Annotated in this window: 71 protein-coding genes and 25 pseudogenes (2 of these 96 running past the window's edge); 37 read left to right on the forward strand and 59 right to left on the reverse strand. The window is 59.0% G+C overall.

Annotated features, from left to right (window positions below):
- The 3 genes and pseudogenes from WGT02_RS32945 to WGT02_RS32955 form a co-directional block, all read right to left on the reverse strand.
- Positions 1–286: pseudogene (locus WGT02_RS32945) on the reverse strand (IS66 family transposase) (its annotated part extends 541 nt beyond the left edge of the window); the annotation flags it as partial.
- On the reverse strand, positions 253–444 hold the full coding sequence (tnpB, locus tag WGT02_RS32950; RefSeq protein WP_208246234.1) for an IS66 family insertion sequence element accessory protein TnpB: 192 nt from the start codon (positions 442–444) through the stop codon (positions 253–255). The pseudogene WGT02_RS32945 and the gene tnpB (WGT02_RS32950), both read right to left, overlap by 34 nt.
- Positions 428–829 (reverse strand): transposase, encoded by a 402-nt coding sequence (locus tag WGT02_RS32955; RefSeq protein ID WP_318246585.1) that lies wholly within the window; start codon positions 827–829, stop codon positions 428–430. Before WGT02_RS32955 ends, tnpB (WGT02_RS32950) begins: the two co-directional genes overlap by 17 nt.
- A 555-nt stretch (positions 830–1384) precedes the next feature.
- On the opposite strand from WGT02_RS32955, the gene WGT02_RS32960 reads away from it, so the two are divergent.
- Positions 1385–1525 carry a hypothetical protein gene (locus WGT02_RS32960; protein WP_208246238.1) on the forward strand — a complete coding sequence of 47 codons (141 nt, stop codon included), beginning with the start codon at positions 1385–1387 and terminating at the stop codon, positions 1523–1525.
- Positions 1526–1540: 15 nt separating this feature from the next.
- On the opposite strand, the gene WGT02_RS32965 is transcribed toward WGT02_RS32960, so the two are convergent.
- From WGT02_RS32965 to WGT02_RS32980, 4 genes are read right to left on the reverse strand one after another with little or no spacing between them, the layout of a single operon-like run.
- Positions 1541–2776, reverse strand: coding sequence for an acetyl-CoA carboxylase biotin carboxylase subunit family protein (locus WGT02_RS32965; protein WP_208246240.1), 1236 nt, complete (start codon positions 2774–2776; stop codon positions 1541–1543).
- 22 nt (positions 2777–2798) lie between these two features.
- Positions 2799–3689: a KamA family radical SAM protein gene (locus WGT02_RS32970; protein ID WP_225040377.1), complete on the reverse strand. Its 891-nt coding sequence runs from the start codon at positions 3687–3689 to the stop codon at positions 2799–2801.
- Positions 3690–3704: 15 nt separating this feature from the next.
- Positions 3705–4145, reverse strand: a complete 441-nt coding sequence (locus WGT02_RS32975; RefSeq protein WP_375679701.1) for a hypothetical protein — start codon at positions 4143–4145, stop codon at positions 3705–3707.
- A gap of 59 nt (positions 4146–4204) precedes the next feature.
- Positions 4205–5437, reverse strand: coding sequence for an acetyl-CoA carboxylase biotin carboxylase subunit family protein (locus WGT02_RS32980; protein WP_208246242.1), 1233 nt, complete (start codon positions 5435–5437; stop codon positions 4205–4207).
- Positions 5438–5528: 91 nt separating this feature from the next.
- Here WGT02_RS32980 and WGT02_RS32985 point away from each other — a divergent pair, with 91 nt between their 5' ends.
- The 3 genes and pseudogenes from WGT02_RS32985 to WGT02_RS32995 all read left to right on the forward strand — a co-directional run.
- Positions 5529–6770 carry a sulfatase-like hydrolase/transferase gene (locus tag WGT02_RS32985; protein WP_225040373.1) on the forward strand — a complete coding sequence of 414 codons (1242 nt, stop codon included), beginning with the start codon at positions 5529–5531 and terminating at the stop codon, positions 6768–6770.
- A 26-nt stretch (positions 6771–6796) separates the two neighbouring features.
- A pseudogene (locus WGT02_RS32990) lies at positions 6797–7057 on the forward strand (ABC transporter substrate-binding protein); the annotation flags it as partial.
- Positions 7058–7318: 261 nt separating this feature from the next.
- Positions 7319–7444, forward strand: a pseudogene (locus WGT02_RS32995) (IS481 family transposase); the annotation flags it as partial.
- 126 nt (positions 7445–7570) lie between these two features.
- On the opposite strand, the pseudogene WGT02_RS33000 reads toward WGT02_RS32995, so the two are convergent.
- Positions 7571–7768 (reverse strand): annotated as a pseudogene (locus tag WGT02_RS33000) (IS481 family transposase); the annotation flags it as partial.
- Between the two features lie 10 nt (positions 7769–7778).
- Here WGT02_RS33000 and WGT02_RS33005 point away from each other — a divergent pair.
- The 4 genes and pseudogenes from WGT02_RS33005 to WGT02_RS33020 form a co-directional block, all read left to right on the forward strand.
- Positions 7779–8230: pseudogene (locus WGT02_RS33005) on the forward strand (IS481 family transposase); the annotation flags it as partial.
- Between the two features lie 73 nt (positions 8231–8303).
- Positions 8304–9364 (forward strand): IS630 family transposase gene (locus WGT02_RS33010; protein ID WP_208245220.1). Its coding sequence is split into 2 segments (ribosomal slippage): positions 8304–8796 and positions 8796–9364, totalling 1062 coding nucleotides; the frame shifts between segments, so codons are not numbered across the junction.
- Between the two features lie 105 nt (positions 9365–9469).
- A pseudogene (locus tag WGT02_RS33015) lies at positions 9470–9658 on the forward strand (transposase domain-containing protein); the annotation flags it as partial.
- Positions 9655–10257, forward strand: a complete 603-nt coding sequence (locus tag WGT02_RS33020; RefSeq protein WP_208246210.1) for a YecA family protein — start codon at positions 9655–9657, stop codon at positions 10255–10257. The pseudogene WGT02_RS33015 and the gene WGT02_RS33020, both read left to right, overlap by 4 nt.
- Before the next feature lie 527 nt (positions 10258–10784).
- Here the strand turns inward: WGT02_RS33020 and WGT02_RS33025 are convergent.
- The 4 genes from WGT02_RS33025 to WGT02_RS33040 form a co-directional block, all read right to left on the reverse strand.
- Positions 10785–13484, reverse strand: coding sequence for a condensation domain-containing protein (locus WGT02_RS33025; RefSeq protein WP_208246244.1), 2700 nt, complete (start codon positions 13482–13484; stop codon positions 10785–10787).
- Positions 13485–13734: 250 nt separating this feature from the next.
- Positions 13735–14586, reverse strand: coding sequence for a MurR/RpiR family transcriptional regulator (locus tag WGT02_RS33030; RefSeq protein WP_208246246.1), 852 nt, complete (start codon positions 14584–14586; stop codon positions 13735–13737).
- Between the two features lie 666 nt (positions 14587–15252).
- Positions 15253–15663, reverse strand: a complete 411-nt coding sequence (locus tag WGT02_RS33035; RefSeq protein WP_208246248.1) for a winged helix-turn-helix domain-containing protein — start codon at positions 15661–15663, stop codon at positions 15253–15255.
- A 729-nt stretch (positions 15664–16392) separates the two neighbouring features.
- Positions 16393–17076 (reverse strand): hypothetical protein, encoded by a 684-nt coding sequence (locus WGT02_RS33040; RefSeq protein ID WP_208246250.1) that lies wholly within the window; start codon positions 17074–17076, stop codon positions 16393–16395.
- 125 nt (positions 17077–17201) lie between these two features.
- On the opposite strand from WGT02_RS33040, the gene WGT02_RS33045 reads away from it, so the two are divergent.
- Both WGT02_RS33045 and WGT02_RS33050 read left to right on the forward strand, forming a co-directional pair.
- Positions 17202–18584, forward strand: a complete 1383-nt coding sequence (locus WGT02_RS33045; protein ID WP_208245889.1) for a transposase — start codon at positions 17202–17204, stop codon at positions 18582–18584.
- Between the two features lie 411 nt (positions 18585–18995).
- Positions 18996–20056 (forward strand): IS630 family transposase gene (locus WGT02_RS33050; RefSeq protein WP_112334090.1). Its coding sequence is split into 2 segments (ribosomal slippage): positions 18996–19488 and positions 19488–20056, totalling 1062 coding nucleotides; the frame shifts between segments, so codons are not numbered across the junction.
- Between the two features lie 33 nt (positions 20057–20089).
- On the opposite strand, the gene ectB is transcribed toward WGT02_RS33050, so the two are convergent.
- Positions 20090–21394 (reverse strand): diaminobutyrate--2-oxoglutarate transaminase, encoded by a 1305-nt coding sequence (gene ectB / locus WGT02_RS33055; RefSeq protein ID WP_208246253.1) that lies wholly within the window; start codon positions 21392–21394, stop codon positions 20090–20092.
- Between the two features lie 744 nt (positions 21395–22138).
- Between ectB and WGT02_RS33060 the strand changes: the two genes are divergently transcribed.
- The gene (locus WGT02_RS33060; protein WP_341353247.1) at positions 22139–22465 is read left to right on the forward strand and encodes a 6-carboxytetrahydropterin synthase; all 327 of its coding nucleotides are present in this window, start codon (positions 22139–22141) and stop codon (positions 22463–22465) included.
- A gap of 242 nt (positions 22466–22707) precedes the next feature.
- Here the strand turns inward: WGT02_RS33060 and WGT02_RS33065 are convergent, their stop codons facing one another.
- Positions 22708–23496 carry a LuxR family transcriptional regulator gene (locus WGT02_RS33065; protein WP_210363100.1) on the reverse strand — a complete coding sequence of 263 codons (789 nt, stop codon included), beginning with the start codon at positions 23494–23496 and terminating at the stop codon, positions 22708–22710.
- Between the two features lie 477 nt (positions 23497–23973).
- Between WGT02_RS33065 and WGT02_RS33070 the strand changes: the two genes are divergently transcribed.
- Positions 23974–25034 (forward strand): IS630 family transposase gene (locus WGT02_RS33070; RefSeq protein WP_208246256.1). Its coding sequence is split into 2 segments (ribosomal slippage): positions 23974–24466 and positions 24466–25034, totalling 1062 coding nucleotides; the frame shifts between segments, so codons are not numbered across the junction.
- A 385-nt stretch (positions 25035–25419) separates the two neighbouring features.
- Entirely contained in the window at positions 25420–26253 is an 834-nt protein-coding gene (locus WGT02_RS33075; RefSeq protein ID WP_208246385.1) for an IS5 family transposase, read from the forward strand.
- Positions 26254–26858: 605 nt separating this feature from the next.
- Here WGT02_RS33075 and WGT02_RS33080 read toward each other — a convergent pair.
- The 6 genes and pseudogenes from WGT02_RS33080 to WGT02_RS33105 all read right to left on the reverse strand — a co-directional run bounded on the left by WGT02_RS33080 (position 26859) and on the right by WGT02_RS33105 (position 30925).
- Positions 26859–28568, reverse strand: coding sequence for an IS66 family transposase (locus WGT02_RS33080; RefSeq protein WP_208246114.1), 1710 nt, complete (start codon positions 28566–28568; stop codon positions 26859–26861).
- 48 nt (positions 28569–28616) lie between these two features.
- A complete protein-coding gene (gene tnpB, locus WGT02_RS33085; protein ID WP_208246417.1) occupies positions 28617–28952 on the reverse strand; it encodes an IS66 family insertion sequence element accessory protein TnpB in 336 nt (111 codons plus the stop codon).
- Between the two features lie 11 nt (positions 28953–28963).
- Positions 28964–29335, reverse strand: a complete 372-nt coding sequence (locus tag WGT02_RS33090; RefSeq protein ID WP_208246116.1) for a transposase — start codon at positions 29333–29335, stop codon at positions 28964–28966.
- 65 nt (positions 29336–29400) lie between these two features.
- Positions 29401–30245: pseudogene (locus WGT02_RS33095) on the reverse strand (transposase); the annotation flags it as partial.
- A 46-nt stretch (positions 30246–30291) separates the two neighbouring features.
- The gene (locus tag WGT02_RS33100; RefSeq protein ID WP_375679706.1) at positions 30292–30516 is read right to left on the reverse strand and encodes an acyltransferase family protein; all 225 of its coding nucleotides are present in this window, start codon (positions 30514–30516) and stop codon (positions 30292–30294) included.
- A 262-nt stretch (positions 30517–30778) separates the two neighbouring features.
- The gene (locus WGT02_RS33105; RefSeq protein ID WP_208246260.1) at positions 30779–30925 is read right to left on the reverse strand and encodes a hypothetical protein; all 147 of its coding nucleotides are present in this window, start codon (positions 30923–30925) and stop codon (positions 30779–30781) included.
- A gap of 354 nt (positions 30926–31279) precedes the next feature.
- On the opposite strand from WGT02_RS33105, the gene WGT02_RS33110 reads away from it, so the two are divergent.
- Complete coding sequence (locus WGT02_RS33110) at positions 31280–32032, forward strand: carbonic anhydrase (RefSeq protein WP_208246262.1); 753 nt, start codon at positions 31280–31282, stop codon at positions 32030–32032.
- A 188-nt stretch (positions 32033–32220) separates the two neighbouring features.
- Here WGT02_RS33110 and WGT02_RS33115 read toward each other — a convergent pair whose 3' ends face one another.
- The 21 genes and pseudogenes from WGT02_RS33115 to nifH form a co-directional block, all read right to left on the reverse strand.
- Positions 32221–32925: a 4'-phosphopantetheinyl transferase superfamily protein gene (locus WGT02_RS33115; RefSeq protein WP_208246263.1), complete on the reverse strand. Its 705-nt coding sequence runs from the start codon at positions 32923–32925 to the stop codon at positions 32221–32223.
- Positions 32895–33425 carry a plasmid pRiA4b ORF-3 family protein gene (locus tag WGT02_RS33120; protein ID WP_375679854.1) on the reverse strand — a complete coding sequence of 177 codons (531 nt, stop codon included), beginning with the start codon at positions 33423–33425 and terminating at the stop codon, positions 32895–32897. Before WGT02_RS33120 ends, WGT02_RS33115 begins: the two co-directional genes overlap by 31 nt.
- On the reverse strand, positions 33422–34318 hold the full coding sequence (istB, locus tag WGT02_RS33125; protein WP_208245168.1) for an IS21-like element helper ATPase IstB: 897 nt from the start codon (positions 34316–34318) through the stop codon (positions 33422–33424). The genes WGT02_RS33120 and istB (WGT02_RS33125) overlap by 4 nt, the downstream gene beginning before the upstream one ends.
- Complete coding sequence (istA, locus tag WGT02_RS33130) at positions 34315–35787, reverse strand: IS21 family transposase (RefSeq protein ID WP_208245170.1); 1473 nt, start codon at positions 35785–35787, stop codon at positions 34315–34317. Before istA (WGT02_RS33130) ends, istB (WGT02_RS33125) begins: the two co-directional genes overlap by 4 nt.
- Before the next feature lie 223 nt (positions 35788–36010).
- Positions 36011–36130: pseudogene (locus WGT02_RS33135) on the reverse strand (plasmid pRiA4b ORF-3 family protein); the annotation flags it as partial.
- A 2-nt stretch (positions 36131–36132) separates the two neighbouring features.
- Positions 36133–37791, reverse strand: a complete 1659-nt coding sequence (locus WGT02_RS33140; RefSeq protein ID WP_208245348.1) for an IS66 family transposase — start codon at positions 37789–37791, stop codon at positions 36133–36135.
- Positions 37792–37836: 45 nt separating this feature from the next.
- Complete coding sequence (tnpB, locus tag WGT02_RS33145; protein WP_208245196.1) at positions 37837–38190, reverse strand: IS66 family insertion sequence element accessory protein TnpB; 354 nt, start codon at positions 38188–38190, stop codon at positions 37837–37839.
- The gene (locus WGT02_RS33150; protein ID WP_375678551.1) at positions 38187–38648 is read right to left on the reverse strand and encodes a transposase; all 462 of its coding nucleotides are present in this window, start codon (positions 38646–38648) and stop codon (positions 38187–38189) included. The genes tnpB (WGT02_RS33145) and WGT02_RS33150 overlap by 4 nt, the downstream gene beginning before the upstream one ends.
- A gap of 236 nt (positions 38649–38884) precedes the next feature.
- Entirely contained in the window at positions 38885–40240 is a 1356-nt protein-coding gene (locus tag WGT02_RS33155) for an MATE family efflux transporter (protein ID WP_208246265.1), read from the reverse strand.
- A 38-nt stretch (positions 40241–40278) separates the two neighbouring features.
- Positions 40279–45105 (reverse strand): condensation domain-containing protein, encoded by a 4827-nt coding sequence (locus WGT02_RS33160; protein WP_208246267.1) that lies wholly within the window; start codon positions 45103–45105, stop codon positions 40279–40281.
- Positions 45051–46829: an amino acid adenylation domain-containing protein gene (locus WGT02_RS33165; protein ID WP_208246269.1), complete on the reverse strand. Its 1779-nt coding sequence runs from the start codon at positions 46827–46829 to the stop codon at positions 45051–45053. The genes WGT02_RS33160 and WGT02_RS33165 overlap by 55 nt, the downstream gene beginning before the upstream one ends.
- An 825-nt stretch (positions 46830–47654) precedes the next feature.
- Complete coding sequence (locus tag WGT02_RS33170; RefSeq protein ID WP_029710422.1) at positions 47655–47864, reverse strand: exopolysaccharide production repressor protein; 210 nt, start codon at positions 47862–47864, stop codon at positions 47655–47657.
- A gap of 18 nt (positions 47865–47882) precedes the next feature.
- On the reverse strand, positions 47883–48200 hold the full coding sequence (gene fdxB / locus WGT02_RS33175) for a ferredoxin III, nif-specific (protein WP_024318253.1): 318 nt from the start codon (positions 48198–48200) through the stop codon (positions 47883–47885).
- The gene (locus WGT02_RS33180) at positions 48197–48400 is read right to left on the reverse strand and encodes a CCE_0567 family metalloprotein (RefSeq protein ID WP_024318252.1); all 204 of its coding nucleotides are present in this window, start codon (positions 48398–48400) and stop codon (positions 48197–48199) included. Before WGT02_RS33180 ends, fdxB begins: the two co-directional genes overlap by 4 nt.
- A 26-nt stretch (positions 48401–48426) precedes the next feature.
- The gene (locus WGT02_RS33185; RefSeq protein WP_208246271.1) at positions 48427–48912 is read right to left on the reverse strand and encodes a NifX-associated nitrogen fixation protein; all 486 of its coding nucleotides are present in this window, start codon (positions 48910–48912) and stop codon (positions 48427–48429) included.
- Between the two features lie 4 nt (positions 48913–48916).
- On the reverse strand, positions 48917–49414 hold the full coding sequence (nifX, locus tag WGT02_RS33190; protein ID WP_024318250.1) for a nitrogen fixation protein NifX: 498 nt from the start codon (positions 49412–49414) through the stop codon (positions 48917–48919).
- Complete coding sequence (gene nifN / locus WGT02_RS33195; RefSeq protein WP_208246443.1) at positions 49380–50762, reverse strand: nitrogenase iron-molybdenum cofactor biosynthesis protein NifN; 1383 nt, start codon at positions 50760–50762, stop codon at positions 49380–49382. The genes nifX and nifN overlap by 35 nt, the downstream gene beginning before the upstream one ends.
- 10 nt (positions 50763–50772) lie before the next feature.
- A complete protein-coding gene (nifE, locus tag WGT02_RS33200) occupies positions 50773–52239 on the reverse strand; it encodes a nitrogenase iron-molybdenum cofactor biosynthesis protein NifE (protein ID WP_208246273.1) in 1467 nt (488 codons plus the stop codon).
- Between the two features lie 54 nt (positions 52240–52293).
- A complete protein-coding gene (nifK, locus tag WGT02_RS33205) occupies positions 52294–53835 on the reverse strand; it encodes a nitrogenase molybdenum-iron protein subunit beta (protein ID WP_208246275.1) in 1542 nt (513 codons plus the stop codon).
- Between the two features lie 99 nt (positions 53836–53934).
- Positions 53935–55437, reverse strand: a complete 1503-nt coding sequence (nifD, locus tag WGT02_RS33210; RefSeq protein ID WP_208246276.1) for a nitrogenase molybdenum-iron protein alpha chain — start codon at positions 55435–55437, stop codon at positions 53935–53937.
- A 109-nt stretch (positions 55438–55546) separates the two neighbouring features.
- Positions 55547–56440: a nitrogenase iron protein gene (gene nifH / locus WGT02_RS33215; RefSeq protein WP_024318245.1), complete on the reverse strand. Its 894-nt coding sequence runs from the start codon at positions 56438–56440 to the stop codon at positions 55547–55549.
- A gap of 350 nt (positions 56441–56790) precedes the next feature.
- Here nifH and WGT02_RS33220 point away from each other — a divergent pair, with 350 nt between their 5' ends.
- On the forward strand, positions 56791–57870 hold the full coding sequence (locus WGT02_RS33220) for an IS630 family transposase (protein ID WP_037069542.1): 1080 nt from the start codon (positions 56791–56793) through the stop codon (positions 57868–57870).
- Positions 57871–58450: 580 nt separating this feature from the next.
- Here the strand turns inward: WGT02_RS33220 and WGT02_RS33225 are convergent.
- The 9 genes and pseudogenes from WGT02_RS33225 to WGT02_RS33265 all read right to left on the reverse strand — a co-directional run bounded on the left by WGT02_RS33225 (position 58451) and on the right by WGT02_RS33265 (position 66825).
- Positions 58451–59505 (reverse strand): annotated as a pseudogene (locus WGT02_RS33225) (LLM class flavin-dependent oxidoreductase).
- Positions 59506–59813: 308 nt separating this feature from the next.
- The gene (locus tag WGT02_RS33230; RefSeq protein ID WP_339151161.1) at positions 59814–60245 is read right to left on the reverse strand and encodes an SDR family NAD(P)-dependent oxidoreductase; all 432 of its coding nucleotides are present in this window, start codon (positions 60243–60245) and stop codon (positions 59814–59816) included.
- A gap of 76 nt (positions 60246–60321) precedes the next feature.
- Positions 60322–60638, reverse strand: a pseudogene (locus tag WGT02_RS33235) (transposase); the annotation flags it as partial.
- Positions 60639–61073: 435 nt separating this feature from the next.
- Positions 61074–61649, reverse strand: a complete 576-nt coding sequence (locus tag WGT02_RS33240) for a nuclear transport factor 2 family protein (protein WP_375679713.1) — start codon at positions 61647–61649, stop codon at positions 61074–61076.
- Positions 61650–62563: 914 nt separating this feature from the next.
- Positions 62564–62859: pseudogene (locus WGT02_RS33245) on the reverse strand (DNA adenine methylase); the annotation flags it as partial.
- Positions 62860–63110: 251 nt separating this feature from the next.
- Positions 63111–64169, reverse strand: a pseudogene (locus WGT02_RS33250) (IS630 family transposase).
- A 73-nt stretch (positions 64170–64242) separates the two neighbouring features.
- Positions 64243–65166, reverse strand: a complete 924-nt coding sequence (locus WGT02_RS33255; protein ID WP_225040361.1) for an ABC transporter permease — start codon at positions 65164–65166, stop codon at positions 64243–64245.
- 108 nt (positions 65167–65274) lie between these two features.
- Complete coding sequence (locus WGT02_RS33260) at positions 65275–65937, reverse strand: transcriptional regulator (protein ID WP_024318679.1); 663 nt, start codon at positions 65935–65937, stop codon at positions 65275–65277.
- 124 nt (positions 65938–66061) lie between these two features.
- Positions 66062–66825, reverse strand: a protein-coding gene (locus tag WGT02_RS33265) for an IS5 family transposase (protein ID WP_112334169.1) whose coding sequence is annotated in 2 segments (ribosomal slippage) — positions 66062–66510 and positions 66510–66825 — 765 coding nt in all. Because the reading frame shifts where the segments join, the coding sequence is not laid out codon by codon here.
- 120 nt (positions 66826–66945) lie between these two features.
- Here WGT02_RS33265 and WGT02_RS33270 point away from each other — a divergent pair.
- From WGT02_RS33270 to WGT02_RS33280, 3 genes and pseudogenes are all read left to right on the forward strand, one after another.
- Positions 66946–68160, forward strand: a complete 1215-nt coding sequence (locus tag WGT02_RS33270; protein ID WP_208244986.1) for an IS701 family transposase — start codon at positions 66946–66948, stop codon at positions 68158–68160.
- Between the two features lie 480 nt (positions 68161–68640).
- A complete protein-coding gene (locus WGT02_RS33275; protein ID WP_208246280.1) occupies positions 68641–68883 on the forward strand; it encodes a hypothetical protein in 243 nt (80 codons plus the stop codon).
- A gap of 146 nt (positions 68884–69029) precedes the next feature.
- Positions 69030–69236 (forward strand): annotated as a pseudogene (locus WGT02_RS33280) (IS110 family transposase); the annotation flags it as partial.
- Between the two features lie 286 nt (positions 69237–69522).
- Here WGT02_RS33280 and WGT02_RS33285 read toward each other — a convergent pair.
- Positions 69523–70686, reverse strand: coding sequence for an IS110 family transposase (locus WGT02_RS33285; RefSeq protein WP_208246284.1), 1164 nt, complete (start codon positions 70684–70686; stop codon positions 69523–69525).
- Between the two features lie 81 nt (positions 70687–70767).
- Here WGT02_RS33285 and WGT02_RS33290 point away from each other — a divergent pair.
- The 10 genes and pseudogenes from WGT02_RS33290 to WGT02_RS33335 form a co-directional block, all read left to right on the forward strand.
- Positions 70768–71699 (forward strand): annotated as a pseudogene (locus WGT02_RS33290) (IS110 family transposase); the annotation flags it as partial.
- Between the two features lie 346 nt (positions 71700–72045).
- A pseudogene (locus WGT02_RS33295) lies at positions 72046–72561 on the forward strand (transposase); the annotation flags it as partial.
- Between the two features lie 77 nt (positions 72562–72638).
- Positions 72639–73010: a transposase gene (locus tag WGT02_RS33300; protein ID WP_208246116.1), complete on the forward strand. Its 372-nt coding sequence runs from the start codon at positions 72639–72641 to the stop codon at positions 73008–73010.
- Positions 73011–73021: 11 nt separating this feature from the next.
- Positions 73022–73357 (forward strand): IS66 family insertion sequence element accessory protein TnpB, encoded by a 336-nt coding sequence (tnpB, locus tag WGT02_RS33305; protein ID WP_208246417.1) that lies wholly within the window; start codon positions 73022–73024, stop codon positions 73355–73357.
- Positions 73358–73405: 48 nt separating this feature from the next.
- Positions 73406–75115: an IS66 family transposase gene (locus WGT02_RS33310; RefSeq protein ID WP_208246114.1), complete on the forward strand. Its 1710-nt coding sequence runs from the start codon at positions 73406–73408 to the stop codon at positions 75113–75115.
- A 293-nt stretch (positions 75116–75408) separates the two neighbouring features.
- Positions 75409–76938 (forward strand): IS21 family transposase, encoded by a 1530-nt coding sequence (gene istA / locus WGT02_RS33315; RefSeq protein ID WP_208245675.1) that lies wholly within the window; start codon positions 75409–75411, stop codon positions 76936–76938.
- Positions 76939–76949: 11 nt separating this feature from the next.
- Positions 76950–77687, forward strand: a complete 738-nt coding sequence (gene istB, locus WGT02_RS33320; protein WP_024317380.1) for an IS21-like element ISRel16 family helper ATPase IstB — start codon at positions 76950–76952, stop codon at positions 77685–77687.
- A 124-nt stretch (positions 77688–77811) separates the two neighbouring features.
- A pseudogene (locus WGT02_RS33325) lies at positions 77812–78237 on the forward strand (transposase); the annotation flags it as partial.
- 65 nt (positions 78238–78302) lie between these two features.
- Positions 78303–78719, forward strand: a pseudogene (locus WGT02_RS33330) (DDE-type integrase/transposase/recombinase); the annotation flags it as partial.
- Entirely contained in the window at positions 78671–79045 is a 375-nt protein-coding gene (locus WGT02_RS33335) for an integrase core domain-containing protein (protein ID WP_375679858.1), read from the forward strand. The pseudogene WGT02_RS33330 and the gene WGT02_RS33335, both read left to right, overlap by 49 nt.
- A 65-nt stretch (positions 79046–79110) precedes the next feature.
- Here WGT02_RS33335 and WGT02_RS33340 read toward each other — a convergent pair whose 3' ends face one another.
- The 5 genes and pseudogenes from WGT02_RS33340 to WGT02_RS33360 all read right to left on the reverse strand — a co-directional run.
- On the reverse strand, positions 79111–101523 hold the full coding sequence (locus tag WGT02_RS33340; protein WP_375679860.1) for a non-ribosomal peptide synthase/polyketide synthase: 22413 nt from the start codon (positions 101521–101523) through the stop codon (positions 79111–79113).
- Between the two features lie 1176 nt (positions 101524–102699).
- A pseudogene (locus tag WGT02_RS33345) lies at positions 102700–103197 on the reverse strand (formyltransferase family protein); the annotation flags it as partial.
- 2 nt (positions 103198–103199) lie between these two features.
- Positions 103200–104486, reverse strand: coding sequence for a PLP-dependent aminotransferase family protein (locus tag WGT02_RS33350; RefSeq protein WP_037071646.1), 1287 nt, complete (start codon positions 104484–104486; stop codon positions 103200–103202).
- An 887-nt stretch (positions 104487–105373) separates the two neighbouring features.
- Positions 105374–105919 carry a VOC family protein gene (locus WGT02_RS33355; protein WP_024319131.1) on the reverse strand — a complete coding sequence of 182 codons (546 nt, stop codon included), beginning with the start codon at positions 105917–105919 and terminating at the stop codon, positions 105374–105376.
- Positions 105920–106332: 413 nt separating this feature from the next.
- Positions 106333–106818 (reverse strand): annotated as a pseudogene (locus WGT02_RS33360) (LLM class flavin-dependent oxidoreductase); the annotation flags it as partial.
- On the opposite strand from WGT02_RS33360, the gene WGT02_RS33365 reads away from it, so the two are divergent.
- From WGT02_RS33365 to WGT02_RS33390, 6 genes and pseudogenes are all read left to right on the forward strand, one after another.
- Positions 106775–106984 (forward strand): hypothetical protein, encoded by a 210-nt coding sequence (locus WGT02_RS33365; protein ID WP_318246588.1) that lies wholly within the window; start codon positions 106775–106777, stop codon positions 106982–106984. The pseudogene WGT02_RS33360 and the gene WGT02_RS33365 sit on opposite strands and share 44 nt — an antisense overlap.
- 62 nt (positions 106985–107046) lie before the next feature.
- Positions 107047–107981 (forward strand): annotated as a pseudogene (locus WGT02_RS33370) (IS630 family transposase); the annotation flags it as partial.
- 85 nt (positions 107982–108066) lie between these two features.
- Entirely contained in the window at positions 108067–108525 is a 459-nt protein-coding gene (locus WGT02_RS33375) for a transposase (RefSeq protein WP_208245161.1), read from the forward strand.
- The gene (tnpB, locus tag WGT02_RS33380) at positions 108506–108859 is read left to right on the forward strand and encodes an IS66 family insertion sequence element accessory protein TnpB (protein WP_208245162.1); all 354 of its coding nucleotides are present in this window, start codon (positions 108506–108508) and stop codon (positions 108857–108859) included. The genes WGT02_RS33375 and tnpB (WGT02_RS33380) overlap by 20 nt, the downstream gene beginning before the upstream one ends.
- Positions 108860–108913: 54 nt before the next feature.
- Positions 108914–110485: an IS66 family transposase gene (locus WGT02_RS33385; protein ID WP_208245164.1), complete on the forward strand. Its 1572-nt coding sequence runs from the start codon at positions 108914–108916 to the stop codon at positions 110483–110485.
- A 73-nt stretch (positions 110486–110558) separates the two neighbouring features.
- Positions 110559–110687 (forward strand): annotated as a pseudogene (locus WGT02_RS33390) (IS630 family transposase); the annotation flags it as partial.
- A gap of 43 nt (positions 110688–110730) precedes the next feature.
- Here WGT02_RS33390 and WGT02_RS33395 read toward each other — a convergent pair.
- Together WGT02_RS33395 and repC are read right to left on the reverse strand one after the other, a co-directional pair.
- A pseudogene (locus WGT02_RS33395) lies at positions 110731–111202 on the reverse strand (transposase); the annotation flags it as partial.
- Between the two features lie 373 nt (positions 111203–111575).
- Positions 111576–111761, reverse strand: a complete 186-nt coding sequence (gene repC, locus WGT02_RS33400) for a replication initiation protein RepC (RefSeq protein WP_208246447.1) — start codon at positions 111759–111761, stop codon at positions 111576–111578.
- A gap of 251 nt (positions 111762–112012) precedes the next feature.
- Between repC and WGT02_RS33405 the strand changes: the two are divergent.
- Together WGT02_RS33405 and WGT02_RS33410 are read left to right on the forward strand one after the other, a co-directional pair.
- Positions 112013–112433: pseudogene (locus WGT02_RS33405) on the forward strand (NAD-binding protein); the annotation flags it as partial.
- A gap of 42 nt (positions 112434–112475) precedes the next feature.
- Positions 112476–113207 carry a methyltransferase domain-containing protein gene (locus WGT02_RS33410; RefSeq protein WP_208246451.1) on the forward strand — a complete coding sequence of 244 codons (732 nt, stop codon included), beginning with the start codon at positions 112476–112478 and terminating at the stop codon, positions 113205–113207.
- Between the two features lie 120 nt (positions 113208–113327).
- Here the strand turns inward: WGT02_RS33410 and WGT02_RS33415 are convergent.
- Positions 113328–113802: pseudogene (locus WGT02_RS33415) on the reverse strand (LysE family translocator); the annotation flags it as partial.
- A 1029-nt stretch (positions 113803–114831) separates the two neighbouring features.
- Between WGT02_RS33415 and WGT02_RS33420 the strand changes: the two are divergent.
- Positions 114832–115343: pseudogene (locus WGT02_RS33420) on the forward strand (SOS response-associated peptidase family protein); it runs 90 nt beyond the window's last position.

Consider the following 115343-nt stretch of genomic DNA (forward strand, 5'->3'; position numbering starts at 1 on the left):
GCGCTTTGAGAGCATCGACAAACTTCCGCCTGGCATGGGCCATGCACCCGACATGCGTGGCGCCTTTCAACGTGCGCCAGGCCTGATAGCCATCGCTCATCAAGATACCGCGGTAGTCGCCAAGAAAGGCCTGCGGGTGTTCCTGCCCGCGGCCGGGCTGATAATCGAACAGCACGATCGGTTGCCGGCTGTCATCGCCGCTACGGTAGCCCCACATGTAAGAGATGCTGGTGGGATCCTTGCCCTCTTCCTTCAGCACCTGAACTGTCGTCTCGTCACCATGGACCGGGTACGGCGGCGATTGCAGAAGGCAAACACCGCCCGCTCGAACGGATTGAGGCCCATAGACTGCTCGACCAGGATCGCAAGGCTGTTGATCCCGGCCCGGAAGTCGATCGGCTCCCGGTGAAGATAGACGCGCAGATCGTCAGCCAGCCGGAACATCGCAACGCCCCAACGCTTCGATCATTGCCGACAGAACCTGAGCATCCGCATCTTCAAGCTCAAGCTGAACGCCGTTCGGTAGCGTCGCCTTCAAACGTACGCGTGGTGATGTCGGTCGAGCCGACGGGGCCGGTGATCGGACAACCGAGGCTGCCGCAACCACCGGAACAAAGGCCGGCGGCGCGCTGTTTGCCATACTTGTCAACTTTCTCGCCGCGGGCCGCTCCCGGCGAAGCTTGACCCAGTTGCGCAACTGATTGGCATTGATCCCGTGGGCGAGCGCCAGGCCTGCTATCGATATCCCCGGCTCAAGGGCCGCATCGATCAAACGCTCCTTCTCAACAGGATCAAACCGCCGCTTTCCGTTGCGAAGAATCTTCGTCACCCGAAGCGACCTCAATGGGCCCACGCCAGTCAATGTCATTATGTCCACAGTCTCCGTTGTGGACACAGAATCAATCAGGACGCTCCAATTGAACAGGTGCAGGGATTTGCGCGCTTACGATGAAGCTGTTCTATCTCGTTCTTAACAACGCGGCCGAGCAATGGAAGCGGCCGCCCCGGGAGTAGCTCGAGGCAAAGACACAGTTCGCCGTCACCTTCGGCGAGCGGTTCTTCAACTGATGAAATCGGCCCACCCCACAGAATTCCTGGCAGTCCAGGCGCCATGACCACAGCAGCCGCGCGAAAGCTCGAGATGAGGCGGAGTCCTCCAGATTGAAAACCAGTTCCTGATAGCTCAGTTGCTGGTTTTGCTTCAACAGAGCGCAGCGCAAGACCGTAAGCAACCCGATTGGTACCGCCTGTCCATAGCGCCTTGATGACCTAAGACACATCATTAACGACGTCGTTAGCGACGTGTCTTAGGCGAGGTATGGGATGCGTGTCTGGTCAGGAACGGCGGCGGCGTTGGGGTGACGCGAAGAAGCACGACGTTGTCATGTCGATTGGACTCCACGGTGCGGCGGTCACCGTCGGCACGAGCATTCTCGGCGGCATTGCCGCACCTCGCATGTCCATCGTCGGGCTACAGCCACGAAATGCCGCTTGTCGTCAGGCACTGCCTGCGCGGGCGCGGTAAGGCCGCAAATTGATCCTATTCATCAAGGGCCGGAAATGGTGTGATCGACCAGCTGATTAGGTCCACGGCGCGCTGAAGTATCGCCTTCGTCTGAGCGGGGCTCGTTGAAACGGCGATGACATGTCCGATCATGTCCTGGTAATCGCCTTTCCTGAGGATCGGCGTGTTGGGTGCGACATAAAATCTGACATTAACGACACCCGGTACAGCAGCCGTCCGACTGGTACCCTCGATCCGATCGAGGATGCCATCGCGATCGGGAACGAGGAACCGCGCGGCTGCAGTGCGGGAGTGCCTTGCGCGCAGATCGCATTCTTCGCCGATGACAAGCTTGATATGCTCATTGATGAGATCGATGCCGTAGGCGAGGTGAATGAGGCTAGGTGTGGTCCAACCCGGAAGACGCGGATTGACTTCAATGACGACTGGGCCATCCCTTGTCCATCGGAATTCAATGTTCGTTGGCCCCCAGCTAAGGCCGAGAGCTTGCAAGCAGCTCAGCGAAACATCCACGATACGCGCATGCTCATCATCAGTCAGCGGAGCGGGAAACATGCTCCCGCAAGGGACGAAATGCGGCAGGCCGTTGAAGTCGGCAAGGCCAGCCGCAATGACCGCTGTGCCCATGGTATCAGTGCTGTAGAGTGGGCCCTGTGCGAATTCTTCGACTAGAATCCGGGGCGCAGACGGCCATACGTGCGTCCCGCCCAACAGATAGGTCGCATGGTCAGCCACCTCATCGGCGGTGCGGCACAATCGGACACCGCTGCTGCCGCTGCCGACAGCTGGCTTAACAATCACCGGCAGGCCGATCTCTGCGGCAGCGCCTTCAACGTCTCTCGCATTAGCTGCCAAACGGTAAGCCGGCATCGGAACGCCGGCTTGCGCGAGGAACTGGCGTTGAACGAACTTGTCGCAGCATTGTCCTATGGACGCAGGGTCAGGCCCCGGCAGGCCGAAATGCCGGCAGAGCTTGCCAACTGTCACATAGAGCGACTCTTCGAGGCCCGGAAAGCCTGTAATGCCGGCAATGTCATAGGTCACACGCAGCCGAGAACATTCGCGGATCAGCGCCTCAAGATCGTTGGTATCGACGCGGATGGCCTCGCTGCCTTCTGCCGCAAGATAGTCGTACTGAGCTGGATCAGTCGCCAGGGTAATTGGATGAAGACCAAGCCGCTGGGCCGCTCGGACGTAGGGCGGACCATTGCCCTTTGAACCTTCGATCAGGATGAGTGCTCTTTTTGGCATTGGTTGCTGGCCTTTCCCGTGTTCAATGATGTAGTCGGAGCGTAAACCGGCATCGGTTTGTTATCTGGGCATCTGCATCGCTAATTAGCACTGCGCAGCTTTCGGTCTCATCCTTCGGGCAAATCGTCCACGCAGCAGGCGCCCTCAAGGTACGGCCGGGAAAAGATCTTCCCGATCTTTTCCGGAGCCTTGTTTGATGATATCGCATATACACGCGGCCATCGGCTCCAAGGTCGAGGATCTCGATCTTTCCTGTATAATGGGACATGATGTATTTGAATGTCTTCTGCATTCCGCTGACACGCCGATTGATGCCGTGCGCAATCTCCAGTCCGCGGCGCAGTGGCACCTGAAAATGTGACGCGCCTTTCACCGGCCTGCCTTGAAAGAGGTAATAAGGGCGGACACCCATTTGGTGACACTTAGCGAAGGTCTTAGCCAAGATTTCAGGATCATCGTTGACCTTTGCGAGAAGCACAGTCTGGTTGAGGAACTGCACACCTTGTGCGCTCAACGAGCGAATGTTGCGTTCTGCATCGACCGAGATTTCACCGATGTGGTCGAAATGGGTTACGATCACTGCGGCTTTACCTGCTTCATGGATCCGTTGGAACAAAGCCAGTAGAGTTGGATCCTCAAACCATTTGGGTTCGTAAGCGACCATTTTTGTGCCAATGCGAATGGAATCCAAATGCGGAATAGGCAGTAGATAATCGAGAATTTCATCGAGCTTGGCAGTGCTGAGCACGAATGGGTCGCCCCCCGACAGGAGCACATTTGTCATCTCAGGATGGCCGCCAATATATTGCGCAATCTGGGCAAAGTCAGTTGCGATTTCCTCCGAGTGTTCACCAACAATGCGTTTGCGAAAGCAGTAGCGGCAATAGGAAGCACAACGGTCAGTTACCAACATTAACCCCGTCTCAGCCTACTTGTGCTGAAATCCGGGCACGATCGTGTTGTCGCGCTCGCCACTCGTATCCAGATTGCCGGGGCGCGTGAACTCTTCTAATGAGGGCTCGACAATGTATTTGAGCTGGTCGTGATAGCCACTGTTGGTGATCTGTTCCCGATAGAATTCTGTGACCTTATAGCGAGTGATGCTGTTGGCTTGCAGCTCACTCGGGGCAACAGCGCGCGTCCCCTCAATGAACTTGATGACCTGGATATCGGTTCGGTTCGTTCGATCCGTTTTCATGTATACCTCTAAGTGTGAGAGCGGAACGGTCGCAGCGGTTTCTGCACTGAGTCTAAGCAAGGTGTGCAGGTCGGTTGCATCGTACCAAAAGTTCTTCAAGGAGAAGCCGGCAGTTAGCGTTCTCGGCGGCATTGCTGCACCGCGCATGTCTATCGTCGGGACTACAGCCATGAAATACCGTCTGTTGTCGCGCACTGCCTGCGCGGCCGCGGTAAGGCCGCGAATTGGTCCTATTCATCAAGGGCCGGAAATGGTGTGATTGGCCAGCTAATTAGGTCCACGGCGCGCTGAAGTATCGCCTTCGTCTGAGCTGGGCTCGTTGAACTGGCGATAACCTGTCCGATCATGTCGTTGCCAGCGCCTTTCCTGAGGATCGGGGTGTTGGGTTCGACATAGAATCTGACATCAACGACACCCGGTACAGCAGCCGCCAGGCTGGTGCCCTCGATCCGATCGAGGATACCATCGCGATCGGGAACCAGGAATTGCGCGGCTGCAGTGCGGGAATGCCTTGCGCGCAGATCGCATTCGTCGCCGATGACAAGCTTGATATGCTCATTGATGAGATCGATGCCGAAAGCCAGCTGAACCAGTTCAGATTCCCCGATCGCTAGACGTGGATTGACTTCAATGACGACTGGGCCACGCCTTGTCCATCGAAATTCAATGTTGGTTGGCCCCCAGCCAAGGCCGAGAGCTTGCAAGCAGCTCAGCGAAACATTTACGATACGCGCATGCTCGTCATTAGTCAGCTGAGCCGGAAAGAGGTATTCACAAAAGACGAAATGGGGTGGAGGGCCGAAAGCACCGGTACCAACCGCAATGACCTCAATTCCCATTATATTAGCGCCGTAGTATGAGCCTTCTGCGAATTCTTCGACCAGAATCCGGGGCGCGGACTGCCATACGTACGTCCCGCCCAACAGATGCTTTGCATGGTTAGCCACCTCATCGGCGGTGCGGCACAATCGGACACCGCTGCTGCCGTTGCCGACAGCTGGCTTAACAATCACCGGCAGGCCGATCTCTGCGGCAGCGCCTTCGACTTCTTTCGCATTTGCTGCCGAGCGGTAAGCCGGCATCGGAACGCCGGCTTGTGCAAGGAGCTGGCGTTGAACGAACTTGTCGCAGCATTGTGCTATGGACGCAGGGTCGGGCCCCGGCAGATCGAAATGCCGGCAGAGCTTACCAACTGTCACAAAGACTGACTCCCCGGGGTTTGGAAAGCCTGTAATGCCGACAATGTCATAGGTCACACGCAGCCGAGCACATTCGCGGATCAGCGCCTCAAGATCGTTGGTATCGACGCGGATGGCCTCGCTGCCTTTTGCCGCAAGATAGGCGTACTGAGCTGGATCAGTCGCCAGGGTAATTGGATGGAGACCAAGACGCTGGGCCGCTCGGACGTAAAGCGAACCAGCGACCCTTGAACCTTCGATCAGGATGAGTGCTCGTTTTGCCATTGGCGTTGGACCTTTTCCTCTGTCCATTGCTGTAGTCTGAACGTGCCTAGCATTGGCGGCGGCAGTATCGATACCTACTGCACCGGGTAGTTTGACGTATCCGTTTGCGGCGCACACCCTGCCAAAGGCGTCGGCGTCAGAGAGAAGAGGGAAAACTGGTGAGCTCGGCGGCAGCCCTGCAAAAACGGTCACCCGGGGAAACACGCCTTGGAAAGCATGGAAGCATCTCAGCAATATCAAGAACCGCGAGCGCTACAAGGAAGAGGAGGAATTTCCTTGCGTAAAGTGCTTCACCGCCGGTGAGTTCCTGGATGGAAACAAGGATGCCGACAGCTGGTTCTTGATGATCGAGACCTTCGATCCGCATGAGCCGTTCCACGCTCCGGAGCGGTTCAAAAAGCTTTTCGAGACTGGCTACACAGGGAAGATCCTGGATTGGCCGGTCTACGAGAAGGTGACGAATTCCGCCGACGAAATCGCGGAAATCAGGGCCAACTACGCGGCACTGGTCGCGATGTGTGACGACCAGTTCGGCAGGCTCCTCGATGCGTTTGACAAAGACGGTCTTTGGGAAAATACCGCGCTCGTCGTCACGACCGATCATGGTTTCCTGCTTTCGGAACATGACTGGTGGGGCAAGAACCGGACACCTTACCACGAGGAAATCTCCCACATTCCCTTGATGATCTATCACCCGGACTACGCCGCCAAAGGCGGTGAGCGTCGTAGCGCGCTCGCCCAGCAGACAGACCTCATGCCGACCTTCCTTGATTTCGCGAGCGCGGGCAGACCATCGGAGGTCACAGGATGCTCTCTTAGAAAGGTGCTGGAAGCGGACGAACCGGTGCGTGATGATCTTATTTTGGGCATGTTCGGCGGGCCGATCTGCGCCACGGACGGGCGTTACACATACTATCTATTCCCAGACTCCCTAACGGGCGAAGGCTTCAACGAATACACCGTGATGCCAACCCACCTGCGCTCCTACTTCGACGTTCGCGAGTTCGAGGGCGCGGAGATGCCAGGGCCTTTCGAATTTACCAAGAGCATGCCCATCATGAAGATCAAGGCACGTGATTTCGCGGAGCGGATACCCTGGTTGGAGCAACAGGGTGGCTTCGCTGATGTCGGCACGGTGCTCTACGATCTCGCCACCGACCCGCAACAGGAGCGGCCTGTTGACGCTCCTGAGGTCGTGGCGGCGCTCAGACAATCAATCACGCGGCACCTTTGGCGCCACGACGCGCCGCCGGAAACGTTCGTCCGCTACGGGCTTACGGAAGAAAAATTGGCGATGGAGCGCCCGCTCGAGCGCGTTGGCAAGCCCACTTGAACCCTGCATCAATCGGGAGTGAGAAAATGAAAACTCTTAAAAAGCTACTCGGAAGCCCGGTGCTCATTGCATCTACTCTGCTGGCTGGCCAAGCGTTATCGGCGGAGCCGATAACGATCCTGATCAATACCTCTCCTTGGTACGGAGGGTTTGAGGCACTTGTCGAAAAATACGAAGCCGACACCGGGAACAAGGTAAACATTGACGCCGTGCCGCTGGGCGGGCTCCTCGAGAAAGCGCGCAACGCGGTTCGCGGGCCTTCCGGCGAATATGACATCGTCAATCTTTCGAACGCGTGGGCCGTTGAATTCTACGCAGGAAACTATCTGACGGCGCTCACCGACATCGAGCCGACCTTCAGCTTCGGCCAACAACATCATCGATGCCGATGGCCTGCTCTACTGGAACAAGGACAGGCAATGGCCTATGAAGGATGGCGGTGTTCCAATGGCGTTCTCGCCAAACGCCAATACCCATCTCTGGTACTACCGATCAGATCGAGAAGCCGCCTGCAGCTTGCCCTGTTCGGTGCGCACCTCGGCAATGCGCGGTCGTCGCTGCACCGCTGCCTGCAGCGCCACGGCATCGGCCGCCTGCCGGATGTCGATAGCGACAGGCCGGCGAAGAAGAAGTTCAAGAGCTACCCGATCGGCTACTTCCACATCGACAGTGCGCACCGGGCGTAAGACGGGTCTTTTACCACCGCTGCAATAATCGACATTTTCCGACCGGGATTGCCACGACGACAGAGGCAGTCCGTCGAGCGATACAACATAGTCAAGAGAGCCTGAGGGCGCTTTCGAAGCCCTAAGATGCGGGATTGTCGGCTGCAGCGCATAGAGGCAGTCATCGAGCGGCAGCAGCGTATACCGGCGAAAGGCGACAATAACTGCTTCTTCCTCGACAGAGAGGACCATCGATCTCGGTTCCTTCGGGCCGGTCGGCAGGTCTGCGACGGAGGTCCGCTTCCGCCACTTGGCGACGGTCTTCTGATTGATCCCGTAGCGTCACATGTTCGTCGCCATCGACCGCACCTCGAAGTTCGCCTTCGTCGAACTGCATGAGAAGGCCACCACCGCCGTCTCGCGCGAGTTCCTCCTGCGCTTGATTGCGGCCGTCCCCTACAAGATCCACACCGTGCTCACCGACAACGGGATCCAGTTCACTACGCCCGGCGCTGGCGGCTCGGCTGTCCCGCTGATCAAAGAGGCGATCGCCAATGGCGAACGTTTCCGGGCCCATGCCTTCGAATACACCTGCGCCACCAGTGATATCGAGCACCGCACGACCAAGCCCAAGCATCCGTGGACCAACGGTCAGGTTGAACCATCAAGGACGCCACCGTCAGACGCTTCTACTATGAAAGCCACGATCAACTGCGCCAGCACCTCGCCGACTTCGTCGCCGCTTACAACTTCGGCCGCAGGCTCAAGACTCTCAACGGTCTCATACCAGCGTGAGCGATCTCTGACTCTTTTTGAGGTTTCCAAATCAGTTGAGTTCTGAATCAATACCGCAAACGGAGGTTTGCGGATGACATCAGGAATTCCACTGCGCGATGACTTCGACGGCTTCGCTCTTCGGGCGTTGGCCAAAGGCACGAAGGATGCGGCACAGGCTCGGCGGCTTCTTGCCCTTGCCGAAATCTATGATGGCCATTCCCGCAGCGATGCGGCCAGGATCGGAGGCGTGACCCTGCAAATTGTCCGCGACTGGGTTATTCGCTTCAATGCGCGTGGCCCGTCGGGGCTCATCAATGGCAAAGCACCCGGCAATCAAGGAAAGCTTTCCGACGTGCATCGCCAGGCTTTGGCAAAGATCGTCGAAAGTGGCCCGATACCGGCGGTGCATGGCGTTGTGCGCTGGCGGCGCAAGGATCTTGCTCAATGGCTGTTCCAAGAATATCGGATATCCGTCGATGAAACGACCATTGGCCGCGAATTGAAGGCGCTCGGCTTTGCAAAGCTGTCTGCCCGCCCGCGCCATTACGCCCAGAACGAAGGCGACCTGGAGAGTTTTAAAAAAAGTTCCCCGCCACACTGGCAGCCATCAAAGGCAGGCTCCCGAAGAACGTCGAGATTGAGCTCTGGTGGGCCGACGAAGCTCGGATAGGCCAAAAGAACAAGATCACCCGGCGATGGGCACGCAGGGGAACAAGGCCTTCGGCACCACACGATCAACGCACGATGTGGACCTATATCTTCGGCGCTATCTGCCCCAAGAAGGGCAAAGGTGCGGGTCTCGTTCTTCCCTACTGCGACACCAGCGCCATGAACCAGCATTTGATCGAAATCAGCCAGGCCGTCGATGACGGCGCTCATGCCGTGCTGATCGTTGATCAGGCGGGGTGGCATGTCACGCCGAAGCTCGATGTGCCCGACAACATCACACTGCTCTTCCTGCCGCCACGCTCGCCCGAATTAAATCCCGTCGAGAACGTGTGGCAATTTCTGCGTGACAACTGGTTGTCCAACCGGATCTTCAAAGATTACGAGGACATCGTCGCCCATTGCTGCGACGCATGGAACAAGCTGGTCGCTCAGCCGTGGAAGATCATGTCGATTGGAATGCGTGACTGGGCGCACCGGTTTTGATTAGCGCTCGTTGGTATCACACCCTGCGAGTTCATTTGCAAGGCATGGGCTTCACAGCCCGAACGCTTCACCCTCGATCCGCTCCACCAAATGCCGGGACTAAACAAAACCTGGGCCATTTTAGGCTCCTTGCTGACGACAGCCAAGCTGAACGGCGTCGATCCGTACACCTGGCTCCACGACGTGCTTGAACGCATCGTGTCGGGCGAAATAAAGTCGACCTCCCTTGAGCGTTGCCTGCCGTGGCAATGGAAGAAAGAACATGCCGATATGAATATGGCGGTAGCAGCGTGAAGCGGCCCAAGCGTGCGAAACCTTTAACCCTGGAGCAGCTGGAAGTCTGGTTTGAAAAGGCCGAGCCGGCACCCCATTGCCGCGACGTCTCAATGATGAATGGCTTCCTCACGGGTCTGGCGGCTGGACCGGTCTTCCTGTTGCCCAACGACTGGATGTTCCATGTCATCGGCGATCACGAAAAGAGAGCCTTCATCGGCAACAAGATCCAGGCGGTGATCGACACGATCGTCGATCATTATAACCTCATAGCCCATCAGCTGACGGCGCCCGGGCGCTATGCCCCGGTATTGATGCGCACCGACGAGGGCGAAGTGCTTGCGGGCGACTGGGCCGACGGGTTCTTCGGGGCCATTGGTTTAAATCTCGAGGAATGGGCACCGCTGTTCGCTCAAAAGCAGACCGGCGATCCGCTTATGGCTATTCTCACTCAATGCACAAAGCCTGAGCTGATCCAAATGATCTCGACGGCATTCCCCAAGCCTCCCGAGGCCATTCTCAAAGATGCCTGGCGTACGCTTCCGTTCGCGGTCGAGGGTATTTACGCGCACTGCCAGCCGATGCGCTTTAACCCAGGCGCACCCGCCAACGACGCTTAGTCCGGGTTGAGGATCGGCGTCACGCCATGGCTGTGGGGCGCTCGCAACGGATACGTCAAAGACGCATCTTAGGAAACTACGGCACTATCCGACAGGCGGTGGCAACCGGGCGGTCACCGTGGGCTCGACTCTTCTGCCGTCGGTACGTCAGTTGACCAAACTTGACCACGAGATCGAGCGGAATCATTAGGCATTCTGGCTTTCGCCAGAGCCGATGAGACAGCGCGCCGTCTGATGGGTGTTCCCGGCATCGGTTCACCGCCTCTGCCCTTGCAGCAAGCGTCTAGGAATCTCCGCGCTCTCATGTCTCCGGCCCTTTGCTGCGATAACACTGACCGCTGGCCCTGATGGCGCCACGTTGCTGCAACTGCTCAAATATCTCGTAAAATCGCTCGACGATGTCGCCGATCTCGCATCGCATCTACCTGAAGGAAGTCTGATCGCCTGCGCTCGCTACTTGCAAACGTATTCGGAAAACCCACACAGTCTAATCGAAAGACGCATTCGTCTAACCATCGAGCGCCCTTTCATTCTGATCCTTCAGGCAAATCATCTAGCCAGCAGGCACCCTCGAGGTACAACCGTGAAAAGACTTTCCCGATCTTTTCCGGAGCCTTGTTTTGATGATATCGCATATAGACGTGGCCATCGGTTCCAAGGTCGAGGATCTCGATCTTTCCGGTATAATGCGACATGATATACTTGAATGTCTTTTGGATGCCGCTTAGACGTTGGTTAATGCCGTGCGCAACCTCTAGTCCGCGGCGCAGTGAAACCTGAAAGTGCGATGCGCCTTTCACCGGCCTGCCTTGGAAGAGATAATAGGGGCGTACACCCATTTGGTGACATTTCGCGAACGTTGCGGCCAAGATTTTGGGATTATCATTGACCCTCCTTAGAAGTACCGTTTGGTTGAGGAACTGCAAGCCATGTGCACTCAAGGAACGAATAATGCGCTCTGCATCGACCGAGATTTCACCGATGTGATCGAAATGTGTGACAATCACTGCGGCCTTACCTGCTTCATTGATCCGCTGGAACAAAGGTAACAGAGCGGGATCCTCAAATCTCTTAGGCTCGTAAGCGACCATTTTTGTGCCGAACCGAATCGAATTCAAATGGGGGATCGGCAGCAGATGATCCAGGATGTTTTCGAGCTTGGCAGCACTGAGAACGAACGGGTCCCCTCCGGATAGCAGCACGTTCGTTATTTCGGGATGTCCACTAATATATTTTGAAATTTGCGCGAAATCAGTTGCAACTTCATCGGAATTTTTGCCCACAATACGTTTGCGGAAGCAATAACGGCAATATGAAGCGCAACGGTCCGTTACCAGCAACAACCCAGTCTGAGGGTATTTGTGCTGAAATCCGGGCACGACGGTGTTGTCGTACTCGCCGCTCGTATCCAAATTGCCGGGACTCTCGAACTCTTTGAATGAGGGCTCGACGATATGTTTAAGCTGCTCGTAATAAGCGTTGTCGGCGATTTGTTCTCGATAGGATTTTGTTACATGATAACGCGTGATGCTGTTAGTTTGTAGCTCCCCCGCGGTTACGCCGCGCGCTCCCTCAATGAAATTCATGGTAGCGGTACCGCGCGTCGCGTCGCAGTTGTCGACCGAAGCTTGAACTTCGCTAACTTGAGGCGCCGCGGATATCCGCGTGTTCAGTTCACGATAGCTTCGGTTTTCGTCCTCGCAATGAACCGCGTCCCGATTCCGCGCCGGCTGCGCCTCGAGCAGCTCGTCAATGCAGCGATCGTGGGGAAAGGTCACTTCCCTCGGCTTCAACTCTGCCGAGAGATGGCGGCCTTCTTTGTCCAACACAAGCGGCACCGACCAGACCCGCTGGCCAAAGTTGACCGCCATCTGGCTCAGCGCCTGCTGAAAATACCTCGCGAATTGCGCGACCGTGCTCCGGTCGAACAGCGACGCCGCATATACAAGCCTTCCGCAAATCGTCTCACCTACCTCATCAAGCTCAAGCGCCAGATCATGTTGCGCGACAAGTTCGTCAACGCCGATATACTCAAGTTTTAGTTCCGGCAATTCCACCGACGCCCCGGGCTTGTTTGACAACAACGCAGGTATCGCATGTAGGATTGCGGTGTGAGCCTGCTTACGGGGCGGATTGATGCGTTCGATCACCTCATCAAAAGGCAAGTCCTGGTATACCTGCGCCCAAAGCACGGCCGTATTGACCTGCTCCACCAATTCCTCCAGCGTCGGATCGCCCGACAGATCAATCCGCAGCGTCGGCGTGTTGATGAAGGGCCCAATGAGCCCAGTGATCTCGGTGCGAGTGCGGTTGGGAACCGGCATCCCGATGATTAACTCCTGCTGACCCGATATCCGCGCCAACCAAAGCGCCCATCCCGCCAGCAGAGTCCCGAACAGCGTTGTTCCAAGACGTCGGCTGTGCGCCATGAGCTGCGTGGTCAGCGGCTCGTGCCACGCGAACTCGACGAAACTGCCCCTGTAGTCCTGCCGCGTCGGACGCGGCCGGTCCGTAGGTACCTTCAGCACCGTTGGCGCGCCCGCCAGCACCCGGCCCCAGTACTCCGATTGCCGCTCTAACACCTCTTCCGTCAGCCAGCTGCGCTGCCAAAGCGTGTAGTCCGCATACTGCACCGGCAAAGGCGCCAGCTGATGCGGCCTGCCAGTCCGGGCGGCGCTATAGAGCTCGCTGAACTCGTGCGCCAGGATATTCAGTGAGTGGTCATCGGAGACCATGTTGTGCATTGTGATCAGCAGCACGTGGTCGTCCACCGTCAAACGCACAAGTCGCCCGCGGATCAGCGGCCCGGCTTCGAGGTCGAATGGTGCCTGCGCTTCATTGCTTATCAATATCGCGAGGGCCGCCTCCCCGTCGACTCTCAATGTGACATCGTCGTGTTTCAGCGGCAGACCGACATCAGCCGGCCCCACCCGCTGGAATGGTTTGCCGCCATCCACTCCGATGGTGGTGCGCAACACCTCATGACGCACCACCAACCCGTCCAGAGCGGTCTGCAGGGCCGCGTCGTCCAGCTGGCCGCGGAGCCGAAGCCTTATTTGCAAGTGACAGGCGTCCCCGCCGCCCGTGAGACGCGAATGGAACCAAAGCCGCTCTTGGGTGAATGACAGCGGCACCCGCGTCGGACGCGGCAAACCTCTGATTGGCGGGATCGCGCTCAACAGTGCGGCATCCGCTGGATTGATCTGGAGCGTTCGAGTGCATTTCATCTTAAACCTCCTCAGCTGAAGTCTGCGGTTTGCCACATCGCAACGGACAATCGACATGTCTCAGGAAGTCGGCGTGCCTAGCAGAAACCATTGTGGCCAGAGCCTTGCACTTCGAGCGTTTTGAAGCCGCAGCGACGGAAATACTTCGGATTCAGTACATAGACAGAACCACCGTAACCGGAGAGCGAAAAAACGAGACGGACGCAATCGCCAAAAGCTTGTCATAATAATCTGTAGAGCCCTATCACTGCTAATATAACGCTGCGAGATCTGCTTCGTTGGCTGCCAAAGCTTGCAGCGCGCAGCTGCCGCGTCTGGCGGCGATCAATTGCAAGAGACATTCCACCGCCGCGAACGCCGGAGTCATCGTGTGAAAAACCGAAGGCATTTCGGTCCGAACTCGAATAACAATTTCAGAGACTTTGGCGATAGGGGAGAGCTCGCTGTCCGTCAACGCAACGAGCTTCGCATCGCGCGTCGCTGCGAATTCAGCGATCTGCATTGTGTATCGACTATACGGGCGAACTGAAACTACCAATAAGACATCTCGTCGACTCGCAGACAGGAGTGCATCATTCCGGGTTCCCCCTACGCCGTCAATCAAGGCCATGGGCAAGTCAATCAACGACCCGAGACAATGCATAAGATTGGCCGCAGGAAAACTGGAGCGGAGGCCGATGCAAAAGATTTGCCTTGCTTCCACCATGAGGTCGGCAGCTGCTGCGAGCGCGGCAATGGTGGAGGGCTGCGCGAGGTCACTTAGATAGCTATGAAATGCTTCGACTGTGTCGCTAACCGTGGCGCCATCACCCTCGGCCTCGCCTCGTGCTATCGACTCCTCTTCACACCCCGTATAGTTTTGTGGCAGCTTCCTGACGCCATTCGCGAAGACAACTTTCAAGTTGTCGAAACCGTCGAAGCCAAGGCGCTTTGCAAGTCGTGTTAGCGTCGTGGGAGGGACTCGCGCTCTTCGCGCCTGCTCCCTCATCGACAGCAGTGCGACCTCAGTCGGATGATCCACCAACCAACGTGCGGCAACTTTCATTTGCCGAGGCAGCCGCTCGTAGCTGTCCTTGATGGCACTAACAACGGGGAGATCCATTCTGATCTATTTCCTTGCTCGAATAAAGTCCTGAAGCACTGTTTGTGAACTGGGTGATCCTGCTGGAATCCCGCGCGGGTCAGCCCCGAAACGCCTGACGATTTCTCGTGAAGGTGCTTGGTCCGAAAAAGCTAAGAACCGACCGGCGCAAAAGCGACGCTTTGAGTTTTGATTCCGACGTGGCGTGGGCATACTGGCTTTCCTTTTTGTTAGATGAATCGAATATACAAGGAGGAAGATGTGGGCATTTCCACCGATTACTGCGAGAAATTCAAAAACCGTGCCAACCGGGCAAAAAGTTAGTATGAAAAGTCTCTTTCGATTTCTCAACGAGTTAGGCAAGGGCGCAGGAGGAAGGCGCGCCAGATCACCATGTCGGCAATACGACAAAACATACAGGAGTGTCGGCTGCGAGACCTTTCTGTTATTGCCGGTAGGACGCCTTCCGCGATTGGGCGTTCGATGAAAACGACACGGTTGCGCTTTCGTCGTATCTGTCTGCTGCCATTCTGGCCTGGCGTCACCACAACATGACGGCGCGAGATATATTCGCGAGACAGGCACTCTTTTAGCGATGTTTGGTTCTCATGAGGTAGCTCGACTATCTGCTACGCAAGCGATGATAAAGGGGTGGCTAGGGATGATACCAACTGCCGAGGCGTTGCCCTATTCGAAAAGGGCATAGCCGAGGGACCTCACAGTTCGTATGAGAACTGGCTCGCCTACTCGGTTGAGGGCTGCGCGCAAATGACCGATATGAACATCGACGGTGCGGAGGCCTATATGCACATTGTCCGGCCACGCTGCATTCTTCAGTTCAGGTCGGGAGTACACCCTGAATGGGTCTTTCATCAGGTGATGTAAAAGACGAAACGCTGTTGGAGTAAGATGGATTGAATGGCCATTTCGCAGCACGCGATGGCTGGTTATATTCAGCTCAAGATCACGAAATGTCAGTGCCTCACGAGGACGAATGACAGAGCCTTGAGACAAGTAGTCAGAGTTCGGTCCAGAAGCATAGTTGTTGGTCATAGTCATTGATCCTGGTTGTGTGAGGCGTCTGCGACAAACGTGCATGCACTATGCCAAGTGAAAAAATCATTCTAGAACAAGAGAAAGGCACCAGAGGTGCTGTGTTCAATGTCCGTCATTGTCGGCTCAATGAGCAGAACCCTTCAAACTGGATGAAGGGTTTTTGGTGCACTTTCCTGGCTGGGAAATGAACAGAAGACCGTGAAGGCATTGCAGATTTCGGACGCCCAGACGGCATTCATTTTTAAAGCAAGGTGATGACGGCGTTTCGGTTGCCGAGATCTGCGGTAAGTCTCATGGTGCCTGGCTCGACACTGATAGCCGTCAGCACTGCGAGATTGGTACTAAGTTGGCCATCGACGCTCCGATTGCTGATGTCAGAGCCGTTCAACGGAGGTCATTGCCCGCAGGAGCGCCTCGAGCTTAGAGCAGGCATCTCGATTCAATCTGAACTATAGAATGGCAAGAAATGCAATTTGAATCTCGTCCTCACAATGACCCACATCAAGAAGCCAGCTAAGAGTGCTCGGCGGGCTCCGGATGTTGCGGCACTCGGTGCCTTAGATCGGCCAGAGGGCTTCGCAGGCATCGCTGATGTCAGCGTGACATGATGTTCCACTATGAACTATAGGTCATCTCTAGGCATACCGGCGAAACGGCTTTCCGAATATCTAAACCACGAACGTCGAGCGGCGCGCCATGTCCTTTGTTGTAGCCGCCGCGTCGAGCGATGGAGTAGGAGCTAGACGCAAGTGACGGCTCACGATTGAACCGTCAGCCTTCTCGGCGAGCGATGGTCCCGCCATGCATGACGTGCATTTCATACGCTTGACGCCCCAGCGCGGCTTCAAAAAACTCGAGGTCATCATTGCGTCGACGCCGTCGACTTCGCGCAATGCTGCGAAGTAGCTCAGAACTGAACTTATAAACGCCGATAGGGATCAAATCCGCAGTGACGTCTCTGCTACTGACAGAGCTGCGTGGGAGGATGGCTGTAACTCGGAGCGCGTTATTTGCTAGCAAGCGCAACGATCGCTGGCTATGTGATTTGCCTACTACGATGAGGTTTCGGCCAGAAGCCTGTATCAAGCGCTTGATAAGCGAGACGTCGATATTGAGGTTCTCGGTGAAAATCAAGACTTCACCACATACCTCGCTAATCTCGTCTACTGTTACTGCATCAATGAGGCGCCCCGCATTCGGCGTAGGCAGAGCGCGTAAGCAGAGGTCCATGCCATTCGGGACGCTACGCAAACGCAAGCCAAGATCTCCAACAGCATGAAGGGCTAAGATCACCGACTTCTGCACGCCTGCCTGCGCCAATTGGGCTAACAAGTGAATTAGCATTGAAGTGCCCGCAAGCAATCCTAGGGCCGATTGACAGCGATCTTGCTGGGCTGTTTTCGTCTCGCATGCGTCGGTGACAATGATCGCCAAGCTCTGAAGCATTTTAGCCATCCTCTGAGCTCGACTTTGTACAAAATCGGTGGTGATTTCGGGGGCATCTGAGCAGCCCTGGGTGAATCAATTCGCCGCAGGGTCCCGGCCTTGCGCCATTCGTTTGATCGGATTCGAACGAATGGATGAGCGAACAACATGATCGTAGCCGTGAGCCGGGAGATGCGGTCCCCCACATCCTTCGCAAATGGCTGTCGCCGTTTCGTTTCTGGTTTACCGCGCCAAGCTGGGAGCATCTGCTGGTCCTGGTGATGGGTGCGCTCCTTTCGCCTGGCAAGCGAACGGTGACGGCCTGCCTGCGCATCACCGGACGCGCGGAGGTAAGTAATTTTGCCGCCTATCATCAGCTCCTCAACCGAGCCCGCTGGAACCCTCGCACGTTGGCGGCCCGTCTGCTGTCCGTCATTGTTGCCCGGCTCGTGCCCGAGGGCCCTGTCGTGATTGGCATGGATGATACAATCGAACGGCGTTGGGGCCAACGCATCGCCGCGCGTGGAATTTATCGTGACCCGGTGCGCTCCAGCCATGGCCACTTTGTCAAGGCCAGCGGCTTGAGATGGTTGAGCTTCATTGTTCTTTCACCTGTCCCATGGGCAAAATGTATTAAAGCCCTGCCGGTGCTGACGATCCTGTGTCCCTCTGAGCGCCATGATCAGAAGAAGGGCCGAAAGCACAAGCTGCTGACTGATTGGGCAAGGCAAGGCGTCTTGCAGCTTTGCCGCTGGCTGCCGGGCCGCGAAATCATCTTTGTCGGCGATAGCAGCTTTGCCGTTCATACACTGGCTGCGGCTCTTCCCGACACGGCCACTCTCATCACGCGGTTGCGTCTGGATGCCAGTCTCTTTGCTCCACCAGATCAACGGCACGAACATACGCTCGGGCGACCGGCGCAAAAAGGCAGGCCATTGCCGAAACTGAAAACGCTCCTCAAAGACGCAAAGACCGAGTGGCAGCGCATCGTCGCATCGTCCTGGTACGGCAAGCAAACCGACAAAACCCTTGATGTCACATCAGGAACCGGCCTCTGGTATCGGCGTGGAACGCCCCCAAGACCAATTCGCTGGGTTCTCGTTCGCGATCCATCAGGCCGTCGTGAACCCCAGGCGTTCATGAGCACCAACGTCAACCTTGAGCCCGCTCAGATCATTGCCTATTTCGTTCGGCGCTGGCAGATCGAGGTCACCTTCGCCGAAACGCGAGCGCATCTTGGCGTGGAAACCCAACGGCAGTGGAACGACAAAGCCATCATGCGCACGACCCCGTCGCTGCTGGCGCTCTACAGCCTCGTCACACTCTGGGCATGCGATCTGCTCGGTCATGGCGTCATTCCCTATGCCGCCGCCTGGTACAAGAAAACAGAGTTCACCTTCTCCGATGCCATCGGTGCGGTTCGCATGATCCTGTGGGATCAGGATATTTATCGACAGTACCCGCCAGACCCGGACATTCCTGAAACTCAACCAAGCCGCCTCAAGCGGATGACACAAGCACTTTGCTTCGCTGCATAATGTACAAAGTCGAGCTGAGGGTGGACGCCTTTAAGCCTAATTCCGTATCCAGCACTGGGTCCACTATCAGATCAGATAGTGATAAGCCGAATCTCAAGTCCGTTGGTGGCCGAAGGTTGGCGCGGTGGCGTTCTTTTCACGCAAGCTAAACGACCTAACAAAATTCTATCCACTTGTCTGAGGTTGGCGGCTGGTTTCGATCTGCGGCTTGGTCAGCCGAGCACCCCGAAACTGCCCTGGGCAGACGATCCGGATGAATCTCGCTGATTAAAGCTCAAGCCAGGCCATGGCCCCTGGCGCGCCAGCTACACTTTCATCGACGACGTTATACCAGCGAGCGCAGAGTGCGACTCACTTGGGATTCCCGAATCGGTGAAAATCTGAATCCATGGGGCAAACGGGAGGTTTGCAATGGGTTCGGCGATTGCATTGCGCGATGATTTTGATGGTCCTGCTCTGCGGCAGTTCGCGAAAGGGACCAAGGATGCCGCTCAAGCGCGGCGGCTTCTGGCGTTGGCGGAAATTTATGACGGCGGCTCGCGTACAGATGCGGCCCGGATCGGGGGCGTGACCTTGCAGATTGTTCGCGACTGGGTCGTTCGTTTCAATGAGCACGGGTCGGCCGGGCTCCTCAACGGCAAGGCTCCCGGCAATCGGCCCAAGCTGAATGATGATCAGCGCCAGGCCTTGGCCAAGATTGTAGAGCGTGGTCCGATCCCGGCTATCCACGGTGTCGTTCGGTGGCGGCGCAAGGATCTGGTCCAATGGATCTTCCAGGAATTCCGGATCTCGATGGACGAGACCACGGTTGGTCGCGAATTGAAGGCTCTCGGCTTTGCCAAGCTGTCTGCCCGGCCGCGCCACTACGCCCAGAATGAACCCGAAGTGGACGCTTTTAAAAAGAGTTCCCTGCCGCATTGGCAGCCATCAGAAGCAGCCTCCCGAAGAATACCGAGATCGAACTCTGGTGGGCCGACGAGGCGCGCATAGGTCAGAAAAACAAGATCACCCGCCGATGGGCTCGCCGTGGCACCCGACCTTCAGCGCCGCTGGATCAACGGACGATGTGGGCGTACATCTTCGGTGCCATCTGCCCCAAGAAAGGTAAGGGCGCGGGCCTCGTATTGCCCTATTGCGATACCGACGCCATGAATCAACATCTGCTGGAAATCAGCCAGGCAGTCGATGACGGCGCTCACGCGGTCCTCATCCTCGATCAAGCCGGATGGCACGTCACGCCGAAGCTCAGCGTCCCTGACAACATCACATTGCTGTTCTTGCCGCCGCGTTCGCCTGAATTGAACCCTGTCGAAAACGTCTGGCAGTTTATGAGGGACAACTGGCTGTCGAACCGCATCTTCACAGACTACGAGGACATCGTCGCTCACTGCTGTGCCGCCTGGAACAAACTCGTCGCGCAACCCTGGAAGATAATGTCCATTGGACTGCGCGAGTGGGCGCATCGGTTTTGATCAATGCATGTTGGTATTAGATCAACGAGCGCGCTATTTCTCCAGAACCGTTGCAGGATCTGGCACCACATTGAGCGCAGCGTTGACCGACTCTTCCAGAATGTCCAAGCCGCGTTGAAGCGTCTGCTGGTCAATGGTCAACGGAGGGAGAAGCTTGATAACCTCATCCTCCGCGCCGCATCGCTCTACAACGAGCCCTTCTTCAAAGGCGTTGCGAACGATTTTCTCGGTCAGTTCTCCTGTACCGCAATCGAGCCCCAACATCATGCCCCTCCCACGTACGGCAAGGCGGCGATCTTGGTTCCTAATCTCCCGAAGACGTTCGCGCATAGTGTGCCCGGTCTTCTTCACAAGCGCAGACAGCTCTTCACTAGCCCAATATTTTCGCAATGCAGCCGTGGCCGCTATGAGGGCAAGGTTATTGCCTCTGAAGGTGCCGCTGTGCTCGCCCGGTTGCCAAATATCGAGGCCGGGTTTGAGCAGCAAAAGGGACAATGGCAGTCCACAGCCACTGAGGGACTTAGACAAGAGAACAACGTCTGGAGATAATTCAGCAAATTCAAAGCTGAAGAAATCACCCGTTCGTCCGCAACCTGCCTGAATGTCGTCGACAATAAGTAGGATGCCGTTGTCTCTGCAAAGCCGCTCGACTGACTGCAGCCACTCCTTGCTCGCCGGTCTGATTCCCCCCTCAGCTTGAACGGTCTCAAGAATGACGGCTGCTGGCAGATCAACGCCGCTGCTTCCATCATCAAGTACTTTCTGCAAGAATCGCGACGTATCGTTGCTGGGCCCCCAATACCCGTCATAAGGCATAAACACTGCACCGCCCGGAGGAATGCCTCCCGCGTCCCGATAATATCGATTGCCCGTTACCGCGAGCGCCCCTAAGGTCACTCCATGAAAGCCGTTGGTGAATGAAATAATACTGCTCCGGCCCGTAGCTTTCCGAGCAAGTTTTAAGGCGGCTTCGACGGCATTGGCGCCCGTAGGCCCGGTAAACTGAAACCTGTATTTCAGACCGCGCGGGCGCAATATTATTTCATCAAAATACTCGAGAAACTCCCTTTTTGCTGACGTAGCCATGTCCAGCCCTTGGACGATTCCATTTGCATTTAGGTATTGCATGGCATGGTTCAGAAAATCGCGGTCGTTGTGCCCGTAGTTAAGGACACCCGCGCCGGAGAGAAAATCGATATACTGACGACCCTCCTCGTCTTCGAGGATTGCTCCTTCGCTCTTCCTGAACACAACAGGAAATGACCGCGAATATGTTCGCACGTTCGATTCGAGGGTTTCGAAGGCAATTAGCGAGTTGGGGCTACTTTCGTTAGGCATGATCTTCCTCTCCACACGATGCCACGGACACCGTCGCAGCACACATCTTGGACAACGCGATCCAGTCTTGCTTGCTTTCACAAGACGACATCAGTTGATATAGCGCGGCAATTCAACGTTCTAAACGACAACGGCAGCCCACGCGCCTACCTACGTCGGTAGTCACAAGGCATCTTCATATCCGCCTGCACTAGTAAAATAACTGGCACGAAAAATTCGGGACGACTCCGAGGTAGGAGCCGAGTGCGGGAATTCCGCTCGCTCGGATCTGTGCGGGGGGCGCTCAGCAATGGGCGTCCCTACCGCGAACGTTTGGTTTGAAATCATGATTCACTCTCGGCGTTTGGCTGGAGGGAAATGCATGTCCGTCGCAAGCTGGTCTGGGTCGGTTTTGGCATGGAAACGCGAGCTCGATGCATTGAAGGAGCGACTGGGGCGGATCTTTCGTCGTCGTGAATTGCGATTGTCGAGTGGCGCCTTTCTTGATGGCGTGCTGTCGGGAGTAGAGCGCAAGACCGGCTGGCGCATAGCCGAGCAGGCAGGGCTGGAGCGGCCTTATCGGATGCAGTCGCTGTTGGGGCGTAGTTCTAGGATCTGCATATCAACTCACACCCTGCCACGGACTCGGTCATCGACATGACCGAGTTGTGGGAGGTGGAGAATGGCCGCACCCTTGCATTGTAGAATCTGTCTTATAATAACTACCGTGTGCATTTCAGCTGCGAAGCTGACGAGCTCGACAATGTGGGGCGCGTCATCGACTTCAGCGACATGAAGAGCAAGCTCTGTATGTGGCTGGAAGAGAATTGGGATCATAAGATGCTCATGTGGGAGCGTGACCCGGTTGCCAATGCGTTGATCGACGACATAATCAAAACCGGTGACGGGACGACGATCGGTGATGGCATCGTGCTGGTCCCGTTCAATCCGACTGCTGAAAACATCGCGCAGCATCTTGTGCTCGTGGTGGGTCCGCAGCAGCTCAAAGGCACAGGAATCAAGCTGGTACGTTGCGAAGTCGAAGAAACGCGCAAGTGCTCCGCCGTGTACGCCCTGCAGCCTCAAAAGTGAGATTTCGGGTAGATGGAGAGGTAATGATCAACAGCAAACTCTCGTTCAGCGAGTTCAACTCCCTGGCAGCGAAGTTGGCTGCAGAACTAAACCGGGTCTACGAATCACCAACGCCTCTATCGAGGCCCTTGCGACAGCAAGGTAGTGGGAATTGGCACGGTAAGCTGATACTTTAACCCGATCACAGTCGTCTGTAGCCGCGGAATCCATGAATAATTGACAAAGACCCAAATCTGATTGATCTACGGTTCGATAATTCCGAGCCGCGCAGCTTTCAGAGCGGCAACTGTTCTGCTGCCAGTTTCCAATTTCCGCATTACATTCTTAACATGAAAATCGACTGTATTTGGAGAAATGCCAATTATATTCCCGATACTCCAAGACGACTTTCCTTTTGCCACCCACAGAATACATTCTTTTTCTCTGACAGAGAGCCTAGGAAAGTGGTCCCCACTCAATTCTAGGCATCCGATTACCTTGATGTGATAATAAAACGCGGCTAGTTGCAAGTAAGAGATTGCGCTATTTCCTAGATCGCATCTTTCAGTTCGAGCAAAGCTCATGGTCGAGAAATTGCCCCAAGGCCCATGTAGTGGAATGGTAACTCCCGACCTCAGCCCGAACTGTGCCGCCTCGTCGAAGACGCGCAGTTCGCTGTCAGTTGTGCTTGGCTCTGCGTAGACTTCACTCCACCGAAAAGCGGCCGAGTGAAACCGGCTCGTCTTTACGCTGGGATCGATCATGTCATAGCCCTTTTTGACACAGTACTCTTGCCACTCGAGTGGGTAATTCGATGCTACCCGCCGTTTGCCTCCGTTCTGCCTGTGTGGATCCTGTAATTGCGCTGGAGGACCATACGCAATCCAACGGCAATCGAAGTTGCGGGCAAAAACGGATATTCTGTCAAACAGCTGTTCAATGCAAATAGCTCGATTGAGCTGGCTGAGAAACATGTCAAACGCGAGGGCAATCTCTTCATCAGTCGTCACCTCGCGATTGTTTGCTCCATCAAGCGAAAACTGATTGGACATTGTGCCATCGCCCCTAGGCGTTGAATTCACGACTGAGATAGTGCGATACTCCATGGAATCACCTCGATGGGTCGTTTGTATCGACGCGCAGATTTGCTTGCTGCAGAGTGGCCCGTCACTTCGAATATACGCTTTCGAGCTCACGAGCCTAAGCCGTGTGACCTTCGTTTTCCGCTATCACTTGGCGAACAATTCAGTGCTGTTTGGCAGCACCTGCGCTGTACACCGAGGACGTTTCAAAATTCATGCCAACTAGATTTAGGAGCGCCGAAAACGAAATTTCGAGTATAATTCAGTGGCGAGAGACGCCATCGCCAGGCGGCAGCTCGCGCACCGCTGTGTCGCGTTTCTGACACCCAGTTTGTGGGATGATGTCTGGCGGCGCATGAGTCATACCAGCGTGAGCGATCTCTGACTCTTTTTGAGGTTTCCAAATCAGTTGAGTTCTGAATCAATACCGCAAACGGAGGTTTGCGGATGACATCAGGAATTCCACTGCGCGATGACTTCGACGGCTTCGCTCTTCGGGCGTTGGCCAAAGGCACGAAGGATGCGGCACAGGCTCGGCGGCTTCTTGCCCTTGCCGAAATCTATGATGGCCATTCCCGCAGCGATGCGGCCAGGATCGGAGGCGTGACCCTGCAAATTGTCCGCGACTGGGTTATTCGCTTCAATGCGCGTGGCCCGTCGGGGCTCATCAATGGCAAAGCACCCGGCAATCAAGGAAAGCTTTCCGACGTGCATCGCCAGGCTTTGGCAAAGATCGTCGAAAGTGGCCCGATACCGGCGGTGCATGGCGTTGTGCGCTGGCGGCGCAAGGATCTTGCTCAATGGCTGTTCCAAGAATATCGGATATCCGTCGATGAAACGACCATTGGCCGCGAATTGAAGGCGCTCGGCTTTGCAAAGCTGTCTGCTCGTCCGCGCCATTACGCCCAGAACGAGGGTGACCTGGAGAGTTTTAAAAAAACTTCCCCGCCACACTGGCAACCATCAAAGGCAGGCTCCCCAAGAACATCGAGATCGAGCTCTGGTGGGCCGACGAAGCTCGGATAGGGCAGAAGAACAAGATCACCCGACGATGGGCACGCAAGGGCACAAGGCCTTCGGCACCACTCGATCAACGCACGATGTGGACTTATATCTTCGGCGCCATCTGCCCCAAGAAGGGCAAAGGTGCGGGCCTTGTTCTTCCCTACTGCGACACCAGCGCCATGAACCAGCATTTGATCGAAATCAGCCAGGCCGTCGATGACGGCGCTCATGCCGTGCTGATCGTTGATCAGGCGGGGTGGCATGTCACGCCGAAGCTCGATGTGCCCGACAACATCACACTGCTCTTCCTGCCGCCACGCTCGCCCGAATTAAATCCCGTCGAGTACGTGTGGCAATTTCTGCGTGACAACTGGTTGTCCAACCGGATCTTCAAAGATTACGAGGACATCGTCGCCCATTGCTGCGACGCATGGAACAAGCTGGTCGCTCAGCCGTGGAAGATCATGTCGATTGGAATGCGTGACTGGGCGCACCGGTTTTGATTAGCGCTCGTTGGTATCATGGCAAGGCCAATCGGAATAATGGACCCAAAAGGGTTGCATCGCCTTTCATGGACGCGGCCGTCGTCGGGCACGCCGCCAACGCCTTTCGCGGCGTGACATCAAGAGCGGCACAGGTCGATGCTAATCTTCGAAACAAACAAGGCGCAGAAGAAGCAGAAATACGATGATGTTAACTGCTGGTGCAGGGCCTTTCGGCTTGAGTTTGCCAATGCACCAACCTGAAGTTTCAATTGATATTCCTTGGAACGGCCCCTGCGGAATTTCGTTCGTTTGGCAAAGCTCTAAGAGGCTGCCTCAAAAAGAAGTGGGTGATTTCAACAGGTTGTGATTCCTTCGGATTTGCGAAGATTCGATGGAGTTCACGATGGCCTGGACCGAAACCACCCGTCGGCAATATGCCCGGCGAGCAGCACGCTATGCAAGCGATATGACGGATAGAGAATGGCGAATTGTCGAGCCGCTCCTACCTGCGCCCCGTCGACTTGGGCGACCGCGAACAACGGTGCTGCGTGAGGTCATGAATGCGCTTTTGTATATCGCCTCGACCGGCTGCCAATGGCGGATGCTGCCAAAGGACTTTCCGCCGTGCTCGACGGTTCAGCGATACTTCTATGCGTGGCGGGGTATTGGGCTTTGGGCCCGCATCAACCACCATCTAGTGAAGGCGGCGCGCGAACTGGAAGGCAAAGAGGCCAGTCCTACGGCAGGCGTGATCGACAGCCAAAGCGTCAAAACCACCGAAAGCGGCGGCATTCGAGGTTACGACGCCGGCAAAAAGATCAAGGGCCGCAAGCGCCATATCGTCGTCGACACACTCGGCCTGCTGGTTGGCCTCATGGTTCACAGCGCCGATATCCAGGACCGCGATGGCGCTCCCGATTTACTGAAATCCATTTGTCACAGATGGCCATGGTTGCTGCATGTTTTCGCCGACGGTGGCTATGCGGGCGACAAATTGAAACGGAAGCTGAAGAAGGTCGGTCGCTTCACGGTCGAAATCATCAAGCGCAGCGACAAGACCAAAGGCTTCGAAGTGCTACCACGCCGTTGGGTCGTCGAGCGAACATTTGCATGGCTTGGAAGGTGCCGGAGATTGGCGAAGGACGTCGAAAAATCCATCGCTTCAGCCGAGGCATGGATCATGATCGCCCATATCCGCCTCATCACTAGACGTCTCGCAAGGTATTGTTACCATTGAACTCTTTTCGAGTCCGACTCTAAGATGTGGGCCGCACAGCGATTCCATCTTCCCGCTAAGTTGGTGCCCAGGGGCGTCTTGCTCCGCTCCTGGAGTTCAACCCGGCCCCAACCTAAGATTTGCTCCATCATCTACCCCGACGCGCCTCGAAGTACTGGTTGCGCTTTGCCGGTTTGCGTTCGATGAGGTTTCAGACTGCCGTCCGGCACATGCGTGCGCTCCTCGCGAACTGACGGCCGTATAGTCGACATTCTTCGTGATTTAACACGCCCGGCGCCAACACAATTGTGAGTGCAGATGCTGAATCTGTTCGGCCGGCGCAATTGTGCTTTGTACGATGGGTTTCGCTCTGATGAGTTGAACCAATCCGCATTTCGGGTCTGCTGGACCGGCGCGCCCTCGCGCTCTCCTCGCCGCCGGCGTTTCAAGCGCCGGACGCGGCTCCCGCCGATAGCACGAAGCTCGGTTCTGTTACGCAAAGTTGCAAGAAGCAGCTTGAGCCGTAACGACGAGCGGCGACCATTGGTTCTGCGTATCCATACGCGGAAGGCCGCGGAATTGGCTCGCGCGCAGGCGCACTTGCTGATGTATGGTGAGGCTGTCGCTCAGGCGATGTACTGATCCTGGGCCTTTTCGGCCTCACGGAGCCTTTTCCACGTCCACGGGAGCAGTTCGTGCAGGCGGGAGACGGGAAGATCGGCGATGCGTGCGAACACATCGGCGAGCCATGCCTTTGGGTCGACGTCGTTGAGACGGCAGGTCGTGATGAAGGTGAGCATGATGGCGGCACGATCGGCCCCACGCTGGGAACCGGCGAAGGTCCAGTTGCGGCGCCCGAGGGCAATACCTCTCAGCGCGCGCTCGGCGGCATTGTTCGTGAGACAAATCCGGCCATCTTCCAGGAAACCGGCAAAACCATCCCATCGCTTCAGCATGTAGTCGATCGGCTCGATGACCTCGGAGGATCTGCTGAGCGTGGCGCGCTCCCGTTTCAGCCACTCGTGCATGTCATCGAACAGCGGCTTGCTCTTTTCCTGCCGCGCGGCCAGTCGTTCTTCGGCGCTCAATCCATTGATCTGGCGCTCGATCTCGAACAGCGCATCGTACCGTTGGACGGCTTCCAATGCGATCGGCGAGATCGGCTTGCCTCTGCGTTTGCGATCACGGGCACTTTTCTGGATGTCGGCCAGTTCAAAGAATTTACGCCGCGCATGCGCATGGCAAAAGGCAAAGGTGATCGGCACCGCTTTCTTCTCGGCGACACTGAGCGGCTCGAAGCCATTGTAGCAATCGCTCTGCAGAATGCCGCCATACCCGGCCAGGTGTTTCTGCGGGTGCTCACCACGCCGGTTACTCGACGCATAGTATATTGCCGCCGGCGGCGCCGCACCGCCGAAGGGCAGGTCATCGCATACGTAAGTCCATATGCGCCCGGTCGTGCATTTGTCTTTGGCCTGAATGGGAATGGTGGTGTCGTCGCCGTGAAGGCGCTCGGCCGCGAAGACATGCGCCTCGATCAGATCAAAGACCGGCATGAGCGCGGCTGTCCCAAACCCGACCTGGTCAGCCAGCGTCGAGGTCGAAAGCTCGATGCCCTCGCTTTTGAACCGGGTGCTCTGGCGGTTGAGAGGGCTATGCATTCCGAACTTGTCGAACAGGATCGTGGCCAGCAGATGAGGGCCGATGAAGCCGCGCGGCGTGGCATGGAACGGCGCCGGCGGCTGGCTGATCGACTCGCAGTCACGGCAGGTAAATTTCTCCCGCACCGTCTCGATCACTTTGAACCGGCGCGGAATCTCCTCCAGCGTCTCAGTGACGTCCTCGCCCAGTTTCGACAAACGCGATCCACCGCAACAGACACAAGCGGTGGGAGGATCGATGATCACACGTTGTCGCTCGATATCCTCCGGCCAGGGCTTTCGTACCGGCCGTTTGCGTGTAAACGAACGCACGCTCGATGTCCTGGCAGCCGCAGCCTGCGCCGCAATTTCATCCTCCGTCGCCGCCATCACCAGCTCTTCGAGCTGCAATTCCATCTGGTCGATCAGTCGCGCCGTGCGCTCAGATCTCTGGCCGCGCAGTTCGCGCTTCAGCTTTTCGATCGCCAGTTCCAGACGGGCAATCAGTGCCTCGCTGTCCGATAACATGGCCTGCGCATTGGCGGCTTGCGCCACCGCAATGTCCCGCTCGGCGACGACGGTGTCGCGCTCGGCAACAACGACATCGCGTTCAGCCTGTAACATCTCACGCTCGGAAAGCAGCGCCAGATAGGCGCTCGCAAGGTCCGCGGGAAGATCGGCAGGCTTCGAATTCATGAAGCCATTCGATCAGATTCTCCCTGTATTTTCAATGTAATAATGCTATCAGACCCGTGTCGGACGCCATGTTTCCTGCGGATTGCGCCAGTCGATCCCGGACAACAAATAAGACAGTTGTGCTGGAGAGATCGCAACCGCACCGCCCTCCAAATTCGGCCAGATGAACCGGCCTCGCTCCAGCCGCCGGGTAAAAAGGCAGGCACCCAAACCGTCATGCCAGATGATCTTCAAAATATCCGATCTGCGGCCCCTGAAGACGAAGAGATGCCCTGACAACGGATCATGCTTCAGAACCTCCTGCACCCGAAGCGCCAGAGAGGGGAAGCCACAGCGCATGTCCGTATACCCCGTCGAAAGCCAGACCTTGACGCCTGTTCCCATCGGAAACGGATTCACCGCAGCGTCTCCAGTCCGCGCATGATCTGAAGCAGCGCCTCAACGTCGACATCGCGGTCCACGATCACACGGCGACCATTCGAGCTGACAACCTCCATCCGGCCGGCGTTCGGCAATGACCCTGCTGCCGGCTCTATCTCTGGAACAAGCAGTGCTGGGATAAAGCCGCCGGCAGGCGACCCAACATCCAGTTGCCACGCTCGTGCGAGCCGCCGCCATTCATATAACTGCGAACGGGAAATCCCATGTCGCCGCGCCGTCGTCGCACACAAGCCAGGTTCCGAATAGCTCTCGGCGACAATCTGCAGCTTCATCTCTTTGCTGAAGCGTCGCCGCCGGCCGCTATCGACAATCTCAAGCCGTTCCATTCCGCACTGTCCTTTTTGACGTCAATAAGGACAGTCAGTGCCAAATCCGACAATTCCTACAAGGCGGCCCTGCTCGGATGCGTACGGTTCTGCGCCACATGGGGCGTCTCCTTCATCGACCACAAATCTTGGACGAAGTCCTTGGTGTCATAGGCCTTGTCGGCACCCAGCGTGACGGCTTGTGGCCGGTCGCAGAAGGGTTTGATCATATGAAGAGCTGCAATGCGTTCGGTATATGCGGTTGCCTCCGTCGGAAAAGCATTGACCAGAAGACCATGGCGGTTTTCCATCAACCCATGCCCCATGAAGCACAATTTGGCCTCCTTTTCCCTTCCTATAAAGTTTCGCATCCGGATCGGTCGTTGATGCATGCGTCTGGTTGGAACGCTTTTCACCATGGAAGTCTCCTTCCGCGTTGCGACCACCGCCGTCCGATGGCGGTTCGTCCGAGCCGCCCTTCGATTAGCGTGCCATTAACAGAGAAGTAGTCCGTTCACAGCCGCCGCTTTACCTTGGGCTGAGAAAGGATTGCACCCAGGGACTTCGCAGCGATGTCACCTTTCAGCAAGCAGTCGCGGTTCTTCGAAAACACCGAATGGTCCCAAGCTGGATCAGCAATGCCGATGTCGACGAACCAGCGGAATAGAAGGTCGTATTCCAACCGCTCCGTCAGAAGTCGCTCGGAACGGATCGAATAGAAGGCTTGCAAAAGCATGGCACGAAGAAGCTTTTCAGGCGCGATCGACGGCCATCCGATCGGTGAATAAAGCGCTGCAAAATCTCGTTCCAGTGAAACGAGCGCTTCGTTCACGATCTGGCGGATAGCCCGTAGCGGATGATCTTTACGAACGCGATCCTCGAGATCGACATAGCTGAAGAGTTCGCCTGTCCTCACATCGCCGCCGCGCATCCATCAGGTCCAAATCGCAATAAAGCGAGCGAATCACGACCAGAGCCTATGCGCCAGTGGCCTTTTCAACAGCCTGCTCGATTCGAGCCAATCGGATGGCAGGCTGTTCAACGAACCGATAAAAAATTTCGGTCGCAATCAGCATCAGGAAAATCGCCAATGCCAGTACAGCGAGAATCGGAACATGATCATGCAGCACATAATTCAATGCTAACACGATGGGAACGTGAATTAGGTACATCGAATAGGAAACCCTTCCGATCCATCGCATAGCCAGTGTCTCCAAAAAAAGCCGTGTGCAGACGCAATGCAAGAGACAACCATGTAAGCCGCCAGCAGTGCGTATGCGAAGTCGCCTAGGAGCTAGCTGCCTTCAACAATCGCCTTAGGCGCGAGGAAAAACCCTACCAACACGAGCAGTTGCACCGGCGTTGGAACTTTCCTAAATAGTTCGACAGCACCCTCTCCATGTGCGAAGCTAGGAAAATCCCGATGAGGAAAATAGCTGTAATAAAAAGCTAGCATCGAACTCGTCAGTAAGGATGAAGCTTGTCGTCAAAGCAGACGATGATCGAGGTCTTAGTGCTGACGATCGCTGAGGCGACGACGACAGCCAAGGCTCTCCACGAATAGCGCACGATCAAGACGGCCATCAGCGGGAACGTTAATGAGATGCGCATTTTCTGAATAAGCCTCCACAGCGGCGGATTCAGCGAAATGCTGGAGTAATCCACTCAGATCATGAGCAGGTGGGAATGCAACGAGTTGGAAATCGAACGGTGTTCCCCAATCGGGATCTACGAGCTGTCGTGTGCGGCCAGCCTTTGCCCAGCATTGATGCGAAATGGACACGGCAACATTCGGTACATGGATGGCTCCTATCAAACCAATCGATTTCTCCAGTTGCCAGTCAGAGCATAAGGCCTGGCAGGCTACGACACCGATTGCGGCGTACAAAGGCTATCTGCGAGGCCAGCAACGACGAATCTTCGAGGGCGAGCGCTATGCGCGCGGCTCATTAAAAGGGAAAGAATATGGAAAGACGTGACTTCATCAAACGTTTGGCAATGCTTGCTGCTTGCCCGCTTTGCGTCAAGACTGCTTACGCTGCGGAAGGGGTGCATTGGAGCTATGGCGGTGACGCTGGTCCAGAAGACTGGGGATCTTTGACCGAGGAGAACCGTGCATGCTCGTCCGGTTCACAACAATCGCCCCTCGATATCAGGGGCGCTATCAAAGCCGACATCCCGGACCTCGCGCTCGACTGGAAGACCGGCGGGACTATCCTGAATAATGGGCACGCGATCCAGGTGAATGCGGCACCCGGAGGAACGCTTCGCCGCGGTGATCAGTTCTATGAACTGGTGCAGTACCATTTCCATGCTCCGAGTGAACATCTGGTCGAAGGCAAGCATTTCCCGATGGAGGCGCATTTCGTGCATAAACACGCCGAAACGGGTGCTCTGGGCGTGCTTGGCGTTTTCCTTGTTCCGGGAGCCACCAACGCGACTTTCTCCACCTTGGCTGCGGCCTTCCCGCAAAACGCCGGTGAAGAAACCGCCCTTCCCGACGTCGAGCCGAGCAAAATGCTGCCCGCCTCGCTCACGTATTGGGCCTATGAGGGATCGCTCACCACACCGCCTTGCAGCGAAATCGTCGACTGGATAATAGCGAAGGAACCGGTCGAGGTGGATGCGGCCGACATCAAGAGGTTCATTACGCTCTATTCAATGAACGCACGTCCCGCCCTCACTCCAAATCGTCGTTACATCCTGAGCTCCGGCTGAAGCGAGAAGAGCTCGTAGCCTTTCGAACGCCCCACCGGGGCCGATCGCACGATTTCAGCAGGCAAGCTTTTGGCCATTGTTACCTTTGGCACCGCATCGAGCATACCGACCCGAGGGATATTGAATATTCCCTGCGGCGGCGGCGCAACCTGCGGGCCTGTGCTTTCGCCAACGTCTCCGCTCCGTACCTACGGAGGGAACGCATGCACTGCCAAATTTTCAGGAGCGACAGGCCGCGCCGTTACGATCGATCCGATGAAACCAACCTTTGTTGGTAAGTCGTACAGCCGCCAGCAGTGGCTTGCCTGATTGTTTCGAACCCACAGACGCGCACCATTGGGGCCAGTCTGTTCCGAGAGTGGAACAACGACCTGCGACAGGGGGTGGGTAAGACCAAGTCCCAGAGCTTTTACTGCGGCTTCTTTACGAACCCAAAGGCGCAATAGTAGTTCAGGAGCATTCTTCATCGTCCGAAGCCGTCGCCATTCTGCCGGCGACCAAATAGTCTCAAGCCAGCTCCATTCAACGACTTGGTCGACGCATTCGACGTCGATGCCGAGCAAAGGGTGGTGAGAGACAGCGACAAGTGCGAGATCGCCGCTCCGGCTCATCGAAAAGAACGGCCCGCCGAGAACGTATGGGCGACGCCATTGGCCGTACGCAAATTTCACATCCCAGGGCTCAATAATCAACCAACCTGCCAAGATCCGGCGTAAGGCCACGTGCGCCGCTGCAAATCTTCGCGCGTCGTGTCGATTCTTTGTATGCATCCGAGCAATCACGCGGGATGAAGGCTCGCGCGTGAACTTCAGCCGGGTTATGATCGAGTGATACGGTTCAAGTTGGGTCCTTTTGCATGCCTTCAGATTTTTCGGCGCGCTCTTCGGGCCCATTTGGCAGCCAGATCGTCGACGGCTTTGTTGAGTTGGCTGAGGTTGGCATTGCCAGGATCGTAATCGCTGCCGCCCCACCATTCGACGAGTTCGGCATGTCGCTCGTGTGCCGGATCGACAAGCGCCTCGCGGAACTCCTGATACCCCCATGGGCCACCGACGTCCTCGGGTGGGCAGTGTCCTGCCGCTTCGAGGAGCATCGGGCCTTCCGTGCCGATTGCCGGGAAGGTGCGCTCGATCTTGATGCTGTGCGTCCAGCCGTCGCCAAAGTCGTAAAGGTATTTGAACGATTTCGCGCCGGTGTCCTGGACTGCCGACAGCAGCGAGACTTTGCGAGCGTCGATGGGACCATCCCCCCATTCCTCGTCAGGCAATCCAAAACCGACGTCACGCATGCGGAATTCATAAAGATGGCTGTTGGTCCAGCCCATCGCCGCCTGCAACACTATAGCGCGACGATCAGGATGAGACGCGAGCGACAATCTGGATGAGATTCTTATGTCGCGGTTGGAGCGAAGTTATCATGTTGATTGTCGCTGGCAAGAGTTTCATCGTGTTCTGATTGCCGCTCCGCGACAAGCTGGGAAGAGCTTTTGATTGTCGCGAATGAGGCGGGTCTGCCGCGCTGGCGTTTGGCTTCCATGGCCGAACGCCGCCGGTAGCTTTCGACATTCATCTCGAAGATTGTTGCGTGATGGACAAGTCGGTCCACCGCGGCAAGCGTCATGGCCGGGTCTGGAAAGACGCGGTTCCATTCTCCGAAGGGCTGATTGGCGGTGATCATGATGGAACGCCGCTCATATCTTGCGGAGATGAGTTCGAAGAGCACGCTCGTTTCGGCCTGGTCCTTGGTGACGTAGGCCAGGTCGTCGAGGATGAGAAGATCGAACTTGTCGAGCTTTGCGATGGCGGCTTCGAGCTGAAGCTCCCTCCGCGCGACCTGAAGCTTCTGGACGAGATCGGTCGTGCGGGTGAAGAGCACGCGCCAGCCGTTCTCGATTAGCGCGAGGCCGACGGCTGCGGCGAGATGGCTCTTTCCGCCGCCGGGCGGACCGAACATCAGGATATTGGCGCCTTTGGCGAGCCAGCTATCGCCGGCTGCAATCGCCATGACCTGGGCCTTGGAGACCATGGGAACAGCGTCGAAGGCGAAGCTGTCGAGCGTCTTTCCGGGTGGCAGGTGGGCCTCGGCGAGGTGTCTTTCGATCCTGCGATGGGCGCGTTCGGCCAATTCATGCTCGGCGATGGCCGAGAGGAAACGGGCAGCAGGCCATCCTTCCCGATCGGCCTGCTCGGCAAATTGGTGCCAGAACGTCTTGATCGTCGGCAGCCTCAGTTCGTTGAGCATGATGCCGAGGCGGGCTTCATCGACTGTGTGGATGTTGCTCTTCATGCGACCTCTCCCGCATAGGCCGTGCCGATCAGGGCTTCATAACCATTGAGCGACGCGAGTTGCACATGAACGATCGGCAACTGATCCGGGTCCGGGCTGAAGACCGCTCTCAAAGCCGCCAGATCAGGCAGTTTGTGGGCGTCGAGCGTTTTGGCAAGCTCCTCGGCCAGTTCACGCTCGCAACTGCGATCGTGAGCCAAGGCAAGCAGTTCCACGGTGATCTTGCAAGCCTGCCGCTCGGGCAGTTGCTCGATGAGCGCGTCGAAAGTCCTGCGATATTCCGGCCTGGGGAAGAGCTTGTCGCGATAGACGAGCCCCAAAAGCGCCATCGGCTTTTTGCGCAGGGAATGAATGACGTGATGATAGTTGACGACTTGATCGTGCTTGCCACTCGCGTGGGCGCGGCCTCGGGGTAATGTCAGCAGATGCGTGCCGCCGATGAAGACGTCGAGGCGATCGTCGAACAGACGCACCCGCAGCCGGTGGCCAATCAGACGGGAAGGCACGGTGTAGAAGACCTTGCGCAAGGCGAAGCCGCCGGTGCTCGATACGGTGACGATGACCTCTTCGAAGTCGGTGGTGCGACGATCGGGAAGAGCTTGCAGATGCGTGCGCTCGGCATCGATGCGCTTGCCATGTGCGGCATTGCGGCGGCTGACGATCTCATCGATGAAGGCGCGATAGGATCCGAGGTCGCCAAAGTCCCTGGTTCCGCGCATCAGCAGAGCATCGCGGATCGCATTCTTGAGATGGCCGTGGGAACTTTCGATCGAGCCGTTCTCGTGCGCGACGCCCTTGTTGTTGCGCGTCGGCGTCATGCGATAATGGGCGCACAGTTCGTCGTAGCGATGCGTCAGATCGACCTTGGCGTCGGCATCGAGGTTGCGGAAGGCGGCCGATAAGCTGTCGCTGCGATGATAGAGCGGCGAACCGCCAACCGACCACAGGGCGTTCTGCAGCCCCTCGGCCAGAGCGACGAAGCTCTCTCCACCCAGGATGACATGGGCATGCTCGAAGCCCGACCAGACCAGCCGGAAGTGATAAAGCAGATGATCGAGCGATTGGCCGGCGATCGTCACGCCGAGGCTGCCCATGTCGGTAAAATCCGACAGTCCTAACCGACCGGGTTCGTGCATCTGACGGAAGATCACTTCCTGCTCCTGACCGTGAACAGCCCGCCATGATCGGATACGACGCTCAATCGTACGGCGAACACCTTCTGACAGCTCTGGATGACGCCGCAGCATCTCGTTGTAAACGGCGACCGCTCGGATGCCGGGCGCGGCCTTGAGGAGCGGAACAACCTCGGCGTCGAAGATGTGCTCAAGGGGATCGGGGCGACGCCGGTCGCGCGGCGGCTTGGTCTGCGATGGAAGACGCGCATCCTTCTCGATGCGGTAAGCCGTCGCCCGGCTGATCGACGCCTTGGCGGCAGCGACCTCAATGGGGTTGTTTTGTCGGTACTTCATAAAAAGCCTCGTCTGATGATCGGTTACATGGCGACCCGGCACAAAGGTGATTCTCCATTCTCAGAAAATCACCGACGCTACCGGGCCAACCGCGATCATGAGACGCCGAAAAATTGCGCCGCGGCGGGGGTGTAACTCCAGTCGGGCTACGCCCTCCCTTCGTCACACCCCCGCCGCCGAGTCTCATCCTGATTGACGCTGAGTCTCACCTTGTTTGTCGCCGCGCATGCAACACCTCGTGCAGCCGACTGAGCCTGATACGGAATGGCACGACAACACGCCGCATCACCATTGGATCGACTTGATCGAGGGTGACCTTCAGGCGGACGACGGAGGCAGCCATCTTCAGGCCGCCAGCATATGAGCTGTCGCCGACGCACTTTTCCAGTTCCATGGAAGCAGTTCGTGCAGGCGAGAGGCGGGAAGATCAGCGATGCGGGCCAGGACGTCGGCGAGCCAGGCTTTCGGGTCGATGTCGTTGAGGCGGCAGGTCGTAATGAGCGTCAGCATGACGGCGGCACGATCGGCCCCGCGCGGGGAACCGGCGAAGGTCCAATTCCGCCTTCCCAATGCAATACCTCTCAGCGCGCGCTCGGCGGCATTATTCGTGAGACAAACTCTTCCGTCTTCGAGGAAGCGGGCAAAACCATCCCAACGTTTCAGCATGTAGTCCATGGCTTTGATGAGGTCGGAGGATCTGCTGAGCGCGGCACGTTCGCGTTTCAGCCACTCGTGCATGTCGTCGAACAGAGGCTTGCTCTTTTCCTGCCGCACGGCCAGTCGTTCTGCTGCACTCAAGCCGTTGATCTGTCGTTCGATTTCAAACAGGGCGTCAAATCGTTTGACCGCCTCCAGCGCGATCGGGGAGATCGGCCTGCCGTTGCGTTTGCTATCGCGGGCGCTTTTCTCGATATCGGCCAGCTCAAAGAATTTCCGCCGCGCATGGGCATGGCAAAAAGCAAACGTGATCGGCACTTCTTTCTTTTCGGCAACCGATATCGGTTCGAACCCGTTGTAACAATCCGTCTGTAGAATGCCGCCATATCCGGCCAGATGTTTTTGCGGATGCTCGCCCCGACGGTCGCTTGAAGCATAGTAGATCGCCGCCGGCGCGGCCCCGCCGCCATAGGGCCTATCATCACACACGTAGGTCCATATGCGCCCGGTCGTGCATTTGCTTTTGGCCCGGATGGGAATGGTGGTGTCGTCGCCAAAAAGCCGCTCAGCCGCAAAGACATGCTTCTCGATCAGATCAACAACCGGCATGAGAGCGGATGTTCCAAAACCAACCTGATCGGCTAGCGTCGAAGTCGAAAGATCGATCCCTTCGCATTTGAACCGGGTGCTCTGGCGGTTGAGCGGGCTGTGCATGCCGAACTTGTCAAACAGGATCGTCGTCAGGAGATGAGGGCCGATAAAGCCGCGCGGCGTGGCATGGAAAGGCGCTGGCGGCTGGCTGATCGCCTCACAATCACGGCAAGAGAACTTTTCCCGCACTGTTTCGATCACTTTGAACCGGCGCGGGATCTCTTCCAGCGTTTCGGTGACGTCCTCACCCAGTTTAGACAGGCGCGAGCCACCGCAGCATACACAATTGATCGGAGGATCGATCACCACGCGCTCGCGCTCGATATCCTCCGGCCAGGGCTTTCGCACCGGCCGTTTGCGCACAAACGGACGCACGGACGAGGTCCGGGCGGCGGCAGCCTGCGCTGCAATCTCATCTTCCGTAGCTGCCGTGACCAGTTCCTCAAGCTGCAATTCCAACTGGTCGATCAGGCGCGCCGTGCGCTCGCTGCTCTGACCGCGCAGTTCGCGCTTGAGCTTGTCGATCCTCAATTCAAGACTGGCGATCAGGGCGTCGCGGTCGGACAGCAGGGCTTGCGCATTAGCAGCTTCGGCAACCGCCACATCACGTTCAGCCTGCAATACCTCGCGCTCGGCCAGCAGCGCCATATAGGCGCCGGCAAGGTCCGCAGGAAGATCGTCAGGCTTCACAGTCATGAAGTCATTCGATCAGATTCTCACTGTATTTTCAATGGAATAATGCTATCCAACCCTCGTTGGACGCCATGTTTCCTGCGGATGGCGCCAGTCTATGCCAGACAGGAGATAGCTGAGCTGTGCAGGTGATATTGCAACCGCACCACCTTCGGCAGAAGGCCATATGAACTTCCCGCGTTCCAATCTTTTTGTGAACAAGCAACTGCCCTGGCCGTCATGCCAAACCAATTTTATCAGGTCACCGCGCCGGCCCCTGAAGCAAAACAAATGACCGCCGAGCGGGTCATGCTTCAAGACCTCCTGCACCCGAAGCGCCAGAGAGGGAAAGCCACAGCGCATGTCCGTATACCCCGTCGAAAGCCAGACTTTGACCCCTGTTCCCATCGGAAACGGGTTCATCGCAATGTCTCCAGTCCTCGGACAATCCGCAGCAGAGCCTCAACGTCGACATCGCGGTCCACGATCACACGGCGGCCGTTCGCGCTCAGCACCTCCATAAGGCCACTTTGTGCCATAAGGCCACTTTGTGCCATCGAAGGCTTGGTCGCAGCGACCGGGATGCCTGGCTCCGGAACCAACAGGGCAGGAATAAACCCCTCAATGCCACGGCCACTGCCAAGCCGTCCCTCACGTGCTGCCTTACGCCAATCGTTCAACTGAAAGCGCGTGATGCCATGTCGCCGTGCCGTTGCCGTGACCTGCTGGGGAGCGGAATAACTCTCCGCAACGATCGCAAGTTTGGCCTCGTTACTGAAACGGCGACGCCGCCCACTGTCGACAATCTCCATCCGGCTGACTTGCGGCCGGCCCTCTATCGTTACGTCCATCGCTATTACACCGTCTATATTGACGTCCATATAGACAGATCATCCAATTCCGCTCACTTCTCAGCAAGGCGGCCTCCCCCGGATGCATACGATTCTTCAAACCATGGTATTTTTCCTGCTCTTCGTGATTCAGCCAGGCAAGGCAGTCCGGCCACTGGTCAGGCGGCACGTTCAGATCAATCTGCCAAATCCTCACCATTTCATTCGAGCCGCTTCTGTTTCCGTTGTGGTAATTCAATTTTGTCGCCGAAAGTAGAATTGCGCTCTTAAACGCGAAGCGACCGTTCATTTCTGCTCAAGCGCCGCCACTCTCGATAGAGGACGATCATGGCAGTCAGACCAGCAGCAGCCTCACTGAGAACGGGACTGATGATGAGACCGTTGACGCCCAGCCAATGCGGCAACACTAGCAAGAGTGGTATCAGGAATAGGCCATGGCGCACAATTGCGAGCAGCGATGCCCGTGTCCCTTCGCCCTTGGCCTGAAGCAGCGCAATAGTGACTGCCATTGGGGAAAAGCAAACAAAGGCGGTGAGGAATGCAGCAATTGCGCGTTCCGCAACCGCGATAGCGGAGGACTCGCTCACAAACCAGGTCGCCAAAGCATGCGATTGCGCAATGCCTATCAGGGCGCACATCGATGAGAACACCAAGGAGATCGATAAAATTGCGACCAATGCCTGCCGCACTCTGTCGCCCCTCCCCGCACCAATGTTGTAGCCGACCGCAGCTTGGGCACCGATGCATAGACCACTGATTGGTAGACCTACTATGAGAAGCAGCCGCGTTGCAACACCCACTCCGGCCAAAATGTCGTCGCCAAATGTGCTAGCAATTGAATTGAGCAGCCACATGGCAGCGATGCTAGTCACACTCGCGAGCGCCGCCGGACTTCCTATCGTCAGAATGACACCGGCACGCTCCAATGAACCGGTTTTTGAATGTCCGCCTAGCGTCACCACGCCGCGCGAGGTCGCGAAATGCCACACGTAAACGGCGGCCGCGGCTGTCTGCGCAATTAGTGTTGCGAAACCAGCTCCTTCGATCCCCAGATCCAATCCGAAGATCAGCGGGGGATCGAGCACTGCGTTGAGGGCAAATGCAACCATCTGTGTGACCATGCTGAACAACGTGTTCCCCTCGGCCCTCACGATGAAGCCGCAGATCATGTTGAATACAAGCAGCACCTGAGCAACCAGGAGCGGGCTCAGGTATTCGATCGCGTAGGGCAGCGTGTTGTTGCTAGCGCCAAACCATGTCAAGAGGACGCTGATGCTGACTGCGATACTACCAGAAGCCAATATGGCAATGCCCACGCCCAAGACAATTGCTGTCAATGCAAATGCTCCCGCCGATGAATAGTCGGGCCGACCGAGGCTGCGCGCCACGGTTGATGCTGCCCCAGTCCCCACCGCTTGCCCGACAAGCGTCAGGATCATGGTGATTGGGTATGTAATCGCAAGCGCAGCTACCGCCTGTGCCCCGAGACATCGAACGAAGAAAGCATTCAGAAGCTGGTAGGCCGCACAGACGCAAAGCCCCACGATGGTTGGGCCGGCAAGTCTAAGAACAAGTGGCACCATGGCATCCTTCTCGATGCGTTCTAACCGGACCGATTTCATCTTAGCTCCTGCTTGATCCAATACTAGGGTCCAATAAATCACGTTTGTATATTGCAAATCTCTCGAATGACTTCCGTCAGGTTATTCTGCAAATTAGTCGCAATTGACGTGGCCAATGATCCATCAATGCGGGAATAGTTATGCTGTTGCATTATGCGCAGGCAGCTATTCATTTCGTCGATTGAGTAATCAAGCCAATGGTGTTGATTAAAACTCACGTATTCGCCACACCATAACGGCGCCTCTTGTTGCCCCAAAAAATGGCGACCACGGATGGCCGCTAGAGGAGCACGGAAATTGATCAGAACACTCGGAGTTGGCAATCGCGCCGCGCGTTCCACCACTCTCTCGTCAGGATGAAACGCTTGGAGAGCACGCAGGCCGAGGCCAAGGGCGGGTATCCCACGTCGTTGGGCGGCAACGGAGCGCAATTGCGCCATCGCTGGTTCAGTGCCATCGATCACCAGTGGCATCGGCAAGAGTTCACAGCAGATACCAAGGTTGTTTGATAGGTCGACATCGCCCAAGACAGGGGTGCGCAGGGCCGCAATGTTGTCCACGTAAAGTCCAAGCACTGGCCGATCGCCACCCAATGTCCGCAAAAAGGCCAAAAGAATAAGATCCAGCCCATCTATCCCAGCACGATCGGAAAATCCCAACAGTGCAGCCGTTTCTACTTGAGGAATGCTGAGAAAACGCGTCGCCTGGGATTCACACAACCACAAGAACTCATCGTTGTCCACTTCGCCGGCCCGCAACAACGCCTGCATACGACGCGCGCCGACAGGATCGGATGGCGTTGGATCTCCTCCAGATCGCGCCGCCGCTAGAGCCAGTGGCGAACCGGGGGGCATTAATGCTGCCCACGGTCTGGTTTCCCAGTACTCGAGCTCTTCCTCGGCGCGATCTATCGTATGATTGCGAAGTAGGTTAAGCCATTTGGCTATGCCCGCGTGTCCCGTGAGGGCTGTTGGCCTGACCTCTAGGCCAGCCGCCGCAGTTCTATAGAGTCGTTCCAATTCTCCAATTAACAGGCGAAAACCGAAAGCGTCTGTAAGGAAGTGATGTACGACAATGAATAGCCAACCCCGCTGTGTCTGCGGTTGTCCGCCCTCGAATAGCAACACCTTGAGGAGGGGGGTGCGACCGTCGAATTTGAAAGCATACTGCGCATCTTCTGTTTTTTCTGACACGATCCGCTCCCACGTTTCCGGCAAATCAGCGGGGAGTGTGATCCGCTCTAACGATAGCGGGTCGTCGGCCGGGAGCGTGCGCACCGGCATGCCGTCTGAGCGAACGAGACGGGTTCGAAGTATCGGATGCTCATCACCCAGCCGGACAACGGCTTGCGATAAGAGCGTTCCATCAAGCTCTCCTGCGTTGAACTTCCACAGGCCGTACAAATTGAAGTGCTCACCGTAGCCCATCTGCTGGCTGAAGAAACGCATGGTGGGCGAAAATGGGGGGGCCACGTTCTCAGATTTGACGCGATCCAATGTAGTCTCATTGGGCAGAGCATCATCGTGTGCGTCAATGAGACTCGCCAGATCGGCTAGTCGGGGGTGATTGTAGAGTTCGCCGACGGTGAAGCGCAAGCCGCGAAGGCTGGCGTCAGATACGCATCGCACACTTAGGATCGAAGTTCCCCCAAGAGCGAAGAACTCGTCCTCGGCTGAAACCACATCGCAACCCAGCAGACGCTCCCAAATCTCCGCGAGGGCTGCCTCGGTTGCCGTCTGCGGCCTCCTTCCTTTGCCTTTGCCGGAGGTCATCGCAGTTGGCAATGGTAAGGCGCGACGGTCGAGTTTGCCACCTGGATTGCGAGGTAGTTCATCAATGCGCATAATGCGTGCTGGCACCATGTATGTTGGAAGTATTTCCCGAATGAATGCCAGAAGGTCGGATTCGCCGGGGAAATCGGCAGTGCCGACCACATAGCCCACGAGGACACCACCCCGATCCGGCACGGCATGCAACGCGACCCCGGCATCACTTACGGCGGGGTGCGTGCGGAGCGCATGCGCGACGTCGTCGAGTTCGACACGGTAACCATTCATCTTGACTTGGTCATCGGCGCGACCATGAAGCTCTAGCGTCCCATCCTCCCGGAATCTGGCAAGATCACCGGTCCGGTAGAGCAACTGGCCACCTTTCGTCACATCGAACAGAGTTGTCGATTGCTCAATGTTATCGAGGTATCCAAGACTCAGGCACGCGCCCGTAACGCACAACTCACCCAAGGCGCCACGCGGCATAAGTTGCAGCTTCCTGCCTCGCACGCTCAATTGCACATTTGCAAGCGGCCGACCTATAGGAACGCTACGTGCATCAAGGGGAAATGACTGATCCACTTGGTACCAGGCGGCATTGGAGCTGCACTCGGTCGATCCATAGAAATTGAAAAGGGTTGTGGCTGGAAACGTGAGCGTCCAGCGCTTGGCGAGGTCGGGCGGCAGTGCCTGCGTGCTGCTAACGACCAGCCGAAGCGCGCTTGCCGACGGACCGCCGGTCTCGCGTGCCATGATCAATCCATCCAGAATGGGTGGGGCGGCGAGGAGGTGACTGATCTTATGGTTTTCAAGGACAGACAACAGCCGTTCTGGGACGACAAGCTCCTCTCGTGACAGCAAATAAGCTGGAACCCCCTGCAGCAACGGACCAAAAATTTCCCAGGTGCTTGCGACAAGCGTTGCGGACTTCTGGACCACTGCAACGTCACCGGCAGCGAACGGCAATTCTGACCACATCCAGTGCAAACGGTTCAGGCAAGCCGACGTAGGGACGCGCACCCCTCTCGGTTCCCCGGTCGTTCCTGACGTGAAGACGATGTGCAGGATATCATGAGGCAAGACCGGAAGGGGCAACTCGCCTATCACAGCGGTTCCCGAGAGGGAGTCAAATGAAACCACCTGGCATGGCAAGCCTTCGTAGCATGCCCAGGAAGCATAAACTTCGTTATCAGTCAGCATGACCTTCGGTGATGTTGCCCGTAAGATGCGAACGGCACGAGCTTGCGGCAAGTCGGGCCCTAAGCAGACATATGCGGCGTGTATCTTCACACAAGCAAGGATCGCCACCAGCGTTGCAATCCCTCGATCTGTCGCGATCGCTATTCGATCACCTTCGTGCGCACCCAGGCCAGCTAACCCGTTGGCGACACGATCGACACGGTCGTTCAGTTCAGCGTAGGAAATTCGGCCTTCGTCCCAGAAAAGGGCAATGTGTTCTGGTGTACGTTGCACCTGGGCCTCGAACAGCTCACGTAAGGTTGCCTTGCAACCAAAATCGCGGCTGGTGTCGTTGAAAGACCCAAGAAATCGCAGTTCATTCTCGCTTAATAAGTCGAGAGAACGGAGCGGTGCATCGGGCGCTGCGACACATTGCTTCAACGTGTGTTCCAAATTGCGGAGGATTCGCTCGGCTTGAGGTGCCTCGAAGATCTCCTTGCAATATGTGAGTTGAAGATAGATGCCGTCCCCTTCCTCCTGCGCGTAGAGTGTCAGATCGTACTTCGCGTAGCCCAGCTCCAGTTCACGAACCGTGATGGTCAGTCCGCCGTCTACGTGCACTTCCTCCGGTTGTTCCGAGTACATGTTGAACATGACCTGAAAAACCGGCGAAATGTTGCTGCGTCGTGCAATGTCAAGGCTCTCCAGCATTTGACTGAACGGATAGTCGGCATGTGAAATGGCGCCCGATACGGTTTCCTGTACGACCTTTACAAACCCTGCGAAGGTTTCCGCCTCGGCGACTCTCAGCCGCAGCGGCAGCATGTTGAGGAAGAAGCCAAGGAGCTGCTCAGTGCCGGGGCGCTGCCTAACTACGTGGGGCGCGCCCACTACGACCTCGTCCTGTCCGGCATGTTGCCCCAGCACGATCGCAAACCCTGCCAGAAGCGTCGCGAATAGTGTTGACCGGTTGTCGGCCGCCACCCGACGAAGCGCGGCCGTCAGCCCTGCATCCAATCCCAGCCCTTGGGCCTGGCTGGCATATGTGAGGTGTCGGGGGCGGTCGTGATCGCTCGGCAGCTGGAGGAGCGGCAATTCTCCGCTTAACATCTGCTGCCAGTATGCCCGCTGAACATTGTAGCGTTCAGGGGTGAGATTTCTTGCTTCCCACAGAGCGTAATCGCCGAGGCCAATTTCGGGCCTCGCTGGCAAAGCTGCAGCGCGGCCCACCGTATGACCCTCGTAGAGGAGTCGCAGATCGCGCGCCAACACCGAAAGGGACCACGCGTCCATGATGATCTCATGGGTAGTTAGGTAGAGCTCGTGCCGATCCTCGCTCCTACGAACGAGGGTGGTCCTGAGGAGTGGACCAGTCGACAAATCGAACGGTTGCGCGCTGTGTTGCCCCTGAATTGCCGCGACATGCTCGGCTTGAGCCGTTGAAGGGAACGGCGAGAGATCTTGGTATTCTAGCCGAGCTAACGGCGCGTCGAAGGTCATCAGGGGCTCGCCATCTTTCTCCAGGAATCTCACTCGCAGCGTATCAAAACGGTCGAGCAAACCAGCCCAGGCCGCCTCGAATGCATTACGGTCTAGGGAACCCTCAAGATTCACGACCGTCCGAAGGGTGTAATTTCGTGCCTGTGGGTCGAGCTTCCAGAGGAACCATAGGTGAGTTTGAAGAGCTGTAGGCGGCACCCCTTTCGTCGCCGCCGCAGGAATTCGGACAATAGGAGGCAACTGCGTCTCGTCGCTCTCCTCGATCTTCCGCGCCAACTCCCGGACCGTTGCACAATGAAGTTGGCCCGGTTGTATCTGGCGACCAAAAAGATGGTGAACCCGATTGGCGAGCAACATCATTCTCAACGAATCGCCGCCCAAATCGATGAAGGCGTCGTCGAGGCCGACAGGAGCCACACACAGGATCTGTCCCAAAGATTCGCAAGCCGTCGTTCGATCTCTGATCGTGGCGATACGAAGGCAACATCGGACAGCGGGCGCATTCCATCTGGAATCGGCAGGCGGCCGTAGTCGAGCTTACCGTTAGAGTTGAGCGGGAGCGTGGGCACTTCAAAAATTTGATCCGGGATCATGTACGGCGCCAAGTATCGGCCCAGATGCTCTTGCAGATGTCTCAAAGTGCAGTGATCGCGCAAACCGACGAAGGCAATAAGGCGGGGCGGCACAAGATCTGCATCGAAGGCTGACGCACTTTCATCGCAACTTTCCCACCCAAGCTTTTCACGGGCGGTGAGCTTGGTCCGTCGATGTTGGCTTCGATGCAGACCTAAAGCGCTTCCCGTCACGCCATGGTGGCTGTTGAGAACAGTTTCAATTTCTGCCAATTCTACGCGGTAGCCCCGTACCTTGACCTGGCGATCCGCTCGGCCAAGGCACTCAAGCAAACCCTCGGGCCGCATGCGAGCCAGATCACCGGTCCGATACAAACGGCTGTGGCTCGGCGTGTCGTCGAAGGGATTCGTGACGAAAACCGCCGCAGTACGCTCTGGGTCATTGATGTAACCCTGAGCAACGCCAGCACCGCTTACGCATAGCTCCCCAATTTCTCCTCTCGATGCAAGTTTCACAGGATCACTGTCCGGCGTTACAAGGTAAACACGAAGCCCGGGAATAGGTCGCCCGATCGGTACGTAGGTTTCATCAGCGGCTGGCGGCTGTGTTACCAAGTAGTGCGTGACGCCGTCGCCGCACTCCGTTGGGCCATAATGATTGAGGATGGGAACTTTCGGATAGTGCGTTAGCCATTTGCGACATAGATCGGGTGGCAGCGGTTCGCCAACAGTTGAGATGCAGCGCAGGTTCTCAAACTGAGGTGTGCTCTCGCCTTCTGTGGCGACGAGGTAGGCACGCAAGAGTGATGGCACGAACTGAATTACCGCAATCTTTCGATGGTGCAGAGTTTTCGACAACTGGAGAGGGTCCGCAATGACAGCCGATGGTAAAATGTCGACGCCTCCACCGACCAGCAGAGCTGCCAGGAATTGCCAGAGTGATATGTCGAAGCAGTGGGAAGCGGTTTGAGCAACACGGTCGGTGGCACAAAGGTTGAGATCCGCTATTTTGGCATTGAGGTGGTTGGCCAACGCGGCATGTGTGAGCACCGCTCCCTTCGGTCCGCCGGTGGTTCCGGACGTGAAAATGATATAGGCAGCATCATCCGGCTGCACATCCAAGGATGCTGTGGGCGCGGCGGGCATTGACGTGGCTAGGCCGGCATTGACGACCGAAGCGGCTCCCGCAATTGCCTGTGCAAGCTCCAAATCGTCTGGAGCAGTCACCAGAATGGCGCATTCGCTACGTTCAACCATGCGCTGCAACCGACCTGTCGGGTACGCCGTATCCAGGGGCACGTAAACGGCGCGCAGCCGAAATATCGCTAGCATACAAGCAAGCAGCACTGGGCCACGCGGCATCAACACCGCAACTGCCAGGCCCGGGGTGCAGCCATGAGCGCCAATAGCGGCGGCGAGTCGACCGGTGAGATCGTCCAGTTCGCCATACGTCAGGTAATCTTCGCCCGAATACACGGCGGGACGGTCAGGATATTCTTTTGCCGACTGGGCAAAGCGGGAAACTACTGATTCAAATACTTTTGTAGACGCGGGCTGTAAGCTGTCCATAGGAGTGCGTTTCCAAACTGCATTATCGAAGAAGATTTCCAGTGGTGGCCTGGCGTTCCAGCGCTTGCTCGAGGCCACGCCAAAGCAGGCCGAAGGGCAGCACGGCCGGGCGCTCGGATGAACAGAATGCCCGACAATTGAGTACGCCGTTGAATGGATCGTAGACGCGCCAGTCTCACTCGATTGCGACGCTCAAGATGAGTCTTGCGGAACCGTACATCTTCTGACCTCCTCTTATGTTTGGCCTTGCGACAAAATTCTCTCAATCCATAAGGCTTTGCGGAGGACGTTGCATATACTGCGCCAAGCGAAAACTGCTGTATATTCAATAACATGACTTTAAGAGCACCATGTCGCATGTTCGACATTGTCCAACTTCCGACAAGATTGTGGACGGGTTTGCCTGCCCTTAAGTCCCGCTTGCCAGCGGAACTCTGTTCGCCAACGGCGAGCGAGTGCGTGCGGATTGGCAACGAGGAGTGCAATTTGACGCGTTCGCCGCAACTTTCTCCTAAACCTCGACCGCAGGGGGAGCTGCGGGATTAAAAATTTGTCATCGTTCAGTCCGCGACCTCGAAACAGGCGTTCTTTTCGATGGATGCGGCCTACGGTCCAGCGCTAGTGCTGCGGGCCGTTCCCAGGCCCTGCAAGTCAATATCCCATCATAATCCCGGGAATGGCCAGGCTCACCTGCTCGCAGAACCGTCGCTCTTGGTGTCGACATAATGAAGTTGCGATTGTACTTCCGCCGTGGGAAGCGGCATGCCAGTTCAAATGATTGATGCCGCCCCGCGATGTTGGGGTACCGCCTTCGACGCAAGAAGCTTAACGCTCAGGCCTTTGCACGGTCCTGCGATCACAGCCAGCCCGCCAAACCAGGAAAAGCAGACTTCCGAAATAGGCTAGCTGAAGAAGAAACGAGACAGCCAGTGTCGTGCCAATCGTTCTGCGCACCGATTGGGAGACGCAATAGACCACGAGAGCGTTAGTGCACATGAGCAGCCATAGGATGCGGTGAAAGACTCCGAAGCGCATTACATTCTCCTTCTTCGCTCATTCGGCAATCGTGCCGCTCGCGATGTGAGTTTGGCAGTTTTTTGGACAGACGCGGGCGCAGGCCCCGCATCCGATACAGCGGCCGGGAAAATCCACGACCATGATCACTCGATTGAGCTCGCCATCGAAGTCGTCTTCCTCGCCATTGCAGACACCGAGAATTTCACCTGCATCGTCGATACCGTGAGGATGCATGACCTCCCGTGAGCAGACCTTGAAGCAGCGGCCGCAGCCAATGCACATCAGTTGATCGATGGAAGTTAGATACTCCGGCATCCATCCGGACCCGTCGCGGGTCACGCATGAGCTTGTCATGTTGGATTCTCCAATGCAGCGAGTTCTCTTTTTGCAGCGTCCAACTCAACAAAGGCCTGAAAAGTTTTCTTCGCGACTGCCATGATTTCGGACCAATTGACTGGAAGGTCTTCGGCGAGATCGTGCAATTCCATCTTCGCATTCCCAGCACGCGACTGCAGCTTCCGCACCCTTTTCTTCAATTCTTGAAGTTCTGACATGGTCTCTTTCTCGAACACCGTTTCCATCAAGCCCGCGCCACGTCCGGATAAGCTTCCACGACTGCGACCGCGTCGCTGACTAGCTTCGTACCGGTCTTGGCGCATTTACGAAGCGTATTGAAGCCGAACCGGTGAACGTTGCGTAGGGTCGTCGATAGTAGGACCAACCGCCTGGTCGTTAGCAGCACTCGCCCGAAGCCCTCCTGGTTGATCTCCATCGTCCGCGACACGAATAAGTCTGAGCGCTCCTCGACCGCGAGGCTGACGGCGGCGTAAAAGGTATTAAGCCTCCACAGGACCAGCGGATCGGGATCTCCGATGATCGGGATCGCTCGGCGCTGTTCATATGTCACGGTGAAGTTGGCCAGCAGTTCGGCGTCGCACTTGCCACTCCATAGTCCATAGGAATCTTCAGCTCGGATCAGCCGCACGAGGCATCTAATAAACGGGGCGCCGAAGATCTTGTCGTCATTGACGGTAGGAGTAACCGCAGGATCAGATAACGTTGTCATCATTTCAGTCCTCGTCTTCGAAGCTGGCTTTCCGTCCGACGGCGCCGGCTTCCGCTAACACCTTGCGAAGCCAAGGTGGAGGAGCGTTCCTGAGCATTGTTTGAATGCGCGCCAGCACAGCGTCGATGGATTCAGGCTCCGGCACCTTGATTGGATGGATCTTTGCCGCAATAACCTTGGCTGCCGAAGGGCCGCCGATAGCCAGGCAGAATAAGAGCTGGCAGCCCTTTAACGCTGCCACTTTCGGAGCGATGCGGTCATCACCTTCGGCTCGATGCGTTCCGCTCTCATCGGAAACGTCATCGAACACTACGGCTTCCACGAGACTCCACGCGTCGGGCGTCACGTCATAGATGGCAAATCGTTTAGCCGACCCGAAATGCGCGTTCAGTCCTCTCATGTCTTGAGTGGCGATTGCTACTCGTAATGTGCCGACCTGCCTTTCGGGCCGCTGTTCCTGGAACTCGTCATTGACGAGCGAGAGACGACGAGTTGAGGTCATTTTGCAATTCCCGGCTACAGATTGGATTAGGTGCGCCTGATGTCGGCGGGTGTTGGTTAGCCTGAAAAATGTTGGCAACCTCATAGATCATGTCGCGCGTCCCCTGATAAAGGATTGTAAGCTTGTGCTGACTGCCTAGGCGGTCGAAAATCGGAAAGCCAATACGCATCAGCGGAATGTCGAGACGCTTTGCAGCTTGCCGGCCGTGTGAGTGAGTGACGAGAAGATCTGCCCCCGGGGCGAGGCGTTCCAGGTCACTGAGATCGCCGACCTGGACAGTTTCCGCTGGCACTACTTGCAGTATTTTTGAAGTCCCGGTCGTGGTAACGGCGGCTGTAATTTCCGCACCCAAGCCGGTGAAAAAACCTGCAAACTGATAAAGTTGATCCGGCTCGGAGGCGATTGCGATCTTCTTGCCAGCCAGATGGAAATGTCCATCGAGCATGGCGTCCTGCAAATGCATACGGCTGCGACGGACACTGGCCGGCGCTTGTTCACGCGACATGGCTGTAAGCAGCCAAATAAACCGGTCCGCGTTCTTTAGGCCTGTGAGAGACTCGAACATCACGTACGGGACGCCGGTTAGCCGCTGCAACGCTTCGGCTGGTCGCCGCATCTGCTCGCCGATGGCAATGCACTGCATCGCCCCACCGAGATCGCGAATGTCCTCCACTTTCGTGCCGCCATACGTTGTCGGAATCCAGTGGTCGGGGACGGTGCCATCAAGAGCGCCAGACACATCGGGCAGGATTACCGGTTTGAGCCCGAAGCTCTGGGCCGTCTCGCGCAGATACTCTATGTCGGCAACTGTTATGTTCGAGCCGGGCAGTATCGCGACCTTCCTCGGATCGCGATACTGCGTCCGAGACCGAGTGATTCCCTCGATCATAGCGGTAACGGCTTTGGACCACCCCTCTTCTATCGCACCGTCGAAGTCCGGCGTCCTGGCGAGCACCACTTCAGTACCCGTGAGTTCTGTCGCCCGCTTGCGTTTGATGGTGGCTAGGCCCCCAGCGATATCTTCGTCGCGTGTCTCGACCAGTGCCGTCGTGCAAATCCCGATCAGCCGGGGCTTTGCGCGGGCTTTGAGATTAAGGATGGCCTCTTCGAGGTGATCTGCGCACCCGACGACAATCGCAATTTCATCCATCGCCGTCGTCTGCAACGGGATCGGTTCCTTAAAATGTCTTACGAGCAGCACGAGGGCAAAGCTGGTGCACCCCTGGCTGCCGTGGAACACGGGCATTGCGCCGTTGATGCCAAGAAAGGCGAAGGCAGCGCCCAGCGGCTGAGACGATTTCAGAGGATTAATCGCCGCCGATTTAGTTTGGGGAAGGATGCGGACCATAAATATTACCTCAACAGTCATCACCGGCGGTTTCGCCGGCAAAATTTGATGCACTTGCTGTTCTTTCTTCCAACTTCTCCTCCGTGATCATGGCCTGCTCCCACGGTGCCGGCTCGCGCACCTGCGCCCAGATCGGATTGTGGATTGCGAGGTCGATCTGGCGTGCGAGCTGCACCATGCCGTCGTAACCGGCGTAAGCGTGATGTCGCTCCTGATTGATGTCGAGCCAAGGCATCTTCGCCTTCAGCGCGATAAACTGCGTGCGACCGCCCGACAGCATGATGTCAGCCTTTTGCTCGGACAACATCGAGTAAAGCTCGCGCGGTGCAATCGACTCGTACAGGTGGTTCTCGTCCTTTAGAATCTTCTTGATTCGCTCCTTGTCATCGGCCGTCGATTTCTTGACGGATGTGCCGACGACCTCCATGCCGATTTCCATTAACGATTGGACGACCGACCAGGATTTCACGCCCCCAGTGTTGAGAAGCACGCGCTTGCCTTCGAGCCGGGGCCGGTAGACTTCCAGCCTCTTCCACGCTCTTTCCTCTTCTTCCACGACGATCGCTTCCGTGCGATTGAGGAGCTCGGCATCGGCGCCTTTCATTACGAGCAATTCAGCGATCCGCCGGAGCGCTTCAGAGGTGGCGGAGATGCCGTAGAAGGAGCCCTCGAAGAACGGGATGTCCCAGCGCTCTTCCATCTTGCGAGCGAGATTGATCAGAGCGGTCGAGCACACCATCATAGCTGCACGTGCGCGGTGCGCGGAAGCAACCTGCAGATAGCGCGCGTCGCCTGGAATGCAGGCGCGGACACGGATGCCAAGCCTGTCCAAGAGGGGCTTTACCAGCCAGAATTCGCCGGAGAGGTTGAATTCGCCAATGATATTGATGTCGTGAGGCCCCGTGTCATCCGGCTCTACCGTACCTATGACATAGTCAAGTAACGCCTCCCCGGCGAGTTTGTTACCGAGGTTCTTCGAACCCGCGAACCCCGGCGCATTTACCGGCACCACCGGTATGGCGAACTTTTCCGCCGCGCGCTTACAAACCGCTTCGATGTCGTCACCGATCATCGCCGTAACGCAGGTTGCATAGACGAAGATTGCAGCCGGCGTATAGCCTTCCTTGATCTCGCGGATCGCTTTGAAGAGCTTCCGCTCGCTGTGGCCCATCACTATATCGAGTTCGGTAAGATCGGTGGTGAAACTGGTGCGCCACAGCGTGGGACCAGACGATGCAGCCCCGCGATTGTCCCAGGAATTGCCTTCGCAGGCGAGCGGCGCGTGTATCAGATGCGCGACGTCAGTGATCGGCTGCAGCACAACCTTGGCGCCGTCGAAAGCACAACCGCCGGCTGTCGCTCCAGGAGTCAACGGCTTCGAACAACCCTTTTTGCGCGTCTTGGGGCTCTTGTTGCGATTTCCCTCGCAGGCAGGCTCGTCGAAGACATCTTGGATTTTGACGGTGAGTGAGGACATGCATTGGCCTTCAAGTTCGGTTGGGAGATGGCCGACCTAAGCCGGCCGCCGCTCTTAGCGAGTGAGGTCGTACGAATAATCCGTCACACCCGGCTGCATCGTCTCGCGATCGAGCTTGTCGAAGATCTTGTCGAGGATGGTCGTTAATAGACGTAATCCGCCTTGGTAGCCCATGATGGGAAAGCGGTGGTGGTGATGCCGGTCGAAGATCGGAAACGTCAGCCGAACCAGTGGCGTGCCAGTGTCGCGCTCAAGATACTTGCCATAGGAATTGCCGATCAGCAGATCCACCGGCTCGGTGAAAAGCAGTGAGCGCATTGCCCAGAGATCTTTGCCCGCCCACACCTGTGCATCCTTGCCGAAGGGCGAGGATGCGAACAGTTCCTTCATCTCGGCCTCCCAGGCAGAGGTGCCGTTTGTGGCGAGGCAGTGTGTTGGCTCGCCACCGGTCTCCATGATGAACCGCGCCATGGCGTAAACGAAGTCCGGATCGCCGTAGATCGCGTATTTTTTGCCATGTAGCCAGGACTGGCTGTCCGCCATCGCATCGACCAGTCGTCCGCGCTCCAGGCGGATTGCCTCAGGAATTTCCCTCCTAGAAATCTCCGATATCTTCATCAGCAATTCGTCGGTCGCCGTGACGCCGAGCGGATAGTGAAAGGAAGCCGTCGCTTGTCCGATCTCATTGCAATATTCCAGCGTCTTGCGCGTATTGTAGTGCTGCAGCGACAGTGTCGCCCCCGCGTTCAGCGCCGCTTTCACGTCCTCGATCTTGCTTCCTCCGTCGTACATGCGGAACTCACCGTCGGAAGGGGTATCGAATTGGTCGGAGGCGTCCTGGATGAACACGTAGGTCACCCGCATCATATCGAGCAGGCGCTTTAATTCGCGATTATTACCAACGCAGAAGCCGTCGAAGCCCGGAATGATGTTGATGCAAGCAGCGACTTGCGTGCGCGCCGCGCCCTTCCAGAAATTCTCGAGCACGCCTTTTACCATGCTGTCATAGCCATCGACATGGCTACCGACGAAGGCGGGCGTGTGGGCGAAGGGCAGGTCGAAATCGCGCGGGACGGAGCCCTCGTTTTTTGCATTTTCAATAAAACTGCGCAGGTCATCGCCGATGACCTCTGCCATACAGGTGGTCGAGACCGCGATCATCTTCGGGTCGTAGAGCTTATAGGTATTGGCGAGACCGTCGACCATATTCTTCAATCCGCCAAATACAGCCGCGTCTTCTGTCATGGAAGAAGAGACCGCAGATGACGGTTCCTTGAAATGACGCGACAGGTGCGATCGGTAGTAGGCGACGCAGCCCTGACTGCCGTGGACAAACGACATCGTCCGCTCAAATCCAGCCGCTGCGAAGACCGCGCCGAGCGGCTGGCAGGCCTTGGCAGGGTTCACGACAAGCGCTTCGCGGGCGAGATTTTTTTCGCGATATTCCCAGGTCTTGGTGAACTCGCGTTGACCCGAAACAACCTCGTCCGGGTGTGGACATTCGAAATTCAGCTTCTTCTCGGCAAGCATTTTCCTGTATTCCGGCTCGCAGAACAGAGGAGCGTGATCGAGAACTTTTTCGGCCGATTGCGGCATAGTGGTTACCTTTTTAAATCTGGCCGCGACTTGCGGCGACACAGAAACCTTCGAGATTTTTCAGGTCTCCCGCGACCCCTGCCGCGAGAAACCGGGCTCTCATTCGGCTGCAACTGCCGTTGCAGAGGCCGCCTTTTTTTTCCAGGGCGCGTCGTAGAGGCCCCAGACCGGATTGTTGATTGCGAGATCCATGTCGCGAGCGAAGATGGCGAAGCCGTCATAGCCGTGATAGGGGCCGGAATAATCCCAGGAATGCATCTGACGGAACGGAATGCCCATCTTCTGTACCGGGTATTTCTCCTTGATGCCTGAGCCGACGAGGTCGGGACGAATCCCCTCGATGAACTTCTCCAGTTCGTAACCGGTCACATCGTCGTAGATCAGTGTGCCCTTTTTGACATAGTGGCCGGTGCGCTGATAGTCGTCGCCGTGGCCGAATTCGTAGCCCGTGCCGACGATCTCCATGCCGAGGTCCTCATAGGCGGTGATGACGTGACGGGGGCGCAATCCGCCGACGTAAAGCATCACCCTTTTGCCATCTAGGCGCGGCTGGTACTTCTCGGTCACAGCCTGGACGAACGGCTGGTACTTGGCGATGACCTTCTCAGTCCGATCCTCGATCTCCGGTCCGAAATGCTTTGCTATGCTGCGCAAAGAGGCCTCGATCTGGGACGGACCAAAAAAATTATACTCCATCCAGGGGATGCCGTATTTTTCCTCCATGTGCCGAGAGATGTAATTCATCGACCGATAGCAGTGAATGAGGTTGAGCTTGGCCTTCGGTGCGCGCTCGACTTCGGCGAGCGTGGCATCCCCGGACCAATTGCCGACCACACGCAGCCCGACCTCCTCGAACAGAATGCGGGAGGCCCATGCGTCGCCGCCGATGTTGTAATCACCTATCACATTAACGTCGAAGGGACCGGACTCGAATTCCACCTTCTTCTTGTCGAAGACCCAATCGCGGATCGCGTCGTTGGCGATGTGATGGCCGAGCGATTGCGACACACCACGGAAGCCCTCGCAGCGCACCGGCACAATGGTTTTCTTGTGCTCCTTTGCTTTCTTTCGCGATACAGCCTCGATGTCGTCGCCAATCAGGCCAATTGGGCATTCGGACTGCAAGGTGACGCCGTTATTAAGCGGAAACAGTTCCTCGATCTCATCGATGACCTTCTCCAGCTTTTTGTCGCCACCGAAAACGATGTCCTTCTCCTGGAAGTCGGAGGTGAACTGCATTGTCACGAAGGTGTCGACGCCTGTCAGGCCGACGTAGTAGTTGCGGCGCTGTGACCAGGAATATTGGCCGCAGCCGACCGGCCCATGCGAGATGTGAACCATATCCTTAATCGGTCCCCAAACGACGCCTTTTGAACCGGCATAGGCGCAGCCGCGGATCGTCATCACGCCCGGAACGGACTTAATGTTCGACTTTACGTCGCATTCGGAAACCGCGTTCGCGCCCTCGCTGGATCCCTCTCCGCCCGTTGCGACACCGAGGTGCTTACTGCGGCGCTTCGCCGCTTTGTCGGGATACTGCGACAGCACGTCCTCGATAAGCTTCGCGTGGAAATCACTGTTATTCTCGTAGTCGAGGCTCATTGGGCCTGTCCCCTTTTTAAAGGTTCGGATGAAGCCTCATCAACGAGGCATTGGTGCGTGGAATGGCGCGCTGCGTAAAGCTGCGCGCCGCCCGTGTCGGCAGCGCCTGTTACTGGACGGCTGCCGCCTTCGCTTCCTTGGCGTGAAGCTCGGCAAGCATCTGCTCGTCGGACTTCATGATGCCGAAGTCGAGCAGCATGTCCTCCAGTTCCTCCATGGTGATGGGGGTCGGGACGGTGCCCTGGCCCGAATTTGCATGGATCTTTTCAGCCAGCGCGCGATATTCCGCTGCCTGCTGAGATTCCGGCGCATATTGGATCACCGTCATCTTTCTGAGCTCAGCGTGCTGGACGATGTTATCGCGCGGCACAAAGTGAATGAGCTTGGAATTAAGCCTGGCAGCCAGCGCTTCGGCGAGGTCGAGCTCGCGGTCGGTCTGACGCTCGTTACAAATCAGCCCGCCCAAACGCACGCTGCCGGCGCTGGCATATTTCAGAATACCCCTGGCGATGTTGTTGGCGGCATAGAGGGCCATCATCTCACCAGACATGACGATGTAAATTTCTTGAGCCTTGTTTTCGCGGATAGGCATCGCGAAGCCGCCGCACACCACGTCGCCGAGGACGTCGTAGGAGACGTAGTCGACATTGTCGTAGGCGCCGTTCTCTTCTAGAAAGTTGATCGAGGTGATAACGCCGCGTCCGGCGCAGCCGACGCCTGGCTCGGGACCGCCGGACTCCACGCATTTGATACCTCTGTAGCCAACCTTAAGCACGTCTTCGACCTCGAGGTCTTCCACCGAACCTTCCTTTGCCGCAAGATCCAGAACCGTGTCCTGGGCCTTCGAGTTCAGGATAAGTCGGGTGGAGTCGGCCTTTGGGTCGCAGCCAACGATGAGGATTCTCTGCCCGAGGTCAACAAGAGCGGCGAGCGTATTTTGGGATGTGGTGGACTTGCCAATGCCACCCTTCCCATAGAATGCGATCTGACGCAGAGCTGCCATGCTTTCTTTCCTTCACTTGTTTGAACCAATGCGGTTGTCCCGCGACGTGGATGCCGCCGGCAGCTTCCGCCGCCTCGCCGGAAGTGTTTCAAGAGTCGTGCCAAGCAGCTAGATTGAGGTGGTCAAACAATATTTGCTGCTATTCCAGCTATTTAGACGGTAAAGGGGCGCCGCTTAAGGAAATAAAGCCTTGTCGCGGACCCGACAAAGGTTACGAAGGTGTCATGAGTTGGTTATCACAAGTCAGAACGGCGACGAGTTCGTGCTGGTCTAGGGCGCTAGTGGTTTGATCGAGACAAAAGAGTCCGATTTAGGATTCCAATTTTTGCGCGCATATGCGACGATCTGGCATGCGCACAGGTATCACATTTGAGGTTTCCGCTGACGACCGGGTTCGTCTCAACGCAATCGTTTCGGCGGGCAGTTCGCCGCAAAAGCATGTGTGGCGGGCGAAGTTTATTTTGATGAGCGACGCGGGTCTCGGAACCGTCGCGATCATGGAGGCGACGGGCAAGTCGAAGACCTGCGTCTGGCGTTGGCAGGAGCGCTTTATGACGGAAGGCGTAGACGGCCTTTTGCGCGACAAGAGCCGGCCGCCCGGCACTGCGCCGCTTGAGCTTGACCTTGTCGACCGGGTTGTGGCCCTGACGCAGGAGCCGCCCACGCAGGAAGCCACACACTGGACTGTTCGTGCGATGGCAAAGGCTGTGGGGATTGCGGCATCCTCAGTCGTCAAGATCTGGCACGAGCATGGTCTCGCACCGCATCGGTGGCGCAGCTTCAAACTATCGAACGACAAGGCTTTCGCCGAGAAGCTTCACGATGTGGTCGGTCTCTACGTCTCGCCGCCGGCCCATGCGATTGTCCTTTCCGTCGATGAGAAAAGTCAGATCCAGGCGCTGGATAGGACGCAGCCGGGTCTTCCCATGAAGAAGGGTCGTGCCGGCACGATGACCCATGATTACAAGCGCCACGGCACCACGACACTTTTCGCTGCCCTGAATGTTCTCGACGGCTCCGTCATCGGCCGCAACATGCAGCGCCACCGGCATCAGGAGTTCATCCGCTTCCTCAACACGATTGAGGCTCAGTTGCCGAAGGACAAGGCGGTTCACGTCATCCTGGACAACTACGCCACACACAAACAGCCCAAAGTCCGGGCCTGGTTGGCGCGGCACCCACGCTGGACCTTCCACTTCGTTCCGACATCCTGTTCCTGGTTGAACGCCGTCGAGGGGTTCTTCGCTAAGCTCACCCGGCGACGACTGAAAAACGGTGTCTTCCATTCCGTTGTTGATCTTCAGGCAGCCATCAACCGCTTTATCAAAGAGCACAACGAACAGCCCAAGCCGTTCATCTGGAAGGCAGACCCTGACGACATCATCGCAGCCGTCAGACGAGGGCACCAAGTGTTGGAATCAATCGACTAGCCCCATGCGATCGGGGGACGCCTCCTTTTGGTTGAAATGCAGTTTGTCAGAGGCAATTCGATGAATCTATTCGTTAGGCCGAGCCTCAATGGGTCGTGTGTGACCGTTGAGGCAGTTGGACTGAAGGCTCGACGGCGCGCTTCTCGGATTGTGAGCTGCTTCATCTTTAATCGCGGCGATACTGCGTCAGGAGTGTTGGGATGTGACAGGCATTATTTAGAACAGTGACCGGCACTTCATGCCTAATTTCAGGAAATTGACGGGCTAGTCCCGATTTCAGGTCGCGCAGGACCGGTCGCAGGTTCGTCGGTACCGGTTGTGATTGCTCAGGAGAGATCTCGCTGTGCGTCATCGATCATTCGAGCTGGACCAGGACCTGCCGCTAGCTGGCCGCGACGAATTGCCGACCATCCAACCCGACAACGCTGTCTTGCAAGGCGGTTGGCGATGATTAAGCATGCGCCGGACATCGGCGTCAGCTATACCGGTTGCTTACGTCTTGAGCGCCGCAACGCCCTCGTTTAGGTCGTGGCGCTTGAAATAAGCAAGCAGACGAACCGCAAGACGCAAGGGACGATAATCAAACGCCCAGATGACCAAGTGATTTATTGACTGCTGGGATGATCTTTTCTCCCCAGAGCTCTATCTGACGCAGCATCGTAATCTGGTCGAGATCTCCCAGCTGGGTCTGAATCGCAATCTGGTCCGGCTTCAGAACTTCGATTTCTTGGAGGAGGCGATCAAGTACTCGATTTATGCTGCCGATCGGCAGGTTCTTCCGCATAGTCTCAAAAGACAAATCCTGCTGCGTCGGCGTTGCCTCCAACATATAGCCATTCTGGCTCTGCTGGCGACGCTGATACAGCGCTTCGGATAGCCGGCGCTGGAAACGAGCGTTGTCGAGATACCGATTGATCTCCCCTCCGTCATCGCTCGCGTAACAGCGGCGCAGCAGCGATATCTTCGCGTCGCTAGGGCTCTTGCTCTCTGAAGCTGCCGCCATCTGGATGGTTCCCCGCAAAGCACCCAAGATATCCAATCCGTCGTGTAACGCGGTTACGAAGAGATTATGTCCCTCACGATAAGCGCGGCGCATGCTTCGCGTAGACCCAGTTGCGATCCAGATTGGCGGCGAGGGCTTTTGAGTGGTGCGGACCGAGATCGCTGTCGGGGGTATCTGTGTGAAGTGGCCGTTATGCGAGAAGATCCTTTGATTGAGACCTTTGAGCAGGATGTCCAGGTATTCCGAAAAGATGGCCGGCGCCTCATCGATGTTGACGCCGAAGCGCTCGAATTCGAACTGCTGATATCCTGAGCCAACGCCGAGCTCGAGGCGACCGTTCGCAACCACATCGGCAAAGCCAATCTCGGCGAGCAAGCGCTGCGGCTGATAAAGCGGCAGTACGCAGACAGCAGTGCCGAGGCGAATGGTGGTTGTTAGACCGGCGCAATGAGCGACCATCATCAGCGGGGATGGGACTAGGCTGTAATTGTTAAAGTGATGTTCCGCGAACAAGCGGTATTGAAGCCAGCCTGCTCCGAAAGGATAGTTTGTTCGATGGAGTCGCGGATGACGCTCTCAGACGTTTGATGGTAGCCGCGCTGAGTGGCTAGGATGAATGTTGCGAATTCCATGCTGTCTCCTTTGTTCGCTATGGGAAGTCCGAGTGATGCAAGAAGTTCTTTGCGCCCGAGGTCGATCCAGCTTTTGATGGTCGAGTAGTCGACCATCTCGCGAGAAGCCGCTGTTGCCACTGGCCTTAAACCGCCGCGCGGGCTGGGCCGATCCAAGGGACGTTCCGTGGCGGATGCGCACCGCCAAGCTGATTGAATGACATCAAACCACCATCCACGACCAGCGTCGATCCGGTGATGCACTTGGCCTGCGCACTAGCCGAATAGCCCGAGCCACCTCTGTCATCGCGTGCGCACGTCACCGGGCGTTAGGCCGACACGCGGATGCCGCGTGAAGCCCATTTGCAGTCCAGCGCTTTCGTGGTCGCGAGCAAACCAACTTTTAAAGCGGCATATGCGTCGCGGTTAGGGTTGGCAATCAGTCCCGCGACCGAAGCGACGTTTACAGTGACAGGACAAAACACCTTGCTTTCGCGGCTTCCGTGGGTTCGGTTATGGTTTGATCGGCTTTTTTCCGATCGGCTAAATCTCTTTCTTCCGCTGGACAGGTTGTCCCCGTCCTTCGGTCCTGAATCGGGCTCCATCTGTGGACGCCCCGATGAATGCAAGAATGGTTTTCGGTGGATTATGCGCGTAGTCGGTTGCTGACATCTGTCCGGCCTTTCGCGCGACCGTTCATCCGGCCCGCATGGGAGTTCGCGGATCGGTTCCAAATCAATGCGGCGTGCTCGCCGGAGCATACCCGACCCGTCTCATCGACTGTTGCGCCATACCTTCCGTTGACCTTCCTACTCTCGACGACCTCTTGCTGGGCCCTTATGCCGCCACAGCTGGAGCTTTATAGACGCCGCCCCTTTGCCATAAGTGCCCCATACGATGCGGGCCGTCTTGTTGGCGCGACCGACCGTCACAAGCATGGGTGGCTTGCGGGCAAGCATGCGCCCGAGCCACGAACCTTCTGGGTTGCCGCGCCGGCGAGCCTGCAGCACCACCGCGCTCGCACCGATGATGAGCAGGCGGCGCAATGTCCGCTCTCCCATCTTCGATGTCTCGCCGAGCTTTTGCTTGCCGCCGGTGGATCGCTGCAACGGCGTCAATCCCAACCAGGCAGCGAAGTCGCGGCCTCGCTTGAAGCCCGCCGCTTCAAAAGGCTCGAAGCGCGACTGTCCCTCGATCATCACCTGCATCTCAGTGATCCGTTCTCTCAGCGGGCGCGGCTTCTTTCATGCCATTTCCTCTTGACCCGGAGTAACCAGTCTCGGTGCACCAGCCTGGGAAGGCAACGTCGGGTTCTGCTTGAGGCAGACCCGTTGCATTCCGACCCCACACGCTCGAATAGGTCTGCATGCCTGGGGCAAAGCTCGTGCCGTCCTCTCGGCAAAAAATTGAAGGCGAAGGTGTTGCTTGATTTGAGGCGGGATGTTGTCGGGTCTCGTGGTTGCTGCGCCAGCACCGGGCTCTCGGGGGGTGAATAAGTCGCCGGCTGGGTCATGACGATCAACAGACAACCATTTACGCGCATCTTCACTGCGCAGAGCTCGGCGGGAGGAAATGATGGGTGTCGCAGATCAGTCATAATCGTTAGCCTCCGATGTTGGTGCGTTCGAGTTGATGCCCTTCAAAAGAGTATAAACCCTATCACTCGGATGAGGCGCTCCGATTGGATGCCGCGATCCGAACCTTTCGCTTTCGGGCACCTCGGTTGGGGTCTGTTGCTCGAACCAATCGTAAATCACTGTTCGTGCGACAATACGCCACTCCCCTTCCCGCTTGTGGAATAGATCGGCGTAGCGGCCGCACAGGAGCGTCTGGCATATCTCACCGCGTGTGTCCGGTCCGCGTTGCAGCGCCGTGAAATAGCTTTCGACCGCGGCTTCTGACGAGTTGGAGAATTCGATCAGTATATTCGCTATCTGATGGACATTGCGCGGCGCGGTCTTGAAGATTCCAAGTGCAAGTCGAATGAAGCCCTCGGCCGGTCCGGAATAGGCACCATGATTGTCATGCGCATCCGGCCAGTACGCGCTCCGCAGCGCCTCCTCATCCGCCCGGTCGATCCCGCGGCAATACCGATAGAGGCAGTCTCGGATCGCCTCGCGGTCGAGTAGTTCGGTCGTGCTTGCTTTGTCCAATGGCTCATTCATTTGCGGGTTCTGAGGTTGGAAGCGGCGTTTTCATGCCTTCACGTGCGCAGCCAGGGTTTCGGATCTTTTTGGCGCAGGCGAAAAACCTAAGACGCCGGGAGAACCCCAGGCCTGATGGCTAAACTCGGCGGAATGCGGGGCACGGTGCCCCCCTTTTTCGCTTCGTGCCCGACCACAAGGAGGATCGTCATTACACAGGCCATCAGCGCTGATATGAATAGTATGCCGTAAATCACCTGTCCGTCCCTTCTGCCCGAAGATGACCAGATTGGTTCACCGCCTGGAGTTTCTCAGTCTGCACGAAAGCCATGTCGACGCGCTTGCGCATCTGGCCTGACTGCCGTACCGCGTCGCCGCAATCAGTGCTTGTAGAAGCGAAATGTTTGCTAATATGCTGGCCGGGACTGTAGCAATCGTATTCGGCGACTGTTCGTTACCGATCCTGATGGTGGTTTCGATGAAAGGCTTGCAAGTCCTGACATTTCTTTTCCTCGGTCCGTGCATTCGCCGACTAGTTTACTCGCTCCAGCGATCGCTCCCGCCTAAATCCCAGTCGGGCAGCGTTCCGAGCGCCTATTGAGGAGATTCAAGTCTCATGCCAGTTCGGCTGAGAGCGCTGAAAAAGATTTGGCCTTTTCTTTTCAGCTACCTAGCCTTAGTTGAAAACAAAAGGTGGACCAAAGAGGCTGTGTTGTGGATGCGACAAAGCCGACGAAATTGTCGATGCCCTTATCGGCTGCGCTTGCGAGTGTGGTCAGTTACCTGATCCTAGAATGATAGCCGCGATAGCGCGGCGTTTTTTTGGCTTCGAAACGCGTGGCAACCTTGCGGAATTGCTTGTGGCTCGAGAAGCGGCATTCGATCAGATGGCGCTGGCATAGAGATGCTTGTGAAGCGAGCTCCTTTGCGCGCTGATTGAAACGCGCACGGCCGGTCGCATCGACGCCGAAGTTCTGCCCGCGACCTTCCCGCCGAACGCGAGCATCTGCAGATAGATGAAGCGAGCGGCGCGTTTGAGGTCGGTCAGAGTGGCGGGATCGCTGCTTTTGAGGCGCTCGAATTCTCGGCGGCTGGTGATCTGGGATTTGAGGGTATCCATGAACTGCGGATAGTGCCGCCGTAGGATCCGAAATAGTTCACCTCGTCGCCGTTGCGCTCGTTGATTTTCACCGCGCGGCACTCTGGTCCGCCTGAACACGCCCCACAGCAGCGGAGAGGACTATCATGAAGCGAGGCCCGGAGATCGTGATCACGACGAGCGCCTGAAGACATGTACCAGAGCGATCACCATCCCGGTCATCTACCCGGAACCGCCCCCTAATCACGTGCCAGCGCCACAACAGGATCGAGTTTAGAGGCGTTGCGGGCGGGGATAAAGCCGAACCCAATTCCGATCAGGCTCGAACACACCAGCGCCAGGACAATGGAAGCCGACGAGTAGATAATACCAACGAGCGCTAATCAAAACCGGTGCGCCCAGTCACGCATTCCAATCGACATGATCTTCCACGGCTGAGCGACCAGCTTGTTCCATGCGTCGCAGCAATGGGCGACGATGTCCTCGTAATCTTTGAAGATCCGGTTGGACAACCAGTTGTCACGCAGAAATTGCCACACGTTCTCGACGGGATTTAATTCGGGCGAGCGTGGCGGCAGGAAGAGCAGTGTGATGTTGTCGGGCACATCGAGCTTCGGCGTGACATGCCACCCCGCCTGATCAACGATCAGCACGGCATGAGCGCCGTCATCGACGGCCTGGCTGATTTCGATCAAATGCTGGTTCATGGCGCTGGTGTCGCAGTAGGGAAGAACGAGACCCGCACCTTTGCCCTTCTTGGGGCAGATAGCGCCGAAGATATAGGTCCACATCGTGCGTTGATCGTGTGGTGCCGAAGGCCTTGTTCCCCTGCGTGCCCATCGCCGGGTGATCTTGTTCTTTTGGCCTATCCGAGCTTCGTCGGCCCACCAGAGCTCAATCTCGACGTTCTTCGGGAGCCTGCCTTTGATGGCTGCCAGTGTGGCGGGGAACTTTTTTTAAAACTCTCCAGGTCGCCTTCGTTCTGGGCGTAATGGCGCGGGCGGGCAGACAGCTTTGCAAAGCCGAGCGCCTTCAATTCGCGGCCAATGGTCGTTTCATCGACGGATATCCGATATTCTTGGAACAGCCATTGAGCAATCCTTGCGCCGCCAGCGCACAACGCCATGCACCGCCGGTATCGGGCCACTTTCGACGATCTTTGCCAAAGCCTGGCGATGCACGTCGGAAAGCTTTCCTTGATTGCCGGGTGCTTTGCCATTGATGAGCCCCGACGGGCCACGCGCATTGAAGCGAATAACCCAGTCGCGGACAATTTGCAGGGTCACGCCTCCGATCCTGGCCGCATCGCTGCGGGAATGGCCATCATAGATTTCGGCAAGGGCAAGAAGCCGCCGAGCCTGTGCCGCATCCTTCGTGCCTTTGGCCAACGCCCGAAGAGCGAAGCCGTCGAAGTCATCGCGCAGTGGAATTCCTGATGTCATCCGCAAACCTCCGTTTGCGGTATTGATTCAGAACTCAACTGATTTGGAAACCTCAAAAAGAGTCAGAGATCGCTCACGCTGGTATAAGGGGAAACTCGGTGCTGAATTGCGCGAACAGCATCCCGAACACGGCGGCGATCAAAACGCCGAGTAAGCCACCTAGCAGGCAGACCAGAACGGCTTCGATAAGGAATTGCTGCAGGATATCGCTCCGGCGTGCGCCGATGGCCATGCGCACGCCAATTTCGTTGGTTCTTTCCGAGACAGCGACGAGCATGATATTCATAACGCCGATACCGCCGACGAACAGAGATATGCCGGCAATGCAGGCGATCAGCAGAGCAAAGGTTTCCGTCGTCGCTTGAATGGTATTCTGCCAGCTGTCGATATTGAAGATAACGAAGTCTTGCTCGCCATGACGTTTTGTTAGAAACGTCGTTACCATCTTCTCCGCTTCGGCGGCGTCCATCGTATCGTTGACACGCGCCATGATGGATTGCAGTGAGCGCGAACCTGTCATCCGCGTTTGCACGGTCGTATATGGCAGGAGCACTTCCAGATTTTTTGCTTCTCCCATTTCCTTAACGACGCCGATGATGCGCACGGGCATATCTTTCAGAAGCACGATCTTGCCAATAACCGAACCGTATTCGTGCGGGAAAAGGGTCGTCTTCGCATTCGCATCAATAACAGCATCCTGCGCCAGATCGTCGACGCTCCTCTTGTCGAAGAAACGCCCCTCCAGCAGTTTGCTGTTGCGCGTGACAAAATGCTGATAACCGACCCCGCTCACCATTACGCTGACTTCCTTGTCGCCAACCCGTACCGTCGATGTGGATGAACTCATAGGCGTAGCTGCTACCACATAGGGCAGCTTGGCGAGTTCGTTCGCATCGCCCACCGTCAGCGTGGTGATCTGTTCGGCCTTCTCCTCTGCTGCCGTCGCGGCGATACCAGCCGAGCCAGAAGTTTCCATGGAGACGCCATCGTCGACCATTCTACTCGGCATTCAGGCCGCGAGCAAAAACGCTGGCGGCAGGATAACCGCCGCCAAAATGTTCGATAAGCATGAGAATGCGGCCACCGCTTGGCCGAATGCTGCCGATCAACCGAGGTCGAGCCGCTTTCGCAGATCGGCATTTTCAGCACGGAGCTTCTCGGCCAGCAGCTTGCGCAGTCTTTGGTTTTCCTCTTCCAGCTGCAGAAGATCCGCAAACTCATCAACCGCCGCCACCGACGGTGCGGCCGCTGTCTGCACGGCCTTCGGAACACGTTTGACAGGCGCACGTTTGCCGCTTGTTGCACCTTCGTCAGACTTTGCCTTGCGTCCTCTCTTCTGCTTTCCAGCCGCGGCATTCGAAGCCGCTGCTGGTTGCGCCGAAACTGCGGCTGAGGCCGTTTCAGGCATTGCTTTCCTGGCGCGAGGTTTACGCTCCTTCTTCGGTACATCAAGCGCCGCTACGGCCGGTGTGTCAGCATCGGTCATCGTATTGTTTTCGTCGGCCATTATGGTCTCCTGTAAAGCCGATGCATTTGTCTCCTGCTCAATCGGCAGTGTCAACAACGCCGCGGCCTGTTCTTCTCCAGCGAAGGACATCTCGCTGCTGCTAACCTGAGAAGCTCCCGGCACGAATGGCATTGCCTCGTCCTGAAGATCTTGCGCAACGGACTTGAGATCCATGTCTCCCCAGATCGAGGTCGATTTCGAATTCAGTTTTCGCCGCCCAGATCTGTATTCAACGGCGAAGCTGCGCTGGACTTTTTTCACTTCGAGAGCCTTGGGTGGCGACGTCTTCAACATCGCAACATGCCCTGCAAATAGCAACCACCGCGCCGCCGGTCTAGTCCCTTGAATACTCAGCGGGCAACGCGAGCCTAACTAGGGCGTCGACTCATAAACTCTGACACCAGATCCGCGCCGCGACAAGTTTGACAGCGGCGAGATAGTTTTCCGGGCGCTTGTCGTAGCGTGTGGCGATACCTCTGAACTGTTTGATCTTGTTGAAAAACCGCTCCACGAGGTTTCGCTGCCGATAAACCCAGCGCGAGAATGAGAAGGAGCCCGTCCGATTTGCTTTGGGCGGGATGTTGGCCCAGGCTTTGCGCGCGGCCGCCTTAGCCCGGATGGCGTTACTGTCATAGCCCTTGTCGGCAAGCAGGATGTCGCCTTCGCCGAGGCTGTCAGTCAGCGCATCGGCTTCAGTGCAATCAGCAATCTGCCCGCCGGTCAGGCGGAGCGTGACGGGCCGACCTTCAGCATCGACGAGCGCGTGGATTTTGCTCGTGAGCCCGCCGCGGGAACGTCCCATGCCACCATCGTCTTGATCCCCTTTTTTCCCGTGGCCGCGTGCTGGTGAACGCGAACACAGGTCGAGTCGATCATGACGATGTCGCCATCGTAAGCTTCTGAAACCGCTTCAAGAAGCCGATCCCAGACACCAGCCTTCCGCCAGCGGACGAAGCGGTTGTAGCAGGTGGTTGGCGGCCCATACCGCTCAGGAACTTCCGCCCAAGGAGAGCCTGTTCGGAAGCGCCAAAGGATGCCATTCAACACCCGTCGGTCGTCGACACGGGGAACGCCGCGCGGCTTGTTGGGAAGAAGTGGCGAAATAATCGACCATTCCTGGTCCGTGAGTTCGTAGCGGCGGCGTGTCATCATGGCTCCTCATTCGGAAGCCTTGAATCACGAGGCACGCAAAACGCCAAGAACATTAATGGGTTTACGCCCTAACATTACAGTTGCATATCTATCTGTGGTCTGAATCTATGGGTCTCCATGATTCGGAGGTCATGGATGACAGGTGCATCAATCGAGACTACGCTTGAGCTTTGGGCATCATCGTTGCGCGACGTGAAGGCTCGCATGCGCAGACTGTTTACGCAGGAGCGAGTTGCAGCCTCTGCGAACCTTTTCCTGGACGGCTTGCTGGGTGACGAGCGGCGTAAGACAGGTTGGATGCGTGCTGAGGCGGCCGGTGATCCCGGCCCGTGGCGGCAACAAGCCATTCTGGGGCGCGGGCGCTGGGACGCGGACGCACTTCGCGACATCGTGCGAGAGTATGTCGTAGAAAACCTCGCCACGGATGATGCGGTCCTGGTCATCGACGAGACGGGCTTCCTCAAGCAGGGCAAGACATCGTGCGGTGTTGCACGTCAATATACAGGTTCGGCTGGCAAGATAACGAACTGCCAGATCGGTGTGTTCGCCGCCTATGTGTCCGTTCGCGGTCATGCCTTTATCGATCGGGCCCTGTACTTGCCCAAAAGCTGGACCGGCGATCCGGCAAGGCTGGCAGCAGCTCATGTTCCTCAGGCTACAGCCTTCGCTACCAAGCCAGGCCTGGCTGTCGAGATGATACGGCGTGCGCTGGCAGCCGATGTGCCGTTTTCATGGGTGGCCGCAGATGCGGTCTATGGCGTCGGGGACGTTGAAGGGACCCTGCGTCGAGCCTGCAAAGGCTACGTTCTTGGGGTTAAATCGGACCACCATTTCGGCTCCTGGTCGGGTAAGCCTCCGGTCGCCGGCACAGCGCAGGAGATCGCCCGTGATCTCGATCCAAGTGCATGGCAACGTCTTTCCGCCGGTGAGGGCACCAAAGGCGCGCGGCTTCATGACTGGGCCTATTGCGAACTCGCCGACCTCGATGCCGACGAATACAACGAGACGACATCTGGGCTTTGGACCCGTGGCCTCCTGATCCGGCGCAATATCAGCGACGGTGATCTCGCATTCTTCACCACATGGTGCCTGGCCGGGACGGACATCCAGACGCTCGTTTCCGTTGAAGGCCATCGCTGGGCGATCGAAGACAGCTTCGAGACCGCCAAGAACGAGCTCGGACTCGATCACAATGAAACCCGGTCATGGCATGGCTGGCATCGCCACGTCTCCCTCGTCATGCTTGCCTTCGCCATGATGGCGGTGATCCGGTACCGCGCCAATGACGCGACGCCCCAAAAAAGACCGCGGATGCCGACCATCAGGACTTGATCCGCTGGTCTATCCAGGAAGTCCGGCGCATCGCCATAAGACTCGCTCAGCGTCGCATAAGCCCCGCCTACGTCATCGCATGGTCATGCTGGAGGCGCGCCCATCAGGCGGCCGCTCGACGAGCTCACCTCAAAACTAAAATACAACTGTAATGCTAATACTCGTCCGCTTAAGGTCAGCGTCGTCAATTTCCATTCGGCCGCTTTCGCACCTCCGGCGCACAAACCGCCTGCCGGCTCGATCATCGATTGTAGAAAGGGCAATTAGCTGCGGTTGCCGCTCTTGAAGGGAATTGAACTAAGGATCCCGTTGTTACAAAAAGCCATCCGTTCAAAGTCAGGATCGAAGTATTTTCGACGCACCCATCGCTGGTTGCTGAGAAACCACCCTCGATTCGACGGCTGCTTCGCGCTTGTCCGCGTTTCTCGCTGCCTCGTCCCTGCCTACGGGCGTTTTATCCAATCCGTTCAGGAAGTTGAAATGGTCGATGATCGCGAGACAGTGGCGACTTCCGGATCGCGGATGGCCGAGGGGTTGTCGCCATTCGCCTGCTTGCCACCGAGCCCAAGGTTGGACGACGCAGATCGTTACCGCAAGCCGGTGAGGACGCGCTTAACGGCGGCGTTGCGCGTCGAGGTGGACTTCCCGAAAATCCCGAAATACGCGGATCGGGCGCTCCAAGGACGTCTGATGCGCACCAACCTGCATGCGTTCGGTGCATAACGCCTGACCTGCCACTGCGAATTTCCTCCAGGATGGATTAGACCGTATGTTCGCGGGGTGAGCGTGGCCCGCCCCCGCGGTAAGCTAAAATCGGGGGTTGCTCTGGATTGGCCGGAGCCGAGCCCCATGCTTAGCGAGGGCGAACCATGAAAGAGAATAGCGTAATTTTCATCGGCTTGGATACGTCGAAGCTGAAGATTTCAGTGGCGGTTGCCGATGGAGAGCGTAACGGCGAGGTGCGGTTTTTCGGCGACATCTCGTCGGAGCCGGCGTCGGTGGCGGCGATGGTCAACAAGCTTTCTAAGCGTGGAGCGAAGCTTCACTTTTGTTTATATGAGGAGGGTCAACACGGATCTGTCGTCAGGGTGACATTTTTTGCACTCCGTCGGTTGTTGCGGCATCCACGGTCTGAGCCCGGATTGCAAGACGCGGCTCGTTGCCAAGCCAAATCCAACTTATATACGGTCGCTGTTCGAAACAGCGGCACCAACATCCCGCTTGCGGGCGGACAGGGCTCAGGAGGACGATACCCTTCTACGAAACGGCATTTCAAGCCAAACAAAAGTTCGGTTCGTCCACCCGGATCCGCCAGGACTGATCGGGTCCTGGAAGATTGCAGAGTTCCGTTCGGCTAACCGATCAGGCGGTCTTTATGATCGCGCCCTCGATAACGACGCCGGCATTGACGTATTTCCACAGCGCGACGAGCAGCTTGCGGGCGAGTGCGACAATCGTCGCCTTCTTGAGACGGCCGCCGTTCTGCTTGACCCGGTCCTTGAACCAGAAGGTGAGCGCGGCGTGTGGTTGATGACGCAGCCACAGCCAGGCCATCGGGATCAGCGTCGTTCGCAGCCTTGGATTGCCGGATTTCGACACCCCCTGGTCGTGATCGACCGAGCCGCTCTGCCAGGGCGTCGGCGCCAGGCCGGCATAGGCGGCAACCTGTCGTCGGTTGTCGAAGTGACGCGACAGCCCCTCCGACCAGAGCACGGCGGCAAACTCCGGCCCGATGCCTTTCAAGGTGAGCAACATCGCCGGTGCTGGCGAGGCAGGCTGCTGGGCAGTGAGCATAGCGTCACGCTCGGCCTCAACAGCCTTGATCTGCTCGAGCAACAGTTCCAGCCTGTCGAGTTCGCGGCCGACCTGCGCCTTCAAATGTTCCGGCAGCGGACGGCCATCGCCGGTCTTACACTCCTCCAGTCGCTTGCGGCGATCGCGGCGCAGCGGCTCGTAGTCGGATACGCCCTGGCTGAACAGCAGGCCCTTGATACGGTTGACGTGGCGCACGCGCTCGTTGGTCAAGGCCTTGCGCTCACGCGAGAGGCGGCGACGGTCCTCTTCCTCGGGCGTCGGCACCCGGACCATGGCGCAGACGCGCGGCTCGCCCCTCTTATAGGCGAGCAGCGCGCGCACCAACGCCTCGCCGTCGATCTTATCGGTCTTGGCCCGGCGTCGCCGACGCGAGGTTGCAATCGAGGCCGGATCGACGACGTAGCTTTCGATCCCCTCGGCCTCCAGCACCCGATGGATCCAGAAGCCGTCGAGCCCAGCCTCCTGGATCACGATGATCGGAAAGCATCGCCCGGCCCGCGCCCGAGCCTTTCTCTTGAGCTCGGCAAACCGCGCCAGCATGCCGGCGACATCACCGGCTGCCACCGCATGCTTCGACATCTTCTCGCCGCCACCCGGCGACAGCGAGGTGATCAGCCATTTCGATTGGCTCAGTTCCAATGAGACGAAGATTGCGCCAAGATCAGTCCGGATAGCGGTCGGCGCTTCGGATCGGTGAGCTGCAACAGGCATGCTTGCCTCCAAGGTAGAGTGTTTGTGTTTAGCGACCTCACTTTGCCACAGCGCTGATCGCTATCCACCCCTCATAGGATCTATGAAGCCGGCCCGACCGGCTACGGTCTTTATCGCCAGATTGTCGAATTGGGGCACGACTGCGTGGTGGTGGCACCGTCGCTGGTTCCCAAGCGTGCGGGCGACCGGGTGAAGACAAACCGCCGGGATGCCGTAAGCCTGGCACGCCTGCACCGGGCGGGTGAACTGACGGCGGTCTGGGTTCCGGATGAAGGCCATGAGGCGATCCGCGACCTGGTGCGGGCTCGCGAGGCTGCCAGCGACGCGCTGAAGCAGGCGCGCCAGCAGATTCAATCTTGTTGCGTCACGGCCGCATCTATACCGGTCGCAAGCCATGGACGCGTGCTCATACACGATGGCTGGCATGCCAGGCATTCGATCACCCCGCCCACCAAATCCTGTTGGCGGAATATTGCCAGGCGATCGAGGATGCCGGCGTGCGTCTGGACAGGCTGACCAAGCTGGTCGTCGAAACCGCGGCATCCTGGTCAATGGCCCCGGTTGTGGCCGCCTACCAGGCGATGCGCGGCGTCGCGTTCATGACAGCGGTCACCTTTGTGGTCGAAATCGGCGATGTCAGGCGCTTTGATAATCCTCGTCAGTTGATGGCGTATCTAGGTCTTGTGCCGTCGGAAAGCTCGACGGGTGAAAGGGTCAAGCGTGGTGGGATCACCAAGGCGGGCAACACAAGGGCTCGAAGGGTACTCATTGAAGGGGCCTGGACATATCGCTTCCCTGCACGCGTAAGCCCGACGATCCAGGCGCGGCTGGACGACCTGCCAAGAACGGTTCGCGAGATTGCTTGGAAAGGTCAGGTGCGGCTTTGCGCGCGCTATCGAAGGCTGGTGGCGTCAGGCAAGCCGAAAGTCATCGCTGTCACCGCCATTGCCAGAGAAATGGCCGCGTTCCTGTGGGCGATTGGGCAGGAGGTTGCTCCTGCAACAAAGGTTTAAAGAGCCCTACCGTCAGACGGAAAGTTCAACCCGAGCTATCGAGAAAACTCAATCATCTGTCTGATGTGCAAAGTTGGAGGCAGGGCTTCGGTGGGGAACCCTCGCGGACTCTATGTGGCGGATAAATCCATGCCCGACCTTAGACAGAGGCAGCCCCAGACGAACACACGGAAATGCGGTATCCAACCCGCGCATAAGAGTATGCCAGCCGTCGTCTAAATGCCCTGTCTCCTGCTTTGTGCATCAGCTTCACGCATGGGCTTCGTCGTCGAAGGCGAAAGAAAAAACGCGGCTAAAGAGCTTGCAAGCGAACATAAGAGAGTCCGGCCCATTAAAGGACGGACGAATGAAGAAGCAGAGATTTACCGAAGAGCAGATTATTGCAGTGCTGAAGGAGCAGGAGGCAGGCGCGAAGGCGGCCAACCTCTGCCGCAAGCACGGGATTTCAGAAGCGACGTTTTATAACTGGAAAGCCAAATATGGCGGCATGGAAGTCTCCGAGGCGAAGCGGCTGAAGGCGCTCGAGGACGAGAACGCGAGGCTGAAGAAGCGGCTGGCCGAACAGATGCTGGATGCAGCCGCGCTCCGCGAGCTTCTTGCAAAAAAAGGCCTGCCGCCCAGCGTGAAGCCGTCACGCATCTGAAGGCCGTCATGGGTCTTTCGGAGCGGCGGGCCTGCCAGATTATATCCGCCGACCGCAAGATGATCCGTTACCGGTCATGCCGACCGCCGGAGGTCGAACTGCGGACGAAGCTGCGCGACCTCGCCAATGAGCGGCGTCGTTTCGGCTATCGGCGACTGGTTCGTCCTGCTTCGGCGGGACGGAGAGCCGTCCGGGGTCAATCGCATCTACCGTACGCATCCGAGCAGGGCCGCCTTGTAGGAATTGTCGGATTTGGCACTGACTGTCCTTATTGACGTCAAAAAGGACAGTGCGGAATGGAACGGCTTGAGATTGTCGATAGCGGCCGGCGGCGACGCTTCAGCAAAGAGATGAAGCTGCAGATTGTCGCCGAGAGCTATTCGGAACCTGGCTTGTGTGCGACGACGGCGCGGCGACATGGGATTTCCCGTTCGCAGTTATATGAATGGCGGCGGCTCGCACGAGCGTGGCAACTGGATGTTGGGTCGCCTGCCGGCGGCTTTATCCCAGCACTGCTTGTTCCAGAGATAGAGCCGGCAGCAGGGTCATTGCCGAACGCCGGCCGGATGGAGGTTGTCAGCTCGAATGGTCGCCGTGTGATCGTGGACCGCGATGTCGACGTTGAGGCGCTGCTTCAGATCATGCGCGGACTGGAGACGCTGCGGTGAATCCGTTTCCGATGGGAACAGGCGTCAAGGTCTGGCTTTCGACGGGGTATACGGACATGCGCTGTGGCTTCCCCTCTCTGGCGCTTCGGGTGCAGGAGGTTCTGAAGCATGATCCGTTGTCAGGGCATCTCTTCGTCTTCAGGGGCCGCAGATCGGATATTTTGAAGATCATCTGGCATGACGGTTTGGGTGCCTGCCTTTTTACCCGGCGGCTGGAGCGAGGCCGGTTCATCTGGCCGAATTTGGAGGGCGGTGCGGTTGCGATCTCTCCAGCACAACTGTCTTATTTGTTGTCCGGGATCGACTGGCGCAATCCGCAGGAAACATGGCGTCCGACACGGGTCTGATAGCATTATTACATTGAAAATACAGGGAGAATCTGATCGAATGGCTTCATGAATTCGAAGCCTGCCGATCTTCCCGCGGACCTTGCGAGCGCCTATCTGGCGCTGCTTTCCGAGCGTGAGATGTTACAGGCTGAACGCGATGTCGTTGTTGCCGAGCGCGACACCGTCGTCGCCGAGCGGGACATTGCGGTGGCGCAAGCCGCCAATGCGCAGGCCATGTTATCGGACAGCGAGGCACTGATTGCCCGTCTGGAACTGGCGATCGAAAAGCTGAAGCGCGAACTGCGCGGCCAGAGATCTGAGCGCACGGCGCGACTGATCGACCAGATGGAATTGCAGCTCGAAGAGCTGGTGATGGCGGCGACGGAGGATGAAATTGCGGCGCAGGCTGCGGCTGCCAGGACATCGAGCGTGCGTTCGTTTACACGCAAACGGCCGGTACGAAAGCCCTGGCCGGAGGATATCGAGCGACAACGTGTGATCATCGATCCTCCCACCGCTTGTGTCTGTTGCGGTGGATCGCGTTTGTCGAAACTGGGCGAGGACGTCACTGAGACGCTGGAGGAGATTCCGCGCCGGTTCAAAGTGATCGAGACGGTGCGGGAGAAATTTACCTGCCGTGACTGCGAGTCGATCAGCCAGCCGCCGGCGCCGTTCCATGCCACGCCGCGCGGCTTCATCGGCCCTCATCTGCTGGCCACGATCCTGTTCGACAAGTTCGGAATGCATAGCCCTCTCAACCGCCAGAGCACCCGGTTCAAAAGCGAGGGCATCGAGCTTTCGACCTCGACGCTGGCTGACCAGGTCGGGTTTGGGACAGCCGCGCTCATGCCGGTCTTTGATCTGATCGAGGCGCATGTCTTCGCGGCCGAGCGCCTTCACGGCGACGACACCACCATTCCCATTCAGGCCAAAGACAAATGCACGACCGGGCGCATATGGACTTACGTATGCGATGACCTGCCCTTCGGCGGTGCGGCGCCGCCGGCGGCAATATACTATGCGTCGAGTAACCGGCGTGGTGAGCACCCGCAGAAACACCTGGCCGGGTATGGCGGCATTCTGCAGAGCGATTGCTACAATGGCTTCGAGCCGCTCAGTGTCGCCGAGAAGAAAGCGGTGCCGATCACCTTTGCCTTTTGCCATGCGCATGCGCGGCGTAAATTCTTTGAACTGGCCGACATCCAGAAAAGTGCCCGTGATCGCAAACGCAGAGGCAAGCCGATCTCGCCGATCGCATTGGAGGCCGTCCAACGGTACGATGCGCTGTTCGAGATCGAGCGCCAGATCAATGGATTGAGCGCCGAAGAACGACTGGCCGCGCGGCAGGAAAAGAGCAAGCCGCTGTTCGATGACATGCACGAGTGGCTGAAACGGGAGCGCGCCACGCTCAGCAGATCCTCCGAGGTCATCGAGCCGATCGACTACATGCTGAAGCGATGGGATGGTTTTGCCGGTTTCCTGGAAGATGGCCGGATTTGTCTCACGAACAATGCCGCCGAGCGCGCGCTGAGAGGTATTGCCCTCGGGCGCCGCAACTGGACCTTCGCCGGTTCCCAGCGTGGGGCCGATCGTGCCGCCATCATGCTCACCTTCATCACGACCTGCCGTCTCAACGACGTCGACCCAAAGGCATGGCTCGCCGATGTGTTCGCACGCATCGCCGATCTTCCCGTCTCCCGCCTGCACGAACTGCTCCCGTGGACGTGGAAAAGGCTCCGTGAGGCCGAAAAGGCCCAGGATCAGTACATCGCCTGAGCGACAGCCTCACCATACATCAGCAAGTGCGCCTGCGCGCGAGCCAATTCCGCGGCCTTCCGCGTATGGATACCGCCAAACAAGCCTTCAAGAGTTCCACTGCAGATTCCGAGGCAATCCGCCCCCGCATTCCGAAATGATGCCGCCCCCCAATTCCGAGAATTAACCGCCCCCTTGTTCCGAGATGATGCCGCCCTCTGATTGGGGTGTTTGTCGGGGTGTTCTGCTGGTGAGACGTTCGTCCTTTCAGTTGCCTGAGAGGAAGGAACGCGATGCCAGCGGAGAGACTAAAGATGCGGCGTGTCCGCGAGATACTGAGATACAGATTTGAGGAAGGCCTTGGCCACAAGTCGATTGCGGTGCGCGTTGGTGCGGCGCCGTCGACGGTGCGTGAGACGCTGCGCCGTGTGGACATTGCTGGGCTTTCCTGGCCGTTGGGCGAGGACGTCAGCGATGCGATGTTGGAAGCGGCTCTCTACAAGGCTGCCGGCACGAAGACCGGTCATCGCCGCAGCGCTGAGCCGGATTGGGCAATTGTTCACCGGGAACTGAAGCGCAAGCATGTGACGCTGCAGATCCTCTGGGACGAGTATATCGGCCTTCATCCCGAGGGATATCGCTACAGCCGTTACTGTGATTTGTATCGCGGCTGGGCGCTGAAGCTGCCGGTGACAATGCGCCAAAACCATGCGGCCGGCGAAAAGCTGTTCGTCGATTATGCCGGCGACACGGTCACGGTGGTCGTCGACAGATTGTCGGGAAAGACGCGGCAAGCCCACCTGTTCGTCGCAGTGCTCGGCGCATCGAGCCTTTCATTTGCACATGCTCGCTGGAGCGAAACGTTGCCCGACTGGATCGAATGTCACCTGCTTGCGCTTGAGGCGTTCGGTGGCGCACCGGCGTTGCTGGTTCCCGACAACGCCAAGGTCGCCGTCATCAAGGCCTGCCATTTTGATCCGCAGGTCAATCGCACCTATGCCGGGATGGCGGCTCATTACGGAAGCGCTGTTCTTCCGGCACGACCGCGCCGGCCTCGGGACAAGGCGAAGGTCGAAGCCGCGGTTCGCATTGTCGAGCGCTGGCTGCTGGGTCGACTACGCCACCGCGTCTTTTACAGCCTTGCCGACGTGAATGCGGCGATTGCTGAATTGCTCGCTGATCTCAACGACAGGCGCGTCCTGCGTCGCGTCGGGCGCACGCGACGGCAATTGTTCGAAGAGCTGGATTATCCCGCCCTGCGTCCGCTGACTGTGGAACGATACGTCTTTGCGGAATGGAAGATACGCAGGGCCGGTCTCGATTATCATGTCGATATCGACAAGCACTATTACTCGGTGCCCTACCGCTTTGCGCGTGAGCAGGTCGAGGCCCGCATCACCGCCAATACCATCGAGATCTTCCACAAAGGTGAGCGGATTGCCGCCCACAGGCGTTCGAGTGGCAATGGCAAGCACACGACAACGCCCGAGCACATGCCGTCATCGCATCGCCGCTTTGCCGACTGGACGATCGAACGTATCAGCCGCGAAGCCTCCGCGATCGGCTCAGACGTTGCATTGCTCTGCGAGCGTATTCTTGCCGATCGACCGCATCCCGAACAGGGCTACAGAGCCTGTCTGGGCATTATCCGCCTCGTCAAAGCGTTTGAGCGCGAGAGGGTCAATGCAGCCTGCGGCCGGGCATTGGAAATCGGCGCTCGAACCTATGGCTCGGTGCGTTCCATTCTCGACAATCACCTTGACCGACCGTCGGCGTCATCAGGCGCATCATCACCCGAGCCGATCAACCACTCCAACATCCGCGGTCCCCGCTATTACCACTGAGGAGACGACATATGCTTGCACATCCCACCCTTGATAAATTGAATGCCATGGGCCTGACCGGCATGGCCAAGGCGTTCAACGAACTGCTGACCAACGGTGAGAGCGAACAACTCTCCCATGCCGAATGGCTCGGGCTACTGCTGGAGCGAGAATGGAGTTCGCGCCACGATCGCAAGCTTGCCGCCCGGCTGCGGTTTGCCAAGCTTCGCCATCATGCTGTGCCTGAGGATGTCGATTACCGCAGCGACCGCGGTCTCGATCGTGCGCTGTTCATGAAGCTGATCGGCGGCGACTGGATTGATGCCCACGACAACCTCGCGATTTGCGGGCCATCTGGCGTTGGCAAAAGCTGGTTAGCCTGTGCACTCGGGCACAAGGCCTGCCGCGACGATCGCTCAGTTCTTTATCAACGCGTGCCACGCTTGTTTGCCAATCTCGCTCTTGCCCACGGCGACGGCCGCTATGCAAGGCTGCAGCGAACCCTCGGCCACGTCCAGCTCTTGATCCTTGATGACTGGGGTCTGGAACCGCTCAATGAGCAGGCACGCCACGACCTCCTGGAGATCCTCGAAGATCGCTACGGACGCCGCTCGACGATTATCACCAGCCAGCTTCCGGTATCAGCCTGGCACGAGATCATCGGCAACCCAACCTACGCCGATGCCATCCTCGATCGCCTCGTTCACAACGCCCACCGCATCGACCTATCCGGCGAAAGCTTGCGGCGAAATCAGCGCCGGAAATCTTGACTCGTTACACGAATGAACTGACAACAATCACAGCCAGCAGGACCCCAGCCTCAAGGGGGCGAGATCATCCCGGAATCCGGGGGCGCAATCATCTCGGAACAAAGGGGCGGCTTCATCGGAATCGGCAAGCAAGCCGCTGTTCGATGACATGCACGAGTGGCTGAAACAGGAGCGCGCCACGCTCAGCAGATCCTCCGAGGTCATCGAGCCGATCGACTACATGCTGAAGCGATGGGATGGTTTTGCCGGTTTCCTGGAAGATGGCCGGATTTGTCTCACGAACAATGCCGCCGAGCGCGCGCTGAGAGGTATTGCCCTCGGGCGCCGCAACTGGACCTTCGCCGGTTCCCAGCGTGGGGCCGATCGTGCCGCCATCATGCTCACCTTCATCACGACCTGCCGTCTCAACGACGTCGACCCAAAGGCATGGCTCGCCGATGTGTTCGCACGCATCGCCGATCTTCCCGTCTCCCGCCTGCACGAACTGCTCCCGTGGACGTGGAAAAGGCTCCGTGAGGCCGAAAAGGCCCAGGATCAGTACATCGCCTGAGCGACAGCCTCACCATACATCAGCAAGTGCGCCTGCGCGCGAGCCAATTCCGCGGCCTTCCGCGTATGGATACCATCTACCGGCTCTATCGCGAGGAAGGTCTTTCCGTTCGCAAGCGAAAAGCCAGGCGGCGTGCGGTCGGCACGCGTGCGCCGATCCTGGTTGAAGCGAGGGCTAATGCCCGCTGGTCGTTGGATTTCGTCCACGACCAGTTCGCCTGCGGCAGACGCTTCCGCGTGCTCAACATTGTCGATGATGTGACACGCGAATGCCTGGCAGCGATCCCGGACACATCTATCTCCGGTCGACGTGTCGCCCGAGAACTGACGACGCTGATCGAACGGCGCGGCAAGCCAGGAATGATCGTCTCCGACAACGGCACCGAACTAACGTCGAATGCCATCCTCGCCTGGTCGAAAGATCACAAGGTCGAATGGCATTACATCGCCCCGGGAAAGCCGATGCAGAACGGCTATGTCGAGAGTTTCAACGGGCGCATGCGCGACGAGCTGCTCAACGAAAGCCTGTTCTTCGGCTCGATCATGCCCGAAGCGCCATTGCCGAATGGGCGGACGATTACAACCATTTCCGGCCGCACTCATCGCTCGGATACAAAACCCCGGCAGACTTTGCCGGGACCATCGCCGCACCGGCTCCAACGCTGCGCAAGATGAGAACTTCGCGTTTCCGCCGGTTGCTCACACCGCGCCACTTGGCGTATTCAAAACCGCCGGGGCCTAGTCGCCGCTGGATGAAAGTTCAGTGGCAGGTCACGCCCATCGCATTACACTCGAAGGCGATGGCATGAGGAAGCAAAAAGCAAACCTCACACTTGACTGACGCGCGAAACGCCGAAATCAATAACAAATGACATCAACCAGGCGAACGAAAGTCGATCCGACGAGACTGTACCTGTCCGGCGTTTACCGGACGATTCGAAGCTTTTGTTGTCAATGAGCGGTTTAAGGCCGTCGATAACTGTCGAGCCAGAGCTCGACGGTTTTCTGGAACATCCATCATCGTCATGTGGTCGCCTGGCACCGGTATGGTATGAATGGTCGCCTCACTTAAAACCCTGTCCCAACCCCGCATGGGCGAACTTGCCTCAGGACTCATTGAATTTCTCCGAGGTCGCGCCCGACGGCTGAGGAGAGGCTCGTTGGCATAGAACTGGTGGATCTCAACCGGTAGGGATGGAACTTTATACAAGTCCAGCGCCCTTTGGAACTGCGCAATCTTTTCATACATCAAAACGTCGTTGTGGAGATCACGATCGAGAGGCATCGCCCCAATTTGCTGTGCCTTTTCAAGCAGCTGGGCAATTGAACTTTGTCCAGCAAAGCGTTCCAATATTTCGAAGCGCTCATCATCTAAGGATTCAAATGAATTCAGCAGCACTTCTCGTACCTTTTGGGTGGGCGATATGCTTGATGGATTTGCGGGTAACGCAACATCGATGAGAGCGATGAATGATACAGCTTCATCGAGACTCAGCAAGTGCTGGGCAATTGCGTAAGCCAAGATTGCACCTGATGAGTATCCAGCAAAGCGGTATGGACCCCGTGGCTGGCTCTCTCTAATCGCCAGGATCACCTCCGCGGCTATTCCCTCTAGAGTTGGTGGACAAACTTGTTTGAAAGGCGGCCATGGCAGAGCGTAGATGGGACAGTCTACGTCCATTTCCTCCACCAAACTGAGGACATAGGAACAATCGCCCGAACCTGTGGGAACAAAGAAGAGCGGTGGTTGTGATCCGGTTGCCTGAACGGAAATCACTTCCGGAACGCTGGGCCGTCGCTGAAAATGAATCTTTGATGTGAGTTCCTTCAATATGGGGGCTTCGAAGAGATCGGCGGCGCTAAACTTCAGCCCAACGGCGAGCGTTCGACCGAGCAACTGCACCGCCAGGAGCGAATGGCCGCCGAGTTCGAAGAAGTGGTCGTGGCGGCCGATCCGCTCGATCCCGAGAAGCTCGGCCCAGATCCCGGCCAGCAGCGTCTCGATCTCGCCCTGCGGCGCCTCGTAGGCCCGACGCGCATAGGCATCGTCGTCGGGGACCGGCAGCGCCTTGCGGTCGAGCTTGCCGTTCGGCGTCAACGGCAGTGCTTCCAGCCGCACGAAGGCCGACGGCACCATATAGTCCGGCAGCAGGCCACCCAGATGCGCCCGCAACGACGCAGCAAGCCCGGCGCCATCGGCTTCGGCCGACCCGTCCGTCGTCCTCGCAACCACATAGGCGACAAGACGCTTGTCGCCGGCGCCATCCGCGTGCGCCACCACCACCGCCTCGCGCACCCAGGCGTGCTCGCAAAGCCGGGCGGCGATCTCGCCCGGCTCGATGCGGAAGCCGCGGATCTTCACCTGGTCGTCGTTGCGGCCGAGGAATTCCAGATTGCCGTCCGGCAGGTAGCGCGCCAGGTCGCCGGTCCGGTACATCCGCGCTCCTGGCTCACCTGGCTCATCACTGAACGGATCGGCCATAAACCGCTCCGCCGTCAGCTCGGGACGGTTCAGGTAGCCGCGCGCCACCCCCGCCCCGCCGATATAAAGCTCGCCCACCGCCCCGAACGGCACAGGCGCACCATGGCCGTTGAGCAGATAGATCCGCGTGTTCGCAATCGGACGGCCAATCGGGAGGCGGCGGGATGTCGCATTAGTCGCGGTGATCTCGCAGACTGTCGCAAAGGTCGTCGTTTCGGTCGGACCGTAGCAGTGCAAGAGATGCTGTGGTCCGTTCTGCTTCAAAACCCGAGCTACTGCTGCCACATCAACCGCATCGCCGCCGACCAATAGCAATCGCAAACTCGCCAGCACCGGATCTAAATCATAAGCGCTCTGGCTGAACAACCCGGCTGTCAAATGCAGGACCGTAATGCGGTGCTGCTGAACTAGACTGCGCAGAACCTCTGGCTGCAGCACATCCGTGTAGGGAATTACAATCAGGCTTGAACCGCATAGCAGCGGTGCCCACACTTCCAGGGTACTGATATCAAACGCGGGATTGCCCACCCACGCCACACGATCACTCGAGCTGAACTGCGCATAGCCATTGTTGATGACGAGCCGGTTGACGGCACGATGAGGCACAACAACCCCCTTGGGAAGGCCGGTCGAGCCGGACGTGTACATCACGTAAGCGGCAGCCTCGGCGCTCAATGCCAGGCCAAGATCGGCACTGGATCCGGTTCCAGCTATCAGCGGCTCAATGGGCAAAACAGGGATCGTCGCCTCGACCAGATCCCCATCGTCACTCCCGCTAAGCACCAAGCGTGCAGCACAGTCGGCAATCAGCCATTCTTGTCGCGCAGATGGAAGAGCGCGATCGATCGGCACATACACTCCCCCCGCCTTCAAGATCGCCAGCTGCGCCACCACAAGAGAGACGGAGCGGTCCAGCATTGTCGCAAGGCTATCACCGGGCTTGACCCCGAGCCCGATCAGATGATGGGCCAGCCGGTTGGCCCGCGCATTGAGCTCGCCATAGCTCACCCGCTCGTCATCATGGACCACCGCCACCGCCTCCGGCGCCTGCCGCACCTGCGCCTCGAAGAGCTCGTGGATGCACAGATCCGGCGGGTAAGGTGCCGCCGTCCGGTTCAGATCCTCCAGCAGGTAGGTGCGCTCGTCGGCCGGCAGGATATCCAGCTCGCGCACCGGCCTATCGGGGGCATATTCCAGTGCGTCGGCCAGTTGCTCGAGCGCCCGCTGCATGTAGCCGCAGACCCGATCCGCAGAGATCGGCTCGGCCACCTGCGCCGTCAGGCCGAGCGCCTCGCCAAAATCCTCCACCGACAGGCTCAGCGGATAGTTGGTGCGTTCCTCCGCGCCCAGCCATTCCACCCCCGCCAGCCCATCATCCGGTCCGGAACCCGACATGGCCGCCGGCGTGTTGTGGCGGTAGTTCAACAGCGCGCTGAACAGCGGCGCCGGCGGCGCAACGCCGCTGCAGCGTTGCGCCAAGGCCAGCGAGGCATGCTCGTGTGAGAGCAATTCGGCCAGACGGGCGTGGGCGATACGCAGACTTTCCTCAACTCCAGTCCCGTCCAGGTCGAGCCGGATGGGCAAGGTGTTGATGAACAAGCCCATGGCACGGTCGGCGCCGGCACCGGCATGCATGCGGCCGAACAGCACCGTGCCGAACACCACCTGCTCGCGGCCGCTGCTCAGCGCCACCACCTGGGCCCAGGCCAGATGGCAAAGGCTGGCCAGGCTCACCCCCAGCCGCCGCGCCTGTTGCCGCAGCCGCTCGTTGAGCGCCTGCGGCAACATCCGATGCGCCTCGCCAACCCCGCTGCCGTCGCCATGCACTTGGCTTAGCCCGAACGGCAGGGTCGGCTCGTCGATGTCGGCCAGCATCGAGCGGAAGAACGCTTCATGCGCTTTGGCATCCATGCCAAGCCGCGCCTGCGCCACCAGATTGCGGAACGGCTGCGGCGCGGCAAGCTCATGCCCGCGTCCTTCCAGCACCGCCCGCACCTCGGCATGCATGATCTCCAGCGTCGTGTGATCGCCGATCAGATGGTGCTGCAGCTCCAACAGCAGCCAGCGTGTGCTGCCCGGCTCGCGGGCGATGACAATCCGCAACAACGGCGCCCGGCCAAGATCAATGCGATACTGACGCGGATCGAACCGGCGCTTCAGCTGCTCGGAACCGGGACCGCCATCCTCATCCAGCTCGACCTCGCGCACTTCCAGCGGCGCCTTGCGCCAGACCACCTGGGCCGGGCTTGACAGCCCCTCCCAGACAAAGGTCGTGCGCAGAATGTCGTGGCGGTCGACCACCTGTTGAACCGCAGCAAGATAGCGATCGAGCACACCCCGATCGGCAAACACCATCTGCGACACCAGCAGGTAGGGATCGCCGCGGCTGGCCAGCAGATGATGGAACAGGATGCCGTCCTGCAGCGGCGACAGGCCATAGATATCCTGGATATTGCCGACGCCGCCGGGCACCGTCGACACGATCCGGTCGATCTCCGGCTGGACCAGCTCGATCAGCGGCAGCATCTGCGGCGTGATCGCCGTGCTCTGTTCGCCGATCAGGTTGGCCGGCACCGCCACCTCCCGGTGGCTGCCAAGACTTGCGGCCAGATCGCAAAGCACCGGCTGGGCGAATAGGGTGCGCACCCCCACCCCCAGCGACAGCCGCCGCAGCCGCTCCATCAGCTGCACGGCCAACAATGAGTGGCCGCCGAGTTCGAAGAAGTTGTCGTGGCGCCCGACCCGCTCGATCCCGAGAAGCTCGGCCCAGATCGCGGCCAGCGCCGTCTCGATCTCGCCCTGCGGCGCCTCGTAGGCCCGACGCGCATAGGCGTCGTCGTCGGGGACCGGCAGCGCCTTGCGGTCGAGCTTGCCGTTCGCCGTCAACGGCAGTGCTTCCAACAGCACGAAGGCCGACGGCACCATGTAGTCCGGCAGCAGGCCACCCAGATGCGCCCGCAACGACGCAGCAAGCCCGGCGCCATCGGCTTCGGCCGACCCGTCCGTCGTCCTCGCAACCACATAGGCGACAAGACGCTTGTCGCCGGCGCCATTCGCGTGCGCCACCACCACCGCCTCGCGCACCCAGGCGTGCTCGCAAAGCCGGGCGGCGATCTCGCCAGGCTCGATGCGGAAGCCGCGGATCTTCACCTGCTCGTCGTTGCGGCCCAGAAACTCGAGATTGCCGTCCGGCAGGTAGCGCGCCAGGTCGCCGGTCCGGTACATCCGCGCTCCTGGCTCACCTGGCTCATCACTGAACGGATCGGCCATAAACCGCTCCGCCGTCAGCTCCGGACGGTTCAGGTAGCCGCGCGCCACCCCCGCCCCGCCGATGTAGAGCTCGCCCACCGCCCCGAACGGCACAGGCGCGCCATGGCCGTCGAGCAGATACACCCGCGTGTTCGCAATCGGACGCCCAATCGGGACGATTGATCCATCAAAATCATCGGGACAACTCCACGCTGTAACGTCGATGGCAGCTTCCGTGGGACCGTATAGATTGTGCAGGCCACTCCAAGGCAATACGCGCCGAACCTTGTGCACGCTGTCGGCAGGAAGCGCCTCGCCACTGCACAGGAGGCGCTGCAGCGATGTGCAGCGATCAACACCCTTGGCGTCCATAAAGCTGATCAGCATGGATGGTACAAAGTGTGCAGTGGTGATGCGTTGGCTAATTATCAAGTTTACAAGCGCATCGGGGTCTTTATGTGCATCAGGCTGCGCCAGCACCAGGGTCGCTCCTTCAAGCAATGTCCAGAAGAACTCCCAGGCCGAGACATCGAAGCCAAATGACGTCTTCTGCAAGACGACATCAGTTGCCTTGAGCGCGTAGGCTTTTTGCATCCAGGTCAGGCGGTTGATAATAGCCCGATGCTCATTCTGTGCTCCTTTGGGGGTTCCGGTCGAGCCTGAGGTGTAGATCACATAGGCGAGATGGCGGGCGGTCAGGCCCAGCGCCCGCGGCTCGGGATCGGAGGCCGGCTGCTCCGCCCAGGCCGGGGTGGCCGTCTCCAGATCGACCACCGTCACATCGGCCAGCGCCTCGGCGCCGAGCGCAGATTGTCCGGCCGCATCGGCCAGCAGCAGTCGCGGCGCCGCATCGTCGAGCACCTGCCGCAGCCGTTCGCTGGGATAGGTCGGATCGAGCGGCAGATAGGCGCCGCCGGCCTTGAGGATCGCCAGCAGCCCCACCACCATCGCCGGGCTGCGCTCGACGCAGATCGCCACCGGCTGATCCGGCTTGACCCCGAGCCCGATCAGATGATGCGCCAGCCGGTTGGCCCGCGCATTGAGCGCGCCATAGCTCAGCCGCTCGTCCTCATAGACCAGCGCCACCGCCTCCGGCGCCTGCCGCACCTGCTGTTCGAACAGCTGATGGATGCAAAGATCCGACGGATAGTCCGCTTCCGTCCGGTTCAGATCCTCCAGCAGATAGGTGCGCTCGTGGGCCGGCAGGATGTCGAGCTCGCGCACCGGCCTATTGGGGGCATGTTCCAGTGCCTCGGCCAGTTGCTCGAGCGCCCGCTGCATGTAGCCGCAGACCCGATCCGCAGAGACAGGCTCGGCCACCTGCGCCGTCAGCCCGAGCGCCTCGCCAAAATCCTCCACTGACAGGCTCAGCGGGTAGTTGGTCCGTTCCTCCGCGCCCAGCCATTCCACCCCCGCCAGCCCATCCTCCGCTCCGGAGCCGGCCAGGGCCGCCGGCGTGTTGTGGCGGTAGTTCAGCAGCGCGCTGAACAGCGGCGCCGGCGGCGCAACGCCGCTGCAGCGTTGCGCCTGCGCCAGCGAGGCATGCTCGTGTGCCAGCAGCTCGGAAAGCCGCGCATGCGTAGCCCGCACGCTCGCCTCGGCCCCGGTGCCGTCCAGGTCGAGCCGGATGGGCAAGGTGTTGATGAACAGCCCCATGGCACGGTCGGCGCCGGCACCGGCATGCATGCGGCCGAACAGCACCGTGCCGAACACCACCTGCTCGCGGCCGCTGCTCAGCGCCACCACCTGGGCCCAGGCCAGATGGCAAAGGCTGGCCAGGCTCACCCCCAGCCGCCGCGCCTGTTGCCGCAGCCGCTCGTTGAGCGCCTGCGGCAGCATCCGATGCGCCTCGCCAACCCCGCTGCCGTCGCCATGCACTTGGCTTAGCCCGAACGGCAGGGTCGGCTCGTCGATGTCGGCCAGCATCGAGCGGAAGAACGCTTCATGCGCTTTGGCATCCATGCCAAGCCGCGCCTGCGCCACCAGATTGCGGAACGGCTGCGGCGCGGCAAGCTCATGCCCGCGTCCTTCCAGCACCGCCCGCACCTCGGCATGCATGATCTCCAGCGTCGTGTGATCGCCGATCAGATGGTGCTGCAGCTCCAACAGCAGCCAGCGTGTGCTGCCCGGCTCGCGGGCGATGACAATCCGCAACAACGGCGCCCGGCCAAGATCAATGCGATACTGACGCGGATCGAACCGGCGCTTCAGCTGCTCGGAACCGGGACCGCCATCCTCATCCAGCTCGACCTCGCGCACTTCCAGCGGCGCCTTGCGCCAGACCACCTGGGCCGGGCTTGACAGCCCCTCCCAGACAAAGGTCGTGCGCAGAATGTCGTGGCGGTCGACCACCTGTTGAACCGCAGCAAGATAGCGATCGAGCACACCCCGATCGGCAAACACCATCTGCGACACCAGCAGGTAGGGATCGCCGCGGCTGGCCAACAGATGATGGAACAGGATGCCGTCCTGCAGCGGCGACAGGCCATAGATATCCTGGATATTGCCGACGCCGCCGGGCACCGTCGACACGATCCGGTCGATCTCCGGCTGGACCAGCTCGATCAGCGGCAGCATCTGCGGCGTGATCGCCGTGCTCTGTTCGCCGATCAGGTTGGCCGGCACCGCCACCTCCCGGTGGCTGCCAAGACTTGCGGCCAGATCGCAAAGCACCGGCTGGGCGAACAGGGTGCGCACCTCCACCCCCAGCGACAGCCGCCGCAGCCGCTCCATCAGCTGCACGGCCAACAATGAGTGGCCGCCGAGTTCGAAGAAGTTGTCGTGGCGCCCGACCCGCTCGACGCCGAGAAGCTCGGCCCAGATCCCGGCCAGCAGCGTCTCGATCTCGCCCTGCGGCGCCTCGTAGGCCCGACGCGCATAGGCATCGTCGTCGGGGACCGGCAGCGCCTTGCGATCGAGCTTGCCGTTCGGCGTCAACGGCAGTGCTTCCAGCCGCACGAAGGCCGACGGCACCATATAGTCCGGCAGCAGGCCACCCAGATGCGCCCGCAACGACGCAGCAAGCCCGGCGCCATCGGCTTCGGCCGACCCGTCCGTCGTCCTCGCAACCACATAGGCGACAAGACGCTTGTCGCCGGCGCCATCCGCGTGCGCCACCACCACCGCCTCGCGCACCCAGGCGTGCTCGCAAAGCCGGGCGGCGATCTCGCCCGGCTCGATGCGGAAGCCGCGGATCGTCACCTGCTCGTCGTTGCGGCCCAGAAACTCGAGATTGCCGTCCGGCAGGTAGCGCGCCAGGTCGCCGGTCCGGTACATCCGGGCACCCGCCTTGCCGCTGAACGGATCCGCCAGGAACCGCTCCGCCGTCAGATCCGGACGGTTCAGGTAGCCGCGCGCCACCCCCGCCCCGCCGATGTAGAGCTCGCCCACCGCCCCGAACGGCACAGGCGCGCCATGGCCGTCGAGCAGATACACCCGCGTGTTCGCAATCGGACGGCCGATATGTGGCACAGCGTCACTGAAGAGCTGTCCCGACGTTGCCACCACAGTAACTTCCGTAGGACCATAGTTGTTTATTAACTTGAGAGGCGACGGTAGCCGGGAAGGCACACGCTGCAGACGATCACCGCCAATAAGCAAGTACTCCAACAAGGGAGTTACCAGCTCGCCTTCCAATGCCGTTGCAGCCAGCGGCGTGACCAAAAAGGCGGCGTCCAGTGGTTGATCACGCCACCATTGCAGGAGAAGCAGAGGATCTCCTGCTGCCGCTCTGGGTGGGAGCAGCAATGTGCTGCGATTGTATAATGCAGACCATAACTCCCAAGCGCTGGCATCGAATGCCACTCCAGCCGTGAGTGTGCAGCAGGTTTCTGGTTGCGGACAAAATGTTTGCACATGCCATGCTGTGAGATTGACCAGGCTTTGATGCTCGACCATGACGCCCTTCGGCGTTCCGGTCGAGCCTGAGGTGTAGATCACATAGGCGAGATGGCGGGCGGTCAGGCCCAGCGCCCGCGGCTCGGGATCGGAGGCCGGCTGCTCCGCCCAGGCCGGGGTGGCCGTCTCCAGATCGACCACCGTCACATCGGCCAGCGCCTCGGCGCCGAGCGCAGATTGTCCGGCCGCATCGGCCAGCAGCAGTCGCGGCGCCGCATCGTCGAGCACCTGCCGCAGCCGCGTCGACGGATAGGCCGGATCGAGCGGCACATAGGCGCCGCCGGCCTTGAGGATCGCCAGCAGTCCCACCACCATGGCCGGGCTGCGCTCGACGCAGATCGCCACCGGCTGATCCGGCTTGACCCCGAGCCCGATCAGATGATGGGCCAGCCGGTTGGCCCGCGCATTGAGCGCGCCATAGCTCAGCCGCTCGTCCTCATAGACCAGCGCCACCGCGTCGGGCGCCCGGCGCACCTGCGCCTCGAACAGCTCATGCACGCAAAGATCCGACGGATAGTCCGCTTCCGTCCGGTTCAACTCCTCCAGCAGGTAGGTCCGCTCGGCAGAGGACAGCAGCTCGATGCGACCGACCGGCTGTCCGGCATCGGCAACCATCGCCCGCAGCAGCGCCAACAGATAGCCACGCTGCCGCTCGATCGTCGCCCGGTCGAACAACGCCGTCGCATAACCCAGAGTCCCGGCGATGACCTCGCCCTGCTCTCCCAGGTTCAGTTCCAGATCGAACTTGACCTGTTCGAACTCCTCGCCCGCAGCCCCCACGCTCAACCCGGCTAGATCGAGCGACTCAACGGTGTTGTTCTGCCAGGCCAGCATCACCTGAAACAACGGCGTGTGATCAAGATGCCTAGGTGGCTGGACGATGTCGACGACCTGCTCGAACGGCAGGTCCTGATGCTCCTGTGCAGTCAAGGCTGCGCGCCGCGTCCGCTCCAGGAGATCGGACACGCTCGGCTCGCCCGACAGGTCGATCCGAAGCGCCAGGGTGTTGACGAAGAAGCCGATCAGCTCTTCGATCTCGCGCCGGCAGCGATTGGCGCTCGGCACGCCGATGACAAGGTCGTCCTGCCCCGACAGACGCGACAGCACCGCTGCCCAGGCCGCCAGCATCGTCATGAACAACGTCGTGCCATGCTGCCGGCTCAGCCGCTTCAAGCCGCGCGTCAGATCCGCATCGATGACGACCGGCACGCTCGCGCCGGCAAACGACTGCTGCGCCGGCCGCGGCCAGTCCGTCGGCAGCGCAAGACGGGCCGGCGCGCCATACAGGGTGTCGCGCCAATATTGCGCCTGGGTCTGCAGCCGTTCCCCCGACAGCCATTGTCGTTGCCAGGCGGCATAATCCGAGTACTGGATCGCCAGCGGCGGCAACGGATCGTCGCGCCCGGCCTCAAACGCCCGGTAAAGACTGCTCAGCTCACGCACCAGCACGCCCATCGACCAGCCGTCCGAGACGATGTGATGCTGCGTCAGCAGGAAGACATGGTCGTCATCCGACATCCGGATCAGCCGCCCGCGGATCAGCGGCCCACGCGCCAGATCGAACGGCGTGTGCGCCTCTTCATGGCACAGATCCGAAAGCGCGGCTTGCGCATCCGGCCTGTCCCGCAGATCGTGCTCGACCACCGGCAGTCCCGCATCCGGCGGCAGAACCTCAACCCGGGGCTTGCCCTGCGGTGCGACAAAGACACTGCGCAGCGCCTCGTGACGGGCAAACAAGTGGTCGAGGCTGCGCTGCCAGGCGCTGCGGTTGAGCGCCCCCCGCAGCCGCCACCCCAGCGGCATGTGATAGTTCGTGCCGCCTTCGTCCAGCTGCGCCAAAAACCATAGCCGCTGCTGCGCAAACGACAGCACAAGCGGCTCGTGACGCGATACGGCCGCAATCGCCGGCAGGTCATGCGGACCGGCGCGGCTCAACAGCTCGACGATGCTTGCCGCCAGATCGGAAAGCACCGGCTTGGCAAACAGCGTCGCCAGCGGCAGTTCCACACCAACGGCCTGCGACAGCCGGCTCAACAGTTGCACCGCCAGCAGCGAGTGGCCGCCGAGTTCGAAGAAGTTGTCGTGGCGGCCGATCCGCTCGATCCCGAGAAGCTCGGCCCAGATCGCGGCCAGCGCCGTCTCGACCGCGCCGCGCGGTGCCTCATAACCCGCTCGCGCATAGGCGTCGTCGTCCGGCGCCGGCAGCGCCTTGCGATCGAGCTTGCCGTTCGCCGTCAACGGCAGTGCTTCCAGCCGCACGAAGGCCGACGGCACCATATAGTCCGGCAGTCGCCCGCTCACATACGCGCGCAAGGCGCCGGCAAGCCCGCTTCCGTCATCTTCGTCGTCCGATACCGTCTCGGGTCCACAGACCACATAGGCGACAAGCCGCTTGTCGCCGGCGCCATCCTCGTGCGCCACCATCACCGCCTCGCGCACCCAGGCGTGCTCGCAAAGCCGGGCGGCGATCTCGCCAGGCTCGATGCGGAAGCCACGGATCTTCACCTGGTCGTCGTTGCGGCCGAGGAATTCCAGATTGCCGTCCGGCAGGTAGCGCGCCAGGTCGCCGCTCCGGTACATCCGGGCACCTGGCTCACCTGGCTCATCACTGAACGGATCGGCCATAAACCGCTCCGCCGTCAGATCCGGACGGTTCAGGTAGCCGCGCGCCACCCCCGCCCCGCCGATGTAAAGCTCGCCCACCGCCCCGAACGGCACAGGCGCACCATGGCCGTCGAGCAGATACACCCGCGTGTTCGCAATCGGACGGCCGATCGGGACGTTGTGATGGAGCTCACCAATGCTCGTTTCAATAGGAAAACTGGACGACCAGATCGTTGTTTCGGTCGGACCGTAGAGATTCCTTAGAGACCTCGCTCCTCTGTTAAGACGTGACGCCAGATTTGCAGGTAATGCTTCGCCTCCACACAACACACTTACGTCCGGTGTTCCTTGCCAGCCGGCATCTAATAGCATGCGCCACGTCGCCGGAGTGGCCTGCATCATAGAAATCTTGTGATGGACCAGAAGTTGCTGCAACGCCACAGCATCCGGAGCATCCTTACGGTTGGCAAGGACGACTGTGCCTCCCGCGCCCAATGGAAGATATAACTCCATCCCCGCGATATCAAACGAGATGGTTGTGATCGCTAGGAGTACATCCCGTTCAGAGATCCTCGCGATATCCGAAAAAGCATATAGGAAATTCAGTACGCTCGCATGCTCGACCATGACGCCCTTCGGCGTGCCGGTGGATCCCGATGTGTAGATGACATAGGCGAGATTGTGGGATGTCAGGCCCAGCGCCCGCGGCTCGGGATCGGAGGCCGGCAGCTCCGCCCAGGCGGGCGTGGCCGCATCGAGATCGACCACGCTCAGATCGGCGATTGCCTCGGCGCCCAACGCCGCGCGGCCGGCCGCATCGGCCAGCAGCAGTCGCGGCGCCGCATCGTCGAGCACCTGCCGCAGCCGTTCGCTGGGATAGGTCGGATCGAGCGGCAGATAGGCGCCGCCGGCCTTGAGGATCGCCAGCAGCCCCACCACCATCGCCGGGCTGCGCTCCAGACAGATCGCCACCGGCTGATCCGGCTTGACGCCGAGCCCGATCAGATGATGCGCCAGCAGGTTGGCCCGCGCATTGAGCGCGCCATAGCTCAGCCGCTCGTCCTCATAGACCAGCGCCACCGCGTCGGGCGCCCGGCGCACCTGCGCCTCGAACAGCTCATGCACGCAAAGATCCGACGGGTAAGGTGCCGCCGTCCGGTTCAGATCCTCCAGCAGGTAGGTGCGCTCGTCGGCCGGCAGGATATCCAGCTCGCGCACCGGCCTATCGGGGGCATATTCCAGTGCGTCGGCCAGTTGCTCGAGCGCCCGCTGCATGTAGCCGCAGACCCGATCCGCAGAGATCGGCTCGGCCACCTGCGCCGTCAGGCCGAGCGCCTCGCCAAAATCCTCCACCGACAGGCTCAGCGGATAGTTGGTGCGTTCCTCCGCGCCCAGCCATTCCACCCCCGCCAGCCCATCATCCGGTCCGGAACCCGACATGGCCGCCGGCGTGTTGTGGCGGTAGTTCAACAGCGCGCTGAACAGCGGCGCCGGCGGCGCAACGCCGCTGCAGCGTTGCGCCAAGGCCAGCGAGGCATGCTCGTGTGAGAGCAATTCGGCCAGACGGGCGTGGGCGATACGCAGACTTTCCTCAACTCCAGTCCCGTCCAGGTCGAGCCGGATGGGCAAGGTGTTGATGAACAAGCCCATGGCACGGTCGGCGCCGGCACCGGCATGCATGCGGCCGAACAGCACCGTGCCGAACACCACCTGCTCGCGGCCGCTGCTCAGCGCCACCACCTGGGCCCAGGCCAGATGGCAAAGGCTGGCCAGGCTCACCCCCAGCCGCCGCGCCTGTTGCCGCAGCCGCTCGTTGAGCGCCTGCGGCAACATCCGATGCGCCTCGCCAACCCCGCTGCCGTCGCCATGCACTTGGCTTAGCCCGAACGGCAGGGTCGGCTCGTCGATGTCGGCCAGCATCGAGCGGAAGAACGCTTCATGCGCTTTGGCATCCATGCCAAGCCGCGCCTGCGCCACCAGATTGCGGAACGGCTGCGGCGCGGCAAGCTCATGCCCGCGTCCTTCCAGCACCGCCCGCACCTCGGCATGCATGATCTCCAGCGTCGTGTGATCGCCGATCAGATGGTGCTGCAGCTCCAACAGCAGCCAGCGTGTGCTGCCCGGCTCGCGGGCGATGACAATCCGCAACAACGGCGCCCGGCCAAGATCAATGCGATACTGACGCGGATCGAACCGGCGCTTCAGCTGCTCGGAACCGGGACCGCCATCCTCATCCAGCTCGACCTCGCGCACTTCCAGCGGCGCCTTGCGCCAGACCACCTGGGCCGGGCTTGACAGCCCCTCCCAGACAAAGGTCGTGCGCAGAATGTCGTGGCGGTCGACCACCTGTTGAACCGCAGCAAGATAGCGATCGAGCACACCCCGATCGGCAAACACCATCTGCGACACCAGCAGGTAGGGATCGCCGCGGCTGGCCAACAGATGATGGAACAGGATGCCGTCCTGCAGCGGCGACAGGCCATAGATATCCTGGATATTGCCGACGCCGCCGGGCACCGTCGACACGATCCGGTCGATCTCCGGCTGGACCAGCTCGATCAGCGGCAGCATCTGCGGCGTGATCGCCGTGCTCTGTTCGCCGATCAGGTTGGCCGGCACCGCCACCTCCCGGTGGCTGCCAAGACTTGCGGCCAGATCGCAAAGCACCGGCTGGGCGAATAGGGTGCGCACCCCCACCCCCAGCGACAGCCGCCGCAGCCGCTCCATCAGCTGCACGGCCAACAATGAGTGGCCGCCGAGTTCGAAGAAGTTGTCGTGGCGCCCGACCCGCTCGATCCCGAGAAGCTCGGCCCAGATCGCGGCCAGCGCCGTCTCGATCTCGCCCTGCGGCGCCTCGTAGGCCCGACGCGCATAGGCGTCGTCGTCGGGGACCGGCAGCGCCTTGCGGTCGAGCTTGCCGTTCGCCGTCAACGGCAGTGCTTCCAACAGCACGAAGGCCGACGGCACCATGTAGTCCGGCAGCAGGCCACCCAGATGCGCCCGCAACGACGCAGCAAGCCCGGCGCCATCGGCTTCGGCCGACCCGTCCGTCGTCCTCGCAACCACATAGGCGACAAGACGCTTGTCGCCGGCGCCATTCGCGTGCGCCACCACCACCGCCTCGCGCACCCAGGCGTGCTCGCAAAGCCGGGCGGCGATCTCGCCAGGCTCGATGCGGAAGCCGCGGATCTTCACCTGGTCGTCGTTGCGGCCGAGGAATTCCAGATTGCCGTCCGGCAGGTAGCGCGCCAGGTCGCCGCTCCGGTACATCCGGGCACCTGGCTCACCTGGCTCATCACTGAACGGATCGGCCATAAACCGCTCCGCCGTCAGATCCGGACGGTTCAGGTAGCCGCGCGCCACCCCCGCCCCGCCGATGTAAAGCTCCCCCACCGCCCCGAACGGCACAGGCGCACCATGGCCGTCGAGCAGATACACCCGCGTGTTCGCAATCGGACGGCCGATCGGGACGATTGATCCATCAAAATCATCGGGACAACTCCAAACCGTCGCGCAGACTGTTGCTTCGGTGGGGCCATAGGCGTTGGCAATGGATGCCGGGGCCAAACTTCGGATGAGTTCAGCGTTCGGCAGCTCTCCAGCAAGAATGAGAGTTTGCGACGCCAAACATTCCAGATGCCTGCTTGCCTGAAGCAAGGCTGGGGGTAGCGTCGCATGGCTGATGGCTTTGCTTCGCAGGTAATCCGATAGCTTATTACCCGCCTGACGGAGCTCATTCGCAGGCAAGTGCAATGCGGCGCCGGAGCCAAATGCCATGACAAGCTCCCAAGCACTTGCATCAAAACCAAAGGAGGCGAACTGCACGACATGGCTATTTGAACCAACGCCGAAAAGCCCGATCTGGGCCAGCCCGAGATTGACCAGGCTTTGATGCTCGACCATGACGCCCTTTGGCGTTCCTGTGGATCCGGAGGTGTAGATCACATAGGCGAGATGGCGGGATGTCAGGCCCAGCGCCCGCGGCTCGGGATCGGAGGCCGGCAGCTCCGCCCAGGTCGGGGTGGCCGTCTCCAGATCGACCACCGTCAGATCGGCCAGCGCCTCGGGGGCGAGCGCAGCGCGGCCGGCCGCATCGCAAAGCAGCAGCCGCGGCGCCGCATCGTCGAGCACCTGCCGCAGCCGCTCGCTGGGATAGGTCGGATCGAGCGGCAGATAGGCACCGCCGGCCTTGAGGATCGCCAGCAGCCCCACCACCATCGCCGGGCTGCGCTCGACGCAGATCGCCACCGGCTGATCCGGCTTGACACCGAGGTCGATCAGATGATGCGCCAGCCGGTTGGCCCGCGCATTGAGCGCGCCATAGCTCAGCCGCTCGTCCTCATAGACCAGCGCCACCGCCTCCGGCGCCTTTTGCACCTGCTGTTCGAACAGCTGATGGATGCACACTTCTGAGGGATAGGCCACCGCCGTCCGGTTCAGATCCTCCAGCAGGTAGGTCCGCTCGGCAGAGGACAGCAGCTCGATGCGACCGACCAGCTGCTCTGCATCGGCAACCATCGCCCGCAGCAGCGCCAACAGATAGCCACGCTGCCGCTCGATCGTCGCCCGGTCGAACAACGCCGTCGCATAACCCAGAGTCCCGGCGATGACCTCGCCCTGCTCTCCCAGGTTCAGTTCCAGATCGAACTTGACCTGATCGAACTCCTCGCCCGCAGCCCCCACGCTCAACCCGGCTAGATCGAGCGACTCAACGGTGTTGTTCTGCCAGGCCAACATCACCTGGAACAACGGCGTGTGATCAAGATGCCTGGGTGGCTGCACGATGTCGACGACCTGCTCGAACGGCAGGTCCTGATGCTCCTGTGCAGTCAAGGCTGTGCGCCGCGTCCGCTCCAGGAGATCGGACATGCTCGGCTCGCCCGACAGGTCGATCCGAAGCGCCAGGGTGTTGACGAAGAAGCCGATCAGCTCTTCGATCTCGCGCCGGCAGCGATTGGCGCTCGGCACGCCGATGACAAGGTCGTCCTGCCCCGACAGACGCGACAGCACCGCTGCCCAGGCCGCCAGCATCGTCATGAACAACGTCGTGCCATGCTGCCGGCTCAGCCGCTTCAAGCCGCGCGTCAGATCCGCATCGATGACGACCGGCACGCTCGCGCCGGCAAACGACTGCTGCGCCGGCCGCGGCCAGTCCGTCGGCAGCGCAAGACGGGCCGGCGCGCCATACAGGGTGTCGCGCCAATATTGCGCCTGGGTCTGCAGCCGTTCCCCCGACAGCCATTGTCGTTGCCAGGCGGCATAATCCGAGTACTGGATCGCCAGCGGCGGCAACGGATCGTCGCGCCCGGCCTCAAACGCCCGGTAAAGACTGCTCAGCTCACGCACCAGCACGCCCATCGACCAGCCGTCCGAGACGATGTGATGCTGCGTCAGCAGGAAGACATGGTCGTCATCCGACATCCGGATCAGCCGCCCGCGGATCAGCGGCCCACGCGCCAGATCGAACGGCGTGTGCGCCTCTTCATGGCACAGATCCGAAAGCGCGGCTTGCGCATCCGGCCTGTCCCGCAGATCGTGCTCGACCACCGGCAGTCCCGCATCCGGCGGCAGAACCTCAACCCGGGGCTTGCCCTGCGGTGCGACAAAGACACTGCGCAGCGCCTCGTGACGGGCAAACAAGTGGTCGAGGCTGCGCTGCCAGGCGCTGCGGTTGAGCGCCCCCCGCAGCCGCCACCCCAGCGGCATGTGATAGTTCGTGCCGCCTTCGTCCAGCTGCGCCAAAAACCATAGCCGCTGCTGCGCAAACGACAGCACAAGCGGCTCGTGACGCGATACGGCCGCAATCGCCGGCAGGTCATGCGGACCGGCGCGGCTCAACAGCTCGACGATGCTTGCCGCCAGATCGGAAAGCACCGGCTTGGCAAACAGCGTCGCCAGCGGCAGTTCCACACCAACGGCCTGCGACAGCCGGCTCAACAGTTGCACCGCCAGCAGCGAGTGGCCGCCGAGTTCGAAGAAGTTGTCGTGGCGGCCGATCCGCTCGATCCCGAGAAGCTCGGCCCAGATCGCGGCCAGCGCCGTCTCGACCGCGCCGCGCGGTGCCTCATAACCCGCTCGCGCATAGGCGTCGTCGTCCGGCGCCGGCAGCGCCTTGCGATCGAGCTTGCCGTTCGCCGTCAACGGCAGTGCTTCCAGCCGCACGAAGGCCGACGGCACCATATAGTCCGGCAGTCGCCCGCTCACATACGCGCGCAAGGCGCCGGCAAGCCCGCTTCCGTCATCTTCGTCGTCCGATACCGTCTCGGGTCCACAGACCACATAGGCGACAAGCCGCTTGTCGCCGGCGCCATCCTCGTGCGCCACCATCACCGCCTCGCGCACCCAGGCGTGCTCGCAAAGCCGGGCGGCGATCTCGCCAGGCTCGATGCGGAAGCCACGGATCTTCACCTGGTCGTCGTTGCGGCCGAGGAATTCCAGATTGCCGTCCGGCAGGTAGCGCGCCAGGTCGCCGCTCCGGTACATCCGGGCACCTGGCTCACCTGGCTCATCACTGAACGGATCGGCCATAAACCGCTCCGCCGTCAGATCCGGACGGTTCAGGTAGCCGCGCGCCACCCCCGCCCCGCCGATGTAAAGCTCGCCCACCGCCCCGAACGGCACAGGCGCACCATGGCCGTCGAGCAGATACACCCGCGTGTTCGCAATCGGACGGCCGATATGTGGCACAGCGTCACTGAAGAGCTGTCCCGACGTTGCCACCACAGTAACTTCCGTAGGACCATAGTTGTTTATTAACTTGAGAGGCGACGGTAGCCGGGAAGGCACACGCTGCAGACGATCACCGCCAATAAGCAAGTACTCCAACAAGGGAGTTACCAGCTCGCCTTCCAATGCCGTTGCAGCCAGCGGCGTGACCAAAAAGGCGGCGTCCAGTGGTTGATCACGCCACCATTGCAGGAGAAGCAGAGGATCTCCTGCTGCCGCTCTGGGTGGGAGCAGCAATGTGCTGCGATTGTATAATGCAGACCATAACTCCCAAGCGCTGGCATCGAATGCCACTCCAGCCGTGAGTGTGCAGCAGGTTTCTGGTTGCGGACAAAATGTTTGCACATGCCATGCTGTGAGATTGACCAGGCTTTGATGCTCGACCATGACGCCCTTCGGCGTTCCGGTCGAGCCTGAGGTGTAGATCACATAGGCGAGATGGCGGGCGGTCAGGCCCAGCGCCCGCGGCTCGGGATCGGAGGCCGGCTGCTCCGCCCAGGCCGGGGTGGCCGTCTCCAGATCGACCACCGTCACATCGGCCAGCGCCTCGGCGCCGAGCGCAGATTGTCCGGCCGCATCGGCCAGCAGCAGTCGCGGCGCCGCATCGTCGAGCACCTGCCGCAGCCGCGTCGACGGATAGGCCGGATCGAGCGGCACATAGGCGCCGCCGGCCTTGAGGATCGCCAGCAGTCCCACCACCATCGCCGGGCTGCGCTCCAGGCAGATCGCCACCGGCTGATCCGGCTTGACGCCGAGCCCGATCAGATGATGCGCCAGCCGGTTGGCCCGCGCATTGAGCGCGCCATAGGAGATCGACTGCTCTTCGAAGACCAGTGCGACCGCGTCGGGCGCCCGGCGCACCTGCTGTTCGAACAGCTGATGGATGCAAAGATCCGACGGATAAGTCGCCGCCGTCCGGTTCAGATCCTCCAGCAGATAGGTGCGCTCGTGGGCCGGCAGGATGTCGAGCTCGCGCACCGGCCTATTGGGGGCATGTTCCAGTGCCTCGGCCAGTTGCTCGAGCGCCCGCTGCATGTAGCCGCAGACCCGATCCGCAGAGACAGGCTCGGCCACCTGCGCCGTCAGCCCGAGCGCCTCGCCAAAATCATCCACCGACAGCGCCAGCGGATAGTTGGTGCGTTCCTCCTCCTCCAGCCATTCGATGCCAGACAGACCATCCTCCGCTCCGGAGCCGGCCAGGGCCGCCGGCGTGTTGTGGCGATAGTTCAACAGCGCGCTGAACAGCGGCGCCGGCGGCGCAACGCCGCTGCAGCGTTGCGCCAGTGCCAGCGAGGCATGCTCGTGTGCCAGCAGCTCGGAAAGCCGCGCATGCGTAGCCCGCACGCTCGCCTCGGCCCCGGTGCCGTCCAGGTCGAGCCGCACGGGCAGGGTGTTCATGAACAAGCCCATGGCACGGTCGGCGCCGGCACCGGCATGCATGCGGCCGAACAGCACCGTGCCGAACACCACCTGCTCGCGGCCGCTGCTCAGCGCCACCACCTGACCCCAGGCCAGATGGCAGAGGCTGGCCAGACTCACCCCCAGCCGCCGCGCCTGGTGGCGCAGCCGCTCGTTGAGCGCCTGCGGCAACATCCGATGCGCCTCGCCAACCCCGCTGCCGTCGCCATGCACTTGGCTTAGCCCGAACGGCAGGGTCGGCTCGTCGATGTCGGCCAGCATCGAGCGGAAGAACGCTTCATGCGCTTTGGCATCCATGCCAAGCCGCGCCTGCGCCACCAGATTGCGGAACGGCTGCGGTGCGGCAAGCTCATGCCCGCGTCCTTCCAGCACCGCCCGCACCTCGGCATGCATGATCTCCAGCGTCGTGTGATCGCCGATCAGATGGTGCTGCAGCTCCAACAGCAGCCAGCGTGTGCTGCCCGGCTCGCGGGCGATGACAATCCGCAACAACGGCGCCCGGCCAAGATCAATGCGATACTGACGCGGATCGAACCGGCGCTTCAACTGCTCGGAACCGGGACCGCCATCCTCATCCAGCTCGACCTCGCGCACTTCCAGCGGCGCCTTGCGCCAGACCACCTGGGCCGGGCTCGACAGCCCCTCCCAGACAAAGGTCGTGCGCAGAATGTCGTGGCGGTCGACCACCTGTTGAACCGCAGCAAGATAGCGATCGAGCACACCCCGATCGGCAAACACCATCTGCGACACCAGCAGGTAGGGATCGCCGCGGCTGGCCAACAGATGATGGAACAGGATGCCGTCCTGCAGCGGCGACAGGCCATAGATATCCTGGATATTGCCGACGCCGCCGGGCACCGTCGACACGATCCGGTCGATCTCCGGCTGGACCAGATCGATCAGCGGCAGCATCTGCGGCGTGATCGCCGTGCTCTGTTCGCCGATCAGGTTGGCCGGCACCGCCACCTCCTGATGGCTGCCAAGACTTGCGGCCAGATCGCAAAGCACCGGCTGGGCGAATAGGGTGCGCACCCCCACCCCCAGCGACAGCCGCCGCAGCCGCTCCATCAGCTGCACGGCCAACAATGAGTGGCCGCCGAGTTCGAAGAAGTGGTCGTGGCGGCCGATCCGCTCGATCCCGAGAAGCTCGGCCCAGATCCCGGCCAGCAGCGTCTCGATCTCGCCCTGCGGCGCCTCGTAGGCCCGACGCGCATAGGCATCGTCGTCGGGGACCGGCAGCGCCTTGCGGTCGAGCTTGCCGTTCGGCGTCAACGGCAGTGCTTCCAGCCGCACGAAGGCCGACGGCACCATATAGTCCGGCAGCAGGCCACCCAGATGCGCCCGCAACGACGCAGCAAGCCCGGCGCCATCGGCTTCGGCCGACCCGTCCGTCGTCCTCGCAACCACATAGGCGACAAGACGCTTGTCGCCGGCGCCATCCGCGTGCGCCACCACCACCGCCTCGCGCACCCAGGCGTGCTCGCAAAGCCGGGCGGCGATCTCGCCCGGCTCGATGCGGAAGCCGCGGATCTTCACCTGCTCGTCGTTGCGGCCGAGGAATTCCAGATTGCCGTCCGGCAGGTAGCGCGCCAGGTCGCCGCTCCGGTACATCCGGGCACCCGCCTTGCCGCTGAACGGATCCGCCAGGAACCGCTCCGCCGTCAGATCCGGACGGTTCAGGTAGCCGCGCGCCACCCCCGCCCCGCCGATGTAAAGCTCCCCCACCGCCCCGAACGGCACAGGCGCGCCATGGCCGTCGAGCAGATACACCCGCGTGTTCGCAATCGGACGCCCAATCGGGACAACTGGCGTGTTAAATCCAGTCGAATACACCCAGGCTGTCGCGTCAATCGTTGCCTCAGTAGGTCCATAGACGTTGACAAGTGCCCGCGGTGCGAATTGCAGCCATTTAGCGGCTTGCTCATTCTTGAGGAGCTCTCCGCCGCAGAATACGTATCGTAAACTATCGATTTCATTTTGTTCAACGTCAGTGACCATAAGCAATGCTGAAAGAAGCGACGGAACCAATTGCAGGATTGTTATTTGACACTTATTTATTAGATCGAAAATTGTTCGAGTATCTAATTGCCGCTCTAGAGGAAGAAGGGCTACACAGGCCCCAATCGACAAGGCTGCCCATAGCTCCCATACGGCGGCATCAAAAGAGGGGGATGTTCGCTGCAAGAAAATGTCATGGGCAGCAAACTGGAATCGATCCGCCTGCCAGGTTGTGTGATTGACCAAGCTTTGATGCTCGACCATGACGCCCTTCGGCGTTCCTGTGGATCCGGAGGTGTAGATCACATAGGCGAGATGGCGGGATGTCAGGCCCAGCGCCCGCGGCTCGGGATCGGAGGCCGGCAGCTCCGCCCAGGTCGGGGTGGCCGTCTCCAGATCGACCACCGTCAGATCGGCCAGCGCCTCGGGGGCGAGCGCAGCGCGGCCGGCCGCATCGCAAAGCAGCAGCCGCGGCGCCGCATCGTCGAGCACCTGCCGCAGCCGCTCGCTGGGATAGGTCGGATCGAGCGGCAGATAGGCGCCGCCGGCCTTGAGGATCGCCAGCAGCCCCACCACCATCGCCGGGCTGCGCTCCAGACAGATCGCCACCGGCTGATCCGGCTTGACACCGAGCCCGATCAGATGATGCGCCAGCCGGTTGGCGCGCGCATTGAGCGCGCCATAGCTCAGCCGCTCGTCCTCATAGACCAGCGCCACCGCCTCCGGCGCCTTTTGCACCTGCTGTTCGAACAGTTGATGGATGCACACCTCTGAGGGATAGGCCGCCGCCGTCCGGTTCAGATCCTCCAGCAGGTAGGTCCGCTCGGCAGACGACAGCAGCTCGATGCGACCGACCGGCTGTCCGGCATCGGCCATCGCACCACGCAACAGATTTTGCAGATGCTGCGTCATACGGTCGATCTGCTGGAGCGCTAATCGACTTGCATCAAAGTGCCATCGAACGCTCCCATCCAGAGCGCAAATCTCAAACGTCAGCAAATCGCCGCATAGGGCTGCCCCAGCACTTGGGCTCAACGCCAGATCACCAGGAGCAGAACAGCTGTCCCTCGTGATTGTGATGCCAATCGGCCAGGGCTGGCGCGATCGTAGCGCCTCTACACCTCGCAATGTCGGGCAGCGCGCGATAAGATCCCGCGCGAAGCTAGCGTGCTCCCTCAGCTGTGAGAGTTCGGCCGCCACCGTTTTGCGCACTTTTCTAAAACCCTGTGCAAGATCAATGGTAACTTCCATCGGCACGACAGAGGCGATTAGCACCTCCCCAGTTTTAGAGCCAGGTTGCGATCGATCCGATGCAGGCGTCCATCCCAGTTGAAGCTCTGTTTCTCCCGTGATGCGGGCGAGATAGATCAGCCAAGCCGTTACCAAGTATTCCGTGCGATCGAGTGGCGACAGGTTAGCCAAAGCACTTGCAATGAACCACGAACTCGACCGCCATCCGAGCGGCGCTTCAGCCACGGGCGACGACGGGAAAGGAAGCTGCAATATTCTAAGTTGCTCAAGCCGCTGTCGCCAAAACTCCTCTGAAGGCGCCAGCAATTCATGAGTGACAGTTATGCTCCGCGCCTGTTCATCGCTCAAGATCGGAAGGCGATCACCTTCATCCAGATTGGAGCGCCTGGCGAGGGCTCGCGCGTCCAGCACCTGCCCATCAAGGCCGCCAAAGCAAATATCGACATCCTCTGTACCCGTCGCCACCCGCCAATGGCTGGGGTGGACTTCAACCAAGCAACCTGCCGGAACGCCCGAGCGCTGGGGGGACACCTCCAGGCGTCTGATTGTGACAACCTCATCGCCTATGAGCGTCTTGGGCATGCACATTTGATTGGGATGATATGGCCCAAAGTCTAAGGCACGTGTCATCGCCGACAGATTTTGCGCGGATTGATCCCATCGCAGACAGCCTGCCGCATCTGGGCGTCGACGTCTCGGAAAATAGCTTCTGTCCACCAGCGCCTGCGGATCGGCCGCAAGCTTCCCGCTCTCGAGGCCAGTTAAGAGCTCGCGAAAACCCTCGATCGCGGCTTCATAACATTTGAGGTTCAGGGCCAGTGCCGTATCGGTGGGCGCAATCAGCACTTGGCGCTGAACCACGACGTCACCCGTATTAACACCATCATCGATCCGATGCCACGTGATGGCATATTCGGTCTCTTGCGCCAGCAGCGCCCACGACGTTGCGTGCGTTCCCGCATATCGTGGCAAAGGACCGTCGTGATAATTGAAAGCACCTCGACGCGCTCGCCCAAACACGTCCGGTGGCAATATGAACGGATTGGCAACGGAGAAAATCCAATCTACCGGCTCAGCCTCCAAAAAAGAGCAGAGCTCTTCAACGCTTTCCATGCACGGGACATTGGCGCGAGCCGCCCACTCTGCGAAGATGGCGTCGTCACACAGGGCCGCACCAATGACGTGGCCCATCGCCATTGCCAGTTCAGCGCATCTGATAGCAAGCGTACCACTGCCAACAATGATGCTGGAGGAGATTGCCCGTGCTGCAGGATTCATGTCCTGATCGCCTTGTTCGCAGCCACGGCCGCGCACCGGAGAAGACCGATATGCCATCTTTATCCACCCACCAAGCTGGGCAATTCCCGCCCAAGCCGCCGCGCCACATAGCGGCCCAAACCGGTCACACTGGTTCGGATTTGCTCGGGGGTAACCGCGCTGAACGCCAATCGAATCCGGTAGTCTTGGGAGTTATCCAACGCGAAGAAGCTCATGGGCATAACGATGACATTGTCACGCCTTGCACACTCGTCCACGCTCTCCGCCCCAAATCTGAAAGGAAGATCAAGGGTCAGGAAGAAGCCGCCGCAGGGGCGATTCCATCGAATCTGATCCGCGAAAGGCGAAAACACACGGTTCAGCTGACACAACATAACGTCGCGATTGGTACGATACCAATCCAGGGCCGGCCGTATCCAATCACGCAAGCTTACCCCCTGTTCGATCAACAGCCCTGCCACGATCGCTTGTGTAATTTGGCTCGTATTGAGGGTAACGAAACTCTTGCGCTGAACCAGATCTTCCCAAAGTACCCGGCAAGCTCCCGCGTCTCCAAATATCGTCTCGGGCAGTATCGCAGCTCCCACGCGGAGAGATGGGGCTAGCGTCTTGGAGAATGTCGAGAGGTAGATAACACTACCGGCCTCGTCCAAAGCGGCCATCGGAGGGATCGCGTCTCCTTCATACCGAAATTGCCCATATGGATTGTCCTCCAGAACGATGATCCGATGTCTGTCGCACACTTGAAGGATATCGCGTCGTGCGGGCGTACCGAGGACGCGCCCGGTCGGATTATCAAAATCGGGAATAAGGTATAGAGCGCGAGCCCTCCGACCTTGCCGGCACAACTGCAGCACTGCGAATTCGACTGCCTCGGCAATGCCAAGTTCTGAGTTGCGCAGCGCTGAAACGGCGACCCGTGTAGCGGCAGCTGCACCGGTTGTCCCAACGTAGGTGGGGTTGCAGACCAGGAGGACGTCCGAAGGTTCGGGACACAGTGCCGGCAGGCAGACAGCAAGCGCCTCCTGGCAGCCTGACGTGATTAGTACGCGATCGGTCCTCGCGGGAACCCCCTCATCGGATCGAACCTGTTGTGCAACGATCTCGCTGATGATGCCGGCAGTTCGTCCATACTGCAACAACTGAGAGTGTACTTGCCCACCTCCGTGATCGCCTGCTGAATACCGTTCATACACGACGAGCGCATTCAACAGCGCCTGGGGGTCGAGCCTATTGAAGAACCGATCACTTGGTCTGCCAGAGGCCAGGGAAATCGCCGACGGAAACGAACCCGAGACCTCATTTAAGAAGTTCATTACTGACGTTTGCGGCATATAATCCATCATGGACCCCACGCAGAACCATCGGCAAAGTGAGGATCACGCCAGTGTGGACTCGACAGCAGCCTTCCGTCGAAACCAGCGACACAGGCTAGAGCGATTCCACAAACAGCCGTCTGACGATTGGCGAGTGTGATCATCGAACATTGTTCCTACTCTGATTGTAGGGGGCAAGCAATTTCCGTGCCAAGAGAGAAAGCGCGTTTAAACAAGACGGTCGCTGTCAAACTGCCGTGACGAGTGTCTGACATCGTCCAAGATCGACCGGTCCAGATTTGGCCCGATATACTGGACTTGCCTGCTCGTCTTCCGTAGTTCAGGCTCCTTACGCTGCCGGTGGCTGAGCGACAGTATCTCCTGCCTTTTCGCCACCAGCAGATAAGGCACCTTCGACACCATGGCGGTGCCTGATGCTTGGAACTCTCGACCGGAATAAACCACCAGGCGGCGCTTCGCACATGGCCTCGGCAACCGCCGAAATTTTTGTGCACATCGATACAGCCGCCTACCATTCCCGGTGGTTTTTTATGGATCGGCGATCGTAGCATCGGCGGGAGATGCCTGCACAGTTCAAATCGGCGAGACAGCTCGCGTCTGGCCCGTCTGCCGCTCGGCAACACAGCGGAGCCGGACGTGGTCGGCTTGGCCTGGGCAGCAAAGGGAGCATCGCATCATCCTACCGTTGCTGGTGATCAGTGCCGCAACCGTCATGCCGCTAGCCCGATGCACATTTTGCGTGCGGCCTCTCCATCGGCGGACTTCGCATGGCTAGTGGCATCGATGCCGCGGATTACAGGCCGGATACATGGCTGAATCTGATCGATCGTGACCGCAATACAGTCATGCATTCCGCGGCCGCCTACACGTTGGGGACTGGAACCGTCCAAGTTCGCTCAATATTTCCCGGACTGCTCCAACTGTTCAAAAAGTTCTTGGACGTTATTGTCGAGAAATCCTTCCTCGCCGTTCCGATGCACAAGTTCAATGCTCACGCCAGTGTTAGGGCATCGCGAAGAGAACGCCTGTGTTAGGCCCGGTCCGTTTATTACGGCTGTGTCAAACGACAGCCCTCGCTTCTTGAGGGTCTCGACCATCGCCGACACATCGTCCACAGCCAGCGCGACATGGGCTATACCTACCCCAAAATTCTCGACAAGTTGGGACACCTGCGACTCTGGTTCTGTGCCTTGACAAAGTACAAAGCACATCCCGTCGCGAACCATGTCCGCGCACACCATACCAGTCTTTTTGCCCTTTATCTGGAATCGGCGCCTGAGGTTAAACCCAAGTACACCTTGAAACAAATGAATAGCGTCTTCCAGTCTATGGACGGCCAAAGCGATGTGGTCGATCCCACGAAATCGCAGGTTAGTGTAGTCATCCACCGGTGTGGTATCTGGCGATGCGCTGTCAAATGACGCGTTTACGGGATCACTCATTTCAACCTCCTTCTCTTTAGATAACGCATTTGGAGTCTCGACTGGCATGGTAATGCTGTAGGTTGGTCCACAATAGTGACATATGTGTCATCTCTTTCGCCCGCCCCACCGGCGGGGATCACCCCGGTTCCAAGCAGGCTCAACTATGATATGGCGGTCACCATCATCATGAATCTCGCATTCGGGGTGGCCGAACGCCTTCCGCGGCTAATATCGTACCGTTGGATCTTAGAACCGGGACAGGCGATCATGTTCCCTGATGGGTGGGTCGAGCATTGATATAGATCAACGCGACGCGTATCGACCTTCATTCGAAGCAAATGTAGGACCAGGGCGATCCGATGGAAAAGGAGTATTCTACGACTTTGGTCAACGTTGGTATTCCTATTCATAAACACTATCGGCGACGTCTTTCACGCTGTTCTCTGTCCCTGGCTCTCGCCGTGATTCCAGTCGAGTTCGGGTGCGACAAGCGTGATGAAGTCGTGGATGATCTGACGATATTCCTCGTCTTCGAATTCGTACGGAAGTTCGAGCCTGAGTTCGCTGACATGCGGCAGGATCGGATCTGCAAACAGGCGCTCGAGGATTTCGTCCGCCGTTCCGACGACATCACGGGCAAAGAGCGTGCGCCGCTCACCCTGCGGTGCCAGCGTGCGTTCGTCGCGTCCCGCCGCCTAGTCCAGGTAGCGCCGGCGCGTGCCCGGATCGGCACTGTCGAGCGGAACGATCACACCGCCAAGCGCCACGCGACCTCGTCCACCACCTGCAAGCTTGTAGGTCTCAAGCTGACGCAGTTGTGCGACAAAGAAGTCATCGGTCTGTTCGCCTGTCGTCACGTTGCCGATCAGCAGATTGAAGCCGTTTTCACCGGCCCACCTGGCCGACCGCAACGATCCGCAGCTTCGTCGCCTGGCTTTTCCGCGCCGCTACGAGCAACTGGCGATCAAGATCGGCCGCGCGCTTGCGTATGTCGCGCCACGCCTCAAGCAGAGGCAATATGATCCATGCCAGGCCGTCATTCCCATCCAAAAACTCTCTTATACCAGCGTGAGCGATCTCTGACTCTTTTTGAGGTTTCCAAATCAGTTGAGTTCTGAATCAATACCGCAAACGGAGGTTTGCGGATGACACCAGGAATTCCACTGCGCGATGACTTCGACGGCTTCGCTCTTCGGGCGTTGGCCAAAGGCACGAAGGATGCGGCACAGGCTCGGCGGCTTCTTGCCCTTGCCGAAATCTATGATGGCCATTCCCGCAGCGATGCGGCCAGGATCGGAGGCGTGACCCTGCAAATTGTCCGCGACTGGGTTATTCGCTTCAATGCGCGTGGCCCGTCGGGGCTCATCAATGGCAAAGCACCCGGCAATCAAGGAAAGCTTTCCGACGTGCATCGCCAGGCTTTGGCAAAGATCGTCGAAAGTGGCCCGATACCGGCGGTGCATGGCGTTGTGCGCTGGCGGCGCAAGGATCTTGCTCAATGGCTGTTCCAAGAATATCGGATATCCGTCGATGAAACGACCATTGGCCGCGAATTGAAGGCGCTCGGCTTTGCAAAGCTGTCTGCCCGCCCGCGCCATTACGCCCAGAACGAAGGCGACCTGGAGAGTTTTAAAAAAAGTTCCCCGCCACACTGGCAGCCATCAAAGGCAGGCTCCCGAAGAACGTCGAGATTGAGCTCTGGTGGGCCGACGAAGCTCGGATAGGCCAAAAGAACAAGATCACCCGGCGATGGGCACGCAGGGGAACAAGGCCTTCGGCACCACACGATCAACGCACGATGTGGACCTATATCTTCGGCGCTATCTGCCCCAAGAAGGGCAAAGGTGCGGGTCTCGTTCTTCCCTACTGCGACACCAGCGCCATGAACCAGCATTTGATCGAAATCAGCCAGGCCGTCGATGACGGCGCTCATGCCGTGCTGATCGTTGATCAGGCGGGGTGGCATGTCACGCCGAAGCTCGATGTGCCCGACAACATCACACTGCTCTTCCTGCCGCCACGCTCGCCCGAATTAAATCCCGTCGAGAACGTGTGGCAATTTCTGCGTGACAACTGGTTGTCCGTAAGCGCTCATTTCCATGCGCCTTTTCGCGTTGAGTTCTCTGCCGCATGAAGTGTCCACTTGAAATAGGTGGACACCAAATATGAATGACGAAGAGCAGAAGCTGCGTGTGCGGTTGGTGGGGCGTGATGGTCGGCGGCGCTATGATCCAGGATCAAAGGCGCGGCTTGTTACGGCTTGCCTCCAGCCTGGTGTTTCTATATCAGGCCTTGCGCTTGGCCATGGGGTCAATGCCAACCTTCTACGCAAGTGGGTCAAGGAGGCCAGGGAGGCTGGCTTGTCGGCGGTATCTGCAAGCTCGCCGTTTATCCCGGTCGTCGCAGCAGACGGCAGCCTGCCTGTCGGGATGCGCTCGCTGGATATACCGGTCGCGTATGGTGAAGAACAACCGGCATCACTGGAGAAGACGGCCCATCTGTCAGGTTTTTCCAAAATCAGCGCGTTGCTGCCGAACGGCGTGAAGCTTTCGCTGGAATGCGGTGATGTGGATGCGTTGACGGCGATCATCGGAGCTCTGGGTCATGTTCAGACTGGGCGCTGATATCAAGGTTTACCTGCACCGCGAGCCGATCGACTTCCGGGCCGGTATCAACAGCCTTGCGGTCCTGGTGCAGGAGGTGATGGAGCTCGATCCGTTTGCGCCTGCGGTCTTTGCCTTTTGCAATCGCCGCCGTGACCGGATGAAGCTCCTGTTCTTCGATCGGTCCGGTTTTGTGATGGTGCTGAAGCGATTGTCGGAAGACCGGTTCCGATGGCCACGTCGGGAGATGATGGTGGTAACGCTGACGACCGAGCAATTACACTGGATTCTCGACGGCATTGATATCGACGCGATGGTCCGCCATCCGGTTCGGCAATACCAGATCGCCGGCTGACAGTTCTCGACGTCTGCGGTTGACGGGGCGAAACGGTTCAGATTCAAGAATCTGATGATCCGACCCGGCGAACCCACTGTTGAGGAGTTGATGGCGCGCATTGCGGCGCTGCAGGCGGAGAACCGTCAGCTCACGGAACGCGTGGTCAAGCTCGAGGAAGAACTGGTGTTGGCGCGGCTTCATCGTTTTGCGCCGAAAAGCGAAAAGCACGTGGACCGCCTCTTCGATGAAGCCGAGCAGGTTGCCGATGAAGACGACGCCGGCGGAGACAATGGGGAGGTCGTCGACCTGCCGGACACGGGCTTTGCGGCGATCGAGAAGCCAGAGGGCAAGAAACGTGGCCGCAAGCCCCTGCCGGAACATCTGCCGCGCGAGCGCGTCGAATATGACCTTGCCGACGACCAGAAGGCCTGTCCTTGCTGCCGTCACCAGATGCATCGCATGGGCGAGGCCGTCACCGAGCAGCTCCACATCGAGGTGAAGGCCAAGGTCCTGCAGAATGTGCGGCTCAAGTATGCCTGCCGCCATTGCGATCGCACCGGGATCAACACGCCTGTTGTCCTTGCGCCAATGCCCGCGCAGCCCTTGCCGGGCAGCATCGCCACGGCCTCGACGCTGGCATTTGCTCTTGTTCACAAATATGTCGATGGCACGCCGCTCTACCGCCTGGCCCAGGCCTTCGAGCGCGCCGGCGTTCCCGTCAGCCGCGGTGCTCTGGGCCATTGGGTGATCGGCTCGAGCGAGAGGCATCTCTCCCGCATCTATGACGCGCTGAAATCGCGGCTCAGGTCTCAAGCCATCATCCATGGCGACGAGACGACGGTCCAGGTGCTGAAGGAAAAGGACAGGGAGGCCACCAGCACATCATTCATGTGGGCGTATCGGAGTGGAGAGGACAGCGACGAGCCGATCGTGCTGCTCGATTATCAACCCGGCCGCGGCCAGATTTATCCGCAGGCCTTCCTCGGCGATTACCACGGCATCCTGATGAGCGATGGCTATTCCGCCTGGCGCACGCTGGCAGGGGCCACCCATCTGGGATGCATGGCGCATTCCAGGCGTCGCTTCGTCGATGCCCTCAAGGCAAGAAAGAAAGGCGGCGGTCCGCCGGAGCAGGCGCTGAAATTCTTCGAGCAGATCTACCGGATTGAAAGCCAGGCGCGCAACGCAAAGCCTGACAAGGGCGAAACGCAAGCCGATTGCATTCGCCGTTTCCGCCAGCAACACAGTGTCCCCATCCTGAATGCTCTCAAGGTATGGCTCAACGACATCGCCCCGAAGGTCTTGCCCGACAGCAAGATCGGCGATGCCGTGTCCTATACCCTAAATCAGTGGGACTACCTGACGCGCTACACAGAAGACGCCAGGATGCCGATCGACAACAACCTACTCGAGCGCGATATCAGAATTTTTGCCACTGGCAGAAAATCCTGGCTGTTCAGCGACACCGTGGACGGAGCGAGGGCCAGTGCCGTCGTCTACAGCCTAATGCTGACCTGCCGAGCTTGCGGCATCGAACCCTTGGCCTACTTGCGCCACGTGCTTACCGAACTGCCGCAGCGCGCAACAGATTCCGACATCACTGATTTGCTGCCCTTCAACTTCGCCAAAACTACCGCTGCCTGATCCGATAGGGCCGTCACAAAGCGACCCACGTCAAATGGGCCACGTCAACGCGCATGGAAATGAGCGCTTACGGTTGTCCAACCGGATCTTCAAAGATTACGAGGACATCGTCGCCCATTGCTGCGACGCATGGAACAAGCTGGTCGCTCAGCCGTGGAAGATCATGTCGATTGGAATGCGTGACTGGGCGCACCGGTTTTGATTAGCGCTCGTTGGTATTACATTGCTATCAAACACCCGACCTGTTCCTTTGGGGACGATCAGACCGAACGTCTTCATCAGGCCGCGGATCTGATTGCTGAGCTGGGTTGAGATGCTCAAAAGCTGATTGCGGGCCGTCACCAGCGTGCGCGTCAGCATGCTGTCGAACGCTTTTACCCGGACCGCCTTGTAGAAGCCGGCTTCGGCCAGTTGCGCCAAGCCATCCGCATCATTGGCATCGGTCTTGTTGAGCGTCTCGTTCAAGACCTTTTGCGCTTGCCGCGCTTCAATGCAGATTGCCGGAACCCCTTCGGCCGTCAGCGCATGATAGAACCACGTCGACAGCGGCCCCGTCTCGAATACGACGCGCTTGGCGTTTGGCGCGTGCTTGCGGATCATCTGCGCCAAAAGTTTTGGGTCCGAAGGGCACTTCCCGCGCCATATCCGCTTCCCGTCTTCTCGGATCGAGATGGCGGTATCTTTCAACGAAACGTCGAGCCCTATATATTGGTCCATGGTTGCCTCCATTTGGTGTTTGGGCCCGGTACCAATCGAGAGCCCGTATTTCCATCTTATCGGGGGCAACCACCCTTGCCATCCGTAATTTATAGACTGGCCTGGGACGGTCGCGCCGCGATTACCCCATGTCTGGTGACCGCCAGCTTGCGTAGGAGATACGGATAGACCTTGTGCCCAGGTGCCGGTTTCGACGTATTGGGGCGACGGTAAATCGCCACAGCTGCCGCTGAATGCCGTAGCCGCAGGGTCCTGCTTCGTAGCAGAACTTCAGTGTCCGCCCCGGCTGCGAAAGCCTCGACAGCATATGCGCCAGAGCTGCAGGGTTATTTACAATCTGGCCGAATGCACGCACGTCGCCCCGCGATCAGCCTCACGATGCTCGCTTTGCTCCAAATGCAGGAGTCCGCGCCAGAGCCGTCAGCATCGGTCCGACGGAGAAATCGCCGCGCCGCGCCTTGGTCGTCAGATCCCGCAGATAACCGCCAGCCGAATTAAAGATCGGTAACTTTTCTGGAGGCAGGCTGCGTGAAAAAGCGGTCGCTTTGGCTTGAATAATAGAGGCACGATTGGGTCCGGTTTGGTCGCAATTGTGCCCATAGCCGTATGCGAAGTTCGCCGCTCATGTCCGCCGCCCGGACCTGCATCAGCGTGTGAACCCGCGGAGCAGCCATCAGGAACTACGGATGGTCGCCTTGAGCGGAACCCAACCCAAAGGCTTTCTACTTTCCATTTCTACGTCAATGAAGCAGTGCTCGCGGCGCCTGCAGGGAAAAGACATCGATTGGCCCGCAACTTTTCGGTGTTGGTGAAGTGGCCGTTGTCGGCGGCGTGAGCACAGCCGTGCAGGAGGCGCTCTACCCGTCGAATCTTGCCTCCAAGGTCACGGTCGTTCATCGCCGACATAGTTTCCAAGCGGTGTCGATCCTGCGGTGCCGCCTCTTGGCCAAACCTAAGTTAAAGTCATTTGGAACCGCGTCATCGACGAAGTTCTCAGAGAACCGGGCCGGCTACATCAAGGTCGGTTCCTGGTCGACGATGACAACCGTGACAGGGTCCTCGCAGCCGACGATGTTATCGACCCGGTGTTCCGTCAGTCGATCAGCGCCGCCGCATCGGAAGCATAGCGGCCCTGGAAGCCGAGGGCTTCCTGACCGAGCATCCACCTGCGCCGGTCGCGCAGGGATCGGGATTTTGCTCCGAACTTGATTTCTCTATTGCCTGCCGGTAATACGATCCAGATCGTTCTTTGGAAGGTTTATCCACGTGAACAATCAACACAGCGGGCGGCTACGATACCCTTCGGTTTAATCGCGAGGGCCAGGCAGAGGCCTTCGATGCCATTGGCGCTCGCTATGATGAGACCTTTCCACACAAACAGGGTCAAGTCTCAGCGGGCGATTGGTTGATCAGGTCCTTGCCGACCGGTTCTCGGGTTCTGGATCTGGGCTGCGGTACCGGAGTGCCAACTGCGCGCCAGTTAGTGGCCTCCGGTTTCTTAGTGGCCTCCGGTTTCGAGGTCGTGGGCATCGATCTGTCGGGCGGGATAGTGAAACTCGCCCGGGAGTATGTCCCTGGCGCGACATTCCACCAGCTGGACATTGCCGACTTGCGACCAGGTGGCCCGCGGGACCTCGGCCAGTTCGACGCTGTCGCGGCCTTCTTCTCGCTGCTAATGCTGCCCCGTGCGGAGATCCCCCTCGCACTTCTGACGATTCGCAATCTGCTGGTCCCTGGTGGCCTGTTCGCCCTGTCCATGGTGGAGGCCGATGTCGACGATTTCTCAATCCCGTTCCTCGGAAACAATATCCGAGTCTCGGGTTACCTGCGCGAGGATCTGCGGGCGGTCATCGGAAAGGCTGGCTTCCAAATAGTGGAGGAGATCTCCTACACCTATGCGGCTGTCGATGTGCCGCCGGAGGAACAGATCTTCCTATGCTGTCGTCTGAGCGTTTCGCGCAGCGGATCGATGCGCATCTCCAGCGTCGGCGAGTCGGCGGTGTAGCGGGCGATCACCACCGCGTCGAGGCGGTTGGCGCCCGATAGCCGCGGGTCCTTATGGCTAGCTCTTGACTGGATCCAAACTCCGCTACGCTCAGATGGTATAGCGAACATTCTGCCCCGGTTATGTGCGGGAAAACAGGAGACGGACACCGGGTGCGCCAAAGAAGATCGCAAGCGTCCCTTCGATCCAGCGGCGGGATATCCGATAGAAGCGCACCATCGGAGCTGTTGGAAAGACGATCGCGTAATCGCAGAAGATTGTCACGCTTAGGATAGCGCATCCGCCGAGGAGCGCTGCCACGGTGTATGAGGAGGCACCCGGGCCAAGTCCCAGCGTCACCAGAGCGATCCAGGCGAGAATTGATTTTGGATTGGTCAGATGCATGAGGAGGCCCGCGTCGGTATAGAGAGGAAGCCGTCTCGGCGGCGTCCGTCCCCGATGCCTCGGCCGGTTTTTCGCCCGCGATGAAAGCGGTTCTGGCTGCCCTAAACGCCAGATAGAGAAGATAGAGCCCGCCGAAGATTTTCAGGATCATCAAGGCTTCGGCATATCGGGTCAAGATTGCGGATATTCCCGTCGCGGGCAGCGTCAACCAACTCTATGGTTCGCCCGTCGAGACCCAGCTTTGATGTGGCTATCGACACGATCGCTTCCACAAGAGAAGCAGTTCGAGACGGTTGTTTGACATTCCCCGATAAACCTAGAATTTTCATTTCGGCAACACCTAATTTGTCGCCACAGTCTATGGATTTATGTACTAATGATAACGACGGGATGCTAATATTTCTTTTAATCGTGGAATTCTGATCCTGAAATCGCGGCGACTGGACGAAATACATCTGCGCCGGCGTGGCAGACGCCGGTTGGCATGCGTACTCGGGTATGGCCTGCCGGAATGATCGCTGGGGTCTCTGTCACATCGCGTTCCTTCCTCTCACGCACTGAAAGAACGGGGGTTCGATCACCACCCCAAGCGATCACGAGAAAAAATGGTCGTCTATTCGCCCGAAAGAAACCTTGGCTTTGCCGAATAGCGATAAGCCGCCGAAACGAATATTGCTTGTCACACCCTCAGGTGTTGGAAGCTATTTGTTCCGCTTCATGTCCCTTGGGCATTGGATAGTCCGAAATCGCAAAACGGCCGAAATATCATTGCAGGCGTTTAGGGCTTAGCTCCCAGCCGACCTTGTCTAACGACGTAGGTAGATGATGCCCAAAAAGGAGACAGGTTCCTTGATCGTCGCCTTCGCCTTCCTCCGATTACTGAGGACTTCCCCCTCGCGGGTTGACCGTCCAAGGACGGGACTGGATTAGGGATGCCAGACAAGAGAGCGAGGTCGGAAACGCCATTGGGTGGAGCGCCCACACGCTCGATCTGAATCGCGCCGCCGCTTCGCTGATCAAGCGACCTGCCGCCTCCCTACACGGCCAAGGGATGGAGCCCCCTCGGGCTTGCTGAGATGGGAACCTTGGAGCTACGCTGCATGTTGCAAGACAGACCTGATTGACGAACGCGTCAGGGATGACAGTCCGAAGGATGAAGACTTAACCCCAAGGCTTCAGCGTAGCCAAAAGGGCGACGCCAACCTCGAAAAGGGCATTCAGGAAACCTAGGTCCTCTCCCATGTGCAACGATTATGAGCAACACATTCGCTACGCCGAATACTGCAAGATGATGCAGGACCTCGCGCTCGGCATCCCCACACGTCAGACCGAACTGGATATGCCGCAGGCTGATAATATCAAGATCGGCGACACGGCACCGGTGATGCGAGCATGCGAGCTGCTGGCGACAACATCGTAGAGCTGGCGCCGATGAAGTTCGGGTTTCCACCGACCCGCAAGGCTGGCCCGGTTTTCAACTTTCGATCGGAAGGAAGACATTTTAGCGATAGCCACCGCTGTCTCATTCCAGCGAGTGCGTTTTTTGAGTTCAGCGAAAAGAAATACCCCAAGGCGAAAAACAGGTTCACGCTGAACGACGCTCCTTTCATGGCCATCGCAGGAATTTGGAGAGACGGTCACGGGAACCAACCGCCTGCCTTCACGATGCTGACAACGGCGCCGGGTCCCGATGTAAAGCCGTACCACGATCGCCAAATCGTCGTGCTTCAACCGCAAGAGTGGCTTGCATGG

Origin of the sequence: Rhizobium sp. T1470, from assembly GCF_042140505.1 — a bacterium.
In the GTDB taxonomy this organism is placed as follows: domain Bacteria; phylum Pseudomonadota; class Alphaproteobacteria; order Rhizobiales; family Rhizobiaceae; genus Rhizobium; species Rhizobium favelukesii.

What these genes read in the sequence shown, in the direction of transcription:
- tnpB (WP_208246234.1), bottom strand. Translation starts at nt 444, where the DNA reads ATGTTCCGGCTGGCTGACGATCTGCGCGTCTATCTTCACCGGGAGCCG.
- WGT02_RS32960 (WP_208246238.1), top strand. Translation starts at nt 1,385, where the DNA reads ATGTCGATTGGACTCCACGGTGCGGCGGTCACCGTCGGCACGAGCATT.
- WGT02_RS32965 (WP_208246240.1), bottom strand. Translation starts at nt 2,776, where the DNA reads ATGCCAAAAAGAGCACTCATCCTGATCGAAGGTTCAAAGGGCAATGGT.
- WGT02_RS32970 (WP_225040377.1), bottom strand. Translation starts at nt 3,689, where the DNA reads ATGTTGGTAACTGACCGTTGTGCTTCCTATTGCCGCTACTGCTTTCGC.
- WGT02_RS32975 (WP_375679701.1), bottom strand. Translation starts at nt 4,145, where the DNA reads ATGGCTGTAGTCCCGACGATAGACATGCGCGGTGCAGCAATGCCGCCG.
- WGT02_RS32980 (WP_208246242.1), bottom strand. Translation starts at nt 5,437, where the DNA reads ATGGCAAAACGAGCACTCATCCTGATCGAAGGTTCAAGGGTCGCTGGT.
- WGT02_RS33025 (WP_208246244.1), bottom strand. Translation starts at nt 13,484, where the DNA reads ATGAAATGCACTCGAACGCTCCAGATCAATCCAGCGGATGCCGCACTG.
- WGT02_RS33030 (WP_208246246.1), bottom strand. Translation starts at nt 14,586, where the DNA reads ATGGATCTCCCCGTTGTTAGTGCCATCAAGGACAGCTACGAGCGGCTG.
- WGT02_RS33035 (WP_208246248.1), bottom strand. Translation starts at nt 15,663, where the DNA reads ATGCACGTTTGTCGCAGACGCCTCACACAACCAGGATCAATGACTATG.
- WGT02_RS33040 (WP_208246250.1), bottom strand. Translation starts at nt 17,076, where the DNA reads ATGGCTAAAATGCTTCAGAGCTTGGCGATCATTGTCACCGACGCATGC.
- WGT02_RS33045 (WP_208245889.1), top strand. Translation starts at nt 17,202, where the DNA reads ATGAGCGAACAACATGATCGTAGCCGTGAGCCGGGAGATGCGGTCCCC.
- ectB (WP_208246253.1), bottom strand. Translation starts at nt 21,394, where the DNA reads ATGCCTAACGAAAGTAGCCCCAACTCGCTAATTGCCTTCGAAACCCTC.
- WGT02_RS33065 (WP_210363100.1), bottom strand. Translation starts at nt 23,496, where the DNA reads ATGTCCAATCAGTTTTCGCTTGATGGAGCAAACAATCGCGAGGTGACG.
- WGT02_RS33075 (WP_208246385.1), top strand. Translation starts at nt 25,420, where the DNA reads ATGGCCTGGACCGAAACCACCCGTCGGCAATATGCCCGGCGAGCAGCA.
- WGT02_RS33080 (WP_208246114.1), bottom strand. Translation starts at nt 28,568, where the DNA reads ATGAATTCGAAGCCTGCCGATCTTCCCGCGGACCTTGCGAGCGCCTAT.
- tnpB (WP_208246417.1), bottom strand. Translation starts at nt 28,952, where the DNA reads ATGGGAACAGGCGTCAAGGTCTGGCTTTCGACGGGGTATACGGACATG.
- WGT02_RS33090 (WP_208246116.1), bottom strand. Translation starts at nt 29,335, where the DNA reads ATGGAACGGCTTGAGATTGTCGATAGCGGCCGGCGGCGACGCTTCAGC.
- WGT02_RS33100 (WP_375679706.1), bottom strand. Translation starts at nt 30,516, where the DNA reads ATGCGATGGATCGGAAGGGTTTCCTATTCGATGTACCTAATTCACGTT.
- WGT02_RS33105 (WP_208246260.1), bottom strand. Translation starts at nt 30,925, where the DNA reads ATGCGCATCTCATTAACGTTCCCGCTGATGGCCGTCTTGATCGTGCGC.
- WGT02_RS33110 (WP_208246262.1), top strand. Translation starts at nt 31,280, where the DNA reads ATGGAAAGACGTGACTTCATCAAACGTTTGGCAATGCTTGCTGCTTGC.
- WGT02_RS33115 (WP_208246263.1), bottom strand. Translation starts at nt 32,925, where the DNA reads ATGGGCCCGAAGAGCGCGCCGAAAAATCTGAAGGCATGCAAAAGGACC.
- istB (WP_208245168.1), bottom strand. Translation starts at nt 34,318, where the DNA reads ATGAAGAGCAACATCCACACAGTCGATGAAGCCCGCCTCGGCATCATG.
- istA (WP_208245170.1), bottom strand. Translation starts at nt 35,787, where the DNA reads ATGAAGTACCGACAAAACAACCCCATTGAGGTCGCTGCCGCCAAGGCG.
- WGT02_RS33140 (WP_208245348.1), bottom strand. Translation starts at nt 37,791, where the DNA reads ATGACTGTGAAGCCTGACGATCTTCCTGCGGACCTTGCCGGCGCCTAT.
- tnpB (WP_208245196.1), bottom strand. Translation starts at nt 38,190, where the DNA reads ATGAACCCGTTTCCGATGGGAACAGGGGTCAAAGTCTGGCTTTCGACG.
- WGT02_RS33150 (WP_375678551.1), bottom strand. Translation starts at nt 38,648, where the DNA reads ATGGACGTCAATATAGACGGTGTAATAGCGATGGACGTAACGATAGAG.
- WGT02_RS33155 (WP_208246265.1), bottom strand. Translation starts at nt 40,240, where the DNA reads ATGAAATCGGTCCGGTTAGAACGCATCGAGAAGGATGCCATGGTGCCA.
- WGT02_RS33165 (WP_208246269.1), bottom strand. Translation starts at nt 46,829, where the DNA reads ATGGACAGCTTACAGCCCGCGTCTACAAAAGTATTTGAATCAGTAGTT.
- WGT02_RS33170 (WP_029710422.1), bottom strand. Translation starts at nt 47,864, where the DNA reads ATGCGCTTCGGAGTCTTTCACCGCATCCTATGGCTGCTCATGTGCACT.
- fdxB (WP_024318253.1), bottom strand. Translation starts at nt 48,200, where the DNA reads ATGACAAGCTCATGCGTGACCCGCGACGGGTCCGGATGGATGCCGGAG.
- WGT02_RS33180 (WP_024318252.1), bottom strand. Translation starts at nt 48,400, where the DNA reads ATGTCAGAACTTCAAGAATTGAAGAAAAGGGTGCGGAAGCTGCAGTCG.
- WGT02_RS33185 (WP_208246271.1), bottom strand. Translation starts at nt 48,912, where the DNA reads ATGACAACGTTATCTGATCCTGCGGTTACTCCTACCGTCAATGACGAC.
- nifX (WP_024318250.1), bottom strand. Translation starts at nt 49,414, where the DNA reads ATGACCTCAACTCGTCGTCTCTCGCTCGTCAATGACGAGTTCCAGGAA.
- nifN (WP_208246443.1), bottom strand. Translation starts at nt 50,762, where the DNA reads ATGGTCCGCATCCTTCCCCAAACTAAATCGGCGGCGATTAATCCTCTG.
- nifE (WP_208246273.1), bottom strand. Translation starts at nt 52,239, where the DNA reads ATGTCCTCACTCACCGTCAAAATCCAAGATGTCTTCGACGAGCCTGCC.
- nifK (WP_208246275.1), bottom strand. Translation starts at nt 53,835, where the DNA reads ATGCCGCAATCGGCCGAAAAAGTTCTCGATCACGCTCCTCTGTTCTGC.
- nifD (WP_208246276.1), bottom strand. Translation starts at nt 55,437, where the DNA reads ATGAGCCTCGACTACGAGAATAACAGTGATTTCCACGCGAAGCTTATC.
- nifH (WP_024318245.1), bottom strand. Translation starts at nt 56,440, where the DNA reads ATGGCAGCTCTGCGTCAGATCGCATTCTATGGGAAGGGTGGCATTGGC.
- WGT02_RS33220 (WP_037069542.1), top strand. Translation starts at nt 56,791, where the DNA reads ATGCGCACAGGTATCACATTTGAGGTTTCCGCTGACGACCGGGTTCGT.
- WGT02_RS33230 (WP_339151161.1), bottom strand. Translation starts at nt 60,245, where the DNA reads ATGCTCCGGCGAGCACGCCGCATTGATTTGGAACCGATCCGCGAACTC.
- WGT02_RS33240 (WP_375679713.1), bottom strand. Translation starts at nt 61,649, where the DNA reads ATGAATGAGCCATTGGACAAAGCAAGCACGACCGAACTACTCGACCGC.
- WGT02_RS33255 (WP_225040361.1), bottom strand. Translation starts at nt 65,166, where the DNA reads ATGGTCGACGATGGCGTCTCCATGGAAACTTCTGGCTCGGCTGGTATC.
- WGT02_RS33270 (WP_208244986.1), top strand. Translation starts at nt 66,946, where the DNA reads ATGATTCGGAGGTCATGGATGACAGGTGCATCAATCGAGACTACGCTT.
- WGT02_RS33275 (WP_208246280.1), top strand. Translation starts at nt 68,641, where the DNA reads ATGGTCGATGATCGCGAGACAGTGGCGACTTCCGGATCGCGGATGGCC.
- WGT02_RS33285 (WP_208246284.1), bottom strand. Translation starts at nt 70,686, where the DNA reads ATGCCTGTTGCAGCTCACCGATCCGAAGCGCCGACCGCTATCCGGACT.
- WGT02_RS33300 (WP_208246116.1), top strand. Translation starts at nt 72,639, where the DNA reads ATGGAACGGCTTGAGATTGTCGATAGCGGCCGGCGGCGACGCTTCAGC.
- tnpB (WP_208246417.1), top strand. Translation starts at nt 73,022, where the DNA reads ATGGGAACAGGCGTCAAGGTCTGGCTTTCGACGGGGTATACGGACATG.
- WGT02_RS33310 (WP_208246114.1), top strand. Translation starts at nt 73,406, where the DNA reads ATGAATTCGAAGCCTGCCGATCTTCCCGCGGACCTTGCGAGCGCCTAT.
- istA (WP_208245675.1), top strand. Translation starts at nt 75,409, where the DNA reads ATGCGGCGTGTCCGCGAGATACTGAGATACAGATTTGAGGAAGGCCTT.
- istB (WP_024317380.1), top strand. Translation starts at nt 76,950, where the DNA reads ATGCTTGCACATCCCACCCTTGATAAATTGAATGCCATGGGCCTGACC.
- WGT02_RS33335 (WP_375679858.1), top strand. Translation starts at nt 78,671, where the DNA reads ATGGCATTACATCGCCCCGGGAAAGCCGATGCAGAACGGCTATGTCGA.
- WGT02_RS33340 (WP_375679860.1), bottom strand. Translation starts at nt 101,523, where the DNA reads ATGACGCAGCATCTGCAAAATCTGTTGCGTGGTGCGATGGCCGATGCC.
- WGT02_RS33350 (WP_037071646.1), bottom strand. Translation starts at nt 104,486, where the DNA reads ATGATGGATTATATGCCGCAAACGTCAGTAATGAACTTCTTAAATGAG.
- WGT02_RS33355 (WP_024319131.1), bottom strand. Translation starts at nt 105,919, where the DNA reads ATGAGTGATCCCGTAAACGCGTCATTTGACAGCGCATCGCCAGATACC.
- WGT02_RS33375 (WP_208245161.1), top strand. Translation starts at nt 108,067, where the DNA reads ATGAATGACGAAGAGCAGAAGCTGCGTGTGCGGTTGGTGGGGCGTGAT.
- tnpB (WP_208245162.1), top strand. Translation starts at nt 108,506, where the DNA reads ATGTTCAGACTGGGCGCTGATATCAAGGTTTACCTGCACCGCGAGCCG.
- WGT02_RS33385 (WP_208245164.1), top strand. Translation starts at nt 108,914, where the DNA reads ATGATCCGACCCGGCGAACCCACTGTTGAGGAGTTGATGGCGCGCATT.